Genomic DNA, 115,343 nt, shown 5'->3' with positions numbered 1-115,343 from the left:
TTTTAACAGCCGGCTTTATACCAATGATGATTAGCATCGCCACAAAAGCGGTTGCAAATTAGCCTTTTGGTACAGCGGATGAGCAGGCTCGCCAGAGCGATTTAACGACAGACAATGCAGTTGAGGTAATAGTGCGCGAACAGTCTGCGAGCGGTTCAAATGGGCGCCATGATTGCCCCAAGCGGCAACTATCATCTGAGCTTGGGCTGCGAGCTTTTGCAACCAGGCATCATTGCCCACTCCCACCGGGTCACTCGCCGCCAGCATAGCTTTGGGATCGGTGGCGCGATAGGCGAACAAATTGGCAGTACACACTCCGCCATAGCCCCAGGCTTTGGCATAGTTGATACAGCGAATTAAGGTGGGGTCGTCTTGGGATTCGTTAGCAGTCGATGGATTAAGTCCAATGAACATCACTAGCGGTTTTTGGGGTTCCCAGATTCGCCAAAGCGCGAAGCGATAGCGGCGACAGTCCGACAATACAGCGTCTTTCTTCAAACTCACTCCTCAGCACGACCTTTGTCAGTCAGGCGCTTATCGAGACTCTACTTGAAGTAATTAGCCTAGCAGCTTAGCGGCCGAACTGGCGTTCGCAGGGGATGCCGTCGCCATCGCCGTCCATTTTGGCTTCAGGGCAATAGGTGTTAAAGAACACCGCTTCTTCGTAGGAGTTCATTTGACTGCAATACTCGCGACCGTCGCACTCGTACAAAGATTTGGGTTGAGAATAGCCACTGGATATCAGGTCGGTCTCGACTTGTTCGATGACATTGATTTTGTCGATGACAGGTTGGGCGATTTGAGGCTCGTCGCTCTGTTTAAGGTATTTGATTGCGGCAAAGATGACTAAAAAAACTAACACGTACTTCATGGAATGCTCCTTTTCCTATGTCGTCGAGTGTTTATCAGACCTCTAGGTGCAACAAGACGTCAGGCATGATCCCTTGCAGCCTTTTCTGGCCTTTCTTTGAATTCACCGCAATGGCAACCCAACCATCGGTTCCCATAAACTCTGCGCTGGTGAATTCGACGCTTAGCGACTTACCGGACAAGTCGTAGTGACCCGCGAGCCGGTAAGTTCCAGATTTGGTCTCGATTCTAGATATCTCGAATGGTGTCATTTCAACCTACTCGTCCAAACCACTAAGCGTCAATAAATACTGTGTCAGCGATTAAGCCTTTTTGACAAACGCTGCTGTCACCATCATTTCACCGATGCCTTCGACTTTGCAGTCCAGCTCGTGATCCTTGGCGCCTTCCTTGATGCGGCGAATAACACCTTTGGTGCCGACTTTGATTACAGTCGAGCTGCCTTTCACCTTAAGATCTTTGGCTGCGGTGAACTTATCACCTTCAGCTAGTGGTGTGCCGTTGGCATCCTTTGGTGCCGCCGCCAATGCTTCTGCTTCTAGCGCGGCTGGGTTCCACTCGTGACCACACTCAGGACAGATCAGGTTGTCTTGATCTGGGTAAACGAATTCGGAACTACATTGTGGGCATGGTGGATAAGACATAAGGCACTCTTAATTGGTAAACAATGGTTAGCAAAATTTGGAGACGAATTTTAATGCTAGCAGCTATGCCTCAACAAGGGATTATTAGTATTCGCCGTTAAAAAACGCTAAAACTTCACAATTGCTTGTCAATCGCCCACCGAATTGCCCTTCACGCACTATCCAAACCCAATAACCGTTTGCAACTAAGCTGCCGCTAAAATATAGCGGCCATCGACTAGCAATCTGCGGTTTCTAAGCCGATTTCGGGCGTACGACCATCTTCGTGGTTGAGGTAATACACGCCGCACTGGTCGTTCCAGCTGTAGCCTTTGGGATAGACCTTGCCAATACGACCTGGAGATGTGGTGGTCACGCCGCTAGGAATACTGGTTTGATTACCGCGACCGCACCAATCCACATCGCAAACATCGGCAGCACCGCTGTAGTTGATCACATCCAAGTCGACAATGTAGCGAATGCCGTCCATCCAATTGGCTACCGGATAACCACTGTTTAGCGAGATGCTGGCATTGCCTTCTGTGATTGAGTCATTACCCTCTAGTTTGTTCTCGACGGCAGCCTTGGCATAGATCAAACGCGCCCCACTTTTCATGGCGCCTTGCATACCTTCAAGCTTGGCCACCATGGCATCATCGCGCAGATTGATAAACTTGGGGGCAGCGACCACAGCCAATAAACCCAGAATGACTATTACCACCACCAACTCGATGAGCGTGAAACCGCTTTTTCGTGCCATGCTGTTTATTTGCGCCATGCTGCTGTCCTTATTGAGGCGTAATACTCTGACTAGTAGAGCATTTTTTAGGTTTGGGTAACAACTAAAAAAGCTCAGTTGGGTTGAGATTTACGCGCTAAAACTGCGACTCTAGGCCTTTGTATCGAGAACAAACTCATTCCACACTTGCCCGAAGTAATCTCATTTTGTAGCCGTGCAGCTCCGGCGAGTCGGGGTCTAATAATTCAAGGGCCTCTATCATCGCAGCCAAACCGTTGCGATTGGGGGCGTTAAAGAGAATCACTAAGGCATCGCCACTGCGGGGATAAAAGTAGGTCAGTGAAACCACGGTCCAGTTGGTTCCTCGGTGGCCTATCAGTTTTCCGCCGTCCCACTGGGTCATACTCCACCCAAGGCCATACCCCATTGCACTTGGGCAAATCAGTTCAGGAGACGCACTGCAATCAAGCTCTGCCTGCGAAAACTGGACACTTTGCATACTGTTGCGCTGCTTTACTAACTCGAGTGATAACCCCTCTCCTTGCATAGCCGAAAGCAGTATTTTGGCGTAATCGCCAATCGAGATGACCGCGTTGGCCGCCGCAGACTGACTCGCTTGTTTTTCGCAGTATCCCGCGGGGTGACAAAAGTGGCCATGAAAGACCCCGTCTTGGTCAAAAGGCTTGGCGATATTGTTAAACGTGGCAGGGTCAATACTGACTGAGGCGCGGGCAATGCCCAGTGGCGCAAACAGTGTCTCATCGACTAACTGGGCAAAGGGTTTGTTGAGCTTGTTTTCCGCATACTTGGCAAGGTATTCAAAACCTTCGCCAGAATAACCAAACTGCGCGCCTGGTGGGTTCAAAAATAACAGTTTTCGGTCTTTAGAAAAGTAACGCCAATTGGGAAAACCGCTGCGATGGGTCAACAGATGCCGTGGGGTTAAGGATTGAACTTGAGCATTTTGTTTAAGGTCGGGGTCCACATAGTATTCGGCAATTGATTCATCGAGGGACAGCTTACCTTGAGCCACCAAACGCAAAATGGTTTCGGCGGTAATGGTTTTAGTCAGGGATGCCAGATTAAACAGAGTATTCGAATTGGCGGGAACGCCCTCTGACTCTTGCCCGAATTGATTGAGCCAGATGACCTTTTGATTCTTAATGACCGCCACGCCTGCAGTATTGACTTTGTGGCGTAACACCAGCTGCTCAAACGCTTGGTTGAGCTCTTTAGCTCGCTGAGGAGAGATGTCTTGTATGTCTGCGCTTTGGGCCATTGCCAAGCTAGGCACAGCGGCCAAAACGAACACCAGTCTTAGAAAACCCTTAAACGTCGAGCCTAGCTGACTCATGTTCTTCCTCCTTGAAAACGCCAAGTGACTTCGACAAAGTTTGGCATCAAACCGTTGAAATTAGACTATTTCAGCAATAGTGAGCCCTGAATCGGAAAAAACTGGGAGGCAGTGGCAACTAGAGAGTTAGCACTAAGCGCTTCGACGCCATAGACTTCGACTCGCTTACCCTTGTTTTTTAATGTCTGCGCGAGAATATCGAAATCGCCGTCACCGGAGACTAACACCACGGTATCCACATCGGCAGAATGCTCAAGCGCATCCACAGTAATTCCGACATCCCAATCGCCTTTGGCCGAGCCATCCGAGCGCTGAATAAATGGCTTTAGTTTGACTTCGAAGCCAATCGCTCTAAGTATGTTTTGAAACTCTCTTTGCTTTGGGTCGCCTCTATCGATGGCGTAAGCAAACGCTCGTTCAACTCTGCGCTTGGCACTTACTTTTGCCCAAAATGCGTTGTAGTCAAAGTTGCAGCCGAAGGCTTGTCGAGTGGTGTAATACACGTTTTGCACATCCACCAGAATTAGTACCGACTCACTCATAACACCGCCTGCTTTGTTCTAGTACCAATATCATCAGGTCGCGTCTGTCAGCATGGTGCGTTTAAAGTAGGTGGCCTTTTCGAACTCACTGACGTTCATTGCAATGTTCTCGACCTCGGGAAACAACTCCACCAGCTTGGATACCACTTGTTTGGATAACTGAGCTTTTTGCTGCTCACTGCGGCCTTGCATAATATGAGCGAATACGTGAATGAAGACTTGTTGCGAGCCTCCGACAGAATAGCTGTCGTAGGGGTTAACTCTCACCTTAATATCAGCCTCGGTGAATAACCCTGAAGCGACGGCCACAGCGTGAATTTGCTGGTTGATGAATTCTTGCGAATGGCTTTCTAAGATACTGCTCGAACAGTCCATCACGAAGTGAGGCATTGGCATCCCTGTTTAAGTTTGTTGGTTATTGGTTTGCTATACGGTAACGCCCTTTACTGCGCAGATAAACCACACTTTGCTGCTCGGCAGACAATTTATAGGTAGTAGGCGTCGCCGAACCAAAATAACTGCCGGGCGACAAAGCTTTCCCTCGGTGGGTTATTTGGCCACTAATCACCACAGAGCGCAGCTCGTTGTCGGTTTGGATTGAACCATTAAAACCGGCGGGCAAACGCAGCATTGTGCCGTTAACTTGGCTATCGCTTGGGCTTCCCCACAGGTACGCGATTTCAACATTCGCAGTGCTCGGCTCAAACTCCACCCAAACCAAATTGGAGACATCCACATTGACAGGCCGCTCACCTTTGTCAAAGGCCTCTTCCACCGGTTTAACCAAATACGGTCCTTGGTCGATTTCGATATAGGCAATATTGCCACTGCCTTTAGCCGCAGTAATGTGGCTCTCGCCTGCCGGTTGAGTCCAGAACGACCCTTGCGGCATCCACATCTTGGCCGCCGTTGGGTCGTCATTGTGAACCAGCCCAGAGATCACCACGCCTCGATAGGTGACGTTGTGGATATGCGGAGGTGATGAAAAACCATCGGCGAATTTGACCAAGAAGCCAGTGGCCACTGACTGCTTGCGCTCAGGATCGCCCCACAAGGTTGCCGCTTGCGGGCTCTTGTCGCCTCTAAGCGGATTGAGCGGTGTCCATTGAAGCTTGTCTGCAATCACCAACTCTGTCGCGGATACGGCAAAGGAGAGCGAAGCTACAACTAAGGTGAAGAAGCGGATTAGATGTGTTTGGTTCATGGCCTATAGTCACCTTATTGTGATTAGGGATCTCCACCAAAGGATAGGCCAGCTCACACGCTTAAGTCACTAGCAGAATGTTTTCAGGTACAAAGCTTCGACCTTCTCTCGTGCCCAAGGTGTACGCCGCAAAAATTTCAGCGAAGACTTGATTGAGGGTTCGTTGTGAAAGCTGTTGATACGAATTTTGACGTACAACCACTCCCAACCGTAGTGTTCTTGTAGCCGAACGAGAATTTTTTCAAGAGTTAGGCCGTGTAAAGGGTTGTTCGGTTGTTCTTGGCTCATTGTTCATTGCTCGTGAGCAGAAGGATTGGGGCGCAGTTTAGCAGAAGAAACCCGGTTAGTTTGGAATCAATTAGGCAGATGAAACGAAAACCAATAACTCACAGCTAGTGCTCGGCTGAAATCTGCTCTTTCGTTGGATGCAAGGCCTATCTAACATAGCGCCTGGGAAACCAAAGTTTCCCAGCGCTTAGCATCACCGACCGCTCAACATGCCCAATCGATTGAGCTGATTCACTAGTGATCGATCATATCTCTGGTTTATACTCAAAGGCCCCGATATCGACTTGAGCAACACCATCATTGTTACCATCAATAGGTCGAGCCCTACTATTGATGTCTCGTAACAGGGTACCGCTCACTCCAGCGTCAATTGCGGGAGACTCACTCGTTAAACTGTAGTCTTCGGCCAATAATGGATCTTCTAAAATAGTTCCAATCTCTTCAATACTTTTGACGAAGTTAGGGGTGTCAGAACTGTTATAAAGCCCCTGAGCGTTGTGAATAATATTAGCCTCTAGCTTCAAGCTTAAAAGCTCGGAAACATCGTGTTGATCATAGTGAATGTTACCAACCACAAACCTTGTATCTGTGACTATATTATTTACAAACTCTATTTGGTGTTTTTGTCCGCCAGACGAAGGCGATGTAAACCATAGAACTGAACCAAGACCGGAAAACGTATTATTTTCCACCCTTACTTTTCCAGCAACTAGAGGTAAAAAGTAACAACTTTGTGGTACTGCAGTAATGTCCTCGAGAGTCCAACGATAGGACCCAATATAAAGGTTGTTTGCTACTGTAAAGTCGGGGTAGGTCATTCCGTCCGGTGTAAAGGCATACAATGAAACACACCTTGCGGTAATACTCAGAGGGTTCAGTAATTTGTCATTCAAACTAATATCAACTTCAGTCGCGTCAATAATATTGCCACTGAGATTAAAGTCCCCTAGAACATTAAACTCTACGTTGGAAAGGGCGTAATCCTTACTTACTAATTTATTGTCGTTAAATGCTCCGCCACCATTTCCGACATGCACGTCTAGCGCTGCTAGGGTCAAGTCTGAAATCGAACTTCCCAAGTCAAGGTATACCTTATCCAAGTTATCATAGAGGCCACCGATACCGTATAAGAAGGTATTTTCTCGACCGTCTTTAGAGGTTAAGTGCACTGTTTTTTGGGTCGCGTCTATAGGCCCCGCGTAAATTCCAGGCTCAACAACAATCGTATCGTTAGCAGCAGCGGTATCAATTAAATCTTGAATAACAGTAGTAGGCTTGCCGACGACCACGGGAAGCAGATACTCCTTGAATACTCTTTCCCCATAAAGGTCACTCTTAACTAAAAATCTTATAAAATCGCGCCCCTCTGCCAGGCCTGTCATTGTGAACCCGAAATCCAAACTGGCTTTCTCTTGAGTGTTAGCAAAATACGCTTTGGTAGATTCGACACACTCTGAGTCTTGTTGCGACGTTTCACAAACAAAATCAGACAGTTGGATAAATTCTGGAGCTATGACCTCTACGTAAGCTTCCGGCAGTTGGTCTAAAACGTAAGCCCTCAAATACTCACTGTATTCCTCTGTTTGAATCATGGACAATTCGAACTCTGAGGTATTACCGATAGCCAAGACAGCTCCCGACCTATACTTTGAGCTCTTCCAGTACTCGACGTTAAGTTCATTTCTGGTGACTTCGATGCTATCGCTGTTATTTGAAAGATCCGGATCATAAGTCCTAGGGCTCATCAGCGACACACTGACTTCAACTTCACCTTTCAGGCTATCAATGATTTTACTGTCCGCAGCCAACCAAAACAGAAATGAAGATTCACCACCTCCGCGTGTTCGAAACAAGTCTATGGTTATCGTCATCGCGCGACCATCAGCGGAAAGGACGCACTTATTTTCCTCAGTGCAGCCGTCTCGGCCTTGTCCAACAAACGTGATTGGTGACTGAGCAGTCATTGTCAGAGCGATGGTATCAAGTACAAAATCCTGTTCACTGTCGTGAGCGATTGTCACAGTAAGAGGGATGTCGCTTCCTTGATTCAACGCTGAATGTTCCAATTCAACTGCAAAATCAGTAACAAAGGGTTTATCGTCCAAATCTGTAGGTGAAGATAGTGATAAATACTCCTCTAAGTTTGTGAAGCCATCGCCATCTAAATCTAACTTTGCGTCGCTGGGATCAAACGGATTTAACCCATATAGCTTTTCCCACTCATCAGTTAATCCGTCACTGTCGGAATCGATAAATGAAGTTATCAAGTCATCAGTAGCGATATCTAGAGGAAAGATTATTTGAATATCGTTAAGCGGTTCAGAAGATCCTTTTAGGGAGAATTCGTGGAAGACCTCATATTTGGTGGTTGGGCTATCATGGTATTTGTAAGATTTTATCGCCCAAGTAGCCTGACTACCCTCTCGTCCTTTCAGTAGCAGCTTTCCTCTCTTATCAGCGTTTAGATAGTAGTGCTTAAGCCGGAAGGCCTCAATTGTCTCAAAATCAATATATCCAAACTGCGAATCATAAATCCTGCCTGACGCAAGAATGCCGCTCTTTTCCAGCGCGCAACCGACCGGGTAATATGCAGTGTTTTTTACGCCAAAATTAGAGTACAAGAGTTGTTGATTAGAGCTTTGATGAGTGAACAGTAAATCCGCATCGGATTGAACACTATTGCAATTAGCATCCAGAGTTTCTTCCTTCAGCGTCCCTCTTAGAGTGAATACTTCACCGGAAGCTTGAAAACTGACATCTCTGTAGATCAAGGTTGTTTCGACTGGGACACCAAAAGCATCAAACCTATTGGCTCGAATTGTAGCTTTTCCATCTACGACAACTTGACCATCATCACACCGACTGAAATCCACATCTTTTTCTTCGTCCTTGGACGTATCGAAAACTTCGACGCTTCCTCCAACCGAGCATTGCTCCTGCGTGTCAATCCCTTGATCCGAATAGCTGCTAGGAAGTAAATCACTCACAAACATCAAAAAGTGGGACATAAAGGCTGAGGTTGACTCACGTCCAATGGCTGCTTGGCTCGTCTCTCCAACATAGCTCGCTTTAGCGTCCATGAATTGGTGCAAAGGGTCTTGTAGCCCAGGGTCCGGATTTGAACCATTCGAGCTCCCTCCATCACCGCCACCTCCACAAGCTGTTATGCTCAACGACAGTGTTGATGCTATTAGAAGTTTCTTAAACATGTGAACATCCCTATTGCATAGTGCTACTAGCCAATTTCATACCTAGATAACTGCTGTCGCCAAATACTGGTTTTTATAGTTTTTTGGTTATTCGCAGGAGTAACTAAGTCTTAGAATAAATCTAAGTTTTCGGATAACGAGAGGAGCAAAGGGAGAATCGAATAAGAGAGGTCGGGCTCAAATTTACCCTGCTCTATTCCCTGAGCAATAGCCTATCCATAGGTTTCTAAAGTAGCAGTTCACTTACAGTAACTCAATGGTATACATAACCGGATGATTCTATGAATCGGCGAAGATGACCACCGGCGCCTCTTATCAACAGTCCTTCTAAGAGTGTAAACAAGACCCTTTTAGTGCCAAGGGCGCCAACCGTTAGCTCTTCAAACGACAAGAAATGGTGAGTTCCCTAATGACAGCAACAATGTCCAACTATTTCAAATGCTCCAAAAGCTTCTCAGCGACAACGCCAAGGCCTTGTTCACTGCGATAGATCATCACCGACTGCCAGGCAAAGCCTTTCTCACCGTCAATAACAATGTTGGTGAGCTTTCCTTCTTCAATCTCCTTTTGAACCAAAAACTCAGGCATAACCGCCCAACCAAGGCCTGCCAACAGCATTTCTAGCGACTGTTGTTTGCTGCCCACACTAAACACATTATTACTGATGGCCTGCTCTTGATCAAAGCCAAGTACGGAAAAACCGCGGTAGGTAATTTGGGTCAAATCCCGAATTTGGCGAAGGGTCATCTGCTTCTCTATTCCAGTCATTTTCGGTGATCCCACGTAGAGATTTTGAAATTGCTCAACGGGCTTTTGCGCCAATTGTTTAGGAAGATACGCTAGGTTAGTTTTAATGCCGACGTCGGCCTCACCCTGCAACACCCAATCTTGTACCTGTGAGGTATCACCGCTCAAAAAAGAAACATCCAAGCTTGGAAAGCTTTCCTTAAATCGAGCTATCCGCTCACCAAAGCCAGGTTTTTCAATAATACTGTCAATCGCCACTACCATCTTTTCAGGTAAAGCTTTGGCGAGCAGCTCTGATTTTTGCTGAAAGAAATCAACGCCTTGCAATATCGATTTGGCATAGGGATACAGAGTTTCTCCCTCTGGTGTGACTTCTAATTTCTTCGCATGTCGAACAAATAGCTCTACGCCTATATCGATTTCTAGATTCGTCACCAGATAGCTCACAGTACTCGAGGCTTTACCTAACTGCCTGCTGGCTTGGCTCAAGCTGCCCTTTTCTACGGTAACCACAAAGGCCAACAGTTGATCCATGTTCATTTAAATCCACTCCAAAACAAACTGACTCTATACAACCTCTCTCCAACGCTTCTACTGACTTTAGCATAGAAATTTTCGATGCTAAGCAATTTCCTTGCTTGACGGGTAATCAGGATAATCATGGCCAACAAAGTGACCGTACCAAGGGACAACAGATTATGAAAAAGAGCGTTTTAGCACTAACTATCGCTGCCACCACCATGGGTTTGTTTACAGGCTCCGCCGATGCTTGTTCGCGTATCAGCATCGATACTGGCGAGCACGGCGTATTACAGGTGCGCACCCTCGACTGGGATTCACCACTAGGCACAGTAGCGGTTGTTCACCCAGCCGGTGAGAAAGATCGCGTGAATGTCACCGACGGACGCTACAAAAACAACGCTCAGTGGACCACCAAATACACCACGGTCGCTTTTGAAGAGCACACCTTCTTCCACAAAGCCATTCCTTCAGGCCGCAACGTGCACGGTCTTATGGTCGACACCCTGTATCAATCTTCTTCCGCGCCATTTGTGGAAAAGAACGTTGAAATGGACGAAGGCAAAGTCACCGTCGGCCCGGGCCAAATCGCGACTTATCTGCCAGAAAACTACAAAACCACTGACGAAGTTCGCCAAGCGTTTAAAAAAGGCGAATTTGATATCGCTTGGGGCCAACAGCTAGTGGCTGTCGCGCACCAACACGGTTTTCACACCTCAGTGATTGACGCATCTGGCGATGCACTGTTGTTCCAGCTGGGCGAAGACGGCAAAACCGTGATGTACTCTGGCGATCTTGCCAAGCCCGAGTTTGCAGTGATGGCCAACGAGCCTTTGCTGAGCGAGTCGTTGGAGTACGCCAGTCAATTCGGCGCTGTGACTGATTTGGATTTCATGAACAAGGTGCCAGCAGGCATTCGCTCACTTGACCGCTTTACCCGCTTGATGGGCATGACCGCGTTGCACACGCCAGAGTCATACAAAGGTAAGAGCTTTATGCAGGCAGTAGGCTCACTTAACGGTGCCTTTGACCACGCTGCTAACCTGGCGCAATTTGTACCAGCGGGCAAAGCTCCTAAGGTCATGCAAGAGCAAGACGAGCTGCTTGCTAAGCATCACGTGGGTTGGAACGAAGCGGGCGTTTATCCATCGCGTATCAAGTACACTCACGCACTGGAAAACGGTTTCGTGGAAATGGTTGACTTGGATACCTACCGCCAAATCAGCTTTAACATGAACGACGTTAAAGGCTTTACCAAACCTATGTGTGCTGACATGGCCGCTCAGGCGAATGATGGTAAGCACGTGCTCGAGTTTAAAGAATGCGGTGCTGAAATTGTCGAGCTAGGTAAATAGCCTTCTCGGATTTGGCATTGATAAAAAAGAAAGCGCCAGTCAGCTAGTTCTGACTGGCGCTTTTGTTTGTGTGGCATTGATACAATTCTCGTCTTCAATCGATTGAAGACTTAGCCTAACTGACGCTACTTACAGTATGTTGACTCGACCGCATAAGTCACTGTATGACCAATAAGGTAGTTGTTCGAAATATAGGAGTTAATCTGCTTTTCACACCATTGCAACGCATCCCCCTGACTCTCATATCCGTTGCCAGGAGCATTCCAGCATTGACTCAAATCCTTATCTCTGTCCGCCGCCATTAGCGCTTGGGAACTTATTATCTTGCAAGAAGAGTAAGTTGCCTTAGACGAGCCATCGTCATTACTGCCACCACATGCACATAACAGAGCTAGCATTGTCATCAGAACAATATTCTTCATGTTAACCCCCAGTGCTGTCGTTGTAAGAGAATGATTCCTGAATTTGCACCCTAGACTGACAAGGCACCTCAAAGAAATCGTGCTCGACTCCAATGAGTTGTAGTTCTAAGTATGCGTACCCTAAGCATTCATAGGTCACACCAGATGCAGGAGGCAGAACCAGTAAGTCGCCATAAATATCAACTTTGATTTCGTTATTAGAAAAGTTTTGAATCGACAAAGTCGCATCCGTTGTTTCGACTAGGGCGACTTCACCTTGCAGTGAGTTAGGGACGTCTGCAAACGCAGATAAAGATAAAAACCATATCCCAGCAAAAAGCTTGTTTGCTCGTTTCATAAAAATCCTTCTTCTAAACTTTTAACGCACAGAGACAACCACTTACTGGTTGTTTCCAAAGAGATTAGTGATAACTGGTGTCAGTTGTTCAACTTCAAAGAAAATACTCTGCGCTGAAGCTGAACATGATGAACAGCAGAGAAAGATTACAAAAGACTCTTTGCTAATCGGCACTGACGCACAGCAGCCTTTCCTTCGGCTTCTTCGACTTGCTTTAGATTTGCCCCTCCAACAAATACACCCATTTTTATGTACTGTTCAAAGAAGTAATTTTGGCCAGGGTTTGCATCAAACGAGACTGCGTTGTCACCGAACTCAGACTCGGTGGAAAGTGTGTGCTTTCCAGCATCGATTTCTTGATAAAAGTAAACCTTGTTCGCACTCTCTCCGATCATTTTTCCATCTAAAAATACGTTCTTTTTCAACGCCTGACCGACAAAACTGTTTCGATAAACATAAAGTCCAGCTTTGCCATCAGATGGCGGATTAAACTGCTTAGAGGCGACATCCATATCCTTGGAAGCCATTGGCACTGATGCGCACCCAGTCATCAATGCGGACAACACGATGACAGAACCCAACACAATCTTTTTAAACATGGAACACTCCTTATCCTCAATTACTTGAGAAACCAACTGCAAACCCTAAGTGCGCGTTGGTCCCCAACTTTAATCGTCGAAGAATGATAGCGAGTAGAAACACCCCTGTTTTCTTGGTGTTTACTAAGAAACCAACAGCGACGGTGATTACAAAAAAGTTTGCGATTGCAAAGGAGAGACGAACAGGAGAGTTTCGTTGGAAATGTTTAAATACCAATTTGTGTCGCTCTAGTCCGTAAGCGCTTTGCTATCCATAGCTTTCTACAAAATACCATTTAACTTAATTAGAAACAACAAGTTAAGTGACTCGTTTGGGACAAAAAAAGGCGCCCTTAGGCGCCTTTCCAATCAGCTAAAACCTTAGCCCAGCTGCTTACGAGCGTTGCGGAACATACGCATCCAAGCGCCGTCTTCGCCCCAGCTATCCGGTGCCCAAGAGTTAGACACAGCGCGGAAGACACGCTCTGGGTGAGGCATCATGATGGTCGCACGACCATCAAGGCTTGAGATAGCGGTGATACCGTTTGGCGAACCGTTCGGGTTGGCTGGGTACTGGCTTTGAACATCACCTGCAGCGTTAACGTAACGCAGGCCAATGGTGCCAGAGGCTTCAGCAGCTGCTAGTGCTTCGGCATTCTTAAACTCAGCGCGGCCTTCACCGTGAGATACGGCGATTGGCATGCGAGAGCCTTCCATACCAGCGAAGAAGGCCGAGTTCGACTTCTGTACTTCAACTAGCGAGAAGCGAGCTTCAAAGCGCTCAGAGCGGTTTTTCACAAAGTGCGGCCAGTGTGCAGTGCCTGGGATCAGCGCTTTCAAGTTAGACAGCATCTGACAACCGTTACACACACCAAGGCTTAGGGTGTTGCCGCGCTCAAAGAATTGAGTGAATTGCTCACGAGCACGCTCGTTAAATAGAATCGACTTAGCCCAACCTTCACCGGCACCCAGTACGTCACCGTAACTAAAGCCACCGCAAGCGACTAGTGCTTGCATCTCTTCTAGGGTCAAACGACCTTCTAGAATGTCCGACATGTGCACGTCGATAGCTTCAAAGCCAGCGCGGTCAAAGGCGGCGGCCATTTCTACGTGGCTGTTCACACCCTGCTCACGCAAGATAGCCACTTTCGGTGCAGCGCCTTTGGCAATATAAGGTGCAGCAATGTCTTCTGAAGGGTCGTAGCTAAGCTCAGCCACCAAACCAGCGTCATCAGACACTTTTAGCGCGTGCTCTTCAGCGGCACACTCTGGGTTGTCACGCAGTTTTTGCATCGCAGTGGTGGTCTCAGACCACAAACCACGGAGCTCAGTGCGGCTCTCATCGGAGATAACACGCTCGCCATCGCGGATCACTATACGGTCACCTACAGTGATACCACCTAGAACGCGACCTGTATCAGCAATACCGGCTTTCTCGAGTAGCTGTTGAACGTAAGCCACGTCATCAGCAGCGACTTGGATAACCGCACCTAGCTCTTCGTTGAACAAACGACGAGCATCGTCGCCAACCATGCCGGCCAGGTCGATGTCCATGCCAACTTTGGCAGTAAACGCCATTTCAGCCAAGGTGGTGTATAGACCACCGTCAGAACGGTCGTGGTAAGCAATTAGCTTGCCTTCAGCAACCAACTGCTGAATTACGTCAAAGAAGCCGCGCAGCAATTCTGGCTTATCCAAATCTGGTGCGTTTTGGCCTAGCTCGCCGTACACCTGAGTCAGACACGAACCGCCGACGCGGTTTTGGCCAAGACCTAGGTCAAGCAACATCAGGCGGGTCTCGCCCTTATCGGTGCGAATTTCCGGAGTCACTGTCTTGCGCACGTCTTCAACGCGAGCAAACGAGGTAATCACCAAGCTCAGTGGTGCGGTTACCGCTTTGTCCACGCCATTGTCATCAGTCCAAGCAGTCTTCATCGACATAGAGTCTTTGCCCACTGGAATGGTGATATCCAGTGCAGGACACAGCTCTTCACCCACGGCTTTTACCGCTTCGTAAAGACCGGCGTCTTCGCCTGGGTGACCGGCAGCGGCCATCCAGTTCGCCGACAGCTTGATGCGCTTGAACGAACCAATGTCGGTCGCAGCGATGTTGGTAATCGACTCTGCCACTGCCATACGCGCAGAGGCACCGTAGTTAAGCAGTGCCAATGGGGTACGCTCACCCATGGCCATGGCTTCACCGTGGTAGGTGTCAAAGCTGGTAGTGGTTACCGCGCAATCCGCAACAGGGATCTGGTGACGACCAACCATTTGGTCCTGTGCCACCATACCGGTAACGGTACGGTCACCAATGGTAATTAGGAAAGTCTTCTCGGCGATGGTCGGCAGGCGCATCAAACGACGAACCGCGTCTTTCACGTCAACCGCTGAGGTGTCAAACGGCTTGGTATCCGCTTGAGTAGTGGCCACATCACGGTGCATCTTAGGCGGCTTACCTAGCAGCACCTCAAGCGGCATGTCGATTGGCTTGTTATCAAAGTGCTCGTCGGTCAGGCTCAAGTGACGCTCTTCGGTAGCAGTACCCACGACCGCGTAAGGGGCGCGCTCACGCTTACAAATCGCGTCGAAATCGGCCAAACGCTCTGGCGCGACTGCCATTACGTAGCGCTCTTGCGACTCGTTACACCAAATCTCTAACGGGCTCATGCCGCGCTCGTCACAAGGGACGTTGCGAAGCTCAAAGTCACCACCGCGACCGCCGTCGTCTACCAGCTCAGGGAAGGCATTCGACAGACCACCAGCGCCCACATCGTGGATAAACAAAATTGGGTTGTCATCGCCTAGCTGCCAGCAGCGGTCGATCACTTCCTGACAACGACGCTCAATCTCTGGGTTCTCACGCTGAACCGATGCAAAGTCCAAATCTTCTGACGACTGGCCTGAGGCCATTGACGATGCCGCACCGCCACCTAGGCCGATGTTCATTGCAGGACCGCCCAGTACAATCAGCTTAGCGCCAACGCTAATCTCGCCTTTTTGTACGTGCTCGTCGCGAATGTTACCCAGACCACCGGCCAACATGATTGGCTTGTGGTAGCCGCGCACTTCGATACCGTTGTGGCTAGAAACTTCTTGCTCGTAAGTACGGAAGTAACCCAGAAGCGCTGGACGGCCAAACTCGTTGTTAAACGCCGCGCCACCTAGTGGGCCTTCAATCATAATATCCAGCGCAGAAACAATACGACCCGGACGACCGTAGTCGCTTTCCCAAGGTTGCTCCATGCCAGGAATTTGTAGGTTAGAAACGGTAAAGCCAGTCAGGCCAGCTTTTGGCTTAGAACCACGGCCAGTCGCGCCTTCGTCGCGAATTTCACCGCCAGAACCGGTCGCAGCACCTGGGTATGGGCTAATGGCGGTTGGGTGGTTGTGAGTTTCGACCTTCATTAGAATGTGCACCGGCTCGCTGTGGTAGCGATACACACCGTCTTTAGCATCGGCAAAGAAACGACCGGCGTTAGAACCTTCCATCACAGCCGCGTTGTCTTTGTAGGCTGACAGTACGTGGTCAGCGGTGTGCTCAAAGGTGTTTTTGATCATTTTGAACAGCGACTTGGGCTGTTCTACGCCATCAATGGTCCAATCGGCGTTAAAAATCTTGTGACGACAGTGCTCTGAGTTGGCCTGAGCAAACATCATCAGCTCAATATCGTGCGGGTTGCGCCCCAATTTGACGAAGTTCTCAACCAAGTAGTCAATCTCGTCAGCAGCCAGCGCCAAGCCCAACTCAAGGTTGGCCACCTCTAGCGCGCGACGGCCTTCACCCAGTACGTTCACCGATTTCAGCTCGCCTGGGTCGGTGTCGAAGAACAAGGCTTGTGCTTGCTCGGCAGCAGTAAACACTCTTTCCATCATGCGGTCGTGCAGCAGTGCGGCAACGGCCTGGTACTCATCTTGGCTAAGCTCGCGCTCCGCTGAAATGTAGTAAGCGATACCGCGCTCTAAACGCTTAATTTCGTTTAGGCCACAGTTGTGAGCAATGTCGGTGGCTTTTGAAGACCAAGGTGAAATGGTACCTGGACGTGGGGTCACTAACACCAGCGTGCCTTGCGGCTCGTGGGCTTCGATGGCTGGGCCATAGGTTAGGATTTTGTCCAGTTGGGCAGCGTGCTCGCTGCTTAAAGGCTGAGAGAGGTCGGCAAAATGGAGGAATTCGGCGTAAATGTCAGTTACAGGCAGGTCAGCTTGTTGGCAAGATTTTACCAGTTGAGCCACCCGAAACGCAGATAGAGCCGGGGCTCCGCGCAGGATCTCAAACACGTCAGTTCACCTTATGATTGGAAGTATGTGAAAGTTGCGCGCCATTATAGAGATTTGGCGCTAATAAATCATCAAAAAAGCTCGCCGTACAAGGCTTTTCTAATGTGGTATAACAAAGGTTAGTCATCGCCGATAGGAACTGCATGATTCGACTGGTTATCACATTGACTCTGCTGGGCTTTGTAAGTGCTTGCCAACCTCAAAACACCCAGATTTCAGCAGATGAAATAGCGTCTTCGATGCAAGGTGAGCCGCTACTGGTGGGTACTACCAGTGGGCCGGCGACCTATTTGCGTCTGGACGGCCAAGCCAGTGGCTTCGATTTTGAGTTAGTTCAAGCATTTGCCAACCACATCGACCGCCGTTTAGAGCTCAAAGTTTACGAAACTTTGGATCATATGCTTGACGATTTGGCCACGGGCAAGCTGGATTTGGTGGCTGCTGGTATGGGCTACACCGACCTTCGCAGCAAGCGCTTTTTGTTTGGCCCACCACTGTATTTCACCGATATTTTGCTGGTGTATCGAACCGAAGACTGGCGACCGCGCAACCTCAACGACGTCAATGGCAAACTGATGGTGGCTGAGCGCTCATCCCATGCTGAGCTTCTGAATCAGCTCGACCACCCACAGCTGCAATGGCAGGTTTCTGATCAGCACGACCCAGACCAACTACTAACCATGGTGGCCGACGGCTCGCTTAGCTATACCTTGGCTGATTCGCGCATGCTGCAGCTCAACCGCCGCCTAAACCCTCAGCTAAGAACCGCCTTTGTGATTAAAGAACAACAGGCGGTGGGCTGGATGTTCGCGCCCAATGGCAGCGATTTATTGATAAGCCAAGTACTCGACTTTTGGCAAACCCAAAGCGATCACCTGCCCCACCTTCGCGAGAAATACTTTGGCCACGTCAAAGGCTTTGATTACGTCGACACTCGCGCCTTTATTCGCGCCATTCAACAGACGCTGCCAAAGTACCAGAATTGGTTTGAGCAATACGCCGGTGATATTGATTGGCGCAAAATTGCCGCCATCAGCTATCAAGAATCGCACTGGCGACCGCTGGCCAAATCGCCCACCGGAGTGCGCGGTATGATGATGCTAACTCTGCCGACGGCCAAACAAGTGGGGGTGACCAACCGCTTGGACGCCGAACAGAGCATTCGCGGTGGTGCTGCCTATATCAATCAGTTGGTCGAGCGCATGCCCGACTCAATTCCCGAGCCCGAGCGTTTGTGGTTTGCGCTAGCGGCCTACAACATTGGCTTTGGCCACATGGAAGACGCACGAGTATTAGCCGAGAAACGAGGGCTTAACCCGTCCGCTTGGGCTGACGTCAAACAGGTTCTGCCCCTTCTACAACAGCGCAAGCATTACAAACACCTGAAATACGGCTATGCCCGAGGTAATGAGGCGCTGCACTACGTAGAAAACATTCGTCGCTACTACGACACACTTGTGTACTTCCATACTCACGAGCAACAACAAGCGCAGCAATCGGTTGATCTCAGTGAGCCACAAGCCATTCCCGAATCCGCCAATACTGCGCTGTAGTGCTCAAACTTTCGCTTATTTAGCGGAAGCGCAACACAGATTTACACTCTGTCATTAGCTTGTAATGAACTTTGGTTGTTATAGTGACTCTTATCAGTGAGACCAAAGTGATTTGGCCATTAGAAGGAAAACAACACAATAAACACAATAGAAGAGCAATAGAGGTAGAAATGAAGAAAACCAATTTAGCGGCACGACGCCGCGCCACCCGCAAACTCAGTCATATCAAGAACATTAATCGCAGCAAGTGGTTCTTAACCACTCAATCCAAGAAAAACGCTTCACCGGGCATGGTGTAGGCTTTAGATTTTCGACTTAAGCGCCTGTTTTAAAGCTTTTTTCTCAGCGCGTCGCATCTTAAAGAAGTTAGACAACTGTTCGCCACATTCCGCTTCTAACACGCCACCATCGACTTGAGGTTGATGGTTGAGGCGAGTGTCGCTCAACAGGTCCATCACGCTACCGGCAGCACCTGTCTTTTGATCGTACGCGCCAAATACCACGCGGCCAACGCGGGCGTGCACAATTGCGCCTGCGCACATGGGGCAAGGCTCTAGGGTCACGTACAAAGTCGTATCAATGAGGCGATAGTTTTGCAGCGCCTGACCGGCTTGCTGCAGACATTGGATCTCGGCGTGCCCAGTGGCATTGTGATCCACAATCGAACGATTAATGCCGGTGGCAATGCACTGGTCGTCTTTAACCAGCACAGCACCAACCGGCACTTCACCCAAGGCTTGTGCTTGTTCGGCCAGCGCCATGGCTTTCGCCATCCAGCGCTGGTCGATTTGGCTTTGGGTGTCTTGGCTCAAGGGGTTATTCCCACTCGATGGTAGCCGGTGGCTTACCTGAGATGTCGTACACCACGCGGCTGATGCCGTCGATTTCATTGATGATACGGTTCGACACTTTGCCCAGGAAGTCATATGGCAGGTGCGCCCAGTGAGCGGTCATAAAGTCGATGGTTTCCACCGCACGAAGGGATACAACCCAATCGTACTTACGGCCATCGCCCATGACACCTACGCTACGAACCGGCAAGAACACGGTAAAGGCTTGCGATACCTTGTGGTACAGGTCAGCAGCGTGCAGTTCTTCAATGAAAATCGCATCGGCGCGACGCAACAAGTCGCAGTACTCTTTCTTTACTTCGCCCAGTACGCGAACACCTAAACCAGGTCCTGGGAATGGGTGGCGGTATAGCATGTCGTACGGCAGACCAAGCTCTAGGCCCACTTTGCGAACTTCGTCTTTAAACAGCTCTTTAAGCGGCTCAACCAGACCCAACTCCATGTCTTCTGGCAGACCACCTACGTTGTGGTGCGACTTAATCACATGCGCCTTACCGGTTTTAGCACCGGCAGACTCAATCACGTCTGGGTAAATGGTGCCTTGAGCTAGCCACTTAGCGTTAACCAGCTTGCTCGCTTCTTCGTCGAAGATCTCAACGAACACGTGACCAATGATCTTACGCTTAGCTTCAGGATCCGCTTCACCGGCCAAACGGTCTAAGAAGCGATTCTCCGCGTCTACGTGGATGATATTCAGACCGAAGTGATCGCCAAACATATCCATCACTTGCTGACCTTCGTTCAAGCGCAGCAAACCGTTATCCACAAATACACAGGTCAGCTTGTCGCCAATCGCGCGGTGCAGCAGCATGGCAGTTACTGAGGAATCCACACCACCAGATAGACCCAATACCACTTCGTCATCGCCCACTTGCTCTTTAATACGAGCAACCGCGTCTTCGATGATGTTGGCGGAAGTCCAAGTCGCTTCACAGCCACAGATATCCAGCACGAAGTGCTCTAGCATGCGCTTGCCCTGACGGGTGTGAGTCACTTCTGGGTGGAATTGAACGCCGTAAAAACCCTTGTCTTCGTTGGCCATTGCCGCGAATTCGCAGGTGTCGGTCTTAGCCACACGGCTAAAGCCTTCAGGAATGGCCGATACCTTGTCGCCGTGGCTCATCCACACGTCTAACAATGGCTTGCCATCAGCGCTGATGGCGTCTTCGATTTGAGCAAACAGACGAGACTCGGTCAGCATTTCAACCTGAGCGTAGCCAAACTCGCCCTCGCCCACACCTTGAATCACTTTACCGCCAAGCTGCTCAGACATTGTTTGCATGCCGTAGCAGATACCCAGCACAGGGACACCAGCGTTAAACACGTACTCTGGTGCACGAGGTGAACCCGCTTGAGTCACAGACTCTGGGCCACCGGCTAGGATAATACCGTCAGGCTGAAAGCCTTTAATGTCTTGTTCTGACACGTCCCAGGCCCACAACTCACAGTAAACACCGATTTCGCGAATGCGGCGGGCGATTAGCTGGGTGTATTGCGAACCGAAGTCCAAAATCAGAATGCGCTGGTCATGGATGTTGCTCATTGACGTTCCTGTAATATGCAGTGCGTTGCTATTTATTTGGTGTAATTAAATAAGGCAGCCGCAGCTGCCTTATTGGGTTTAGGCTTAACCTAAACGGTAGTTCGGGGCTTCTTTGGTGATCTTCACGTCGTGAACGTGCGACTCACCCATACCTGCCGAGGTAACCTTAACGAATTCCGCCTTGGTGCGAAGCTCGTCGATGGTGCCACAGCCGGTCAATCCCATGCATGAGCGCAGACCGCCCATTTGCTGGTGAATGATTTCTTTGAGCTTGCCTTTGTAAGGTACACGGCCTTCGATGCCTTCTGGCACCAACTTGTCAGCGGCGTTGTCTGACTGGAAGTAACGGTCAGATGAACCTTGACTCATCGCGCCTAGGCTACCCATGCCACGGTATGACTTGTAGGCACGACCTTGGTATAGAACTGTTTCACCAGGAGCTTCGTCGGTACCGGCAAACATAGAGCCCGCCATAACGCACGAGGCGCCAGCGGCAATGGCTTTAGACAAGTCGCCACTAAAGCGAACGCCACCGTCGGCAATCACTGGAATGTCTAGGTGCTTAACCGCTTCAACCGCATCAGAGATAGCAGTGATTTGAGGAACACCAACACCCGTCACGATGCGAGTGGTACAAATTGAACCTGGGCCAATACCGACTTTAACCGCGCTTACGCCAGCTTCGGCCAGTGCCAGAGCACCAGCGCCAGTGGCTACGTTACCACCAACGATTTGCAATTCTGGGTACTTTTCACGAGTGGCGCGAATGCGTTGCAGTACGCCTTCCGAGTGACCGTGGGAGCTGTCGATAAGTAGTACGTCGACACCGGCAGCAACCAGCGCATCAACGCGCTCTTCGTTACCAGCACCAGCACCAACGGCTGCACCTACGCGCAGACGACCTAGCTCGTCTTTACAAGCGTTTGGCTTGCGCTCGGCTTTTTCGAAATCTTTAACCGTGATCATGCCTTTTAGGCGGAAGTCATCGCTAACCACTAGAATTTTCTCGATGCGGTGGGCTTGCATCAATCCACGGGTTTCATCCAGCGAAGTGCCTTCTTTAACAGTGACCAAACGCTCTTTTGGCGTCATCACTTGTTCAACGGTTTGAGTCAGGTCGGTCACAAAACGCGTGTCACGTCCGGTAATGATACCCACGATCTCACCGTCGTTTGTTACTACTGGGTAGCCAGCAAAACCATTGCTGTCAGTCAGTCGCTTCAATTCGGCGATAGTGATATCCGGGGTAACAGTGATTGGGTCTTGAACAACGCCCGCTTCGTACTTCTTCACTTTGCGAACTTCGGCCACCTGGGCTTCGATGCTCATGTTTTTGTGAATAAAACCAACGCCGCCTTCTTGCGCCATGGCAATTGCCAAACGGGCTTCAGTAACGGTATCCATCGCCGCTGATACCATAGGCACGTTCAATTCAATGCTTTTGGTCAGGCGAGTTTTCAGATTGGCAGTATTAGGGAGAACGGTTGAGTGCGCTGGAACCAGCAATACGTCATCAAAGGTTAGAGCTTCTTTTTTAAGTCTTAGCATGTGCAACATTCCACCTAATTAGGGTTTAACTTGTTGCGGGCGCATTCTACCTTGCAACTGTGATAGAGTAAACGCCAAATCGGACAATTCTTATAAAGTTTTTTATCCATGAGCGCACAACGCCCGCCGCTGTTATCTGTCTCTCAATTAAACCGTCAAGTTCGTCAGTTATTGGAAAGCCAAATTGGCCGGATATGGCTTACCGGTGAGATATCCAATTTTGCCGCGCCGGCTTCTGGCCACTGGTACTTCAGTCTTAAAGATAGTCAGGCGCAAGTGCGCTGCGCCATGTTTAAAGGGCGCAACTCGCGCGTGGCGTTCACCCCGAAAAACGGGCAACAGGTGACAGTGCAGGCGGACATCAGCTTGTACGAACCCCGTGGCGATTATCAGCTGATAGTTGGCAACATGGTGGACTCAGGCGAAGGGCGCTTAAAAGCCGAGTTCGAAAAGCTCAAACTCAAACTCGCTGGCGAAGGCTTGTTTGCTCAAGAGCACAAGCAACCGCTGCCCCGCCCGCACACACTCGGAGTGATTACTTCCGCCAGCGGTGCCGCCATTCGCGACGTATTGCACGTGCTTGAACGTCGTGCACCATCGATGAGGGTGATTATCTACCCTGCCTCAGTGCAGGGTGAGTTAGCTCCTGCGCAATTGATATCGGCCATTGAAACCGCCAATGCGCGCAACGAGGTCGACGCTTTACTACTGACCCGTGGCGGCGGTTCACTAGAAGATTTGTGGAGCTTTAACGACGAAGGTTTGGCCCGCGCTATCTTTACCTCAAAGCTGCCGATTATCAGCGCTGTGGGCCACGAGGTGGATATCACCATTGCTGATTTTGTGGCGGATGTACGCGCACCAACGCCATCTGCGGGTGCCGAGATGCTCTCGGGCGATCAAGCGGCACAAGTGCAGCAGTTAACCGGACTTCGCCAGCGTTTACAGCAAAGCATACTGGGGCGGCTCAACCTACACCAACAAGCCCTGCTGCAATATCAATATCGCTTAGACGCGGTGCACCCAGAGCGCGCCTTAAACCAAATTGGCCAGCAGTTTGACGAACTGGGGTTGCGTTTAACCCACGCTATGCAGCGTCGACTGGATAGCCAACAAGCCCAAACCACTCAACTGCAACACCGACTGATGCAGCGCCATCCGGGTCAAGACATAGCGCTAGCCCAAACCCGTTTGGCTCAATTGGGTCCACGCTTAGGTCAGGCCATGCGCACTCAGCTCAACAGCCAGCGCCAGCAATGGCAATCCATGGCGGCGCAATTGCAAGCCATTAGCCCGCTGGCGACCCTAGAGCGCGGCTACGCCATCGCTCGTGATGAGCAAGGCCAGCCGGTCAGTTCGGTAAGCCAAGTTCAGCCAGGCCAAGGCCTGTCGGTACAGCTACACGACGGCCGCTTAGAAACGGAAATTAAGGCGGTGAAAGCGGACTAAACAGAGGGCTAATTTTGGTCTAGTATTGGCACAGCGCATAATAAAATCAGGGAGTTACCCATGAGCGATGGCGACAGCGGTGCTAATACAAAGAACAGCACCAACAACAAGCCCAAAAAGGTCAACAAAAAGGTTTACGAAGCTAAGCTCAAAGCGCTTCAGGTCGAACTGGTTAAACTGCAGCAATGGGTTAAGCAGCAAGGGCTGAAAGTCGTGGTGGTGTTTGAAGGCCGCGACGCCGCCGGCAAAGGCGGGGTTATCAAGCGCATCACCGAAAAGCTCAATCATAGGGTAGTTCGAGTGGTGGCACTGGATAAACCCACCGAAAAAGAACAAACCCAATGGTACTTCCAGCGCTACGTGGCGCATTTACCCAGTGCCGGTGAGATAGTCCTATTTGACCGCTCTTGGTACAACCGCGCTGGTGTTGAGCGGGTCATGGGCTTTTGCACCGACGAAGAGTACGAAGAGTTTTTGCGCTCTTGTCCTGAGTTTGAACGCATGCTGCAACGCTCGGGCATTATTCTGTTGAAGTACTGGTTCTCCGTATCCGACGAAGAGCAAGAAAAGCGCTTTTTAGAGCGCATACACACCCCGGAAAAATCTTGGAAGTTCAGCCCGATGGATCTGGAATCACGCAGCCGTTGGATGCAGTACTCTCGCGCCAAAGACCAAATGATGGCCTACACGGACACCAAGAGCTGCCCTTGGTACGTGGTAGAGGCCGACGATAAGCGCTCGGCGCGCTTAAACTGCATTAACCACCTACTAAGCCAAGTCACTTACAACGACATCCCTTACGAGATCCTCGACCTACCCCCCATCGACAAAACCGGTTATGTACGTGCCCCCATGGACACTCAGACCTTTGTGCCGGATATCTTTGACGAGCCCGAGCAAGACGTCACCCTGCCGTCTGTGACAGCGCAGGATTGAAGCCCTAACCGCCTAAGTGCAAAAAAGATTTAAACCTTTTTTGCACTTGGCTGTGTCTTACTTTCAAAGCCAACACGAGACAGCACAGTGAGCGTGACTCAGCTAAATCCGCAGGCACAAGTCAGCGAAGAACAACAAAACGAATGGATACAGGCGGCCCAGCGCGGTGACGTGCAAGCCTTTCAGTCTTTGTATCGCGTTCATTTGGGACGGATTTACGCCCTTTGTTATCGCCTCGCCGGAGATGCCGATTTAGCTCAGGACTTTTGCCAAGACGCCTTTATTCGAATCTGGCAAAAGCTGTCGATGTTTAACGGTGAAAGTCGCTTTAGTACCTGGGCGCACCGACTGACGGTTAACTTGTGTTTGAACAAGCTAAAAGCGCAAAAGACCTGGTGGCAGCGCTTTGTGCCAATGGACAGCGCTCCCGAGGCGCAGGCCAGCGTCGACCCAAACACCTTCAACGGTGTCGACAAGCTGCTGCCTAAGCTGCCTCAACAAGCGCGGGTGGTATTCGTGCTACACGCGGTGGAAGGCTACAAGCACACAGAGGTGGCGCAAATGCTGAACATTCAGGAAGGTACTTCAAAAGCCCAGTACCACCGCGCCCGAAAATTACTGCAGGAGATGTTGAAATGAGCCAGCAAAATAACGACTTACATTCGGCCATCGACCAAATGCCAGAGCAACTGCAGCCGAACAAAGATTTGTGGCCCGCGATTGAGCGCGCCATCGACACTCCTGCGCAAGCGCCTGTCGCAGCCAACCACGGCCCGTGGAAAGGCATAGCAATAGCCGCAAGCCTGGCGCTGGTGAGTGTCGTTAGTTTTCTTGGCGGTCAACAATTTAGCAATAGTGGCAACGACACCACTCAGTCACTTGCGCTGCTGACCCTATTGCAACAACAGCACCAGCAAGCGTTAGCGGTGCAAGGTCGCGGTCAATTCTCCAGCACGCTCACCAGTGCTCAGACCCAAGACCCATTGTACGCCGGCATTGAAGAGGTACGCCAAGGAGCGAAAACCGTGCTGGCTCAGTTGCAACAAGACCCGAACAACCTGGAGTTACTGCAGCTTTGGTTGTGGCTGCAGCAACGCGAACTGGAACTGGTTAATCAGGCCCAAAGCCAACGTTTGACCCGAACCTAAATTGACTCTCAGCGAAACGAATTTTAATAAGGATAAATCATGAAAATTGCAGTGTTACTCAGTAGCTTGATGCTGGCTCTGCCAAGCTGGGCCCAAGACGTCGACAAGAGCTTGCCCATCAATAGCGGCTCCGATGTACGCATTGAAGTGCCCCGTGGTGAGCTAAAAATGGTGGTTGGTCAGAGCGACCAGATACGCGTTAGCGGCACGCTAGACGAGATGGCCGAAGAGTTGATATTCGAGCAGCAAGGCAACGCGATTGTGGTCGAAGTGCGCATGCCTGGAAAGTGGCGCGGCAACAACAAGGACGGCTCTAACTTAACCATTGAAATGCCAGCTGAAGTAAATCTGGACGCCAGTGGCGTATCGACCAACATTCGCGCCAAAGGTTTTAGCGGCGATATCGACATCAGCACAGTCAGTGGCGAACTAATGGCTTCCGAGCTCAATGGCAAGATTGGCGTTAACACAGTCTCTGGCGATTTAACTTTGCGCAACAGCCAAGGTCGAGTCCGCATTGAAGCAGTCTCTGGCGAGATTGTTGAGGCAGGTACCCAAGGCCGCTTGATCATGCGCAACGTCAGCGGGGATATCACCTCCACCAATGATGCCGAAGAGGTTAGCCTAGAAACCGTCAGCGGTGACGTGGAAATGCGCTCAGGCAAGGCGGCAGAAATGACCCTTCGCAGCGTTAGCGGTGATATGGAGCTAGCGCTTAAAGGTGAAGGCGACTACCGTTTGAGTTCTGACTCGGTATCCGGCGATATGGAACTAAGCGTCAACAAAAGCCTAGCCGGTTCGATTCGCTTCTTTGCCAACGCGGGTGGCAAGATTAAGAACCGAGTATCCGACGACAAGCCGGTGAAGCAAAAGTACGGCCCATCGTCTGACTTGGAGTTTGAGTTGGGACAAGGCAGCAGCAAGCTCAACATTACGACCTTAAGTGGCACCATGGAAATCAGCTACCACTAACGCCAATGACACACAAAAAAGGGCAATCAATTGATTGCCCTTTTGTTTTTTTAAGGTTCTGGCCCCGATAGGCGTTTACAGCTTCTCAGCGCAGTAAAAAACAGTTAGCTAGTCTGCGTCTGTTAACTGTGCTGAACCTAACGAGAACCTAATAGGCGGATAGTGCATTCCAGCCACCGAGTATTCCATCTGATACTTACCCGCCTGTAGCTCGTTGTCATCTAACACCAATAGGCCTTGCTCACTAGTATTGTAAACTCGGGCCATTTTGCTAGTAACGAAGTGTAGTTTTTCCCCATCATCCAATGAGTCTACTCGGTAGAGTTTGGCGTCGAACGAGAATGTGTCATTCCAAAAGTTTTTCACATTGAGCGCTGGGGAGCGACCGTTTTCACTGACCCAAGCTACTTCGTCTGTGTCGCTAGCAACTGCGGTGAAGCCCTCACCGTCGAGATAACCAAACTCAACCTGAAACTCGCTCTTTATTGCCTTTCGTATGCTGTGTTGTTTGGCCTCCAGCTTCATGCTCTTGCGCAAAAACTTGTCGAGTTTGAGATAAAAGTCCACGGCGTTACCTCGATATCTAAACCCGTGAATCTCATTCTTGTAAAAGATTGGTGTATATGGCTTTTTATGCAAATCTAGCATTTGCTTCATTCGCAAATAATGCTCCTGATCGACAGTGGGATCTTTCCCCCCTTGAGCTAACAGCAAAGGGACTCTGAGTTGGTCGATTTGATACACAGGGGAATACTCCATCATTTGGGCTAACTGAGTATCTGGATTTCCAACAATTTGCGTCAGTAGCTGCTTGTGGTGAGCGTTTTGCGAGACCCCGAATTCGGTAAACAACAAAGGTATATCTGTCACTCCCGCATACGAGGCAACACAGTGGTAGAGTTCAGGCCGGTGCAGGCCGTTAATCAAAGCCGAGTAACCTCCGTAACTGATACCGTAGATGCATACTTTGCTTCCATCGACTCGACCACTATCTAATACCTGACGCGTTACCGCCTCAATATCTTCTTCGATGAGTCGTCCCCACTGCCCTTTGCCTTTCTCCAAAAAAGCTTTACCAAAACCCGAAGAGCCTCGGTAGTTTGGCTGTAACACCGCGTACCCCAAACCGGCCAACATTTGCACGTGTTCATCAAAGTAACGAGTGTCCCGCACCGCAATCGGCCCACCATGAGGCACCACCAGCAAGGGGGGAATGCCTTTGATTGGGTGAGTTGGAATCGTCAGATACGACTCCATCTCGGTACCATCAGCAAATTCAGTGACGACCACCTCGGTCTTACTAAAAGGCACTTGGCTCAACCAAGGCCGCTGGTCTGCTAGCAGCATAAACTCATTACTGGCTGCTAAGTGCAAGTAGAATTGGCCGGGCTGCTGATTACCGTGGATGAAGTAAACCGTAACTTGGCTGTCCTGGCTGTAATCCACCACTGTTGCAGTGGCGCCATCAAATAAGGCGCTAACCGACTCATGAGAACTGTCATCCTGATCGTCGAAATAGTGAGTTTGTAACAACCCGCCTTCGAGATAGGTGACACCTAACACTCTGTTTTGCTGTGGGTTTAGTCGAACACCAGACAAGTCTTTGCCTTCAATCCCAATCACTTTTTCCAGAAACGACTTTCGCTTTACGTCGAAACGATACAATGACGCATAGTTATCAATCTGATTGGAAATGACCCACAAAACATCTTTGCTCTCGTCCCATAACACAGGGATAAACTGAGTATTGTTGCTCCCTTCCCACACTAGATTCCATCCGCGACGTTTGCGGTATTTCACCCACACTTTTCGCTTATCCTCGACTGAGGCTGCGGCCATCGTAAGGCGTCCGCGATTATCCGTGCCCCAAAACCCTGCAATAGGTGCGTTGTTTTTGTTTAAACGTTTTGTCGCTCGCATTGAGGACTTGATGTCTTTGTCGTTCAAATTCACCTTGAACACGTGGTGCTTACCTTCGTACCAACGACCAAGAATAACCGTGTCCTTGAGTTCTGGTAGCGCGTTGATCAGATGAGCGCCGCGGTAAACGAGCTCAGTACCATCGGCCTTTATTCGACCGTTTTCCATCTTTAGTTCAAGCTTGGTCAAGCGACGCTTTCGCTTTTCCAACAATTCGAACACAAGTGTATTGTCATCTGCCCATTCGTAATCTGCGACACCACTTTGTCCCGCGATAACATCAAAGGTAAGTACTAAGCTGTCCGTTAAAGCTTGGGTATCAATAAAGCGCAGTTCGGCTTTTCTGGGGTTGCTATCTAGATAACTGACATAACGGCCATTGGGGGAAACACGATAGGCCTGATATTGATTGCCTCTGAAAAGAGCTCTAGCTAAGGAGTAGCCGTTTTCCATATCCACCTGTGCGTCAGACAGAGGTTGAGCTGCCACTGATGTGGGACGACCCAAACTCAAGCACAGTACCAACAAAAGCCAATAACGCTTACTCATGTTGGTTCCCTTCTACTTCCGGCGCGGCTGGACTTTTAGAAGAGCTTTCAGCTGTTTTGTTAGCACGCCAAAACGTCTCTAAGTACGGATCTGTACCTTGACCCGAGTACACCAGAGGATACTTGTCGAGAAAATCGGCGCAGCACTTGTTGAGTTCTTGGTAGATCTGCGAAGAGCGATTGACGAATGTACTACCGCCGGTAAGGTTTCTGGGATTCAAAGTGATACTGACGTGACCGCCATAATTGAGCGTTCCAGACTGGACATTCAGACTGAAAAAATCTTCGTATATTCGGAAGCGAATTCGTGAATTACCGCGGACTTCCTTCCAGTAGTATCGGCCTTGTTCAAGTTTGACAATGTGTAGATTGGCGCCTCCGACTATACCCTTCATGCTATAGCCAGACTGGAAAGCCTCGTCAGCGCTCAGACGCATGGATTCGGGTAAAGCCCCATACATTTCCACCCAAAGCACCGCATATCCCTCATCAGGTGCCAGAGTTTCCAGCTCGGGTTTTACGACCTCAACGCCAGCAAACAGTTTGGAGCTTAGCAATATCATACTTGCTCCAAGAAGCATTCGGTACAAGAGTACCCTAAGCGAGATTTTCACGACCATTCCTTGTCTTAAGCGGTTAATCCATAAGCAGTTGCTAAGCTAACATGCAATAATAAATTGTTTTCTTCAACAACTCCGAGTGTCGCGCCTATGAGCCTCAATATGGATTTCTCGGTCAACTTGACCATCGATTTGGATACACAAGAGTGGCAAGACAGCCCTGCCCCCGGCGTACAACGCAAACCACTTGAGCGGGAGGCCGCCGAGCATGGCCACGCCACCAGCTTGGTGCGTTATGCCCCCGGCAGTCGCTTTAGCGAACATAAACATCCGTTGGGTGAAGAGCTACTGGTTCTTGAAGGAGTGTTTAGCGACGAGCACGGCCACTATGTAGAGGGCAGCTATATCAGAAATCCACCGGGCAGTGCCCACAGTCCCTACAGCGAGCCTGGCTGCCTGCTTTTTGTGAAACTTCAGCAAATGCCGGCGGAGGAGAATCAGACCATTCGAGTGGATACTGGCAAACAAGGCTGGCAAACCACTCCAAGCCAAGTGTTGCGGCAAAACTTATTTGATTCGAACTACGAACAGGTGTCTTTGTTCGCCTTTGATAGCGGCCAATCGATAACACTGACGACGGATTGCGGCTGTGAAATGCTGCTAATCGAGGGTGCTGTCAGCGCCAATCAGCAGCAACAACAGTCGTTGAGCTGGAATCGCTTTGGACCTAATCAATCTATCGAGCTGCAAGCACAGCAAAAATCCTTGATATGGCTAAAGCGCCACAAACAGCCTAGGTAAAAAAAACGCCGCTAGGATGCGGCGTAAAAAGGGGTTTTGGCAAAGCTTATTTGGCGGTTAGACGGACATCGCCCACCCCCACATCAACCTTGACTTCAGTGTCGCCCTGGCCACGGTAACTGTAGTCGCCACCAACGACATGACGATTCTCAGAGCCATTGATGTCAGCACTCACACTCACATCGCCGACACCGGCAGCTAGCTTAACCTGGCTGTAATCCGGGTGCGCGCCATCGACACGTACGCTACCCACACCCATGTCCACATTGATGTCACCCTCAACTCCGTTGATGCGGGCATCGCCAACACCAATGTCCAAGTTAAAGGCCATAGATTGCGGCAGGTACACGGTCCATGCTTGGTTCACGTCTTCCTGCTCGTTCAATTCGATTCGAGTCACGCCATTGCTGCGATTAACCACCACTTCTAGATCTTGGCGAACTTTGTCTTTCTTAAACCAACCCCAGCCGTTGTTCGAAGGTTTTACTTCGACTTCGTAGCGAATTTGGTCGTCATCGCTGGCTTTCACTTTGACTTCGCCAACACCCACATCCAAGTGCAAGGTTTGGTTCTGTGCAGTAAACGCATCAGCAAAGCGAACGCTTTCCTCGGCGTTAACGGTAAATGCGGTGGCGGCAATCAAGGTGGCAATGGCTGCAGTTTTCATGTTTTTCCTTCCTAGATGGATTCTTTCAACTCTGTATGCCAAGACTATTACAAGGCCTATGCCAAGATTAAAAAGTCATTTTTATCAATAAGTTAACCAAACCTTGCGTGAACTCCACAAAAGTGGTTCACAAATAATTAGCGAATATCCTCATTTTTTGGTGAGCTTCAAAACAAAAACACCTTGGCCAAAGGCACAAGGTGTTTTTTAGATTTCGAGCTAAAGTCGAACTTAGAACAAGTAGCGAACGCCTACTTTCACCTGCCAAGCAGAGCGGTGAACGTCGAACATGTTCCAGTTTTGCGAGTTGACGAAGCGAGGATCTGAAGAGTAAACCAACTGACCAGTGCTCTCGTCTACATCAAAGCGGCCAATGCTCTTGTTGCCAAAGTTCTGGTACTTCACGTGACCCCAGTCTTTGTTCAACAAGTTCAGTACGTTACGCACGTCTACGTATAGCAAACCTTTGTGTTCTTTGGTGAAACCAGGAATTTCCTGAGTCACGCGGAAGTCCAAAGTGTTTACCCAAGGCTGGTTAAGCGCACCTTTTGGTACGAAACCACCAGCGTACTTGCCTAGGCCCAACTCGTTAACCGTCTTCATGAAGTGGTTGTAGTCGGCTTCAGACTTAAAGCGTACGTTTGGATCGTTCGGACCGGTCGGAATGTACGGCAAGTATGCATTTGAGCGGCTGTCACAAACGCTGTTCTGTTCGCCTGGCATACAGCCGTGCATGGTGATGTTAAGCGGGTTGCCCTGCTTAGCTTCGAAGAACAGGTTAAAGCCAGTGTTGTAACCGTCGAAGAACTGCTTGTCGTAGCCCATGGTCAGGGTAAAGCGCTGTGGAGTTTCCCACATACCTGGACCCAAGGTGGTGCCGTTGCGATCTACACCAACCACAGGGAACTTGTAGTTAGAGTTGGCAATCGCAGAAGAGCCTTGGTTGCCTTCTTCGATGCGATTTAGCGCGTATACACCGCGAATGCGGAAGCCACTATCCCACTCTTTAGCTAGCGAGAAGCTCAAGTTCTGGCTCTTGCCATCGCGCTCAGCATTAGTCAGCATCAAGTCGCGACGATCGGTGTAGCCACCTTTACCGTCAGGACCACCAATTGGGTCCCAAGGACGAGAAATCACACGGCCGGTGCCATCAACCATGCGACCGCTTTCCGGGTGAAGGCGAGTCAGGTCAACCCAACGTACGTCGTTTTCACGCTGAATGTGCAAGTACTCAGTACCGAAGAACCAGTCTTTGCCCATAAAGCCAAGGTCAACTTCGCCTTCCAGCGCTAGGCTGAAGCGATAGTCAGACGGTAGCTTGAAGTTAGGGTCTAGCGAGTCTACGTTACCGTCGCCTTGTGGCAACTGGTCGCGAATGCCAGCCGGTGGAGTGAAGTCGTTAATTGGACCCCAATCTTTGTCCCACTCGACATTGACGCTGCGCACGCGAGTACCGTCGTTAGAGAATGAGTTAGACATCCAAACGTTCGGGTAACCGCCGCTAAAGCGCCCAATACCACCGCGAAGAACCATGTCGTTCTCTAGGAAGTATTTAAAGCCAACACGCGGCAAGAAGATCTCTTTACCGTCCATAGTGGCGGTGTTAGAGAAACCGTAGCGCTTAACAAAGTTGGCGTTTTCGGTTGGCTTGGCATCCATACCAACGCGCTCGTAACGAACACCTGCGGTCAACTCTAGGTTGTCGGTTGGCATCCAGTTGTCTTCAAGGAACAAGGCTGTGGTCTTCATGTCGAACTTAGCACCCACTGAACGTGGATCATCAGTAGGACCTACCGCGTACTTGAAGCGAGATGGAATCCCCTTCTCGAAATCTTCGATTGAAGCAAACTCCCAGGTACCCAGGGTGTGCGGGGCAAACGCGTTGTAGATGTCTACGTCGTTGTGCTGAACACCGAAGGAAATCTCGTGGTCACCCAGCATGTAGTTGGCGGCGAAACGCAGTTCTAGGTTGCGGTTGTCCAACTCGTTTGAGTGAGAGTTTTGCTCGGTACCAAAGTTAACTCGACCGTTGCCAGTCTCTACTGATACCTGACCAATGTTCATTGGAGTCACTGGGTTACGACGAGACTCTACGTCTTTGTAGGCAACCTTGATTTCGGTATTGAAGTCGCTGCTCCAATCCGAGTACAAGTTGAACGCGTGAGAGTTCAGAGTCTCTTGTTTGTTGTACCAGTTGCTCGACAGGTTCAAATCGCGCTTGCTGCGAGGAATGGTGTTGTTGGTCACGTTACCAATAGTGCGCTGGTAGGTGTACGAAGCACGGTGGTCGTCGTTGATGTTCCAATCCAACTTGGCCAGAAGCTTCTCGTCTTGCTCGATAGGCTTGGCAGTCCAGCCACCGATATCGTCAAGACCGTAACGCTCTTTGGCGATCTTTTGAATGCGCTCAGCGTCTTCCTTGGTCACGCCTGACTCATTAGAATAGCCAGCGCCTTTAGGGCCAAAGGTGGTGCCTTTTGGTGCGTTAAAACGCTCGTAAGCACCGAAGAAGAACAGCTTGTCTTTCACCAGTGGTAGGCCGATAGAGCCGCCCATGGTGGTTTCGCTGAAGTCTTGACGGTTGCCTTCTTTGCCAGTTTGCGGGTTATAAACACGACCGGCTAGCTGATCACCCGTGTGCTCAGCGAAGAAAGAACCCTTAACTTCGTTGGTGCCCGATTTGGTTACCGCGTTAATTTGGGCACCGGAGAAGCCGCCGTACTTAGCAGAGAACGGCGAGGTATTCAGCGCAACGCTCTCTACCGCTTCTAGCGAAATTGGTGAACGTTGGGTTGGGTAACCGTTTGAGTTCAAGCCGAAATCATCGTTTTGCTGAACACCGTCAACAACGAATGAGTTGAACTTAGGGTTAAGACCCGCAACTGATAGTGACTTGCCGTCGTTGCCAACAACCGCCAATGGGTTTTGACGAACTACGTCTTTCAGGTCACGGCTGATGCCTGGTGCGTTAGCAATTTCCTTAGCACCGTACTCGCTGTTCGACGATGCAGACTGGTAAACCTTAGCGTTACCAGTCACCGCAATGCGCTCGATACCCGAGCTCGCTACTTCAGCGTTTAGGGTGCGATTGAATCGCAGGGTTTCGCCCAAGTTGATGTACAAGCCTTCGGCGTAATCATCTTGGTATTCGTCAGAGTCGACGACAATGGCGTATGGACCACCCACGCGAAGGCCACGTGCGTTGAATTTGCCTTCTTCGTTGACCTCAACCTCAGTAACGGTTCCGGTCGGTTGGTGAATGATAGTGATCTTCGCATCGGTTACCGCACTGCCGTCGTCGGCCACAATGGCACCACGGATGTTTGAAGCGGTTTCAGAAGCGTGTGCAGGAAGTGCAGCACCTAGCGCAAGGGCAACTGCAAACGACAGGTTGGTCAGTCGCTTATTTCCAAGATTCATACTGTTTGTTCTCAACTCAGCTGTATTTGGGTTTTATCGGAAACTTTGGGTTTCCACGCGATTCGGTGCTGAAAGTCAGGCAACCGAGAGTTTTGCGGGCGGCATACTAATGAGCTGAGGCGGAACTTAAAAGCCACAATTTGGCGGCCAAATCACACACATTTGGCTCTTAAGAAAAATCTCTTAACCATGAATTAACAGAGAGCTAGCCTTTGGGGGCGCAAAGCAAAACAACTGGCCGAAGTGAGGCTTGTTTATAATTTGTACAAAGCGTTCAAGTAAGGGTCCGAGCCAAACCTGCTAACTGATTGGTTTGTCGAGTAGAATGCCGTTCCACGGCGCTAAACGTTTGCAATGATTTTGGTTAACTTGCTGATATTGCTAAGTTAAGCGATTGATAATAAATAGAAGTGGTTCACAAAACTTTATGGAAGTTCCACAAAAAATTTTAAGTGACGCTAATTTAGCCGCATTGAACCAGAGCAGTTCAAATCTGGAAGGCTTATTCAGCAAAAAGCCCCACCAAAGGGCGGGGCTCAATGTGGGTCAGACCGAAATCTGACTCTGCTCAAGGCAGCTCGAAATTAACGAGTGCGTGGGCAGATTTCTTCTTCGCTGAAGAAGTAAGAGATTTCGCGAGCAGCAGATTCTGGAGCGTCAGAACCGTGACAAGCGTTCTCATCGATGCTGGTAGCGAAGTCAGCGCGCAGAGTACCGCGAGCAGCTTCAGCTGGGTTAGTTGCACCCATGATTTCACGGTTAGCAAGGATTGCGTTTTCGCCTTCCAATACTTGAACCATGATTGGACCAGAGGTCATGAAGTCAACCAAAGCGCCAAAGAAAGGACGCTCAGAGTGCTCAGCGTAAAAACCTTCAGCTTGTTCACGGCTCAGGTGCACCATTTTAGAAGCAACGATTTTCAAACCAGCAGATTCGAAACGAGCGTAGATAGCGCCGATGTTGTTAGCAGCTACTGCGTCAGGCTTAACGATAGAAAAAGTACGTTCGATGGCCATTTCAGGATCCTTCAATATTTTATTCGAGATAATAAATTCGGCACGGAGTATAAAAGATACGGGTTAAAATTCCTATCACTGCCAATGAATTTCGCGGGATCTAGCTCAGATTTTGCTGAACCCTTGTTAGACCGCGTCTTTGACTAGTCCATCTCATCTAGCCAACACTGCAAAATTGCCTCTAAGATTGCTTCATTACTGGCGTTGGGATCGTCATCGAATTCATCCAGAGCTAACACCCACGCATGCAGATCGGTAAAGCGCATTTTTAACGGGTCTTGATCTGGGTGGGCGTCAATCAGTGCCAGCGCAATCTCAAGTGAATCGGTCCATTTAAGTGCCATGTGAACTCCCCTTGTAAGCAGTTCACATAGCTTAGAACAATTAGCTGGCTTCGGCTCGAATCTGAGGTTGCACAGGCGCTTGCGCTCGTACTCGAGTAATCCCGTAGCCAATCACTGCCAGTCCCATCGCCAACCCCATGGTGGCCGCCACCGCGTTTAGACCAAACGACTCCAACTGAGCGCTAACCAAAGCACTAGCGCCAAAGCACAACATAGTTTGCAGAAAGTTCAGCAGACCCGCGGCGGTCGCACTGCAATCGCCAAACGGCTGTAAAGCGCGGTTAATGATCAGCGGATACAGAGCACCATTGGCCACTGCCATTAAACAGAATGGGATTAGCACAGGGATAATACTGTCGGGCTTAAGTGCAAACACCACCGCCACGACAGCCGTCACCGCAAGGCTAAACAAAGCAAGGAAGGCGGGTAACAATTGAGCTGAGCTAAAGCGTTTAAGCAGCGCACGACAACCAAAGCCACCGGCTAAGAAAGCCATGGTCTGTGGGACAAAGCTCAAACCAATGTCGGTAGGCTGATAGCCCATGTTGTGCATCACAAACGGCATGCCGGTCAAAAACGCAAAGAAAGCAGCACTACAGGCAGCGAACATCAGGGTGTGACCGCTGAATGTGGTCGAACTAAGCAAGCGCGGATAGTTAGTAGCCAGCTGCTGCCATAGGTTTTGGCTGCGATCCAACGCCGGTGCGCTTTCGCTTTGCTTATGGGTCATCAACATCAAAGCACAGGTTAGCGCCACTAGAAATACGAAAATCCAACGCCAGCCCAGCTGCTCTTCGACAAAAGCGCCTAACAAAGGTGCCAAGGCTGGGGACAAGGCCACGAGCGGCATAACAGTGGCAAACACTCGCTCAGCAGTTGCGCCTTGGTGGCGGTCGATCACCACCGCTTGCCAGATCACTGTCGCACTACAGGCACCAAGCGCTTGCAGGAAGCGCGCGAATAGCAGACCTTCGACGGATGGACTCATGGCGCAGGCTAGGCTGGCAATCAAGGTTAATGCCAAACCGCCTTGCAGTACTTTAATACGACCAAAGCGGTCGGACAGTGGGCCGTAAACCAGCTGACCAACCGCCATTCCCAATAGGAACACGGACAGGGTCAAACCAATCATGGTTTCACTGGTAGCGAACTCATTGCGCAAGCTATCAAACGCGGGCAAGTACATATCGGTGGCGATAAAGCCCAGCATGCTCAATCCGGCAAACCAAATCATGGTTGCACGTGAAATCTGCGATTCCATCAAAAAATCTCATCAAATCTAATTGCGCGACAGTTTAATGGCCCACAAGACTAAGTTGAAACGCTATAATTTGAAGCATGTTTCAAAAAATTTGATTTCATATGTTTTCCTATCAAGATTTGCGCCTAGTACTGAGCGTTGCTCAGCACCAGAGCTTTAGTGCTGCAGCACAAGAGCTACACAAAGTCCCCAGCGCCATTAGCTACTCGGTAAAGACCCTTGAGCAGGCGCTAGGTGCGCAACTGTTTGAGCGGCGTCACCGCCAGGTGACCCTCACCGAAGCCGGCCACTATTTTGTGGGCGAGGCACAGCGGCTGCTCAAACAAATGGACGAGGTTCGCTACCAAACCCAAAGAATTGCCAATGGTTGGCATCAAAGCGTCAAATTGGCCTTGGACAACGTGGTGCGACCGGCGCCAGTTAACCAGCTGGTTCGGGATTTTCACCAGGCATTTCCCGAGGTGGAGCTGAGGATCTCCATGGAGGTTTACAACGGGGTGTGGGATGCACTGGCCGATGAGCGCGCAGACATCGCCATCGGAGCCACTGCTGCTGTGCCGGTAGAAGGGCCTTTTGCCTCACGGCCAATGGGGGAGCTTAAGTGGTTGTTTGTGGTGGCGGCTGCGCATCCTCTAGCGGAGTTGGATGGGCCTTTGAGTGATTCGCAGGTGGCGGGTTATCCGTCGATTTGCCTTGAAGACACTTCTCGCAGTTTGAACAAGCGCACCACTTGGTTAGTGGATCACCAACGGCGCTTAGTGGTGCCCAATTGGAGTGCGGCAATCGAGTGCTTTGTGGCGGGGTTAGGAGTTGGCGTAATGCCTGAGCATTTGGCTCTGCCCTTGGTGGAGTCGGGTAAGTTGGTGGTTCGCGAGTTGGAGCGGCCTTTGGCAGATAGCCCTTGCTGTTTGGCTTGGAACGTGGGGAATGAGTCTGGGGCTTTGGCTTGGTTATTGGAGTATTTGGGAGATAGCGAGGAGTTGGGGAGGGTTTGGTTGTGAAGGGGACAGTCCCCTTGCCTTCATATTGGTTTAATCCACTAAAGTTTGAACACTCAATTTCGTTTAATAATGAGCAGGTCCTGAGGAAAGGGACTGTCCCCGAAGCTAATAGCTAGTAGCTTTTTTCCTGCTCTTCGAAGCGAGTCAGCATAGGACAGTCCCTTTTTACCAGTTCCGAGCCAACTCCCAAATCATCTGGTGAGCCAACAACATCTCTTCGAGCCATTACCGACTCCCAGGGGACTGTCCCTTACTCCAACTCCGTGCAACCAGCCAGTATGCAAAAGATAGATAGGGGACAGTCCCCTCGCCTTCACATTGGTTTATTCCACGAGAGTAAAAACACTCAATGTCTTATAAAAATGAGCAGTCCCAGAGAAAAGGGACTGTCCCGTGCGGAGGTGGGCCGAAGAGATGCGCAAAAGAGATGGTTCGAAGAAAGGCTAATAAGCCACTCTGCAACCAAAAAAGGAGCCAAAGGCTCCTTTTTTTCTAGGGGACAGTCCCCCTGACATTCACTTTGGTCTAGTCCACTACAGTAAGAACACTCAAAGACCTATAACAATGAGCAGATCCTGAGAAAAGGGACTGTCCCTTAAGCTACTGCGCTACAGGGAAATTCTGCTCGGTACCCAAGCTATTCTGCAAAGTCACATTAGCCCGTTCAGTCTCCGGATTAGCAATTGCCACACCCTCGTACTTCTCTGGGTCCATATCACCATCGGCACTACAGCTAAAGGCCACTACATAGTCGCCAGGGGCAATAAACCCAAAGTGATAGCCATAGCCGTTCTCACCGTCTTCTTTCACACCGGTAGAGGCAATAGGAGCTACCACATCCTCTGGCGCTTCGGTGTCAACCGCTGGGTCGAACTCATCACCGAGGATAGCGTCTTCCGCCAGCGGCGCTTCGTACAAATAAACGAAGCTGGTTTGGTGGTCGCTGTTATCTTCACAGCCAACGCCTGCAGTAAACAGGCTCGGCTCAACTTTACCGAACAATGAGCTGACGGTTGAGTTATCCAGAATGCGTACGCCGTGCGGCTTGAGGTTATAGCCTGCACCACCTGCGGTCATGGTCATTGACTGACGCAAGTTAAACTCAATGGTATAGGCCTGTACACCATCGCTTGAAACACTAAAGTCACCCAGTCTTAGCTTGTTGCTTGGGGTCTTGAGCGGCTTGATGCCTTCTAGGTCTTCCACGTAGCAATGCTCAGCACTGCCATTGTGGTTTTGAGCACACTCATAGGTATGCAAGGTGAAGTCGGTATAGTCGCCAACCGGCAGCTCAACGTTCGAAATAATTAAACGGCTCTCACCGTCTTGGTAGTTGAGCAAGTCCACTTTCGCCACGGTCTCGTTACCGTCTTCACCGTTAACCGGCAAGTCGTAAGTCGTTCCGTCCGAGTGGCGCAAGCTTATCGCCGCGTAGCTAACCACGACTTGATTGGCAAAATCCACAGGAGCGTCAGACACAGAGAAGCTGACAATAGCGGTTGCAGGGACTGGTGGTGGGTTGTTAACTGAACTGGAATCGCTGCACCCAGCCATTGCGATAGCAACTGAGCTCAGAGCGAAGGTTTTAATTAGAGCGCGCATGGAAATCTCCTTGTATCGTTATTTGGACTTCCTGATTTTGTTTGGAGCTAGGGTATTCGGCTTACTATCACTGGACTAGCTGATTTTTTCGAACTGTTTAAGGATAGCAGGTGGGTGAGTAGCGGGTAATTGCTTATTGGCTTATTAGCGGCTCTTCGAACCACCTCTTTTGCGCATCTCTTCGGCCCACCTCCGCTCGGGACAGTCCCTTTTCTCTGGGACTGCTCATTATTTGAGGATATAGGGTGTACTTACTTTGGTGGATGAAACCTGTATGAAGGTGGGGGGACTGTCCCCTATCTATCTTTTGCGTATTGGCTTATTGACGGCTCTTCGAACCACCTCTTTTGCGCGTCTCTTCGAGCCACCTCCGCACGGGACAGTCCCTTTTCTCAGGGACTGCTCATTTATTTAGAGTGTTGAGTGTTTTAACTTTGGTGGATGAAACCTGTATGAAGGTGGCGGGGACTGTCCCCTATCTATCTTTTGCTTATTGGCGGCTCTTCGAACCACCTCTTTTGCGCATCTCTTCGGCCCACCTCCGCACGGGACAGTCCCTTTTCTCTGGGACTGCTCACTATTAGAGGATATTGGGTGTTCTTACTTTGGTGGATGAAACCTGTATGAAGGCGGGGGGACTGTCCCCTATCTATCTTTGCATACTGGCGAGTAGCACGGAGTTGGAGTAAGGGACAGTCCCCTGGGAGTCGGTAATGGCTCGAAGAGACGGGGTTGGCGCCCCGGATAATTTAGGAATTTGCTCGGAATTGGTAAAAAGGGACTGTCCTATGCTGACTAGCTTCGAAGAGCAGGACAAAAGCCACTAGCCAGTTGCTCTGCTAATAGCTATTCCCCCAACGCCTTCTTCCCCACAAACCATCCAATCCCCAAAGTCATCAACACTGCGCCAATCGCAAACCCAGGCTGCGCCATCTGATTCCCAAAGTGCATCAACAAGGTCGACGGGCTAAACCAAAACACAAACGCCGGCATCGCCAACGTCCCCACACCATCAATGTGTAGCATTGGCGTGACACTCACCAAGCAAAACAGCACAAACCAAGGCACCCGCTTTGCGCCACCCGGCAGCAAACGCCAAGCAATGGCCAACAAAAATACTAAGACTGTTACGATAACTAATTGAAAAAGGAGGCTGACAAGCATGAATTATTAGTCTCAAAGGATTTCGACAAGCATTCTGTTAGTTTAACCTAATAGCAAGATTTTTCTGAGTTTTGGCGCACACTTACACCGACTGACATACACTTAAGTCGCCTGCTACCGCTTGCCACGCTCAGCCATGAGGAGCCTTTATGTACCGTCGCTTCGAGAATTTCACAGAAGCCCTTCCCGACCGCGAGTTGCAGCAACCCCCATCCAAACTCATGGCGTTTTGCCGCTACTACACCAAGGGGTTTGAAAAACCGCTCGTGGTGATGTCGCTGCTGACAGCCTTGTTGGCAATCCTTGAGGTGTCCCTATTTGGCTTTATGGGCCAACTGGTGGACTGGCTAGTAGCGCGCACGCCCGAAACTTTGTGGCAAGAAGAAGGCAACAAGCTAATCGCCATTGGCGCGCTACTGTTGATTGGTATGCCAACCCTAATTGCCCTGCACGCCCTATTGGTCCACCAAACCTTGCTGGGCAACTACCCCATGTCGATCCGCTGGTTGGCACACAGGTATCTGCTTCGCCAAAGCGTGTCCTTTTACCAAAACGATTTCGCTGGACGGATTGCCACCAAGGTGATGCAAACCTCACTGGCTATTCGTGAATCCGTGATGAAGCTGTTGGACGTCATGGTGTATATCTCAGTGTACTTTGGCACCATGGTAGTGATGATAGCGGCGGCTGATTGGCGCATGGTGATCCCCATGTTGGTTTGGCTAATGGCCTACATTTGCCTACAGCTTTACTTCATTCCCAAGCTCAAGCGAGTCTCCACCGAACAAGCGGATGCCCGCTCGGTAATGACAGGCCGAATTGTCGACAGCTACACCAACATCAATACGGTCAAGTTATTCGCCCATACCGAGCAGGAAGCCAAATACGCCCAAGACAGCATGAGCGACTTCCTAGATACAGTTTATCGCCAGATGCGACTGGCGACGGGGATTAACGTCGGCGTGCAAGTGATTAACTACATGCTGGTGTTCACTATCGCCGCAATGGCGATTTGGCTGTGGCACGATAACCTGATTTCCATCGGTGCTATCGCCCTGTCTGTCAGTCTGGTACTGCGCTTAAACGGCATGGCTCAGTGGATCATGTGGGAAATCAGCTCCCTATTTGAAAACATAGGTACTGTAGCTGATGGCATGGCTACCCTTAGCCAACCCACCAGTATCCAAGACAAACCCCAAGCGCCAGCGCTGGAGGTTAGCCAAGGCCGTATCGATTTTGAAAAAATCAGCTTTCACTACGATGACGACCAACAAGGGGTGATCAACGAACTATCGCTAGCCATCGCCGCCGGTGAGAAAGTGGGCTTAGTGGGACGCAGCGGCGCGGGTAAATCGACACTGGTCAACTTGCTGCTGAGATTCCACGACCTAGAAAAAGGCCAAATCCGCATCGACGGCCAAGATATTAGCGAGGTCAAACAAGACTCTTTGCGCGCGCAGATAGGTATGGTGACCCAAGATACCTCACTGCTGCATCGCTCTATTCGCGAAAACATTCTCTACGGTAAACCGGATGCCAGCGAAGAGGAGCTCAAATACGCCAGCGAACGCGCGCAAGCGGATGAGTTTATCAATACCCTCACCGACCACAATGGCAACCAAGGTTACGATGCTCAAGTCGGCGAGCGCGGGGTTAAACTCTCCGGTGGCCAGCGCCAACGAATTGCGATTGCACGAGTACTGCTGAAAGATGCGCCGATTCTAGTGCTAGATGAGGCCACCTCGGCGCTCGACTCCGAGGTAGAAGCGGCCATTCAAGAGAGCCTGTACCAACTGATGGAAGGCAAAACCGTCATTGCGATTGCGCATCGTCTGTCGACGATTGCGGCAATGGACCGGCTGATAGTGCTGGATCAGGGCAAAATCGTTGAGCAAGGCACCCACGCTGAGCTGATTAACGGCGATGGCATCTATGCGCAACTGTGGGCGCACCAGACCGGTGGCTTCTTGGGACTCGACTAGCCACCGATAAAGTGGGCTAAGCCGTTGCGCTAGCCCACCATGCATCTAACTCTGAGTAGAGCCAATCTCTCAGTCGCGATTGAACGCTCTCATCAGCGATTTCAATCGGGCAGCGTTCACCAAAGGCCTGCTGCAAAGACTCAATACTGGTGTTATCCCACTCGGGGTGAAATTGAAACGCCAGCACATGCTTGTCAAAACCAAACATCTGGTTGCTACAGACCTCGGAACTGGCCAATAGCCGAGCGCCTTCAGGCAAATCAAAGGTCATACGGTGCCATTGGGGGACTTGCAGCAAATCGCCGTCGGCAAGCGAAAGCGCACACCATCCCTGCTCGTATTCGGCCAACTCGGGGACCGCAGCACCTAGAGCGCTAGCAATCACCTGCGCGCCCAAGCAAATGCCCAGCACTGGCTTACCTGCTGCGATAAAGGTTTTAGCTAAAGCGACTTCAGCCATTAAGCGCGGCGTACCATCGACAATGTTCATTGGCCCACCGAGGATCACTAACGCCGAGTAGTCACCTGAGGGTAAGACATCAGGCCATAAACACATCTCAGGGACTAAGCCCTCGCTCGCAAGCCAAGGCGCTAATCGCCCAAGCCCCTCGGCCGGATGATGCTGTAATACCAGTACTTTGTCTTCCAGAGCTTTGGCAGCAGATTGGCTCATTGCAGATCCCCGGTTTCTAGATAGTGGGTGGTTAACTGCCCATCGCTCAATCCTAGCAACTCAGCCAACTGAGCGTCAGTCGAGTCAATCGCTGCGCGAAAATGCTTAGGTAATTGGCCTTGGTGTTGCACCTTCAACACGCGATCTGTGCCTGGGCGCCCTTGAATGAACAAGGCGTAGTAACTGACAGGGCCATGGTTAAGCAAGCGAAACTCCCCCGCCTCCACGCTTTCTTCACTCAAAACATTACGCAGTATGACCCGCTCAACTGTTACTTGTTGCTGTGTGTGACGCTTTTTGCCACCGCGCTCAAAGTGCCCCTGATACAAATCCCCATGAAACGAATCGCCTTGGCCAAGAGCTGTTAAATCAAACACTTCAGGCGCTAGTGTCCAAATGCCTGCATCGGCGGCTATTTCTGTAATCAGAGCTTGCTGCAGCGTCGAGTTTTGCAAACTCAAACGCAGCACCAGTTGCATGTCATGCGGCTTGTGGAACATAGGTAGGTGAGAGGCAAGCAACTGCTGCCCGTCAGAAAACAGCAGCATACCGTGCATGCCCATTCGCTGCGAGTGGTGCTCATGGGATTCCGAACTCGCCGGTTGGGCGAGGAGTAATAGAGATAGGATCAGGCCAACCAGCCAAGGGTGATTTTTCATATCAAGCTCTTATGTTTGTCATGAAACACAATCGCTGCGATGCGGCTATAGCGCTACAGATGCCGGCACGCATCGGGCGATGCTAGTGGGGCCGTCCCCTGTGGTATGAAGCGGTAAGGTCGTCCTTACTTTCGAGTCAGTATGATAGGGCAATCGGTTTCAGCGCGGCAAGTAATACTGCGACAAGTCGTACCGCAGCAAGCGGGCACAAAAAAGCGCCTTTGCTAACGTGACTAGCACAAGGCGCTTTTCGGTTCTATGCGACGAGCTTAGTGGCTTTCGCTAACCATGTTGATGGTGTACTTAGGAATATCCACCACTAGGTCTTCTTCACCCACTTTAGCCTGACAGCTCAAGCGACTTTCCGGCTCAAGACCCCATGCTTTATCCAGCATGTCGTCCTCTAGCTCATCGCTCTCTTCCAGCGAATCAAAGCCTTCGCGCACCACCACATGACAGGTGGTACAAGCGCATGACTTCTCGCAAGCGTGTTCGATGTGAATGCCGACACGCGCCGCCGCATCAATGATGGTTTCGCCGGTTTGCGCTTCTACTACGGCACCGTCTGGGCAGTGCTCTTCGCTAGGTAAAAAAACCAGGTTAGGCATAGTTATATCTCGTCTACTGAATGCCCGGTCAGGGCTTGTTTAATCGATGCATCCATCCGTTTGGCGGCAAACGCTTGGGTTTGCTCGTCCATGGCTTCGATGGCTTTTTCAATGGCGTCTTTGTCATCGCCCTTGGCCAATTCGGCCAAGGTGCTCAACGACTTATGGATTGCCGCCAGTTCTTGTTCGTTTAGCAGTTGTGCATCCGCCGCAAGCGCAGCCGAAATCGACTCGATCACGCGAGCCGCTTCGACTTGCTGCTCTTTGAGCATGCGCGCTTCGATGTCTTGTTTGGCGTGAGTCATCGAGGCTTTGAGCATGTTGGCGATTTCATCATCGCTTAGACCAAAGGACGGTTTCACCTGAATCGAGGCCTGCACTTCGGAAGACTTCTCCATGGCAGTCACGCTCAACAGGCCGTCAGCATCCACTTGGAAGGTCACGCGAATGTGCGCCGCGCCCGCAGCCATTGGCGGAATGCCCCGAAGCTCAAAACGAGCCAGGCTGCGACAGTCGGCCACCAGCTCACGCTCACCTTGTACCACATGGCAAGCCATGGCGGTTTGGCCGTCTTTAAAGGTGGTAAATTCTTGGGCTCGTGCCACAGGAATAGTGGTGTTGCGAGGAATGATTTTCTCGGTCAATCCACCCATGGTTTCGATGCCTAAAGACAGCGGAATCACGTCCAGTAGTAACAAGTCGCTATCTGGCTTATTGCCCACCAGAATATCCGCTTGAATCGCAGCACCAATCGCCACCACTTTGTCTGGGTCGATGTCTGTTAGTGGCTGGCGAGCAAAGAACTCACCGACTTTCTCGCGCACCAAAGGCACTCGAGTAGAGCCGCCAACCATTACCACTTGCAGCACTTCATCAACGCTAACACCGGCGTCTTTTAAAGTGCGACGACAAGAGCTGATGCTCTTGCGCACCAAGCCTTGAATCAAGGCGTCGAACTGCTCGCGAGTGACATTAAGCTGCAATGCTTCGCCGCCTTCTGGGGTAAACTCAGCGCTAGCACTTTCAGCATCGGTCAGGTCTTGTTTCAGACCTCGAGCCAAGGCCAACAACTGAGTGCTATCCGAAGCCGATAAGTGGCTTAAACCATGCTCAGCGGCCAAGTGCTCAGCCAGCGCTTCGTCAAAGTCATCGCCGCCTAGGGCAGAGTCACCACCGGTGGCTAAAACTTCAAACACGCCTTTGTTGAGGCGCAAAATCGAGATATCAAAGGTACCACCACCAAGGTCGTAAACCGCGATCACCCCTTCTTGGGCCGAATCCAGACCGTAGGCAATGGCCGCCGCGGTCGGCTCGTTGAGCAAACGCAGCACTTTCACGCCTAACAGTTGCGCGGCTTCTTTGGTGCCTTGACGTTGAGCATCGTCAAAATACGCCGGTACGGTAATCACCACACCGTTTAACTCACCGCCTAGAGTGGCTTCGGCAGTGGCCACTAGCGGGCGCAAAATCTCGGCTGACACTTGAATTGGGTTAAGCTGCCCGGCCGCCGTGTTAAACAGCGGCAGACCATTGTCGCTTGCGCTTAGCTCATATGGCGCATTGGGATAACGCGCTTGAACATCGGCCAGTGAGCGGCCCATGTAACGTTTGACTGATGCAATGGTATTGCGTGGATCGGCAACCGCTTGCGCCATGGCCTCACGGCCCACTTGCACACCTGCATCGTGAAAGCGAACCACAGAAGGAATCGATTGCTCGCCGATTGAGTTAGCAAGAGTCTCAGCCTGACCGCTTCGAACCGAAGCCACCAGTGAATTAGTGGTGCCTAGGTCAATCCCGGCCGCCAGCTTTTGTTGATGTGGAGCCGCGCTCTGTCCCGGCTCTGCGATTTGCAATAATGCCATAGCGTAATTTTTGTCTTAAAGCGTATCTTCTAGTTGGTCGAGCTCATTGCTGAGCTTGGCCATGAATTTGAGTTTGCGAACCAACTCGGCGGCGTGGGCATGGGCCTCATCGTTGCCTTGAGCCAAAGCGGTTTTCAGCTCTTGCTCCATTTGCCCGCGCGCTTGGTCAAATTCGCTCGCTAATTCGTCCACTGCTGCAAACGGGTCGCTCGCCGATTTGACCTCATCCATGGCCTCGCGCCAGCTCATTTGCTGCATTAAGAAGCTCATGTCTTTTAGCGTTTCCGATTCGGCAGCTAACTCAACACCGGCTAGCTCTAGTAGGTGCTCGGCGCGGCGAATCGGATTCTTTAGAGTTTGGTAAGCGTCGTTGACCTGAGCGGTCTTTTGCACCGAAAGGCGCCTTTGCGCATCGCTCGCGTCGGCGAATTTGTCTGGATGCACCGCGCGCTGTAGATCGCGATAGCGCTCGGCTAAGCGAGCGCTATCTATGCTGTATTCTTGCGGGATCCCAAAAAGCTCAAAGTAGTTCATGGTCCGTGCTATCAACACCGTTTTGTTGGTTGGGCTGAGCCCATGTTACACGGTAAAACTCTCACCGCAACCGCACTCGCCCTTGGCGTTCGGGTTGTTGAACTTAAAGCCTTCGTTAAGGCCTTCTTTGGCGAAGTCCATTTCGATGCCTTGCAAGTACACCAAGCTCTTGGCGTCAATAATGATGCTGACGCCATTGATGTCAAAGCGCTCGTCGTCTTCGTTTAGCACGTCAACGAACTCCATGACGTAGGCCATACCTGAGCAACCAGAGGTTTTAACCCCCAGTCGCAACCCTAGGCCTTTGCCGCGATTGTCCAAGTACTGCTGAACCCTGGAGGCCGCTGCCTCAGTCATGGTTATAGCCATAGTGTCTCCGGCTTACTTGTCTTGCTTGCTCTTGAAGTCGTCCACTGCCGCTTTAATGGCGTCTTCCGCCAAGATTGAGCAGTGAATCTTAACCGGCGGCAATGCCAGCTCTTCAGCGATATCTGTGTTCTTGATCTCCGCCGCTTCGTCAAGGGTCTTGCCCTTCACCCACTCGGTGACCAGTGAGCTTGACGCAATCGCGCTACCACAACCATAAGTCTTGAACTTGGCGTCTTCGATGATGCCTTGGTCGTCAATTTTCAGTTGCAGTTTCATCACGTCGCCGCATGCGGGTGCACCCACCATGCCGGTGGCAACGTTTGGATCGTTCTTGTCAAAAGAGCCTACGTTACGTGGGTTCTCGTAGTGGTCGATTACTTTTTCGCTATAAGCCATGGTTGTTCTCCCAAATCATCCTTTGCTGAAGCCCACTTAGTGGTGCGCCCATTGCACTGTGTTCAAGTCGATGCCGTCTTGGTGCATTTCCCACAAAGGCGACATTTCACGCAGTTTGCCAATGGAATCTTTAATGGTTTCAATGGCGTAATCTACTTCTTCTTCTGTGGTAAAGCGGCCAACTGAGAAGCGAATTGAGCTGTGCGCCAATTCGTCGTTCAGGCCTAAGGCGCGCAATACATAGCTTGGCTCAAGACTGGCTGAGGTACAGGCAGAACCTGAAGACACAGCAAGGTCTTTTAGAGCCATCATCAGCGACTCACCTTCAACGAAGGCAAAACTGACATTTAGGTTACCGCCGTAACGGGATTCCATATCGCCATTGACATACACTTCATCGATGGCTTTGATGCCGTTAAACAGACGGTCGCGCAGATGACGAACGCGGTCGCCCTCTTGCTGCATTTCTTCTTTAGCAATTCGCGCCGCTTCGCCAAGACCGACGATTTGGTGAGTTGCCAGAGTACCTGAACGCATGCCGCGCTCATGGCCGCCACCGTGCATTTGCGCTTCGATACGCACACGAGGCTTACGGCGAACGTACAGCGCGCCAATGCCTTTCGGGCCGTACATTTTGTGGCCAGAAATTGAGATCAGGTCGATTTTCATGCTCTGCACATCGATTGGCAATTTGCCGGCACTTTGGGCCGCATCGACGTGGAATAATACTTTCTTGCTGCGACACAGCTCGCCAATCGCGGCGATGTCTTGGATAACGCCAATCTCGTTGTTGACGTGCATCAAGCTAACCAAAACAGTGTCTTCACGCATGGCCGCTTCAAGAGTTTCAACCGAAATCAAGCCCTTGTTGTCAGGGTCTAGGTAAGTGACTTCGTAACCTTCGCGCTCGAGTTGGCGACAGGTATCCAGTACCGCTTTATGTTCAGTTTTGCTGGTGATAACGTGCTTGCCTTTCTTCTCGTAGAAGTGGGCAACACCCTTAATCGCAAGGTTGTCGGACTCGGTAGCGCCAGAGGTGAAAACGATTTCGCGCGGGTCGGCGTTAATCAGATCAGCGATTTGATTGCGAGCGATATCCACCGCCTCTTCCGCTTGCCAGCCAAAACGGTGGGAGCGAGAGGCCGGATTACCGAAGTGACCATCCAGGGTCAGATATTTGGCCATCAAATCCGCCACGCGAGGGTCCATAGGACAGGTGGCGGCGTAATCTAAATAGATAGGTAGGTTCATTACCATCTCCAGGAGTACCTAATTCACAACAACTGGCACTCGTCTCAATTTGCGTTCCAAAACCACAACCCACATTGAGCCGTGGCGTTTTTATAATTTGTGTTAAGCGTTAACCGCTTGCTTTTCGCGTTGGTGACGTTGCAAGTCGTCTTGCTGCACTGAGATCCGCTGGATCTCGTGCTGTTCCATCAGATCTGTCAAGCTGATGCCATCGAGAAACGATGCAATGCGCGTACTCAAATCGTCCCACAGAGAGTGGGTCAAACAACGCTCGCCACCTTGACAGTTACCACTGCCGTGACAGCGCGTCGCATCCACGCTTTCGTCAACCGCAGCCACCACATGGCCGATGGCAATTTTTTCTGCCTTGCGGCCAAGAAGGTAACCACCGCCTGGGCCACGCACACTGCTGACCAATTCATTTTTGCGGAGTTTAGCGAAAAGCTGTTCGAGGTAAGATAAGGAGATACCCTGACGCTCAGAGATGTCAGCCAATGGCACGGGGCCATCGCTGGCGTGAATCGCCACGTCTAGCATCGCGGTGACGGCGTAGCGTCCTTTCGAGGTTAGTTTCATAGAATCCACGGCTCCTGATACAACGTGGAGCAATTGCAACATACCTGAGTATTTCAGTCAAGTATTTAACCTAGTAAATCGCTCAAGTATTTTTTAGTTTTGTAACGCCATGTAAATAACCCACGGCAACGCTGGGGTATTTAACCCTTTTATGACCTCTTACACAAGGCTCAAAAGGGATAAAGTTTCACACCTTGACCACATTTTTGTACACCACCCTCAAAAATGAGAACTGGCTCGAAATATCGCCGCGGAGTTAGCGGTTTGAGGATTTGCTCTCGGCGCGTTTAATCGCCTTTTCGACCGACGATAAAATCCCGCGAAGAATGTTCATCTCGGGTACTTCCGGTCGAGCCTTGGTAAACAAACGACGCAGCTTAGCCATGATTTGACCTGGGTGGGCTTGGACGATAAAACCTGTGGTATTCAGGGTGGATTGCAAGTGCTCATAAAAGCGCTCTAGGTCTTCGCCGCTTGGGTACTCGGTCTCGTCCAGTTCGGGCTTGGCTTGCTCAAGCGCGAGTGACGCCATGCGCACTTCGTAGGAAATAATTTGTACCGCTTGAGCTAGGTTGAGACTAGAGTACTCAGGGTTGGCAGGGATCGCCAAATGATACTGAGCCAATTGCAACTCGCTATTACTCAGCCCAGAACGCTCACGGCCAAACACGACTGCGACTGGTGCACTGTGAGCCTGCGCCGCTAACTTCTCGCCAGCGCCTCTGGGTTCTAGCATGGGCCAATCCAAACCGCGGCGGCGGGCAGAGGTCGCCACGACCAGACGGCAATCAGCCACGGCTTGCTCAAGGGTGTCTACGATCTGCACATTCTGCAGAATGTCAGAAGCACCAGCGGCCAAGGCCACCGCCTTGCCGTCGATCTCGGTTTGTGGGTCGACTAATACCAGTTGTGACAAGCCCATGGTTTTCATGGCTCGCGCCGCCGAGCCAATATTGCCCGGGTGGGTGGTGCCCACTAATACCACTTTGACTTGCGCTAACATCGACTATCTCCAGTAACCCAGGGTTGATTGGCCGCGATTCTAGCACAGCGACACACAATCACCACACAACCTGAATTTTACCTTTTGCTATCCTTGCCTATGGCTGGTGCAAGCAAGTATCGCCTTTTGACTATTTCACCCGAGTCAAAATCCTGATAGACTTGCGCCGTTTTTTAAACCGTTCTTTTACAGCCAAGGGTATTCTCTATGCATCCTATGATGACGATAGCGGTCCGTGCTGCGCGCGCCGCAGGCACTGTGATCACTCGCGCTTACGCGCAAATGGACAAGGTTAAGGTCGAAGCTAAAGGTCAAAATGACTATGTTACTAGTGTCGATAAAGAGGCCGAACAAGCCATTATTTACAATATTCACAAAGCCTATCCAGACCATCGCATCGTAGCTGAAGAAAGCGGCGAAACCCATGGCGAGTCCGATGAGTACCTATGGATCATCGATCCCCTCGACGGTACCACCAACTTTGTACAAGGTATTCCACACTTCGCAGTATCCATTGCCCTTCAGGTCAAAGGAAAAACCGAGGTGGCTGTAGTTTATGACCCACTGCGCGATGAGCTATTTAGCGCGACTCGCGGCCAAGGTGCGCAAATGAACGGTTTCCGCATCCGCGTTCCTCAAAACAACGAATTGGCTGGCGGCATCGTAGCCACCGGCTTCCCGTTCAAAGCGCGTCAGCACACCGACACCTACATGACTTTACTTGGCGAAATGTTCAGCCACGCCGCCGATATGCGTCGCGCCGGCTCTGCCGCTCTGGATTTGGTCTACACCGCTGCTGGTCGTTTGGACGGTTACTTTGAGCTATGCCTAAAGCCTTGGGACATTGCCGCCGGTGAGCTAATTGCCCGCGAAGCCGGAGCCATGGTGACCGACATCAATGGTGGTCACAACTACATGAAGTCTGGCCACATCGTTGCCGGTGGCCCTAAGGTGACTCAAGCCATGCTAAAAGCCATGCGCCCTCACCTGTCTGAAGCCCTTAAGCTGTCTTAAGTCGAGCCTCAAAAAACAAAGCCGCCTGATGGCGGCTTTGTTGTATCTGCGACAAGGGTTTACTTATCGCCTTTTTCCAACGCTAAGTGATTAATCAAGGCGGCGAACTCTTCGAGTGAGCGCATCTCTTGCATGTTAATCAAATACTTTTCGTTGACCACAAAGCTTGGCACGCTGCGCACACCAAAGGCTTTCTCTTGCTTGGCCCACAGCTTCATTTTGGCTTCGGTCTCGGCACTATCGGCAATTGCATCGTAATCGCTAACGTCCACACCTTTGGCTTTAAAAATGGCTTTAATGTCGTCGCGGCTTTCTACCACGATATCCAACGCATCTTCGTGCTCACCGTGATCGTGACCATGGTCATGACCGTGATGATGGTCGTGGCCGCTGCCCGCCTGAACCGTGGCAAACATGGTTTTAACCAATTTGTCAGTGACGCCTTTTTCCTGCATAACAATCAAAGAGCGAATCACTTCGTAACCAATCTCTGAACGCATGAAATCCACGTGAGCGGTATCAAACGCAATTTTTGAGTCCATGTAGGTTTTGATGAAGGGCAAGTACTGAGTCTCCATGTTGTAGCAATTGCCACAATAGAAGGAGAAGAACTCGGTCACTTTTGGTGTCGCTGAGCCTGGCTCATCGGTCATATTGAAGTAATGTTTGCCCTGAATAAAATCAGCGGCACCGGCTAGCATCGGCGCTAGCGCAAGCAACAGAGCGGCAGCTTTGGTTTTCATGTTTGATATCAATCCTTACTTTGATTTTGATGGCAGACTAAACCTTGAACCCAATCCAAGGTCAATCAATACAGTTCGCCCAATGGCAAAATCTTGAGTCAGAGCACAAATTAACCCGCCGGTTGTACCTGCTGACTCTTCCACGCCTCTGTATTGTACAAAGGCACAGAGGTCAGGCTGTGTTTGTGCGAGCCCTGCACTTCCTTAGTGGAATAGGAAATATACAGCAGAGTCTGATGAGTTTGGTCGTAGATTCTGCGAATTTTTAGCGACTTAAACAGAATGCTTTTAGAAGCTTTAAAAATCACTTCACCGGATTTGCTCTGATCAATCTTGGCCAACATAGGCGCGGTAATCGGGCCGGTTTGACGACATGCAATGCCCATATCCGACGGGTCTGCCAGGTTCAAATTGGCTTTAATATGGCTGATATGACAAGTGACCCCTGGGATATCAGGGTCGACAAAGGCTTCGACTTTGATGTCCTTGGTGGTGAACAGGCCTAAACTCACATCGGCGACTTCGTCGTTAGAACAAGCTGTTAGCCCAAGTGTCGCCATAGCGGCTAACAAAAGAGTACCAATAGAACACCGAGTCATAACAATTTTCCTTTGAACATGATTTGGGTCACAGAGTTTGACCCCAGCAAGCTAAGCTTTTTCAGTACACTTAGGCTAAAGCAAACCCTCGCAGACGCAAGGATCCGTCAGCAATGAATTTATATCAAAAATACGGCGTGACCAGCTTGAAGGTGGTTGAGCACGCGATTTTAATCCTGATCACCATAGCTACCATCATAGCCATTGGGCAAGAGATGATGCACATAGTTAACGTCAAACGAGTGATGTTGGCCGACTTGCTGTTGCTGTTTATCTATCTTGAAGTGTTGGCCATGGTAGCCAACTACGCCGAAAGCGGCAAACTGCCGATTCGAATGCCTATCTACATTGCTATCGTTGCGCTAGCGCGCTATCTGATTCTGGATATGAAGGGCATGGACGACTGGAAAATCGTGGCAATTTCAGCCTCGACCTTAATACTGGCAGCCACTGTATTGGTGATCCGTTACGGCCAGTTGGAGTTTCCCTATCCCAGAGGGGGCAAGAACCGGCGCATCGACAATTACGACGATGACTAATCACAAAAAAGGCGCCCATCGGCGCCTTTCTTCAAACACTTGTCGGCTCAATGAAACACTAGTGCTGACAGATGCGATCGCGAGCAGTTTCAACGCCTTCATCGGATTCGATGAATTTTCCTTTGCGCTCCAAGAAAGCAATGATGCCTTCGATGCTCAGGTCCTGAGCGCTACAGGTGTGGAATTTGGCTTGCTCGCCAAATTGATTGGCCAACAGCTCCGCCAGCTCAGCTTTGGTCACTGGACGCCCCAATTCCAACATGAACTCCATCACGCGATGGCCATGGATTGACTCATTCATAGTACACTCTCTAATTAAGGTATCGATTAATGTTAAGCGGAGACGCTAGTCCCATGGTGCTCACCCTGTTGCTGATGCAACAAATGTGCGTTTACTTGGTAATAGCTTACCTACTCAGTAAAACGCCACTGTTCAAGCCTTTGGTAGAAAACTCTACTCGGCTGCCACATAAGGCGATCATATACGCTGTGTTTTCGCTTTTCTGTGTGCTAGGTACCTTTTTTGGGGAGCAAGTTAACGATGCGATTGCCAACACTCGAGCGGTAGGCGCCATACTGGGCGGGCTGCTTGGCGGCCCTATTACAGGATTTGCGGTGGGGCTCACCGGCGGCTTGCATCGATACAGCCTTGGTGGCTTCACCGATCTGGCCTGTGCCATTTCAACCACTTTAGAAGGCTTAATGGCCGGTTTGCTGGCCAGCTATCTGCAGCGCCAAGGCAAAGCCGATTTACGCTTTAATCCCTTTGTGGTTATCGCCTTAGGGATTTGTGCTGAGTTACTGCAAATGGCGATCATTCTCGCGGTCGCGCGTCCCTTTGAAGACGCTTGGGAGTTGGTCAAAGTCATTGTTATCCCCATGACTCTGGTCAACGCCATTGGCGCAGCCATGTTTATGAGTATTGTGCGCGATAGAAAAACCATGGTGGACAAGATTTCCACCGTGTTTTCCGCCCAAGCCCTCAAAATCGCCGAGCGCAGCGTCGGTTTGTTTGCGAAAGAGTTCAACCAGCAAACCTGTGAGCAAATGGCGCGAATTATTATTGAAGAAACCAAAGTAGGCGCGGTGGCGATCACCGACCGCGACAAGCTATTGGCCTTCATCGGCCAAGGTGCCGATCACCACTTGCCTGGCCGCCCCATCGCCTCGGAAATCACCCAAGAAGCCATTAAGCACAATCAAGTGATGTTTGCCGACGGGGTTGAACACCACTACAAGTGCTCAATTGACCCCAAGTGCCCCTTAGGCTCAAGCCTAGTGATTCCTTTGGGTGATCATCATCGCGTGATTGGCACCATTAAGCTATACGAGCCCAAGAACAAGTTGTTTCTGAACATCAACCGCACTCTAGGTGAAGGTATCGCGCGACTCTTGTCGAACCAGATTCTGTACGGTCGCTTTGAGCACCAGAAAAACCTGCTGGTGCGCTCGGAGCTCAAACTACTGCAAGCTCAAGTGAATCCACACTTCTTGTTTAACGCGCTCAATACTGTAGCGGCGATCACCCGCAACGACGCCGCCAAAGCTCGCGAATTGCTGGGCCATCTATCGCAGTTTTTGCGCCAAAATCTCAAGCGCAACCAAAAGCTGCTAACCCTCAAAGAAGAACTTGAGCACATCGACTCCTATCTGAAAATCGAAAAAGCCCGATTTATGGAGCAATTGCAGGTCAGCATCGAGGTGCCTGAAGCGCTGCAAAACGCGCTTGTACCAACTTTTACTTTGCAGCCTTTGATAGAAAACGCCGTGAAGCACGGTACAAGTCAACTACTAGAGCAAGGCCACATCAAGGTTCAAGCACAGAAACAAGGCGAAATATTACTGCTCAGCGTAGAAGACAATGCAGGCTTGTATGAGGCCGGAGGCAAAGGCGGTTTGGGCATGCAAATTGTGGCCAAACGCTTGCGCGCCGAGTTTGGCGAAGACGCGGATTTAAGCGTAGAATGCCAGCCCGACCAATTCACTCGAGTGACCGCCACTCTTAGCTATCGCGAACAAGGAGCAACTGCGTGATTCGATGTTTGATTATCGATGATGAACTCAACGCTCGCGAAGAGCTTAAAGCGAGCTTAGCCGAGCACTCGGACATCGAGGTTATTGCCGAGGGCGCCAACGCTTTTGAGGGCATCAAGCTCATCAACCAGCACCAGCCAGACTTGGTGTTTTTAGACATTCAAATGCCGAGGATATCAGGGCTTGAGATGCTGTCGATGATCGACGACCAAGACTTACCTCGAGTGGTTTTTGTGACTGCTTACGACGAGTACGCGGTACAAGCCTTTGACGCCAACGCCTTTGATTATTTGCTAAAGCCCATTGAACCCAGTCGCTTGGAGCGCAGTCTCGAGCGAGTGCGCGCTAATCTAACACCTCAGGCTATCGAACCTTTGGTATCGCCCAAGTTAGCTAGCGTGCCTTGCTATAACCAAAATCGCTTGCGGGTACTCAAGCCCGAGCAAATTGATTTTGTCTATTCTGACGTAGGCGGTGTACACGTGGTCAGTGGCGATATCGAACACCACACGCAATTGACCCTCAAAGTGCTCGAGCAGAAAACCGACCTGATTCGCTGCCACCGCCAATACCTTGTGCGCTTAGAGGCCATCGCCGAAATCTCAGTTAACGAAGGCGGTGCCGGCGGTATGATTACCTGCCATTCTGGCCGCCAATTACCCATCTCCCGTCGCTACCAAAAAGGCATAAAACAAGCGATGGGCTTTTAGGAGTCTTCATGGCCATCAAAGCCACAGTTGTAAAATCCCACTTAAGCGTGGCGGATATGGACCGTCACCACTACGCCGATTACGAACTCACCTGGGCCATGCACCCATCCGAAACCCCGCGTCGTTTCATGGTGCGCCTGATCGCTTTCGCACTAAACGCCCATGAGGATCTGCAAATGGGTAAAGGCTTGTGTGTGGACGATGAGCCCGAATTGTGGATTAAAGACTTAAGCGACAACATCGAGTTGTGGATTGACCTAGGTCAGCTCGATGAAAAATGGCTAAGAAAAGCCAGTGGCCGCGCCAATCAAGTACAACTTTACTGCTACGGCGGCGGTGCCGTTGGCCCTTGGTGGAAGACCATAGAGTCCAAGCTCAGTCGTTTTGACAACTTATCTGTGTGGCAAATCGACGAAGCGGACGCCGATGCCGCCGCTCAATTGTTCGAGCGCGGCATGCGCTTAAGCGCCAGCATAGACCAAGGCAGCTTGTGTCTGTCCAACGAAACTGACACGGTTTGGCTAACCCCGACTCGCTTAAAGTAGCGAAGTTGGCAGAATTAAGGTTAGGTTTTTTTCGAGCTCTCGATGTTTAGATTCCGCTTCTGCACCTTTGTAAACCGCCCTACCGATTGAGTATTGAAAGTCGGCGGCCTCGCATCCAAATTGCGCTTGGCTAACCTTACAAGTACCGGTTTTGCCGTAGGCCATGCAAAACCCAAAGGCGATTTTCGTCTTTACCGGTTTGGTTAGCGCATCCTTGGGCAACGAACTCCAATTCCAATCTTTGACCGCTAGCACCGCCTGTTCTGCGAAACTCTTGGTGCTAGCTTTGATAGCCTTCACCGAAGCCAACCGATTACCGGGAAGCAAAACCAGTTCTGTTTCGGCACAACCCATGACACCAGCCCTGGCCTCATCAATCGGAAATTTGGCTTGAGGTCTCTCTAAAGCACTAAATTGGGGTAACAACAGCAAGCCCTGAGTTACTGTCAGCGCGCTGTACTGTTCAATATCAGTCGCGCTGAGGTCTGCCCGATTGGCACAAGATGTAAGTGCTAAGGCTAGTGTCAAACTTCCTAGTGTTTTTATTGCAGTAATGTCCATTTACCTAACTCCTTGAATTTATGGAGTCAGGTTAGCAGAAATCCTCAAGCCATATCCAACCAATCATCGCCTCATTACCACAGCCATCTCCAGTCTAGAACAGGCCAATTTGTTTGGCGTAAGACAGAAAAAATCCGGAGCCAGCTAAGTGACTCCGGATTGTATCTATTGCGATACGGGTTCAGTTTTCGTTGTCGAATCTAGAACCCAGTTTAGCTCTAGTCGGCGAGCAAGGCTTCGTCTTTACCTTCTTCGCGACGGGTGCGCAGTACCAGGAAGGTAATGATACCCATCAGAATCACACCGGCGATAGTCGCTACTGTCATGTCCAAACCAAAGCCTAGAGTGGCGTTGCTTAGGATGAAGGTGATTACCACTGTGGTCATGAACATCGCAGGGATTGTACAAATCCAGTGGAACTTACCGTTGGTGTTCAAGTAAGCCGCTGCAGTCCAAAGCATCATTACTGCGGTGGTTTGGTTAGCGAAACCGAAGTAGCGCCAGATTACACCGAAGTCCACTTGAGTCAGGATGGCACCGATGATGAATAGAGGGACAGCCATCATCAGACGCTTAGGCAACTCAGTTTGTGGCATCTTGAAGAACTCAGACAGAATCAGACGTGCTGAGCGGAATGCAGTGTCACCAGAGGTGATAGGCAGAATCACTACACCTAGGAAGGCTAGGAATCCACCGAAGGCACCCATCAGACCGAAGGCTGAATCGAATACCACTTTACCTGGGCCACCGTCAGCAATCGCTTGGTTCAGACCGTCTAGGGTACCGAAGAAAGACAAAGCAACCGCACACCAGATGATAGCGATGATACCTTCACCAATCATTGCACCGTAGAATACGAAGCGACCGTTTTTCTCGTTTTGCACACAGCGAGCCATCAGTGGAGACTGAGTGGCGTGGAAGCCAGAGATAGCACCACAAGCAATGGTAATGAACAAGGCAGGCCACAGTGGCATGTCGTTCGGGTTCATGTTGCTAATGAAGTCTTTCGCTTCAAAACCAGGCAGCATGGCGTGCTCAGCGCTCACACCTAGCATTACAACGATACCCACTGACATGAAAATCAACAGGGCGCCGAAGAATGGGTACAGACGACCGATGATTTTATCAACCGGTACGATAGTGGCGATGATGTAGTAAGTGAAGATAACGCCAACCACTGTGCTCAGTGCGATGGTGATTTCAGTCTTGCTGTTAATCAGGTTGGTCAGCATGCTTGAAGGAGCTGATACGAACACAACACCTACCAATATCAGTAGAATCAGGGCGAACACGTTCATGAACAGCTTAGCGCTGTTACCCAAGTAACGACCAACAATGTTTGGTACAGAGGCTCCGCCGTTACGTACCGACAGCATGCCTGAGAAGTAATCGTGTACTGCACCAGCGAAGATACAGCCAACCACAATCCAAAGCATCGCCGCTGGGCCGTATAGGGCACCCATGATTGGACCAAAGATAGGACCAACACCAGCAATGTTTAGCAATTGAATTAGGTAAACCTTGCCTTTCGACATAGGTACATAGTCAACGCCATCTTGGTTTGCGTACGCAGGTGTTTGGCGTTTGGCTTGGATTCCGAAGACCTTCTCTACGAAAGCCCCGTAAATAAAGTATCCACCGATTAGCAGTGCGATACTAAGTAGAAAGAACGACATGGTTGATTACTCCCTCACTGTTTGACCTTGCCGATTATAGGAATGCCTGCCAAATAAACTGTGACCTTGAATGCTAACGGTGTGTTTTTTTGGTTAAGCGGTCGTATAGTCCGCTAAGCGGTCATGAGGAAGGGGAGATCTGGCCAGTTTGTATGGTTCGCGCCTGTGAAAAGCGCTCTTTTAGGAACTTTAGTTGTTGCTCATCTGTGATAAAGAGTAAACGTTTTCCGACACTTAGCTCATTTTCTATTGTGGATTCTGACATTTCGGTTACGCGACTGGCGTCCCGTCGAACCCAGTCGTTTAGCGCGCCATTTAGTGGTAACACACTGATCACACAATCGAGCTTGGCTAACACTTCAAGGGCAGCGATGGGCAGCAGGTTGGGCTCGATTTCAGCGTCCATTAGCCAAAGCTCGCCAGCGTTAAGCGCCTTATCTTCGGCCATTGTTCGGTCGAAGTTGGCCTGAGTATTTTTACTAAATCCTCGCCCGTTAAGGGCAAAGAACTGACGCCAGAATTCAGCGCGACGATTGGCCGGTAGCGCTTGTTTCACTTGCTCTCGGCGCCCAGCCACAAACTCCATCAGCTCTGCACTGCTGGCCGGCAGAGATTGCTCTATCTCAGCGCGCAACTGCGATGCCAGCACAGGTGCAGCGCCTGCGCTGCTAATTGCCACCAGCAACTTGCCACGGTCCACCATAGCAGGGGTAATCACGTTACAAGCGTCTGGGTCGTCGACCACGTTTACCAACACCCCTTGAGCTTCAAGGCGCAAGGCCCACTCGCGATTGAGCCTAGCATCGTTTGTGGCCATCACCACCAAGCGCGCGTCAGCATGCCAGCTAGGTTCAGATTCGAGACTCAAACTCTGTTGGCGCCAGTCAAGGGCTTGCGCTTGTTGCAGTGCTTGCAAGCGCGGACTCAGCTCAGGGGCGATTAGGGTAAGAAGCGGGTTTGCACGTAGCATCAGCTCGACTTTGCGTTCCGCCACTTCGCCACCGCCAACGACAATCACTCGCCGCTGGTTAAGATCGGTAAACAGTGGGAAATATTGCATATTGAAGGTTAGAGTTGCTTACCTTGCTCAGCGCCGCAATTCCAACACAACTCAAAGTTGCCTTCGTTGTGTTCGTTGCAGGCAATGCAGACCCAATCTTCTTTGGGGACTTGCAGCGAATCGAGATGATCGCGGGCAAGGGGTTTCTGTTCGGCGTTGACCCACAGCTCAACTTGCTGCACATCCGCAGGTAATTCACCGGTGGCGCCCAACAGGGTTTCACCGCGCAGTTCTACCGGAATGCCTTGGTTTTCCAGCAATCCTTTCCATGTGTGTGCCTGCAGTAAATTAGCACTGGCAAGCATGACCTTTCTGTCTTCCATTTGACTCTACTACTCCGCCCAAACAGACTTATTCAGCGAAACCGTTTTACCCTAATTCTTTTTGTTATGCAATTGTTATTAAAACCGGCACAAAAAAGCCAGATACTAAGATCTGGCTTTTCAATCGGTTAGCGAGTTCCGCTAGGGCGTTAAGGATTCTTGATCCGCGCCTTCTTTCTCAACTTCAACCGGCAGCATGTGCTCACGGCTAATGCCAAGACGAACCGCTAGGTAACTGGCCACATAGATAGACGAGTAAGTACCTACCAAAATACCCATTAGCAACGCAGTTGCGAAGCCGTGGATCATGGCGCCACCCTTTAAGAACAAGGACACCACCACAATCAAGGTGGTACCAGTGGTAATAATGGTACGGCTCATGGTTTGAGTAATTGAGGTGTTCACCACACTTGTACCGTCGGCTTTGCGCAGCTTGAGGAAGTTCTCACGGATACGGTCAAACACAACAATGGTATCGTTGAGTGAGTAACCCACAACCGTCAACAAGCCCGCCAACACGGTCAAATCGAATTCAATCTTAAACAGAGAGAACACGCCAAGAGTAATGATAACGTCGTGCGCCAAGGCCGCTACAGCGCCCATTGCTAAACGCCACTCAAAGCGGAATGACACGTACATCAGGATACAGATAAGCGCCACAAGTACGGCCAAACCGCCCTGCTCCGCCAGCTCTGCACCAACCTGAGGGCCAACAAACTCAACGCGCTTGGTTTCAACGTTTGCGTCGATTTGCGCGGCAGCCGCTTGGGTTACTTTCACTTGAGCCGTGCTCGATACGTCCTCGCGAACGGGCAAACGCACGATAACATCGCGGCTAGTACCAAAGTTTTGTACTACAGCACCGTTTACTTCTGGGTCAGTCAAGTTAGCACGAAGGGCGTTAAGATCCGCCGCATCAGAAAACTCCATCTCCACCACAGTACCGCCGGTGAAGTCCAAGCCCCAGTTGATACCGTTAACCGCTAGGCTACCGATAGAACCCAGAATCAACACCAATGACAGCAAACTCGCTGGCACCGCGTGTCTTAGGAAGTTGACTGTCTTTTTCAGTTCTAAAATTTGAAACATGATTGCAGCCCCTTAAATCGACAGTTTCTTCACGCGCTTGCCACCCCAAATCAGGTTAACTAGCGCACGAGAGCCAACAATGGCTGTAAACATGGAAGTCGCAATACCAATCATCAGAGTCACTGCGAAGCCTTTCACCGCACCGGTACCTACTGCGAACAGAATCAGCGAGGTGATAAAGGTGGTGATGTTGGCATCGGCAATGGTCGACAAGGCGTTGCCGTAACCTTCGTGAATGGCTTGCTGAACCGAACGACCGGCGCGCAACTCTTCGCGAATACGCTCAAAGATAAGCACGTTGCCGTCCACCGCCATACCTACGGTCAATACAATACCTGCAATACCCGGCAAAGTTAGCGTGGCCCCTGGGATCATGGACATCACACCCACAACCATAATCAGGTTCACCGCCAGTGCACAGACAGAAATCAGACCAAACGAGCGGTAGTAAATCGCCATGAACAACACAACGAACGCCAGACCCCAAATCATTGCCTGCAGACCATTCTCAATGTTCTGCTGACCTAGGCTTGGACCAATGGTGCGTTCTTCAACAATTTGTACTGGCGCTTTTAGTGCACCCGCGCGCAATAGTAGCGCTAGGTTTTGCGCTTCGGCGTGCCCCACACCTGTGATGCGGAAACTGCGGCCCAAGCGAGATTGAATGGTCGCTATAGACACGACTTCCTGAATCTTCTCTAGCTTAGGACGACCGTTTTCGTCCACTTCTTCGGTAGGCTTGTACTCGGTGAACAAGGTCGCCATTGGCATGCCAATCGCATCCTTAGTCGCCGACGCCATTTTGTCACCGCCTTGAGCGTCCAAGTCGATGCTCACCTGTGGCTGACCGTTTTCGTCAAACGCCGCACGAGCACCAGTTACATGGTCACCGGTTAGGATGATGTCTTTCACCAATACTGCTTGGCCACCGCCGCGACGGTCAAACAGCTCAGAGCTGGCAGGCAAACGACCGGCAGCCGCATCGCGAGGATCGGTGCGAGTGTCTTGCATGCGGAATTCTAGCGTCGCGGTAGCACCTAGAATCTCTTTCGCACGAGTTGGGTCTTGTACACCAGGCAGCTGCACTACGATACGCTCAGCGCCTTGGCGCTGAACCACAGGCTCAGCAACACCCAGCTCATTCACACGGTTGCGAATAATGGTGATGTTTTGCGAAACCGCTTCTTCGCGAATTTGCTTGAGGTGCTCTTCGGTCATGCGAACACGCAGCGTTTGCGCTTCGCCACCGCTGACAATTTCGTACTCGTTGTAACGGCTAGAGATGAACTTCTCCGCTTTATCCAAAGCTTCAGCATTACGGAACTTAATTTGTACCGAATCGCCCACCGCGCGAATACCCGAGTAACGAATCTTCTCGCTACGCAAGTCCGATCTAAAGTCGGTCGCCATTTGCGTTTGTGCCTTGGCAATCGCTTCGGCCATGTCCACTTCCATCAAGAAGTGAATACCGCCGCGCAAATCCAGACCTAGCTTCATAGGACCACCACCAATGGCTTCAAGCCACTGAGGAGTGGACGGGGCTAGGTTCATTGCAACAACGAAGTTTTTACCAAGCTGCTCACCGATGACTTCGCGAGCTTTTAGCTGCTGGTCACCGTCGAACACGCGAACTTCCAGAGTGTCGTCTTTCAGTTCTAGGCGTTTAACGTCAATTTGGGCGACGTCTAGTGCTTGTTTGACCTGCTCCATGGTCTCGGTGGTGACTGTGTATCCGCGGCTACCAGAAATCTGGACCGCGTTGTCCTCACCAAACAAGTTGGGAAGTGCGTAAAGCGCCCCGACGGCGATGATAAACACCACCATCAGGTTCTTCCACATCGGATATTTATTTAACACGCGTGAGCCCTCTTGGCGTTACAGCGATTGAATCGAGCCCTTCGGTAGAACGGCCGCGATGTAGTCTTTTTTGATGGTTACTTCAGTGCTGTCGTTAATTGCGATTAGCACGTAGTCGTTTTCGTCGGTAATTTTTACAATCTTACCGATAAGACCACCATTGGTTAGCACTTCGTCGCCTTTGCTCAAAGCGCTCATCAGACTCTTGTGCTCTTTAACACGCTTGGCTTGCGGACGGTAGATCATGAAGTAGAAGATCAGACCGAATACTACCAACATGAAAATCAGTTCCATGGTGCCGCCACCTTGAGGTGCACCGGCCGCGTTTGCATAAGCGTTTGAAATAAACATAAGTCTCTCGTAATTATCGTTTGTAAGTTAAAAGCTGATATGGGGATTAATCTTCGGATTTCAACGGTGGAACTTCACGACCTTGCTTCTGATAAAACTCAGTCACGAACTCGTCCAGTGTTCCAGCCTCGATTGCACCGCGTAAGCCTTCCATCAGGCGCTGATAATAACGCAAATTGTGGATGGTGTTTAAGCGTGCACCGAGAATTTCGTTACAACGATCCAAATGATATAGGTATGCGCGTGAATAATTCTTACAGGTGTAGCAGTCACACTCGGCATCCAACGGGCTGGTGTCGTCGCGATGACGGGCGTTGCGGATCTTAATTACACCGTCGTGAGTAAACAGGTGACCGTTGCGCGCATTGCGAGTTGGCATCACACAATCAAACATGTCCACACCGCGACGAACGCCTTCGACCAAGTCTTCTGGCTTACCCACGCCCATTAGATAGCGCGGCTTGTCTTCGGGAATCTTCGGACAAGTGTGTTCAAGGATTCTGTGCATGTCTTCTTTGGGCTCGCCAACCGCTAAGCCACCAACCGCGTAGCCATCAAAGCCGATATCGACTAGGCCTGCTAGGCTCTCGTCGCGCAAGTGCTCGTAGACTCCTCCTTGAATAATGCCGAACAAAGCATTGCTATTGCCCAAACGGTCAAACTCGTTGCGGCTGCGCTGTGCCCATCGCAGCGACATGCGCATCGAAACCGCCGCTTCGTTTTCAGTGGCCGGATACGGCGTACACTCGTCGAAAATCATGACCACGTCAGAGCCTAGGGTGTGCTGGATCTGCATGGACTTTTCTGGATCTAGAAAAATCTTTTCGCCGTTAATTGGTGAGCGAAAGTGCACACCCTCTTCGGTAATTTTGCGAATGTGGCCAAGTGAGAACACTTGAAAACCGCCGGAATCCGTTAGAATTGGACGCTGCCAGTTCATGAAGTCGTGCAAATCGCCGTGCTTTTGCATGATCTCTTCGCCAGGGCGCAACCACAGGTGGAAGGTGTTACCCAGTAGGATATCAGCACCTGTATCGCGCACTTCTTCTGGGGTCATGCCTTTGACCGTGCCGTAAGTACCAACGGGCATAAAGGCTGGCGTTTCTACCACGCCTCGGTCAAACACTAAACGACCGCGGCGAGCACGGCCTTGTGTATTCAAAAGTTCAAATTTCATAGTTACCTCGTCAGAGTCACAGTCCGACAGTTTTACGGGGTGCTCCGGCGAGGGCATCCCCTTGAGGTTTTAAGCCGGGTTTGGGTTACGGGTGACGAACATGGCGTCGCCGTAACTGAAAAATCGATATTGCTGGTCTACCGCGTGTTGGTATGCATCCATCACGGGCTGATATCCAGCAAACGCGCTCACGAGCATGATCAATGTCGACTCGGGCAAGTGGAAGTTAGTGACCACAGCGTCCACCACCTCGAACTGATAACCCGGGTAAATGAAAATGCTGGTATCGTTGAAAAAGGGCTTAAGCTCCCCTTGTGATGCCTTAGCGGCACTCTCTAACGAGCGCACACTGGTAGTGCCCACCGCTATCACTCGTTTGCCATTGGCTTTGGTTTGGGCAATGGCGTCCACCACTTGTTGCGGCACCTCGGCGTACTCCGAGTGCATCAGGTGGTCTTCAATTTTGTCCACTCGCACTGGCTGGAAAGTCCCTGCGCCCACGTGCAAAGTGACGTATTCGATGCGAACGCCCTTGTCCTTGAGCTTGGCCAGCATGGCATCATCAAAGTGTAGTCCGGCGGTTGGCGCTGCGACGGCCCCTGGTACTTGGTTGTACACGGTTTGATAGCGCTCCCAGTCCGAATCCTCGTCTGGGCGGTCGATATAAGGTGGAAGTGGCATGTGGCCAATCTTCTCTAAGGTTTCGAGCACATTGCCATCGCTTGCCAGCTCGAGCTCAAACAAGGCATCGTGGCGCGCTTGCATGCGCATCTCAACGTCCTGCTCGAATATCAACAGTGCGCCAGGCTTGGGAGATTTAGACGAGCGCACATGGGCCAATAAGCGCTTGTCATCCAGCACTCGCTCAACCAGCACTTCTATCTTGCCACCGCTTTGTTTGCGGCCAAAGATGCGCGCGGGGATCACTCGAGTGTTGTTAAACACCATTAGGTCACCGTCGTTGACCAAGTCCAGTAAATCTTCAAAACGCTGATCCGATAAGTTACCGCTTGGGCCATCGAGGCACAGTAGACGCGACGCATTGCGCTGTTTGGTCGGGTAGCGGGCGATCAGCTCGTCGGGCAGATCGAAGTGAAAATCGGACACTTGCATAATGGGGTTCCGGGCAACAAACCTAGGTGTTAAAACGAAATTAAGCACAGAAACTGTGCTTAATTATAGGGGTGGCTAGTCTATGAGGGATCGTTATTCAGATCAAGAAGAGGAAGCCTCATCTTGTGCTTGTTTTGACAGGCCCTTTGCCCCGTCAAACTGTAATCCGGTTTGAATGGTTTCCATGGGAATTTGAACATTCACTCGGCGCCTTTCCACCTTTGGCTTAAATAACTTGCGTTTGATCCAGCTAAACATCGTCCATGACTCCTATTACTGGTGTGATCTAGTGGTTTTTCGATGACATCCTTCTATCAAAAAACCGAATGTAACCAGCATGTTAACCAAGGTCGGCCAGTTGTGCAAATAGTAAACGACGCCACGGTTGCCCGCAGCGTCGTTAATAGGCCGTATAAAAGATCTCAGTGAATCTTTTAGAACTGATCTTCTTCGGTAGAACCTGTCAATGCGGTCACGGACGAATCGCCGCCTTGAATCACATTGGTGACCTTGTCGAAGTAGCCTGTACCCACCTCTTGCTGGTGCGCTACAAAGGTGTAACCACGCTCAGCCGCTTCAAACTCTGGCTGCTGCACTTTCTCAACGTAGTGCTTCATACCTTCGCCAGAAGCGTACTCCTTGGCCAAGTCGAACATGTTGTACCACATGTTGTGAATACCGGCTAAGGTGATGAACTGGTACTTATAGCCCATGTCCGACAGCGCTTGCTGGAAGCGCGCGATAGTGGCGTCATCCAAGTTCTTACGCCAGTTAAACGATGGCGAGCAGTTGTACGCCAAAATCTGGTTCGGGAACTTAGCGTGAATCGCGTCAGCGAAACGCTGGGCTTCATCCAAACAAGGCGTGGCAGTTTCACACCAGATCATGTCAGCGTATGGGGCATAAGCCAGACCGCGCGAGATGGCTTGGTCCAAACCAGGGCGGACGCGATAGAAGCCTTCTGCGGTGCGCTCACCGGTAATGAAGTCAGCATCGTATGGATCAACGTCTGAAGTCAGTAGATCCGCTGCATTAGCGTCAGTACGCGCAATCACGAGCGTCGGCACACCCGCCACGTCCGCCGCAAAGCGAGCCGCAACCAATTTTTGTACCGCTTCTTGAGTTGGCACCAATACCTTGCCGCCCATGTGACCACACTTCTTAACCGAAGCCAGTTGGTCTTCAAAGTGAACCCCAGCGGCACCCGCGTCGATCATCGACTTCATCAGCTCGTAGGCATTCAATACGCCACCGAAACCCGCTTCGGCATCCGCCACGATTGGCAAGAAGTAATCCAGCTGCTCGCCCTCGTCGCCCTTGCTCCACTGAATTTGGTCAGCGCGACGGAAAGAGTTGTTGATACGCTCAACCACAGCCGGTACCGAGTTGGCTGGATACAGAGACTGATCTGGGTACATGCTAGAGGCTAGGTTATTGTCCGCTGCTACCTGCCAACCCGACAGGTAGATGGCTTCGATACCCGCTTTGGCTTGTTGTACCGCTTGACCACCAGTCAAGGCACCCAAGCAATTCACATAACCTTTTTTCGCGCTGCCATTGATAAGCTCCCACAGCTTCTTGGCACCGTTTTGCGCCAAGGTGTTCTCTGGCACAATTGAGCCGCGCAGATTGACCACTTCTTCAGCGCTATAAGGGCGACGTACGCCATTCCAACGAGGGTTGTTTTCCCAGTCTAGTTTCAAAGCTTCGATTTGCTGCTTACGATTCATTGGCATTCTCCTTTTATTATGCGCTTGGGGTCGTGTTGCTTTGGCTGCCAGTGGTTAGTAAGGCGTAGCCAGGTAGGGTTAAAAAGTCACAAAGGGTTGGGGCTGTGGTGATTTCCCGCAGCAGTGCTGCCGCTTCTTCAAAACGCCCTTGCTGATATCGCTCGTCGCCCACTTGATTGCGAACCACATTGAGTTCTTCGTGAAGCATTTGCTCAAACAAAGCCGCGGTTACTAGCTCACCGCTATCTAAACTCTGCTGGTGACGGATCCACTGCCAAATACTGGCTCGGCTGATTTCCGCAGTGGCTGCATCTTCCATCAGGCCGTAAATCGGCACACAGCCATTGCCTTGGATCCAAGCCTCTAAGTACTGCAGGGCCACGCGAATGTTCAAGCGCATACCAGCTTCGGTACGCTCGCCTGGGCAGGGCTCAAGTAATTCGTGAGCACTGATTGGCGCATCCACGTCTCGAGTAATATGCAGCTGATTGCTCTCGCCCTCACCTATGTATTGGTTGAACACCCCCATGGCGGTATCCGCTAAACCTGGGTGGGCAATCCAAGTACCGTCGTGGCCGTTGCGAGCTTCGAGGCGCTTGTCCTGATCCACTTTCTCAAGCACCTTTTTGTTTTGCTCTGGATCTTTAGAAGGAATTAGCGCTGCCATGCCGCCCATGGCTAGTGCACCGCGTTTGTGGCAGGTTTTGATCAGCAAGCGCGAATAGGCGTTGAGAAACGGCTTGTCCATAGTGACCTGAGAGCGGTCCGGTAACACACGTTCTCTGTGGTTACGCAGGGTTTTGATATAGCTGAAGATGTAATCCCAACGGCCGCAGTTCAGCGCAACGATATTGCTGCGCAGCGCGTGCAAAATCTCGTCCATTTCAAACACAGCAGGCAAAGTTTCAATCAAACAGGTGCACTTGATGGTACCTGGCTGCAAGCAGTACTTTTGCTCAGTGTAAGCAAACACTTTGGCCCACCAAGCCGCCTCTTGATGATGCTCCAACTTAGGAATGTAGAAGTAAGGGCCCGAGCCACGCTCAATCAAAGCCAAGTAGTTGTGGTGGAAATACAGGGCGAAGTCCAACAAGCAACCTGGAATCGGTTTGCCTTCATAAAGCACATGGGCTTCGGGTAGGTGAATACCACGAACTCGCGCAATCAGAACCGCAGGGTCGTCTTTTAGCTTGTACTCTTTGCCGTTGTCGGCGGTAAAGTCGATTTGGCGACGGTTGGCATCACGCAAGTTAATTTGCCCCTGAACCACCTTATCCCAGCTCGGCGCTAGCGAGTCTTCAAAGTCGGCCATAAAGACTTTAACGTCGGCATTGAGCGCGTTGATGATCATCTTGCGCTCTACCGGCCCAGTGATTTCCACACGTCGGTCTTGCAGGTCCGCCGGAATGGCGCCCACCTGCCAGTCGCCATCGCGAATCGCTTTGGTCTCGGGATTGAATTCAGGAAGCCAGCCATCGTCGACTTTCTGTTGGTATTCTTTGCGGGCTTGCAACAGCTCTGGCACTTCAGCTGCGAACAACTGACATAAGTCTTCTAATAGGTTTAGCGCGCCTTGATTAAATATACTGTCGGCGCCATCTACCTGACTTTGGGCGATAGTTAAACCGCGCATTGGCTCTGGGCTTTGGCTCATGGTGGGCTCCTTGCTGTCATCTGAAACTTTACAACTTCAAACTATGACGCATTTGCCAGTGCCGCAACCCGTGTTTTTGGCTTTACCAATTTTCCAAAACCACCTAAATAGTCGCTTCTAGCGTTTAAATGAAACGACATTAAACGTTTAATATCAACAAGTTATGGCTTACCCACAATTTCAATCGGTCTATTTTCTCTTAGCCAAACTCAGATTCTCACCCTAGCCAAAAGTTTGTTATTTTTACTACATAAAACATATTGGTGTATCAATATGTTTACACCTGTTCATTTTTTGATGAAACACCCATTTCAAACGACCGTTTAAATCACTTGTTCATAGCGAGTCTTTTTCAATAAAATTCAACACTTTAAGAGCTAACTTCGTTAACGCACCACAAGCTCAACGTTTTAGATTTACGTTTACGTAAACTGACAAATCAATTGAATTGGTGAGTTGAAAGATCAGAACTTTGGAAAAAACACCGAATTGACCAATTAATTGTAAATTTTTAGTTAACAAGGTGAAAAAGGATTCATCAGAATCTCCCCTGCCCCTCGCAATACCTCAAGTGTGGTAACGACACCCTACACCGCACTCCCAACAACTCCCATAAAGCAATAAAAAAGCCGAGCCCCAGCTCGGCTTAGATCGCTCATCAGTGGTTAAGTGGCTTCTGCCAACTGCTTTTCTTGCGCCAATTCCTTAGTGTCATCGAAAAAAATCAGATACAAGGCGGGTACCACAAGCATGGTAAGCGCGGTAGCAAAGCCCAAACCAAACATGATGGTAATCGACATGTAGGCGAAGAATACGTCACTGAGCAGCGGGATCACGCCCAGGATGGTAGTGGATGCCGCCATTAACACAGGCCTTAGCCGCGAGATTGAGGCATCCACAATGGCGTCATAGGTATTCTTACCCGTGGATTTTTGTAGATCGATCTCTTCAATCAATACAATGGCGTTCTTGATCTGGAGGCCGACCAAGCTGAGCGCCCCCAGCAATGCCATGAAGTCAAAGGCACCGTCCATCAATAGCAGGCCGAAAGTGATGCCCACAATCGCCATAGGTACCACCAACCAAATAATCAAGGGCTGACGAATACGACCGAACAACATGATGGATACGATGATCATCAGCAAGAATCCGCCAGGTAATACATCGAACAATGAGTTCTGCGCGTCGGTGGCATCCTCATACTCACCACCCCATTCCAGAATGTAACCGGGTGGCAGTTCTATCGCCTCTATCTGCGGTCTGACTCGATTAAAGAGCGGAGTCGCAAATTCGCTGATTGGGTTACAGGAAGCAATGATGGTATGAAGCCGGTTGCGATTTCGAATAATGTTATTCTCCATCTTGGTTTCAAAACCAGTAGACACTTGGCCAATGGGAATAAAACGCTCCAACACTGGGCTGTAAACCTGAATATCGGTTAAGTCAGATGGGCTGGCTCGCTCTTCTTCTGGCGCCCGTAAGTAAATGGGTAGTAAGCGGTTACCATCTCTGAATATCCCGCCCGGCGCACCTTCAGATGCAAACTGCAAGGCATCGGCGAAGTCAGAGCGGTTAATGCCTAACTGACGACCCACTTGCTCGTTAAACTGAGGCACAATCACCTTTACCGGTTGACGCCAATCGTCACGAACCTCTCGAGCATCGTCATCGGCGTGCATAATGGCTTGCGCTTGCTCTGACAGTTGACGAAGAACGTCAGGATCTGGCCCGCTAAAGCGCGCTTCAATTTTAGAATCTCGTCCCGGGCCAATCCTCAAGTTCTTGATCTTAGGTTCGGTGTTGGGAAGGTTTTCCATCAACCAAGTATCGATACGGTCTTGCAGACCGGCAATTTGCTCGCGGTCCTCTACTTTGACTATGATTTGCGCATAGGTTGCGGTCGACGACTCTGGGCTATAAACCAAAGTGAAGCGAACCGCGCCTGAGCCGACAATGGTGGTAGTTTGCACCACTTCTTCTTGCTCGCGGATCCAAGCTTCCAACCTAAGGGTATCCTCTTTAGTGGTGCTAATGTCGGTACCTTCGACCTGCCAAACATCCACAAAGAAAATCGGCGTGTTAGCGTCTGGGAAAAAGCCTTCTTTAATGTGCCCAAAACCATAAACTGCCATGGCAAAGAAGCCTGCAGCCACCGCCACGGTAACGTACTTGAACTTAAGCGCCGGCAGTAATAGTGCCTTGTAGCCACGGAACATACCCGAGTCGTAAGGGTCTTTCTCTTCCTCCCCTTCTTTGGGCTCGGTCTTCTTGATAAACAGAGCACACAACAAAGGCGTAGTAGTAATCGCGGTGAACCAAGACAAAGACAGTGAAATCAGAATCACGTAGAACAGAGAGCGCGCAAATTCACCTGTGTTATCGGTAGAGAAGCCAATACCCGAGAAGGCCAAAATCCCGATTATGGTACCGCCGAGTAGCGCAGTGAAGGTTTGCCCAACCGTTTCCCCTGCGGCCTTGCGCCCACTCATGCCTTGCTGAATTCGTATCAGCATCCCTTCGGCCACTACGATGGCGTTGTCCACCAGCATCCCAAGGGCAATGATCAAAGCCCCCAAGGAGATCCTTTGCAGCTCGATACCAAACATGTTCATTATCCACAGAGTACCGGCCACAGTAATTAGCAGCACAGCACCGATAATCAGGCCCACACGAGCCCCCATGAACACCAAGAGCACAGCCACCACAATGATAAGCGCTTCGATAACACTATTGATGAAGCCACTGACCGAGCTGTCCACTTCTTTTGGCTGGTTATAGGTGTCTTTAATTTCGATACCCACAGGAATTACCGACGCCATTTCCGCCAAGCGTTGCTCGATGCGATCGCCAACCGCTATCACGTTCTCCCCCGCGGACATGGAAATCGCCAAGGCCACCGCGGGTTTACCGTCGGAATAGTAAAGACTGGTTGCTGGGTCTTTGTAGGCTCGTACTATCTCGCCAATGTCCGACAGTCGAATGAGGGTTTTGTCTTCTGAGGTAACGAACACATCGCCAATCTCGTTAACCGATTGAGCCTCACCTGTGGGGTGAATTCGAATGTAATCATTTCCCACGTTTAAACTGCCCGCGGGCGATGCTTGGTTAACCGAGCGTAACACCTCGCCAATGGCGTGGACGGGAATACCAAGCTCAGCCAGTCGGGCGCGAGAGATCTCAAAATACACCACCTCTTGCTGAACCCCTTGCACCGAGACTTTGCGAACCCCATCAATCAGCACCAGCTGCTTCTTGAGGCGATCGGCGACGTCCTTTAGATCGCGGTAACTGTAGCCATCACCGGAAACGGTGAGAAATATCCCGAATACATCGGCAAAATCGTCCACCACGCTTGGCGCTTGTGCTCCAGGCGGCAGCTTGTGTTTCATATCAGCTATTTTGCGCCTTAGCTCGTCGTAAATTGACGGCATATCCTTTGGGCCGTATTCATCCTTAAACTCTACCGTGACCTCTGAGTATCCTGGGCGGGAGATGGACATTTTAATGCGTTTGAGTTGCCCAAGTTGTTGCACCGCATCTTCAACGTGGTACGTGACCTCGGATTCGACTTGAGTCACAGTGGCACCGGGATAAAGGGTTATCACCTTGGCTTCTTTAATGGTAAAAGCCGGGTCTTCGAGCTTACCCATCTCCTCGTAGGCGCCAACGCCACCGCCCACCAAAATCAGCACAAATAACCAGGTCACAACCTTATTTACGACCGAATATTCAGCAATATTCATCAATTATTTCCTCATTGCTTTTGGTTGCATTCAGCCTTCTAAGGCGCTGTGGAGGGATCCGCTTGCTCGCGAGCCACCAAAATACGCACTTCTTGCCGGTCGATGAGGAACGAAGCCCCGGCGGTAACTACTTGGTCACCTGGTTCTAGCCCTTGTAGAACTCGAATTTTGTCGTCCACCATGTCGCCAATCTCCACCTCTTTGGAACTGACCTTGTTGGTGCTAGGGTCGACTATCCATACTCGAGGTTTCATGTCTGCTTTGGCGATGACGGCGGTTATTGGAATTAAGTAAGCTTCAGAGGCCACACCAACCATCTCTGCTTCGATTTGCACGCTGGCAGTCATACCAGGCAGTACTTCGATAGACTCGGGTTGGTCCATCAAAAAGGTCACTTCAAAGGTCTGAGTTTGCGGATCCGCCTTAGCGGCAAACTCTTTCATGGTTAGAGGAAATTCTTTATCTGGCGCGTTATCAAAGCTGGCCAAAGCCTCAAGGGATACGTCTTCTTTATTGGCAAACAGCACCAGACGCTCAGGTACGTTGACTTTGACTTCCACTTGATTGGTATTGCTGAAAGAGAAGATCTCTTGTTGTGCTTGAACTAGCTCAAAATTCTCTACGTAGCGACGAGCAATGGTGCCGTCAAATGGTGCATACAACTTGGTATAACCAAGGTTGGTTTTGGCCTGTTTAAGAGCAGCGCTGGCGGATTTACGGTCTGCTCTTAAACGGTCAAAGTCGGTACGCGAAATGAAGTTGTCTTTGATCAACTCTTCGGCACGTCTAAAATCCGCATCGGCTCGGTCAAAGGTTGCCTGAGCGTCATTCAATACGATCTGCAAATCCGTGGGATCTAGCGAAGCTAACAGATCTCCCTTCTTAACCACATCACCTTCTTTTACACCGATTTCGTTAAGCGTCCCTTTGACGCGAAACGATAATGTGGCTCGCTGACTGGCATCAATGGTTCCCGGTAAATTGCGCAATCGAGTGGCCACATTGGGCTCAATCTTAAAGGTCTTGACCGGTTTTATGGCTTCCACTTGCTCAACCGGTGGCTCCTCGCATCCGGCCAAAGCCAGAGCGGTCAGCGGTAATAAGAGCATTACGCTGCGCTTAAGATGATTCATTGATGACTCCTTGGTCAGATTTGGCATAAACGAGTTGGCTGCAGTGCCCGTATTCTCTGAATTGCGAGTGCTTTGTTTGTCATTGTTAAAGCGTTATCAGGAGGCTAAAGCGCGCGCAATATCGGGTGCTTTAGCCTAGGCAAACCATATCTAACCATAGACTAATATTGGCTTTTTTCATTGGCGCACAAAAAAATCCAGCCTCTTACAAGACTGGATTTTTAATGGTTTTATGCGAGCGAATTAGCGCTCAGGTAATACTTGTCCTAGCTGACTTTACCTTTGATTTTTTCGCGCAAGCTTTGCATTACCACGTAGAACACAGGAACCAAGCAAGTTCCTACAACGGTCGCCGCAATCATTCCTCCAAATACAGAGTAACCCAGAGAGTTACGGCTCGCGGCTCCGGCACCACTAGCGATAACCAGTGGCAGTACCCCAAGGATAAAGGAGAAAGCGGTCATCAACACCGCGCGGAAACGCAAGGTACCTGCGTTCACCGCTGCATCGATAATCGACTTGCCCACGTCTTCCCTTTGTACTTTGGCAAACTCAACAATCAAGATCGCGTTTTTACTGGCCAAGCCAATTAGCAACACCAATCCAATTTGCGAGTAGAGGTTCATGTCAGAACCGGCGATCGCAATGTTGAGGAAGGCCCCCAAAATCGCCACAGGAACCGCTAACATCACCGACAGTGGCACAGACCAGCTCTCGTACTGAGCCACTAAGAACAAGTAGGTGAACACCAGCGCCAGAGCAAAAATTACCGGCGCCAAGTTACCCGCTTTGATTTCCTGATAAGACTGCCCGGTAAAGGAGTAGCTGTAGCCCTGTGGCAAGGCCGTCAGCGCGGCCTCTTCAAGGGCGGCAATCGCCTGACCGGAACTGAAACCCGCCGCCGGAATGGCGTTAATCGTCGTGCTGCCAAACAAATTGTACTGATTGACCACTTCAGGTCCTAAAATCGGGCTGACAGTCACCAAAGTACTGAGAGGCACCATCTCGCCGTCATTGCTGCGTACGTAGTAGCGATTGATATCTAACTCAGAGTTACGGTATTGGCTTTCGGCCTGCACCATCACCCTAAACACCTTACCAAAGCGGTTGAAGTCGTTAACGTACATTGAGCCGAGCATGGTTTGTAGGGTACTGAACACTTCGCTCAGAGGAATACCCATGGCTTTGGCTTTCTCTCGATCCACATCCACGTACATCTGCGGCACATCGGCGCGGAAGTTTGAAAAGGCCACCGCAATCTCAGGTCGCTGATTGGCCTCCATGATAAAGCCGCCCATAACCGCTGACAGCTCTTGAGGCGAGCGTCCTAAGTTATCCTGCAGCACAAACTCCACCCCACCGACACTACCAATACCCGGAATTGGCGGCAGCGAAAAGGCCATTGCCTTCACCGCAGGGTTCGCGCCGTATTTGCCTTGCAGCCGTCGAACAATGGCCGCTTCGTGCATGTCATCGCTATCGCGCTCATCCCAATGAGACAAGGTCACAATCAGCAAACCACCGTTTGAGGCAATGGAGCCAGTTAGAATCGAGAAGCCACTGGCGTGAATCACGTTCTCTACCCCAGGCTCGGCCAAAGTCAGGTCTACCAACTCTGCCATCACCTCTTCAGTACGGTTGAGCGAAGCACCATCAGGTAGCTGAATATCCACCATGAAAGCTTTTTTGTCTTCCGAGGGAACAAAGCCCGACGGCAAGTAACTGGCCAATCCACCAGTAGCTGCCAGCAGCCCGAAGTAAGCGACCAATACGATGCCGGTCTTGCGAACCATGGAGCTCACAATGCTGGTGTATTTGCCGGTAACCTTTTCAAACACTTGGTTAAAGCGATAGTGGAAACCGCCGGTGTGCTCTTTGGGCACCCGCATTAACGAGGCACACAAGGCCGGACTCAAGGTCAGTGCGTTGACCGAAGAAATCAGTACCGCAATACAGATGGTAATAGAGAACTGAGCATACATTTGCCCGGTGATCCCCGGCATTACTGCAGTCGGCGCAAATACCGCCAACAACACCAAGGTGGTGGCGACAATTGGGCCGGTCACCTCTTGCATGGCTTTAACCGTAGCTTCTTGCGGACTTAAGCCCTCCTCTTGCATCAGGCGAGTGACGTTCTCCACTACGATAATCGCATCATCCACCACAATACCAATCGCCAGAATCAAGGCGAATAGGGACACGGTATTGATGTTCATGCCCACGGCTAACAAAAAGGCAAAGGTACCAATCAGTGATACGGGAATTGCAATCCCTGGAATTAAGGTCGAGCGAAAATCCTGCAGGAAGATGTACACCACCAAGACCACAAGACCGATCGAGATAAACAGGGTCTCAACCACTTCGGCAATCGAGGTTTCAACAAACTCCGTGGTGTCGTAGAGCACCTTGGCTTCTAAATCTTCCGGAAAGCGCGATGACAAACGCTCAATTTCACTCTTGATGTTTTGCGCCACTTCAAGGGCGTTGGCATCTGGCGACTGGTAAATAGCGATAATCGCGCTTGGCTTGTTGTTCAGCTTACCTTGAGCGTCGTAGGTCTGAGAGCCAAGTTCGACACGAGCTACGTCACTCATTCTCACCTGACTACCGTCTGGGTTTGAGCGCAGCACAATATTGGCGAACTCTTGTTCGCTTTTCAGACGACCTTGAGTTTGCAACGTGTATTGAAATTGCTGGTTCGGGTCAACCGGTGCAGCACCAATGCGCCCAGCGGCCACTTGAATGTTTTGCTCTTGCAGCGAGCCGACCACTTCCATGGGCGTGATGCCTAAACTGGCAAGCTTGTCTGGGTCCAGCCAAATCCGCATGGCGTAATCGAGTGCGCCGATGATTTGTACTTTGGACACGCCACTGACTCGGGCCAAAGCGTCTTTGATATTTAAGCCAGCGTAGTTGGTGATAAACAGGCTATCGAAGGTCTCGTTGGGAGAAACTAGGTTGACCACCAACAGAATGTTGGGACTTTGCTTCTCGACCTTAACCCCTTGTCGCTTCACCTCTTCAGGCAGCTTGGGCATCGCCTGTTGGACTCGGTTTTGTACTTTAACCTGAGCCATGTCCGGATCGGTGCCCACGTCAAAGGTGACCGACAAAGAGTAACTACCGTCGTTGGCTGACTTAGAGGACATGTAAATCATGTTCTCAACGCCATTCACCTCACTTTCGATGGGCTGGGCAATCACGTCTTTGACGATTTCAGCGCTTGCCCCAGAGTATGAGGTAGAAACGTTGACTTGCGGCGGAGCTAGGTTGGGAAACTCCGACACAGGCAAGATGGGGATCGACAACAGACCAGCAATGGTCAGTACGATCGAGATAACAAAGGCAAACTTGGGCCGATAGATAAAAAACTTACTTATCATGCTGAGCGCTCCCTAGCTGGCTTTTTGCTGAAACGGCATGACGTCGGCTTCAGAGGTTTGTACCTTAATTCCAGGACGAATTTTTTGTAGGCCTTCCATCACCACGCGTTCGCCATCTTTTAGGCCATCGATAACTTCCCACATGATCTCGACGCGGCGGCCTAACTCCACCAAGCGTTTTTGAACCATGCCTTCACTATCCACCACCATCACAAAGCGGCCCTGTTGGTCTTCTTGCACCGAGGCTTGTGGAACTAACAAAGTAGGCTCAGCATCAGGCGCTTCAATGATCACGTTAACGAACATACCGGCGATCAATAGCCCGCCAGGATTGCTGAAGGTAGCGCGCAGGCCTAGTGTGCCTGTGGCTGGGTCAATCCGGTTGGAAACAAAATCCAATTTGCCTGGCTGGTCGTAAATATTCTCATTGGGCAAGCGCAACTTAACAATCAGCTCGTTAAGCTTAGGCATGTTGGTTTCACCAGATTGCATCAGAATTTGGGCATCGGTAGCTGCGCGCTCGCTCACCTGAAAGTTCACCCACATGGGGTCGGTTTGCACCAAGGTGGCCATGTCGGTTTGCGGGGTAATCAAATCACCAAGACTCACCAGTGTGCGACTAATTCGACCTTTAATAGGGGCGTATACTTTGGTGTATTCCAATTGCAGACGAGTGGACTCTAGCGCAGCTTCTGCCTCGACTACTGCCGCCTCGGATTGAATTTTATTAGTGGTGAGGTCGTCCATGTCTTTACCGGAGATCAAACCGTCCGGCGCAAGGGCTTTACCACGCTTCCAGTTAATCTCGGCAACATCGCGAGCAGCAATCGCCTGTTTTAGCGCCGCTTGGCTTTGGGCGAGTTTAGCTTCGTAGGTGGCGGGGTCGATTTCAAACAACAAGTCACCCGCGTTAATTTCTTCCCCTTCGGTGAACTTTCGCTCGAGTAAAGGGCCTTCAACACGGCTGCGGATATTTACATCCTCAGAGGCTTGAACTCGGCCAACAAATTCAGCGCTTTGGCGAACATCTTTAAAATTAACGGTGAAAACGGTAACCGCAGGATCCGGAACTTCTGTTTGTTCGGCGGCAGGACCACAACCTGTGATCAAGCCTGTGGTGATGGTAAGAAGCAACGCAAAGCGTTTCATTATTATCCCCTTAACGCATTGTTCTAAATTACATCCAGCTAACAGTGTAAGGGAAATGTCTGATTTTAGACAGAAAAAAGCGCCTTCTATAAAAGCGCTTTTGGGGAGTTGGTAAGCTTGAGTTCAGTCAGTGATTAACTTCTGGCCACCGTCTGACGTAGGGTTTTGTTGTCCACGTGGCGAATGTCTTTGCCTTTAACAAAGTAGATTATGTACTCAGAAATGTTCTGACAGCGATCGCCAATGCGCTCCAGCGCTCTGGCCGCCCACATCACGGTTAGCACGTGCGGAATGGCCCGAGGGTCTTCCATCATGTGAGTCATCAGCTGACGCAACAGGGCTTCGTAAGACTGGTCAATTTCGCGGTCCTTACGATGCACTTGATAAGCGGCTTCGACGTCCATTCGAGCAAACGCATCTAGCGTCTCGTGCAGCATTTTTAACAACTGCCGGCCCATGCCTTCCACATTGACAAGCATGGTGGATTTCGGGTCGAGCTTTTTGTCCAACGCAATGGTCGCAATACGCTCGGCACTATCGCCAATGCGCTCAAGATCGGCAATGGTTTTTAGGATAGCCATGATCAAGCGCAAGTCAGAGGCCGCCGGCTGACGCTTAGCAATGATCCGCGTGCACTCTTCGTCGATGCTGACTTCCATGGCGTTAACCTTTTTATCGCCCTCGATAATGCGATTGGCCAACTCGATGTCAGATTCCATCATGGCAACCAGGCTTTGCTCTAACTGACGCTCGACTAGGCCGCCCATGATCATTACCTGATTGCGAACGTGCTCAAGCTCAGCGTTGAACTGCCCTGATATGTGCCTATTAAGTTTTAAATCATCCATTGCTTGAATCCTGACTAGCCATAACGGCCGGTAATATAATCTTCGGTTTGACGCTTGGCCGGTGTGGTAAATAAGGTGTTGGTGTCTGAGTATTCCACCAGCTCACCCATGTACATAAAGGCGGTGTTATCCGACACTCGCGCCGCTTGTTGCATGTTGTGAGTCACAATCACTACCGTGTACTTTTGCTTAAGCTCGGTGATCAGCTCTTCAATGGTCAAGGTCGAGATGGGGTCCAACGCCGATGTAGGTTCATCCAACAGCAGTACTTCGGGCTCAATGGCGATAGCGCGAGCAATCACCAAACGCTGTTGCTGACCGCCCGACAAGCCAAACGCATTGTCGTGCAAACGGTCTTTAACCTCGTCCCACAGCGCAGCACCGCGTAGGGCTTTTTCAGCGGCTTCATCTAACACGCGGCGCTCATTGATGCCTTGCAGGCGCAAACCGTACACCACATTCTCGTAAACCGACTTAGGGAACGGATTAGGACGTTGGAACACCATGCCTACGGTGCGACGCAAGGTGGCCACATCGACGCGCTTGTCGTAGATGTTTTGCCCTTGAAGCAAAATCTCGCCTTCGGTGCGACAGTCATCAATCAAGTCGTTCATGCGATTGATGCAACGCAGCAAGGTGGACTTGCCACAACCGGATGGTCCAATAAAGGCGGTTACCTGATTGCGCGGGATCATCATGGAAATGTTCTGCAGCGCCGGTTTATCACCGTAGTAAAGGTTTAGATCGCGAATTTCCAGCGACAACTGTTCAGCACTCAAGCTGTTTAAGTCCTGCTTGCTGCTGGTCTGATGCTCGATGTCTAGTGAAATCATTCCTGCTTAATCCTATATGCCTGCTTCGCGATTAGTGTTCTAGCGAACGGAATTTTTCTCGAAGGTGATTACGCACGCTAATGGCGGTAATGTTCAGCGCCACAATCACGCTCACCAACAAGAAGGAAGTGGCGTACACCAAAGGACGCGCCGCTTCTACGTTAGGGCTTTGAAAGCCAACGTCAAAAATATGGAAACCCAAGTGCATGAACTTGCGCTCTAAATGCACATAGGGGAAGTTGCCGTCAATCGGCAGGCTTGGGGCTAATTTTACCACACCCACCAGCATCAGTGGCGCCACCTCACCAGCCGCGCGGGCGACTGCCAAAATCAATCCAGTCATGATGGCCGGGCTGGCCATGGGCAACACAATGCGGAACAGGGTTTCAGCCTTGGTCGCGCCCAGTGCCAAACTGCCTTGGCGAACCGAAGGTGGAATGCGGGACAAGCCTTCCTCGGTGGATACAATCACCACCGGTAGCGTCAAAATCGCCAAGGTCACCGCAGACCAAAGTACCCCAGGTGAACCAAAGGTGGGGCTAGGCATGGCCTCTGGGTAAAACAGCTGGTCAATGCTGCCGCCAAGCACATACACAAAGAAGCCCAAGCCAAATACGCCATACACAATCGATGGCACACCAGCGAGGTTAATCACCGCAATCCGCACCATACGTGTAATCGGACCTTTTTTGGCGTACTCGTGCAAATACACAGCAGCGACCACCCCAAATGGGGTCACAATCACTGCCATTAGCATCACCATAAATACGGTGCCGAAAATCGCCGGGAAGACTCCGCCTTCGGTGTTGGCCTCACGAGGGTCGTCGCTGACAAACTTGCCCAAGCCGTGTAGCCAGTGCCCCACTTTGCCAAACCAACCCAGCTGGTTGTTATAGGACACATCCAATATTTGGCTTAACGGCAAACGCACCTCTTCACCGCGCATGTCGCGAACAATGACCGCGTCTTTGCCTAGCTCGTCGCGAATGGCGAATAGCTCTTTTTCCAGCTCCAAATATTGTGCCTGCAGCTCGTCGCGCTTGGCTTCAATATTGGCTAAGCGTTCAACGGTCAGTGTACCTTTGAGCTCGTGACGACGCTGCTCTAAACGCAGCCGTTCTAGGGACCAGTTCACCGCGCCAATGTCTTTCTTTTGCAAGGTTTCGGCTTGCTCGCCCACTTCAAGGGCGCCATTCAGACTGTCGGCAATCGCTTGGCGCAAGTCGTTGGTGGCGAAAGGTTGGCCGTCTATCTCAAGGCGAATTGGCGTGCCATAAAAATTACCGTTCTTAACTCGCTCAAATACCGCCAGCTCTTTTGGCGCACTTTGGCTGACAATGTCGGTTTCTAGCACCCAGCGAAAATCCAGATCCACGTATTCGCGGTTACCGGTTTTAATCAGAAAACGCTCCACCTGTTCGCCAGGCGCTCGAGCAAATTCGACACCGGCGGCTTGCAGACGCTCGGTGGCAACGATTTCGCGATCGTACAGCTCACCAATCACCACTTCTTGACGGCCATCGGCGAACTGTAGGTTCCATTGAGTGATCTCACCAGGCCAGAAAAAGGTTAATCCGCGCCAGGCAATCAGTAGCAAAAGTCCCAACACCGCAATCAGGCTTAGGCTCACAGCGCCTGCGGTCATCCATATCCAGGGCGAACCCGATTTAAACCAGTTGTTCATCGTTGCCATTCCTACCGTTTAAAGCGCGCGATAGCGGTCGCGTAAACGCTGACGCACATATTCGGCTAGGGTGTTGAAAATAAAGGTGAAAATAAACAGTACAAAGGCAGCTAAGAAAAGCACCCGATAGTGTGAGCTGCCCATCGCCGATTCCGGCATTTCTACCGCAATGTTGGCTGCTAGGGTGCGCATCCCTTCAAAGATGCTCCACTCCATAATCGGGGTGTTACCCGTGGCCATTAGCACAATCATGGTCTCACCAACCGCTCGACCGATGCCCATCATTACCGCCGAGAAAATCCCCGGGCTGGCGGTCAAAATCACCACGCGAGTCAGGGTCTGCCACTGGGTGGCGCCAAGCGCAAGCGAGCCGTTGGACAGGTGACGAGGTACGCTGAAAATCGCATCTTCTGCAATTGAGAAAATGGTCGGGATGACGGCAAAGCCCATGGCGATTCCCACCACCAAAGCGTTGCGTTGGTCAAAGGTAATGCCAAGGTCATTGGTGATATAGGCGCGCGTATCGCCATCAAATAACAGATTTTCCAGCGACGGGCTAAGCAAGAATGCGCCGTAACCTACCGCTAGCAGCACCGGAATCAAAAACAGTTCGCGATAATCCTCAGGCAGTTTTAGCTTCCAATTTTGCGGCATGAAATGCCAGGCCACGGCACTGGCCAGCATCGACAGTGGCAGCAGAATCAGCATCAGAACAATGCCGGGAAGATTTTCTTCCACCAAAGGCGCTAACCACAGCCCGGCTAAGAACCCCAAAATTACCGTGGGCAGGGCTTCCATGATTTCTACCGTTGGCTTAACAATTGCGCGCACCCCGGGACTCATGAAATAAGCGGTGTAAATCGCTCCAGAGATGGCAATTGGTGCGGCAAATAGCATGGCGTACATGGCCGCCTTTAAGGTGCCAAATGCCAATGGCGTTAAGCTAAATTTGGCTTCGAAGTCTTCGTTGGCCGAGGTGGATTGCCATACGTAATCCGGCTCGGGATAGCCTTCATACCACACCTCTTGCCACAGCGCGCTCCAAGACACTTCAGGATGTGGATTGTCGATCATTAGCAACTGAGCGCCGTTTTCTCCCTGAGCCAGCAGCGAGTTCGAACGAGGGCTAAACGCCATGCCGCCTGATAACGACATTTGCGTATCAAAAGTCAGAAGTTGACGCTCACTGGTGGTGTAAAACAGCGCGGTCTTACCCGAACTATCCGCCGCCATAAAGCTCTTGCGGTAATACTCAGTCGCCAGCTGCGAAACCGCAAAGCCTGCGTTAAATTCACGAATTCTTTGATAGCTGCGGCCACCTTCGCCAAGCACCTGAAACCATTGACTGATCACGCCATTATCATTGGCCACCAAAATCGAACTGGCACCCGCTAATAACTCTATGTCTGTAATTTTGGCTTGAGGCTCACCCGCTTCCAGCATTTGCTTGAGCGTCACCGACTCCACATCGCGAATATCGTAAATGTATATCTTGCTGCCACTTTGCAGAATCAACTCGCGCTGGTCTGGAGTAAGCAGTAAACGGTCGACCTGTGATGGCGCATTGGTAATAGCACCCGACTCGGCATACCACTCCACCTCTTCAGTGATAAAGTTCACTTCTGCTTGCTGCTGGCTGACTCGCACTTCCCCCGGAGTCACGTAAGCAAAGGTCAACTTCTCTTCGCTGGCACCTACCGCTAGGCCTAATAAAGGCAAGCCCTGATAGTCCACCTGAATTGGCGCCTCGCCGTAAGGGAAACGCAGTCTCGGCGAGATTAAGCGCTTGTCATTGGGGTAAGAAACGCTAAACCCTGGCTGGGCCACAAACGCCTGACCATTGTCCAAGCCCCAAATCGCCAATTGTTGATGGGACATGGCGCGGGTGGCGGATACCGGAGAAGCACCGTCGGGAAATTCAATCTGATAGTTAGCCATTACTCCTTGGTTATTCGGAGTTAGGCCGTAGTAAATAATGGCACCATCGGCACTGGCGCGAAAGGCAACCTCATTTTGTTCATCCACACCCAGTTTTATCGTGGCGACATTTGAGGCATATTGGATTTGAGGTCCGGAAGCTATCTTGGCGCTTTCAAACAGTGGCTTAACCACATAGCCGAGATAGAAAAATATCAACACTAAGGCCAGCAATACCATAATGCCGCCGACTGTAACCCCATATTGGGTCAATCGGTCCTTGATGAGGCGCTTGCCTTGCTGAGTCGCCAGAATCCCGGCGCTCGCTGGCGTGTCTTCTTGACGAGCCAGTTGATTCATTCCTAACCTCAAAAGAGTTGGTATTTTCGTGATGATAGCTGGCGCAAATTATATTTACGCTATATGACAGTATTGTTACAACGAGGGGACGCGCACCTATGCAACGCTACTTAATTACGCTGCAAGTACCTGACAGATCCGGTTTGGTGGAGCAAATCGCTCAACACCTATCCCGTCTGGGTGGTCACTGGTTAGATTCTGAATTACGGCACATCGACGCCTTGTTTGCCGCCATTATAGTCATCGAATTGCCCCAAGAACACTGGGGTGAATTGGTAGATTCTCTGGAAAGCATCGACGGACTCACACTAACCGGCGAAAAACTGTTAGAAATTCCCCACGACTCGCCAGTGGTTCGCATCTCGGTGATCGGCAATGACCGTCCGGGTTTCGTGCACCAAATCTCTAATTTAATTGCCGCTCAGGGCATCAATATCGAGCGTTTTTCCAGTAACCGAGAATCCGCTAGCCACACGGGAATTTCGCTGTTTAAAGCAGACTTAACCTTGAGTCCAGTCAACGAGCAAAGCTATCACGCGCTTGAGTCTAAACTCTACGAAATGGGCGATGACCTGCAACTCGATAGGCTCGATTAACTCACCTAAGATCATGGCAGCAAAGGCAATTATTGGGTAATCTGATTTATTAGCTGTTCCCAATAAAAATGACTGAGTGCTGCCATGGATCCTGCCCCTTCTCTAAGTGTCAGCGAGGCCACCCCTCGCGTTGAAAAAGAAATCAGTTGGCTATCGTTTAACGAACGCGTGCTTCAGGAAGCCGCCGACCCTTCGGTGCCGGTAGTGGAGCGAGTGCGCTTTCTGGGTATTTTTTCCAACAACCTAGACGAGTTCTTTCGCGTTCGTGTGGCTAACATCCGTCGTCGGGTCACATTAGACAATGCCAGAGGCAGCGACAGCGGTGCCGCTCAATTGCTTGAGCGCATTCAATCCAAAGTGCTCAATCTGCAGCAGGAGTTTGATGCCATCTACGCCAGTTGTCTGCGCGAGCTAGCACGCCACAACATCTTTTTAATCAACGAGCGTCAGATGAGCGAGGCACAAGCGAGCTGGGCGCAGCAATACTTTAAAGACAAGGTCAAACGCCATATCACTCCTGTGGTACTCGACGGCGTGCCCAACCTCACCGACGTGATTGCCGATGGCCTGACCTACATGATGGTGGCTCTGCACAAAGAGCAGCGAGTGCAATACGCCTTGATAGAAATTCCATCGGACAAGGTAGCGCGCTTTGTACAATTACCTCATGAAAAATCCAAGAAACGCAAAGCCTTGATTCTTATCGACAACATCATTCGCTATTGCATCGAAGACTTGTTCACTGGCTTTTTCGAGTTCGACCGCATCGAATGTCATGCGATGAAACTCACTCGCGACGCCGAATTCGACCTGTCCGAAGATCTCGACCAAAGCTTTACTGAAAAGATGTCCCATGGTCTGAAACAGCGCTTAACTGCAGCGCCAGTGCGCTTTGTGTACGACAGAGAGATGCCCGCTCATTGCCTACAGCGGCTTATCAATCAGTTGGGCATAGAAAACACTTCGAGCCTGATCCCGGGCGGGCGCTACCACAACTTTCGGGATTTCATCAGCTTTCCCAACCCAGGCCGCAAGTATTTGGAGTACCGTAAGAACCCGGCAATCAAGACCCGTCAGTTTGAAGATTTCACCACGGTATTTGAAGCCATTAGCCACAGCGACGTGTTGCTCTACTACCCCTACCACAGGTTCTCCTACCTCACCGAGTTCTTGCGCCAAGCGGCGTTTGACCCGGCGGTGCGAAAAATCAAAATCAACCTGTATCGAGTGGCGCGAAACTCACGCATCATCGCCTCTCTGATTGACGCGGTGCAAAATGGCAAGCAGGTGGAAGTGGTTATCGAGCTCAAGGCGCGTTTTGACGAAGAGGCCAATATTGAGTGGTCTAAAGAGCTAAGCGAAGCCGGTATTCAACTAAGCTTCGGTATCTCTAACTTAAAGGTGCATTCCAAACTCATGTTGATTGAACGCGTCGAAGAGGGGCAACCCCAGCTATACGCCCACGTGGGTACCGGCAACTTCCATGAGAAGACCGCCAAGATTTATACCGACTTTGCGCTTTTCACCAAAGACCCCAGAGTCACCGAAGAAGTATCGCAAGTATTTGATTTTGTACAGCGCCCTTATCGACCGGTGAGCTTTAACCATTTGCTAGTCTCTCCCATTGAAGCCCGCGACAAGATATTGGCCATGATTGATGATGAGATTGCGGCGGCAAGTAATAAACGGAAAGCCGAGATCTGGTTAAAAGCCAATAACTTAGTCGACGATGAGATAGTTGAGCGACTCTATCTGGCCTCTCAAGCAGGCGTGAGCGTCAAGATCTTAGTGCGCGGTATGTGTGCCCTGACTCCGGGAGTGAAGGGCTTATCGGATAAAATCCGTGCAATCAGCGTGGTCGACCGCTATTTAGAGCACCCTCGTGTGATGTATTTCTATGCGGGTGGTGAGCAAAAGCTCTACATTACCTCGGCAGACCTAATGCGCCGCAACTTGGATTTGCGCGTTGAAGTGGGCTGTCCGATTTATCACCCGGAGCTTAAGAAACTCATCATGGACACTCTTAAATTGCATTGGTCCGATACCACTAAGGCGCGCATCATCGACGCTGAGCAAAGCAACGCCTATGTGGCCCGTGGCAATCGCAAAAAAATTCGCTCGCAAGAAGCCATCTACGAGTATTTGGCCGCCAGGGAGCAGCGCGATGACGGATAATCCGAGCCCAATTATTGCCGCTATCGACATGGGCTCTAACAGCTTTCACTTTTGCGTTGCGCGACGAGTCAAAGACCAAATTCAGCAAGTGTACTCGTTCAAGCAAAGAGTGCGCTTGGCCGAGGGCATGGACGACGATGGCAATCTTTGTCCACAGGCCATGGAGCGCGGTCTTGAGTGTTTGAATCAATTCGCCGACAAACTGGCGGAGCTTGAAGTCGACCAAACTCGAGCCGTGGCCACTTTTGCCCTGCGCCAGGCACCCAATCGCGAAGACTTTGTCGATGAGGCCAATCGCATCCTCCCCTGTGAAATCGAAGTGGTACCTGGTGTGGAAGAGGCTCGCCTGATTTTTCAGGGGGTGCGCCTATCACAGCACATTGACCGCCCCTCGCTAGTCATCGACATTGGCGGCGGCTCTACCGAGTTCATCATAGGCGGCGAGAACGAGCCGCAGATGTTGCACAGTGAAGCCATGGGCTGCGTCTCCTTTCAGCAGTATTTCTTCTCCAAAGAGATCAGCAAACGCCAGTTCAAGAAAGCCATTTTGCGCGCCGAACGCCAAATGCACCCCTTCGTAAACGCCTTTAAACATCAGGGCTGGGACAAGGTGATTGGCACCTCAGGTACGGTAAAAGCCATTATGAATTTGTGCCTAAACCAAGCCGACGATCAATCGCGTCTGACCGACGAGCATCTCAAACAGCTGCAACAAGATTTATGCGATGACCCGCAGCAATTGCTCGACGCTGGACTCGACCCCGAGCGTCTGCGAGTTTTGCCCGGTGGCTTGGCCGTGCTGCGCGGCATTTTTTCTGTATTCAAGATTGAAGCGATGGAGTTCAGCCCCGCTGCGCTGCGCGAAGGGGTGATTAGCGAGATGCTACACCCGACTCACATAGGCTCGGTAGCCAATCACACGGTGGACAGTTTGCGCCGTTTATACCACGTCGACCAAGACCACGCCGACAACGTCAGCAAAAGCCTGGCGTATCTGATCAGCGGGTTAAAAATCAAAGTCGAGCTGCAGCAATTGCTGTTTTGGGCGGCACAACTGCACGAAATTGGTATTCAGCTCAACCCAAAAGGCTTTCAACGCCACAGTGGTTATATCCTCTCAGAAGCCAATATGCGCGGCTTTAATTTGGAGCAGCAGCAGGTGTTGGCTTGGTTGGTGAGCCACCACCGCAAGAATTTGAAAAACCTACAAAAGCTCGATGTGCGCTTGGCCTCAAACAAACAGCTGATGCAAAGTCTGATAGCCCTGCGCATTGCTTGTCTGTTGCATCTGGGCCACACCAGCAATCACTACCCAGTAACCCTTACCCAAGACGGCGAACACATGCACTTAGGCCTACCGCCTGAGTTGTATCAAAACGAACTCTTGATGTCCGAGCTAGTTCGAGAGCAACACTATTTAAAAGTGGTGAATTGGAGTCTTAGCGTCGAAGAAGTCGACTAAGCACTTATCCTTAAAACCAACAAGCCCACGCAATGCGTGGGCTTGTTGACGACTGGGAAGTCAGCGTGGATTACAAACGAATGCCTGCAGCGGCTAGGTCTTTAGCTACAACGCTGTTTGGTAGCGCAATGTATCCGTCTTTCTCAACAATGGTTTGTCCCTGAGCCGATAGCATGTAGCGAACGAACTCGCGCTCCATTGGTGATAAGGGCTTGTTAGGGTGCTTGTTGATGTACACGTATAGATAGCGTGACAACGGGTATTTACCCGAAGCGGCATTTGCCTTGGTGGCGGCAATGTACTTGTCGCCTTTTTTCGACAGGGCTACTGCTTTCACACCGGCGGTCTGGTAGCCGATGCCCGAGTAACCGATGGCGTTTAGCGACTTGGTCACCGACTGCACCACCGACGCCGAACCCGGCTGCTCATTTACGTTACTCTTAAAGTCACCTTTACACAGGGCTTTGCTCTTAAAGTAGCCGTAGGTGCCAGATACCGAGTTGCGACCGTAAAGCTGAATATCGCGATTCTTCCAGTTACCTTCTAAACCGACCTCACCCCAACGAGTGACTGGGTTACCACCGCACTTAACCGTTGAAGAGAAAATGCCGTCAACCTGCTCCATCGACAAGCCTTTGATTGGGTTGTCTTTGTGCACGAATACCGCTAGCGCATCGATAGCTACGCGGATCGCTGTAGGCTTGTAGCCGTAGTGATTTTCAAAAGCCTCGATTTCGTTGGGCTTCATCTTGCGGCTCATAGGGCCAAATTGCGAAGTGGCTTCGGTCAAGGCCGGTGGCGCTGTTGACGAGCCCGCCGCCTGAATCTGTACATTCACATTGGGATACAGGGTTTTAAAGTCTTCGGCCCACAAGGTCATCATGTTGGCCAAGGTGTCAGAGCCTACCGATGAAAGGTTACCGGAAACACCACTGACTTTTTCGTACTTGGGTAGCGCTGCGTCGATTGCCGCAGTTGCCGATGCCGTAAACACAGCTGCCGATACGGTTATCGCAGTTGCTAGCTGTTTGAATTTCATGGTTTTCTCCAACATAAATTGGTTTGTTATGGGCCGTATTATCGAGCTTTAGTATCGAAGCGGCCGATGACAATTATGCGACTGATTTATGACAGTTAAATGACAGGACTAACCAAGTATTTGCTAGGAATCACAAAGCTGAATCGACTGCCTTGTCCCGCTTGGCTTTGAACTCGCAGCTCGCTTTGATGTTGGCTAAGGGCATGTTTTACGATGGCCAGCCCAAGGCCACTGCCGCCGGTGTCCCGTGAGCGCGCCCGATCCACTCGATAAAAGCGCTCAGTCAGGCGATGGATATGAGCCGGCTCTACGCCAATTCCTTGATCTTTGACCGCAAATTCCACCCCCGCAGGATGCGCCTGCCAGCTCACCACAATCTCACCGCCATCCGGCGAATAACGGATGGCGTTACTCACTAAGTTGCTAAACGCGGCTCTGAGTTGCTGCTCGTTGCCATAGCATTGCAGCGAGGTATCGATTTCAAAGGTGAGTTTGTGTCGCTCGCGAGAAAGTCCTAGAGCTTCTTGATTGAGATCCGCCAGCATGGCGTCAATGGGCACGGGATGACTCATATCGATTTCCTGGGCCGACTCGATTCTGGAAAGCTCCAGTAACTGTTCCACCAGCCCACTCATGCGCACGACTTGTTGCTGCATCAAGGTCAGGGATTTTTGTTGGTGACTCTCGGCGGTCATTTCCATCATCTCAAGATAACCTTGCAACACAGTCAGCGGAGTTTTGAGTTCATGGCTGACATTGGCCACAAAATCGCGGCGCATGTTCTCAAGTTGGCGCATGCGCCTAATATCGCGGGCAATCAGCAAAAACTGACTGTCGCCATAGGGAATAATTCGAATCTCGACCACCTGCTCTTCCACCTGAATCGGCTTGAATTCAAAGGGGTCGCTATAATCTCGGCGGTGCAGGTATTTGGTAAATTCTGGGGTGCGCAGCAGGTTGTCGATGCGTTGGTTTTGGTCCAACGGCCAACGCAATCCCAAGTGGATGCTTGCCAGCCGGTTACACCAGATGATTTTAAACTCGTGGTCCAAAACCACAGCGGCGTCAGGCATGGCTTCGGCACCTTGGCGAAAGCGGCGCAACAAGCCTGCCAAACCGCGAACTTTGCGACGGTTTTTGTTCTGCAAACGGTACAAACCGTTAAAGGTATTTTCCCAAGCGCCTTTGCCCGATGGGGGCGTCAAACGGCGATCGCGCCATAGCCAATTGGAGAGTTTTTGATGTTGAGTGTATTGCCACAACAAGAGTCCGCCGCAGCCTAGCACTAGACACAGCAGAACCGAGTCGAACAGCAAGCCAACCAGCAAAAATACGCTGAACCAGCCGATGATACGCCAGAGGATCTGGCCTGTGGAGAAAGATTCAATCATCGACGACTTTGGTCCAGCTGCTGTGTTGAGGCTAAGATATCAGAGATTTATAAACGAGTCGAAAAGCGATATCCGGCGCCGCGGACGGTTTGAACCATTAAATGGTGGCCGGATTCTTCCAGCGCTTTGCGCAGCCGACGAATGTGAACATCGACGGTGCGATCTTCTACATACACGTTGGTGCCCCAGACGTTGTCCAACAATTGTTCGCGGCTGTACACGCGCTCGGGATGAGTCATAAAAAAGTGCAGTAAGCGAAACTCAGTAGGCCCTAACTCCACCACTTCCTCATTGGCCATCACGCGGTGGCTTACCGGGTCGAGCACCAAACCACTAACATCGATGGCATCTTCCACTCGGGTCGGCGCGCTGCGACGCAGCACGGCCTTAATACGAGCCATCAGCTCTTTCGGTGAAAAAGGCTTGGTCACGTAATCATCAGCACCAACCTCAAGACCGCGAACCTTGTCTTCTTCTTCGCCGCGAGCGGTCAGCATGATGATCGGGATGTGGCGAGTGAAGTCGTCTTGCTTGACCTCGCGGGCCAAGCGAATACCGCTACCGCCGGGCAACATCCAATCCAACAAAATTAAATCTGGTAGGGGTTCGCACACTTTTGCCAACCCTTGGTCGTAATCTTCTGCGCTCACCGCTGTGTACCCGTGTTGCTCTAACACAAAGGTAAGCATGTCGCGGATGGCTGATTCGTCTTCAATGACTAAAATGCGTGCGGGCATTGACTCTAGTTCCAATCTTATCGGTTTATGCTGGCGCCTATTATTGTGAGCCAATATTACAAATTTATGAAGCACCCCGTTACCGAGTGAACTAAATCCAGTAAAACGGAGGTTTAAGCGCTGTTTTTGCGTTCGAGAAAACAAAAAACGGCCAGGAAATCCCTGACCGTAAATACCGCTTAATTAGCTTATTTTCGCCTAGTTTAGCTAGGCAGTCGCCCTTAGAACTTGTGTTCTAGACCGATACCAAAGTAGTTGTCTTTCTTGGTGGCTTCTTCTAAGTCACGCTGAGTGTAGAAAGCGAACAGCTTGGTTGGCTTAGCCAGTTTGTAATCAGCACCCACAGAAGCGGCTTTGCCTTTGCGTTCCATGTCTTGGTACTGAGCTTTCAAAGTTACTTTGTCGATGCCGTAGGCCGCGCTTAGCAAGTAGCCTTTGTCAGACTGGTTCTTCTTAACCGAACCGTCGTCGTTCAAAGAATCGTTTTGCTCTTGCTGCTGGTACATACCACCTAGCTTAAAGCCAGCGATTTTACCGTGCACAGTACCGCGAACAATGTCGTAGCCTTGGACTGTGTTGTCGTAGGCCAAGCCCGCGTAGATTGGGGTTTTCTTAAGGCCTGAGTCACCGTACATAACCGCGGCAGAGAAACCATTGACGGTCTCGCCTTTTACAGCGTCAATTTGCTTGTTTGAGTTCTCACCAACCCAAGTCACACCAGCGCTTAGGCCAGAGAATTCTGGCGTCATGTAGGTAACGGTTTGCTCGGCGCGCACCTCGCCTTTAAATAGGTTTTTCAAGTCACCGGCAATGTCGTTGAACTGGTCCACTTTACCTTGTGACTTTTTAAGCATGGTGTCGTTACGACCAAGCATCACAGAACCAAACCCGCCGCGAAGACCTACGAACTGGTTACGCGCTTTGAAGTTTTCTTTGGCGCTTGAACCTGTGTCTACTTCGTACTCGATGGTGTAGAAAGCCTCGAGACCAGAGCTGATTTCGAAGTCACCTTTAACGCCTAGACGAGAAGCGTTTGACTGAATGGTAGCACTGTTCTCACCTTGTACGTTGTTGTTCTGAACAGTTACGTTTAGCTTACCGTAAACAGTTACAGGGTCGGCGGCCTGGGCCGAGAATGCAGCAGCAACCAGGCTGGACAGCAACAGCTTATTAGCAAGTTTCATCATGTAATCCTTGTAGTTTGGTCGATCGAATTGAGCGCACATATCACTCGTAAAATTGAACGAACTCTGTCGGTCAGTTATTGAACGAGGCGAATTTTGACTTGCTAATATGACAGAAAAGTTACAGCAATTTTAAAGAAATGCTTACATGCAGACCCAGATCACATAAATGCACCTAAACATCAGCGTTTACCTGTCACGCCCTATCTCGTAGAATCTGCGCTTCGACAAATTCAAATAAAGAGCGCATATGTGGTTTAAGAACCTTCTGGTATTTCGTTTTAAGAAGCCTTTTGAACAAACCGTTGAACAGTTGGAAGACCAACTGCAAGAGTTCAGCTTCACTCCGTGCGGAAGCCAGGACATCAGCAAAATCGGCTTTACCAAAGCCTTTGGCAAACACGGCCACACTCTGGTTCACTCAAGTCAGAACCAGCACCTAATTGCGGTCACCAAAGAAGAAAAAATTCTGCCTGCAAGCGTCATTAAAGAAGCCCTTGAAGAAAAAGTGGCGCACATCGAGCAAGCCGAAGCGCGCAGCCTGCACAAGAAAGAAAAAGACAGCCTGAAAGACGAGATCATTCACACCTTGCTGCCACGCGCCTTTAGTAAGCGTGCCACCACGAAAGCCTTGATCCTGCCTCAGCACGATTTGCTGCTTGTAGACGCTTCAAGTGCTAGCAAAGCCGATGAAGTGTTGTCGCTGTTGCGCAAAGCGGTTGGCTCCTTGCCAATTCTGCCTGCTCAGTACAACAGTGCTATCGAAGCCAAGCTAACCGAATGGCTACAGCAGGGTCACGCCCCTACGCCGTTTGAAATGCTCGACGAAGCCGAGCTAAAAGCGGAAATGGACGATGGCGGTATCGTAAAGTTCAAGCAACAGGCGTTGACCGAAGATGAGGTGCTCGCGCACATTGAAGCGGGTAAACAAGTTCACAAGGTAAGCTTGAGCTTCGCCGACAGCACTCAGTTCTTGTTGCAATCCGATGGTGCGATTAAGCGCGTTAAATTCTCAGAAGACATGCGCTCGGAGAACCAAGACAGCGAAGATCCAGCAGCGCGCATGGACGCCGATTACAGCATTATGTGTGCCGAGCTTGGCGCCTTAATGGCAGCCTTGTTTGAAGCGCTGGACGTGGCTGACATTCACGATTAAAAAAGGCGAGTAAAAAGCCGAATATCTGCTAGATACAAAAAATCCCTGTCAAACGACAGGGATTTTTTATGAGCGTCTTACCAGAAGACTTTCTTATTCGAAGCGATGGCCTCTTCCCAACTCAACCCCAGCCAGGCTTTAAAGAAAGCCTTTTGCTGCTTGCTCGGTTTGTCCATCATGGTCAGGGTTAACGGCTTGTCCTTCTTCGAGCTCAGAATGATTTGCGTCTCTTGCAGACGGTCTCGGCGGAAATAGCTCAAGGTCAGTTGGTCGCCGGCCTTAAAGTCTTGCAAACGCTTGCTCCAATCGCCCCCTGCGACCTTCAAACCATTGATAGCAACAATCTCGTCGCCATGGGTTAGCCCCGCTTTCCAAGCCACCCCTTCTCTATCCACCTTATCAACAACGGCTCTGTCGCCAGCTTTGAGGGTTAGATCCGCACTGACCACATCCTTAGTGCCTCTAGGATAATTCAGACTTAAACCCGCCAAAGCCATTAACTCAAAGAAATCCGGCTGCATTGGCGATTCGATATGCGCCTGCCACCAATTGCTGTAATCGCGCCCTTGCAACTCGCTCAAAATCTTAAGCACATCATTGCGATTAAACGACTTTGGCGTGCTGTAGTCCCGATACAAGACGCGGTGCAAATCGCGATAGCTGCGTTTAAGGTTACTGGTTTTCAGCATGTCGAAGTCCAGCAACAAAGACGCCAGATAGCCTTCCGAGTAAATATTAACGCTGTGGTTGTGGGCAAAGTGATCGTGGCGTCGGATCCACTGACCGCGGCTGGCCTCGGCCACACTTTGCACCTGACGACCCGGAGTATTTAGGTGAGCGTCGATGCGGCGGGCCAAGTCCTTGGAAAACTCATCAAAGCTAATAATATCTCCGCGCAGCAACAACTGGCGCTGGAAGTAGCTGGTTGAGCCTTCAGATATCCACAATAAATCGCTAATGGCTTCGTTCTGATAGTCGTAAGGTACTAGAGCTTCTGGACGATAAGCCTTAACGTTCCAAGTGTGGATAAACTCGTGACTGGCGGTCGAGATAAACGCCAAGTAGTCCTCACGGCTACCAAAGCGAAAACGCGGACGCTGAATAATGGTTGAATTCAAATGCTCGGTGGCGCCGCGAGCACCACTAGTGGCGTGCACCATGTAGACATAACGCTTGTAGGGGTAGTCGTCCCAAATTGCAGTGGCGGTTGGCGATAGCTTTTTCAAGTCTTCAACCATTTGCTCTGCGTTGTAATTGCCCTCACCCCAAATAACTAGCTCGTAGTCTCGGCCATCCAGCTTCCACTGATACGATTGGCTAACGCCGGTTTCAATCGGCGAGTCGATCAGTACGTCGTAATTCGGAGCAACAAAAGAATGCGGCGTATCACCACTGTCCATGCCCGAGTGGCTTTGCCAACCTTTTGGCACTTGCAGTTGCACCCGTACCGAGTCATCGCGATAGCTTGGGCTGTATACAAATACCCCAGAGGCGTCTAAAAAAGCGTGACTGTCATCGATGTGGCGTAAACGCACCCCAAGCTCGTCAGCGTGCAACTGGTAGCTCACCTTGACTTTGGTCGCTTTGGGCAGGTTCACCACCCATTCGCCCGAAGCGCTGCGGTCCCAACTCAAAGGCTGGCCTTGCTCATCGGTAATCGACACGCGGCGAATCCCTTCGGCCACTGGCATTATGGTGTATTTGCCGGTGCGCCAGCTCGGAATGTTCAGAGTTAATTGACCGGCGGGTGTCTCAGGAAAACTTGCACTGACTCGAGCGAGCTGCTGCGTGCCTTGGGTTAGGTCAATTTGATAATGCACTTCGGCCGAACTTTGAAAGCTCATCAAGCCCAATCCGACAGTCCAAGCGCAAAACTTGATAGGTGTCATGAAAGCGGGTTCCTGTATTAATTATTTTTGTTTTTTTGTAAGGGCAACGCAGTATAACAAGTTTGCATGGGCTAACAAATTCGCTACCATAAGCAAACATGCGCTCACTCTATCATCGGCCATAAATAAGGTTCGTCAATGGATCAGTCTGTAGTGACACAAAAAACTGATATTAAAGAAAAAGCTAATCCAAAATTGACCCAAACCCAGCCCGTTTCTATCAGCCAACTCAAGTCGATAGAACAATTCATTTATCAGCTCAGCCTGTTGTGTAAAGGCTGCAATTTGGAGCTGGATAACAAGCTGGCCAAAGTCCGAGCTACGCCTTTGCAAGGCGAACAAATCAGCGAGTTTTCTCAGTACGCCGGACAGGCCGAAAAAATCATACTGGCGCAACACCGCCAAATGACGTTACAGCTGGATCGGCAACGCATTGTGCTGGGCGACATCGTCGCTCAATTAAGCCGTGTCACTGAACTGCCAGCAAGCGTGAGCAACGAACTCAAACACTTCACTCGCGAACTCGAAAAACCCAGTCTGTTAGTGTGGGACCTCACCGAGCGACTCACCCAGCTAGCGGAAATGGTCAGCGATATTCTGCAACAGCACTTTGACGGTGACACCACCAAGCTATTACCCAAGCATCGTCAGTTGGCCGCAGAGCTATGCAGTAAACTGGCAGAGCTGGAATTCACCAGCGCCCAACAACCCAAGCTGACGTTCATTACGCAATCACTGGAAAAAACCCAGTCGGTTGAGCATTTATTGCACAACTACCGTCACGTATTCGACTTGCTGGTCGAAAACATGGCCCGCGAAAAAAGTGCGTCGCAAGAATTTTTGCACGCCTTAAGCGATACTTTGAGCGCAGTGAAACAAGCGGTAACCGAATCGGCGCAAAGCGCGGTACAGCACCAAACGGTCAAAGCCAAGCTCAACAATGAAATCAACTCTTCGGTGGCCAGCATTGGTGCCAGTGTCGACAACTCGGTGGAGCTCAATGGGCTGAAAGCCGAGATTGGCCAACAGCTGGTTTTGATCAAAACCGCTCTGGCGCGCAAAGAGGCGCTCGAGCAACGGGAGCAAGATACCCTCAAGCAAGCGCTACAAAACATGAGCCAAGAGCTTAATCAGGTTAACCAAGAAGCTCAGCGCTACAAGCACCGTTTAGTGGAACAGCAAAAAATCAACGAGCTGGACGCCCTAACCCGCTTACCCAATCGCGGCGCTTGGGATCAACGTCTCAACGAAGCGGCGTCCATAGCCAAGCGCGACGGCTCGCCTTTGTGGTTGGTAGTGGCCGATATTGACCACTTTAAGCAGGTCAACGATACCTATGGCCACTCAAGCGGCGACAAGACATTGCAAGTGGTTGCGATGGCAATTAAAAATACCCTGAATCAAGACCAGTACGTGGCGCGATTTGGCGGCGAAGAGTTTGCCTTGTTATTACCTGGATTGAGCGCAGCCGAGGCGCTTGAGTCGCTAAACAGCATTCGCGAAAAAGTGCGCAACATTCCTTTTCGCTTTAAAAGTCAACCGGTTCAGATCACTCTCTCTTTGGGTGCGGCAGCTATACTGTCTAATGAAAGTGTCGAACAAACCTTTGAACGCGCCGATGCCTGCCTCTACCGAGCCAAACAAAAAGGGCGCGACAAAGTTATCATCGACGAATAGGGGTGCGCCCTCCCTCGGCTTCAACTGAGAGGAATTCTAATGATAGTAACCATAAGTCCCCGCGGCAGCATGGACCAGCTGTCGCAACTGGAAATTGAGAGCCTAAAGCTCAACGCCCAAAGTCACCTGTACCAACTCTACCGACGCTGCAGTCTCGCGGTGTTGGCGTCTGGTCTGAATTCAGACAACGCCGACGATCTGTTCGACCAATACAAAGACTTCGATATTCGACTGATTCGGCGTGAACGCGGTATTCAAATCGAATTGATCAACCCACCGGTGGAAGCCTTTGTCGACGGCAAAATCATGCGCGGCATTCAAGAGCACTTGTTTGCTGTACTGAGGGACATTCTGTTTGTCGAAGATAAGTACCGCGACCGCCCCAAAGACTCGGCACTACTGACTAACGAAGTGTTCGACGTATTGCGAAACGCCCGCCTGCTCAAGCTAGAGCAGGACCCAAACATGGTGGTGTGTTGGGGCGGACACTCAATTAACGACATCGAGTACAAGTACACCAAAGAAGTGGGCTACCAGTTGGGGCTGCGTGATTTGGACGTGTGCACCGGTTGTGGCCCAGGCGCCATGAAAGGCCCCATGAAAGGTGCCGCCATAGGTCACGCTAAGCAGCGCAATCCAGACTCTAGATTTGTCGGTCTAACCGAGCCCAGCATCATTGCCGCCGAGCCCCCAAACCAAATTGTGAACCAATTGGTGATCATGCCCGACATCGAGAAGCGTCTCGAAGCCTTTGTGCGACTGGGCCACGGGGTGATTATCTTCCCAGGGGGTGTAGGTACCGCCGAGGAGTTTCTGTATTTACTCGGGATTAAGCTGCATCCGGAAAACCGTGGTCATCCCCTGCCGTTAATTCTCACAGGCCCTGAGTCATCGCGGGCTTATTTTGAAGAAATAGACGCCTTTATCGGTGCCACTTTGGGCGAAGAGGCCCAAGCCCTTTATCAGATAGTCATCGATGAGCCCGCTACCGTTGCTCAGTTAATGTTTGCGGGTATCGAGAATGTTCGTGGCCATCGCAAAGCCGTCGGCGACTCTTATCAGTTCAACTGGAGTCTTAAAATTGACGACGATTTTCAACAACCGTTTATTCCCAACCACGACAACATGGCCGCTTTGGCGATACAACCAGAGCTGCCCAAAGCTCAGTTAGCTGCAAACTTACGTCGCGTATTCTCAGGCCTAGTCGCAGGTAACGTGAAAAGCGATGCCATGCGCTTGGTGGAACAGCACGGGCCATTTGAGCTCACCGGCGACCCAAGCATTATGGCCAAAATGGACAAGCTATTGGCGGCCTTTGTGAAGCAACAGCGAATGAAGCTGCCGGGCAGTGACTATCAACCTTGTTATCGGATTAGAGAGTCATGAGTCAGGCCCATGTGTTGTTGGTCGATGGATTAAACTTGGTGCGGCGTATTCACGCCGCGCAACCTGAGCAACCGGCTCAACAATTTGCCGAACGGGTATCTCAGGCCCTCAATAAGCTCAAACGCGGGCAAAGTGCCAGTCACTTGCTACTGGTGTGGGATGGCGACCGCAACTCTTGGCGCAAGCAGCTCTACCCCCACTACAAGGCTGGGCGCAACCCCATGCCAGAGAGCTTGAGTAATAATCTGGAAATGCTGCGTTTGCACTGCCAACAAGCGGGCTTTCAATCTTTACAGGCACCGCAAGAGGCGGACGATGCCATCGCCAGTATCGCGCTGGCGCTACGCAAACACGAGATTAGCACTACCATAGTCTCCACCGACAAGGGCTTCTCGCCACTATTGGATAAAGGCGTGAAGCTATGGGATCACTTCAACAGCAAAGCCATCGACGCCGAGGCGGTAGAGCACAGGTTTCAGCTGCCCCCGAAAATGCTAACCCAATACTGGGCACTGGCCGGTGATAGTGGCAATAAAATCCCTGGCGTCACTGGTATTGGCAATAAAACCGCGTTGCAACTGTTGCAGCGCTATCGCAGCGTCAAAGGGGTCTATCAACACCTAGACGAACTGCCACAAGGACAGCAAAAAAAGCTCAACGACGGAAAAGAGATGGCACGATTGAGTTATCAGCTGGTCCAATTGAAAACCGACTTAACTTTTAATCTTAAATTAAATCAATATCGCTGCTAGGAGAGCTCATGAAACGTGTATTGATTACCGGTGCCAATCGCGGCATTGGCTTAGAATTCGTTCGTCGCTACTTAGCACTCGGCTGGGAGGTAATTGCCACTAGCCGCCACCGCAACGACGATCAGCCACTGGCGAAGCTGGCTAAACTGCACGGCAAACAACTGACGTGGCTGACTTTAGAAGTCACCCAAGCTGAGAGCAGAGCCGCGCTAAAAGCCTGGATGGGCGAGCAACCCTTGGACCTTTTCATCAACAATGCCGGGATCTACGGCCCTAAGCGCGTTGAGCTCGGAGAGGTGGACGGCGAGGACATGGCGCAAGTGCTGGCAGTGAACTCAGTGGCGCCATTGATGATGGTGCAAAATCTATTGCCAAACTTGGTAAAAGCCAAGGGTAAGATAGCCATTCTCTCCTCTAAAATGGGCTCAATGGGCGATAACAACTCGGGTGGCGCCTATGCCTATCGCGCCTCAAAAGCGGCAGTCAATGCCGTATCCCTATCACTGGCCAAAGACCTAGTCGACGATGATGTGACTGTGGTGGTGTTGCATCCGGGCTGGGTGAAGACAGACATGGGTGGGCCGAATGCCTTCTGTTTACCACAGGATTCAGTCTACGGGATGATTGAGCAAATTAATGCAACCGACCTCACAAACACAGGTCGATTCGTTGACTATTGCGGTAATGAGATTCCTTGGTAGAATCATGGCGTTAAGTGCTACTTAAGAAAAAAAAGCCAAAGCTTAAATACGAAAAACCTTGGTCGCAATGACATTAGCGACAACCGAAAGAGACCATCATGGATTTAGAGACTTTTTTGAATGAAGCTCCGTTGTACACTCCACAACTCTGCTCTGATTTACTCGATAACTATAGACTGGGAGAGCGGAAAAGGTCTGCTAACAAAGGTTATTTGCCCGACAGTACCTCCACAGAACTAAAAACCATAAGACCCTTACTGTATTGCTCAAACGATGCCTGCAAATCTCCAAGGTACTTTGAGCTAATCGATGACTCGGAAACGATAGTGGTTCACACCTTAGACTCTTTTAATCGGCTTAGCTTTTGCTGCAGCAACTGCAAGCTCGAAATAAAGCACTTCTTCCTAAAATTTCATTCGTATGTACCATCCAAGAATGAATACATTGGATTTGAAACAGCGATTACTGTTGAAAAAGTTGGGGAAATGCCGAGGTTTGGAAAACCGATACCTAAAAAAGCTCTGGATTTGATAGGTGGAGAAAGACAGCTTTTCTTCAAGGGGCACCAGTGTGAAAACCAAGGGTTTGGAATCGCAGCGTTTGCTTACTACCGAAGAATCTTAGACGCCAAGAAAGATAAGATTTTCGATAAAGTCATAAAAGTTGCCCAGCTCACTGGAGGTTACGACCAACTGGTGAATGAACTACAAGACGCTAAAGCTCAACCACGCTTTGCGGACGCCATCCGAACAATCAAACACGCTATACCAGAAAGCCTGTTGGTAAACGGGAAGAACCCACTAACGCTTATGTATAGAGCGGTCAGCGAAGGCCTTCACAATAAGACAGATGAACAGTGCCTACAGTATGCGACTGCACTCAAGACTGTGCTTTTCCAGTTCTCGGAGAAGCTAGAAAGCGCTATGAAAGAAGACCGCGAAATTAAAGACGCCTTAAAACTTCTTGAATCGGCGACAAATTAAGAATCCAACACTCACAGCCAAGTACACATACAAAAAAGGAGCTGCATCATTTTTGATACAGCTCCTCTTCATGCCGCTTGAATCGCTCCAGTGGCATCTGTACCAGAGTCTTTAGCAGTCCAAACTTTGTCAGCACAGACACGAATCACAGCATCTTCCACCAGCTCGGCCTTGACTGAGAATCCCTTGCAGTAATCAGCTTTGTTGAAAGCATTGGCGCATCTATACCTAACTTTTTGGTGCCTATCCAACACCTTGGTCATTGAGCCGCCACACCAGCCACAGGTTAGCACTCCGATACCATTCAACAGGCCATCAAACTCAGTAGTGCGCTTGTTTCCACTCTTACGAGCATTCTTAGACCTAATAGCGGCCATCTGGTAAAACTCACTTTCTGAGCAAACAGCAGGAGCATAGTCACTAATCACATACTCAGCACCTTCAATGGTAAAAGTCTGCTCGCCAGTCAAAAGCTTGCTTAGGTGGAATCTTCTGATAGTCGTATCGCTCCAACCTTGGTCAACAAATTTCCTGTTAGAGTTAATCTTGGGTGCCTCATACTTACTGTTCAGATACCGACAAATCGCTTTAATCGACTGATTCTGAAGCACTAAACCAACAATCTCCTGAGCTATAGGAAAGTAATACTTGTGAGGACGTACAAAGCCGCTGGTAACGTCTAAATACCAAGGTGCTCTACCTATCGACCTAACCGCTTTGTGATACCCATCAGCATCTCTGGCACCTTCTTTAATGATGGATAGGGCATTGCCCAAAGTCCTTTTGGCTTTGACCTGACTTTCTTCATTGGCTCGCTCCATGTAAATCAAGCTAACAATCAACGTAGCAGTCAGATTAGCGTCATCCTTGCTGTACAACTTCCCATCAATTGACGTATAGACACGTACTCCAGCGTTAATGATTCTGAGCAACTGTGCCATAGCTTCATTGACAGTCTGCCTTGAAAGCCTGTCCAAGTTACTCACAACCAAAATAGATTCTGGCGCTATACCGCCACTTTCAATCAGTCCAAGGACTCGACCAAAATCACCGTCCAAATGCTTAGCATGATAGCCGCTAGAAACATCGCTAAAGCTTTCATCTGCAATAGGTAATCCATACTCAATCGACACCTTTTCAAGTGCTTCACGGTCTGTCTGTTGGTCGATACCAGTACCACCAGCCTGTTTTGCTGAACTGATTCTGGAATAGCTGTATACTTTTGGAGTCTTCATCATGCGCGTATTTTAACCAAAGTTGCGTTTACTACCTGAACAAGTGCTGTCCATACAACAGCTAACTTTCGGTGGGCCGAATGCCTGGACCACAGTAGAAGACTCGGTGGCCGGCATGATGGAGCTCATTGATAGCACCAATCTAGACAACACAGGTCGCTTTGTGGATTACTGCGGCAATGACATTCCTTGGTAACAGGGTGTTGGCTACGCCCAATTAAATCAAATTGTGTGATCTCTGTACTCTTAGCGAGCTTTGGCGTATGATGCACGGGCTTTAGAAACTTAAAGCCTTATCTGCTATTGCACTTTGTATCTCAGCTTCTCCTTTTATTTTAAGTAGAACTTGTAATGTCATTTGCTTTACTGGCTAATGTTTTACTTGTTTTATCTATGGCTTTATCGGTGATGACTCACCAAATTTTTTGATTAATAAAAGGTTCCAAGCATGTCTAATTCTGTAACTGGCGTAGTTAAGTGGTTTAACGAAGAAAAAGGTTTTGGTTTTATCACTCCAACTGACGGCGGCAAAGACGTATTCGTTCACTTCCGTTCAATTGTTTCTGAAGGCTACAAATCACTAGCTGAAGGCCAACAAGTTAAGTTCGAAGTAGAACAAGGCCAAAAAGGCCCTCAAGCGAACAACGTTGTTGCTCTGTAATCAATAGAAGCTTCAATATTGCTAGGCTGGTTTCTGACCAGCCTTTGCTTTTCTTGCTCCTCACCAATAACTAGAGAGATTCAAATTCAAAATATAACCCATGCCCTTTGCGGTACCGAACTAACAGTTCAACCACCCATACAATCCATTTCTGTAAACAAATTTTCCGTCGTCTTTCGAGACAACAACAAACTCTCCAACGTCCGCTTCAAGAACGCCGTAGAAACCAAGAAATTTGTTACCTGGCTAACCGAAGTCTAACGCTTTTAAAAGCAACGACTGCGCCATGACCTATTTGATCAAGCCAAACTTGGGCTAGAGCAGTGGATTCGGTCACAGACAAGATTGAGCTTAGCGACAGAACTAACCTAGAAAACACAGCTCGCTTTGTGGATAACTGGAGTAAACCTATTCCTTGATAGGCCTTGACTAATAGTTAGCTAAAGCTAACTTAAGAGTTATCGCAAATCTCGAGGACCGGTTGCCATGGCTCACTTCAAATCTCGTACACTTTGCCTAGTAACTGCTCTGATTTACGGCCCAGTCCTTGCTGAGGGCAGCTATTGGGGCATGAGCCTGAACTCGGATTCCAGCAGCCAGACTCAAGTACAGACTCCAGCTTGGCTGCAGTTAGGCTACGAGTTTGAAGCCAAACCCTATGAAAGTGGCGAATGGGTCAATCGCATCTACGGCCAAACGCTAATGCCTAGCCTAAATCCAAACGCCGCCTCGGGTGTTGGCCTGCATTTAAGCTCCCACTTTCGCTTCAATCCCCTAGCCCGCTTTTCTCAATTTGACCTACATCCTGTAGCGGGAGTCGATTTGGGTTGGGATACGGTGAAAGCCACCAGAGATTCCCAGCTCAATGGCTACAACAAGCCTGTCGCTCGAGCGGACTTCGGCTTTGAGCTTAAAGACACATCCGGCACCTCGATTCAGCTGATGGTTGGCACTGACGCAAAACCATAGAACCCCCGCCCCAATGGGCTTTTAGTCGTCGAAAATCCGGCAAAATAGCACCAAAACCACTAGGCTTAACCATGGGCAACTCACAGGGAGAGGAACTATGCGTTGGCTCGTTTTGTGTTATGGACTGGTTAGCTATCTCGTAGGCTTTATGGGACTGGCTAGCTTTATGTTATTTATGGGCAATTGGTCTTTCTTTCCATTGGCCATTGACCGCCCCGCCGTGGTTTCTATCGAAACCGCTATCATCCTGAATTTAGTATTAATTGTGCTATTTGGTGTGCAACACACTGTGATGGCTCGCTCGCGCTTTAAAAGTGCCTTTGGCAAGATTTTTCCAATGGCCATTGAGCGCCCCACCTATGTGTGGATCTCCGGCGCCTTCATGTTGGCCTTTGTGTTTAGCTGGCAAAGTATCGACGGTTATCTGTGGCAAGTCACCAACACCACGCTGGTTCAGTCATTAGTGGCGTTACAGCTGGTCGGCTGGGTAGTACTACTCGCTGCAACCTTTGAAATCGATCATTGGGATCTGATGGGCGTGAAGCAAGCCTTAGGCTTTTTCCGTCAAAAGCCCTTCGACCCGGCGCCTTTTAGCGAACGATTTTTGTATCGCTTAGTACGGCATCCTATTCAACTCGGAGTGCTGATTGGTGTTTGGAGCACCCCCACCATGGGTTATGGCCATCTCATGTTGGCCTTGTGCATGACCGCTTATATGTTCATCGGGCTGCACTATGAAGAGAAGAGCTTGGTCAAACGCTTTGGTGATCGCTATCGCGATTATCAGGCCAGAGTGCCCAAGTTGATTCCATTCACCAAATTTGGCAACAAAAAAAGCCGGCATACACCGGCTTAATTCAAATCGCTAATCAGGCTTAGCAGCAACTCGGCAATTGTGGTGCGTCATAGTCTTCTGGCTCGTCTGTGTAGACACAGACGTTCCAGTCGGCTGCGGCGCCATCTTGTGCTTCGCAGTGCGCAGCAAAGAAAGCTTGAATTTCCGCGCGCTGACAATGGGCTTCAAACGCCGCCATGTCTGCCCAAATCTCGTTAAACGCGATGGGCATTGATTTGCCTGGCGCAAAGTCGCTGGCCAGTTGGCGAGTGACTATGTACTGCAAGCAGCCATCTTCGCGCAAGGTATTTGGCTCAAGCGCTTGCAGTGCGGCAAACAGCTCTTTGGCTCGCCCTGGTTTGGGCTCAAACTGAGCCACACAATAAACCTTTTTCGACATGCTTAGTCCTTACGGTACTGGTAGAAAGCTTCACCAGAGCTTATCCACTCAGGTGCTTTTTCGCCCAACAAATAGTGGTCGAAGTACTGCTTCATACGAATGGTGTAATCGAGCTTATTCGGGTACTTTTTCAAGTGGTGCGGCTCATCCTGGTATTGCAACATAATCACATCTTTACCAGTGCGGCGCATGGCCAAATATAGCTCAATTCCCTGCTCCCATGGCACAGCGTCATCGATGTCGCCAAACATAATCATCATTGGCGTTTGGATGCGCTCTACGTGAGCAATTGGCGAGTTCTCCCAGTAAACAAACGGCTGCTTGTACAAAGTAGCACCGATGCGGCTTTGACCCGCCTCGTATTGGAACTGACGAGCCAAACCTGTACCTAGACGAATGCCTGAGTAGGCGCTAGTCATGTTGGATACTGGCGCACCGCTTACCGCCGCCTTAAAGATGTTGGTTTGGGTTACCGCAAAGGCCGTTTGGTAACCAGACCATGAGTGGCCGTGCAAACCAATCTTATCTGGATCGGCAATGCCCATATCAATCAGCTTTTGAGTGCCGCCCACTAGCGCGTCTACCGCAGTTTGACCAGGGTAGCCGATAGCAAAGCGAATATCCGGCAGGAACACCGCATAGCCGTTGGCGTTATACCAAGCAAAGTTAGGTCTGTGGTTGACGTGCATCTTAGGGAATTCGGTCAAACGCTGGCTCATAAAGCGGTAGTAGTAAACCAACACAGGTACCTTGTCGCCGGCATTGTAGCCTGGTGGCAAGAACAGAGCACCGTCGATTTCGCGACCGTCGCTGTTCATCCAACGAATCAGTTGAGGCTTACCCCAAGCAAACTTGTCAGTTTGAGTGCCCAGCTGAGTAACGGCTTTAGCGGTCGCAAGGTTGCTTTGCTCGCCTAAGTGGAAGTCTGGGAAGGTCTGATAATTTTCTTCGCTAAACAGCAACACATCCGCTTTCTTGGCGCGCATTACATTGGCAATCTTGTATTCGCCATCGCGAGCACTGACCCAAGCTTGGGCTTGCGCGTCAAAACGCTGCAGCTGGTCTAGCTTAGTGTTGTAGTCAAAGCGATGCAGAGTCAGAGCTTGGCTGTCGGCATAGGTTTGCGGGCCAGCTTTCGGCTCAACCAAACCCACCACGCGGTACTGCTGCTGCGCATCGCGACCACTGGTCAACTTAGTCGCGCTTTGGCCGTTTAGGTCAAACTCCCATACATCGTACTTGTCGTAACCAATTAGCCCAGTTCCGTCGGCTTTCCACGGTCCTAGGCCATAACCTGGCGTTGGGGTTGGGTAGTCGTGATCTTCATCGGCAAAGGATACGTCCAGATCGCCAGTTAGGTTGCGCTTGCGGCCTGAGTTCAGGTCGAGCAAATGCAGGTTGCCTTGGCGGTAGTACAACAGCTTGTCGCCAGTTGGTGCCATCACCGGCGGTGCGTAGACAGACTGTTGAGCCACAATCAAGCGGCGCTCACCCGTGTTAATGTTCACTAAGTAAAAGTCTTTGTAGCGACCCGCCCAAGTTAGCATCTTCAAGTAAGGTACGTCGGTTGACGCCAGTAGCCACTCGCCCTGCTGCTTGGTGTTCACCACAGGCAGTTGCTCATCAGCTAGCTGAACCAAATTCATTGGCTCTAGGTGCAACACAGCAGTGTAAGTTTGCTTTTGAACCTTGTCGTATTGCTTGGCTTCGTTTGGCTTGATGCGAGGGTCGTCACCATGCCAAATGATCAGGTCACGTTGGCCCAGCAAAGTGTCGCGAGAAGTCAGATTCTCGGCAGTTTCCACCTTCTCACGCTTAGGCGCTTGCTCGAAAACCTTAGTACGGCCAACAAACAGTTGCTGCTCGTCGTCGCTGAAGGTCAATCCAGAGTTGACCGAGTAACGCCAGCTAGTCATGCCCTTAAAGGTTTTGGTCTTCGACTCGTCAGCACGACGTACGGTTAGCTCGTGGGTGCGCAGCGCGCGTGGCTGCTCAGCATCACCCTGGGTGTAGGCCAACCATGCTCCGGAATCAGAAATCGCCACTTGAGCAATCTGCTGGTCTTTGCTCTCAGCAACCACTCGCATGCTCATGTTGGAAAGCTCAACCAACACTACTTGATGGTTTTCAGGAGTGTTAACCGCAGCAATCGCCCAGTCGCCTTTTTTGGCCAACTGGTAGTGAGTCACATCGCTTAGAGATAACTTTTTATTGGTATTTAGATGCACCAAGGTCAAACCCTGGCCAATGTCGGCTTTTTCGCGCTTATCTTCATCTTTATCGTCTTTGCTATCCGACTCCACCGGTGCCAGTTTCAATGCCAAGGCATTGCCTGACTCGCTAAACTCACCGCTTTTTACGTTTTCAAAAGTGGTTTGTTCACCGGTTAGCGTGTCGACAAGGATAAAGTCGCTGTGCAGTGACTTGCGCTCTTTCTTTGACGCTTTTTCGTGTTCCAGTAGGCTAGGTTTGCTTTCAAACAACACGAACTGATTGGTCGCAGAGATCTGTGGCTTAACACCGCGCTCTACCTGCACTTCGGCTCCGTTGGCAGCCACTATGCCACGTGCGTCACCGCGGTCCGGCTGAGCACTGTAGGCAATAATTTTACCGTTGTCGGAGAGTTGCATATCTTTGATGGTTTCAAAGGCCATCACATCTTCAAGGGTTAGTTGCGACTTGGCGAGCACGCTGGCACTACAGGCCATCGAAACTCCAGCCAGCAACCAGCCAGCTAACACACGGGCTTTCACGGCGACTCCTGAGTTTATTGTTATCGTTCGTTATCATTAGGCCAGCACAGGCGCGCTAGCCAGCCATAGTCTTACAGAGTTTGTTTGATTTAATCACATCTTTAAGTAAAAACGTGAGCAAACTCTCTAAAACTACAAATTCCCTTACAAAACCATTACAATACCCGCACCTCAAGCATCCCCCTGCAATTGTTCTACACTTGGGGCACTCAAAATAATCGCGCGGTGGCGTCGAATGAATTCGTCAAAGCGCTAAGAAAGAAACGCTAAGGCGTTAAAATAACAAAGGATTCTCTATGGGAACTCGTAAAATTACCGTCCTACCTGGTGACGGCATTGGCCCAAGCATTATTGATTCTGCCCTGCAAATTCTTGATAAGGTTGGCTGTGACTTCGAATACGAATTCGCCGACGCCGGCCTGACCGCATTAGAAAAACACGGCGAACTTCTGCCACAGCGCACTTTAGATCTGATTGAGAAAAACCAAGTCACTCTCAAAGGCCCACTGACCACTCCAGTTGGCGGTGGCTTCACTTCTATCAACGTGACTCTGCGCAAGCGCTTCAACTTGTACGCCAACGTACGCCCAGTATTGTCGTTTGCCGGTACTCAAGCCCGTTACGAGAACATCGACATCATTACCATCCGTGAAAACACCGAAGGTATGTACTCAGGCTTGGGTCAAAAGGTATCTGAAGATGGCCGTTCAGCAGAAGCCATGAGTGTTATCACTCGTGAAGGTGCCGAGCGCATTGTGACTTTTGCCTACGAACTGGCTCGCAAGGAAGGTCGTAAAAAGGTAACCGCAGTTCACAAAGCCAACATCATGAAGTCAACTTCAGGTCTGTTCTTGGACGTGGCCCGTGAAGTAGCTGAGCGCTACCCTGACATCCAAAGCGACGAAATGATCGTTGATGCGACCTGCATGAAGTTGGTGATGAATCCAGAACAGTTCGACGTGATTGTTACCACCAACTTATTCGGTGACATTCTGTCAGACTTGTGTGCCGGTCTAGTTGGCGGTTTGGGCATGGCCCCTGGCGCCAATATCGGCAAAGATGCCGCGATTTTCGAAGCGGTACACGGCAGTGCCCCTGATATTGCAGGTAAGAACCTTGCCAACCCAACCTCGGTGATCCTAGCCTCTATTCAGATGCTGGAGTACTTGGGCATGGCCGACAAAGCGGAAGCCATTCGCAGTGCAATTTCAGCGGTAATCGCTGAAGGCGATCGCACCACTCGTGACTTAGGTGGCAGCCACGGCACCACTGACTTCACCCAAGCGGTTCTGGAACGTCTTTAATCCAGCATAAAACTCGAAAACTCGCCCTTTTGGGCGAGTTTTTACATTCTGTTTAGCTAATATTCAACTAGTTTCCACTAAGATGCTGCTTATCTGTCTTTTTAAAGGTTTTTAAGCGTGCGCGTCGCATCTCTTCTAGCTATTTCATTGCTTATCATTGGCTGTGCTAGTCAACCCAAAGCTCCCACTGGTACTCAGACTAACCCGCAGTTGACCAGTCAACATCTGATCTGGCTACAAGGCGATTCTGACCAGCGTTTTGGTCATATAGTGCAAGCGCTAACAAGCGATCCTAGAATTCAAGTCGACGCAGCCCACCACGACAGCCGTTCGATTTGGTTAAAAACTCGCAGAAGCCCAGTAGAAGTGTATTTGCACAGCTATGAAGGCAAAGGACAATGGCTTTCAATGTACGCTAAAGACGGGCGTTGGGGGGACCTTGCGATCCGCATGGTAGCAGAAACTATCGAGCGGGATTGTCAACACAGAAACTTGGAGCAATCTTGCCCCTACTCAAGTTCGCTTGACATAGATCAATAAGCGTGAAAATTTTGTTAAATTTTCCTGTACAGAGGGATCTCAATTCAGTAACAATAGTCTCGAAAGTTAGCAATTGACTGCCCTTCAAGATCTAGCTTTTGAGATAGAAATCCCGTAAATAGTAAAGGTCAGATTGCCCAATCTGGCCTTTATTACGTTTATATACCCCTAAAGCGGTATTTATCGACGTTTTGCCTCTCGAAGATCTAAGTGCACAGTGACTTCATCCCGGTCGTGGTATAGGTGTTTACACTGCACTTTAAAGCCAGAAAGACCGTTTTCACTCAGTACCGCTTCCATGGTTTCCAGCACTTGCATCACTTCTTTGTAGCGCGCCTTCATTGGCAGCTTTAGGTTGAAGATAGCCTCGACAAACCAACCGGCAATCGCCCACTGTTCCATCAACTCTGCCACGCGAGCTGGCTTGTCCACCATGTCACACACCAACCAATAGATGTTTTTGCGCGGGGGCTCGAAACGGAATCCGTCTTCGGCGTAATGCTTCACCTGACCGGTTTGCATCAATGACTCGGCCATACTGCCGTGATCCACCGCCGATACCATCATGCCACGACGCACCAACTGATAAGTCCAACCGCCAGGACATGCGCCTAGATCCACCCCATTCAGGCCAGAAGCTAAACGAGTTTCGTGCTCGTCCTTGGGAATAAAGGTCTGAAAGGACTCTTCGAGCTTTAGCGACGAGCGACTTGGCGCGTCGCTAGGCTGACGCAGACGCAAAATGCCCATGGGATGAGGCGAATTGTTATTAGTCAGCGAGTAACCAGCAAAAGCTTGTCCCGGTGCTACAAACAGCACATGAATTACCGGACGCTTGGGGTTTTCTTTTTTGAGCAGCTGACCGCTACTGCGCAGTGCCTGACGCAAAGGCACGGTGAACTTGCGGCAAAACTTAGACAATTGCTTAGCATCGTCATTATCCGGTGTTTCAACTCGAAGCTCACCGGCTTTAGTGACACTCTCGAGCGCCGCCAAGATTGGGCTGATGCGATCGTCTTCTGGTAAATCTTTGAGCATGGCACCGCAGACAAACCACTGGCGGGCAAAGACTAGGCTGGACAGCGCAATATCACTCACCAGACGCTCAGCGTCGCCGCTTTGATAGCACTGGTAAGTCACATAGCCTTGATTGAGCTGAGTCTGAGGGTAGCCAAAGATCTCCAGATCGCTGGCGCGATCCTGAATTTCTGCGGCGCATTCTTTTTCGTAGCCTGGTCGGCATAACAATAAGACTTGATTCAGTTCAGCTGTCATTGGGTCGATTACTCAGATTTGCTCGAAACGGGCGCCATTGTGCCCAAGTTTGTCTTCGCCCTCAAGGCGCGATTGCGGCTAACCATTTGCGCGCTGGCGATCGCCGATAAGTATAGCCAAACCAAAGAGTAACCAAGCTAGGATCATCGCGCTGCCGCCAATCGGAGTGACCGGTCCAAAGGCTTTCACACCGGTAATGGCGTAGTGGTACAAGGTGCCGCTAAAGGCAAAGATGCCGAAACTGAATAAAGCAACTGCCGCACCAAGTAGAGCCCGCTGTGCCTTCGTCCAAGCCAATCCACAGGCTAGCAAGGCAAAGGCATGATAAAACTGGTACTCAACCCCAAGGTTAAAGCGTGCCACCAGCTCAGGACTGGCGTATTGAGTGAGCCCGTGCGAACCATAGGCACCCAGCCCAACCGCGCTGGCGCCAAACAAACAAGCCCAAGCAATAATGTATTTCATCGGTAACAGATTCCTTATGTGAGTTTAGGCTTGAAATAGGCTTGTGTAGCCTCAGCCGCTTGGCGAAGAATATCCGATTGAGTCAGGCCGCTGCGCTTTCTTGGGTGAAAATCGTGATCGGCATCGGTTAGCCATTGTAATTCTGCTTGGCCAATATCCCACTCAGGAAGGGTCTGTGAGTTACCAAAGGGGTCACGCTCGCCTTGCAGAATCAACAGCGGCCCCTTGGCCTGTTGCAAGGGCTCCAGGCGAGGGGCTTGCTTGGATTTGGGCGGCAAAAAGGGATAGCCAAAGCCCACAGCTCCCGCGAGATTCAGCTCGGGCTGCGCGAGCAAACTGGCTGCAACTCGCCCACCCATGGACTTGCCGCCCACCAGCAAGGGTAAATCGCGAGGCAAGGATAATACTCTTTGAGTCATTTCCTCGATGAGCTTAGGCAACCTTGGCGGCGGGCGACGCTTGCCAGTTTTTTCAATGAGCTGCATGTAGTCGAAATCAAAGCTGACGACCTCGATACCTTGCTCGCTTAACTCTTCTGCCAAACTCACCATGGTGGCGTGCTTACGCCCTGCCCCCGAGCCATGAGCAAGCAACATTAGGCACCATGGGTTTTGCGCTGGAAAGTAGGTGAGCGCCTTATCCGCCAAGTCTGTCATTGGCCGCCTCTTCGTGGAACATACTGACCATCCAATCTCTAAAGGCGGCGATTTTACCTAGTTCGGCTTGGGATTCTTCGCATACCAAGTAGTAGGCGTCGCGGCTAAGTAGCACTTCGTTAAAAGGCATCACCAAACGCCCTGCACTGATTTCTGGCTGAGCCAAAACGCTGTAGCCCAACGCCACACCCTGACCGTGTGCCGCCGCTTGCAATACCAGTGAGGAGTGACTGAAAATCGGCCCTTGGTTGACGTTCACATCCTTAATACCTTGCTGTAAGAACCAGGCACGCCAATCGTTACGGCTAAGGTCATGCAGCAAAGTGTGGTGTTTAAGATCTGCCGGCTGAGTCAGGGGCTTTGGGCCGTTAAGCAGCATTGGCGAGCACACGGGAATCAGCACTTCGTTACGCAGCTTAACCGTGTGTACTCCAGGCCACTTGCCGCGACCGTAGTAGATAGCAACATCCACGTCGTCCGCTAGGTAGCCATCATCCGCATCCACCGCCTTAATACGCACGTCGATATCTGGATGAGATTCGGAAAACTTGGCCAATCGCGGCACCAACCACTGAATCGCAAAACTCGGCTGCATAGCAACCGTTAGCGCACCAATGGCACCGCGGGCCAACAAGCGCTCGGTGGCGTCGGCCAACTGAGTGAACAGGTCTTTGATATCGAGAAAGTACGCCTGTCCCTCTTCGGTTAACAGCAAGGCACGGTTTTTACGACGAAATAGCTTGAGGCCTAAATACTCCTCAAGCCCTTTGATTTGATGGCTCACCGCAGCTTGGGTGACAAATAACTCTTCTGCTGCACGAGTGAAACTAAGGTGGCGCGCAGCCGCTTCAAACGCTTTAACTGCGTTGAGCGGAGGAAGACGGCGAGACATGGTGTGGATTCCGTATGATTAGCTTTTCTAATGGCATGAGTATGCCATGGGGAATGGATGGAGTCAGCTACTAGTAATTGCCGCACTTATTCTCTGGAGCGCCCCTCCGCCGTCATTCCCGCGAATCCCACGCCCGTCATTCTCGCGAACCCCACGCCCGTCATTTCCGCGAAAGCGGAAATCTAGCCAACCGCGACCGGCACAAAACGGCCAGAAGCGGTCATTCACTGTCTCAGTCCATCTTGCATTAAATCGGTTATTTGAAGTGTTTGTTGCGAGCGTAAGATACCAAATTCAGTGGTTCACTTTTCGTTGCAAATTAGGGGGTGGAAGTGGAACAGTTTTGGATGTAAATTAACACCCCGATCCTCTTACATGCTCCCCTCCCTGAATAACAAACGTTCTTTGGCTGACTCTCGGCAGTTGGTGGTAAGCTTGTTCTACTAAATCGCTTAACCCCCCCATCTGTCATGTGGCTGGAAGTTGCAGGGTGATACTTAAAGGCTGTTGTCTTCTTGGGTACTACTGTCATCATAAATCCCATCAATTCCATTCGAAAAAATAATCGTACCTAATAAAACTGCCTAAATCTCTAATTTGCATGGTGAGTTTCGAAAATCTTATCAGTTTTTAATGACCGTCAATCTCGTCCAGGCTGAATTATTATCAGTGCTTAACTCCAAATAAGAACGGGGAGCGATGCCCCCGTCTTCAAGCTCAATTATGCTATGTACTTATCTCGTATCTACTTAAATAGCTCCCAATCAAAGTGTACAAGGCAAGTACATAAATGAGTCCACACATTCACCATAGGCACAAGTGTTGTATTTTATAACTCTACCGCAGCTTGCGCCGGCACCCGGCTCACCAAACCCATTATCGGGCGGAAAGCCCCCGCCGCTTCCTCCTGTGGTGGTCGTAGTATGGTAATCCCCCCGCAAAATAACTGAAGCGAAAAGTAGAATTTTCTCGTATCTTAAAACGCAGGAGATTCTGCAATGAAAAAATCACGATTCACGGATAGCCAGATCCTGGCGATACTGAAACAAGCTGAGCAAGGGACTCCCGTCCAAGACCTATGCCGCGAGCATGGTGTTAGCAGTGCCTGCTTCTACCGCTG

103 protein-coding genes are annotated in these 115,343 nt (G+C 50.5%); 32 read left to right on the top strand and 71 right to left on the bottom strand.

Annotation, left to right across the window (positions count from 1 at the left end):
* Positions 1-30: 30 nt before the first annotated feature.
* The 12 genes from CLC93_RS10080 to CLC93_RS10025 form a co-directional block, all read right to left on the bottom strand.
* Positions 31-498: a DUF1643 domain-containing protein gene (locus tag CLC93_RS10080; RefSeq protein ID WP_095506023.1), complete on the bottom strand. Its 468-nt coding sequence runs from the start codon at positions 496-498 to the stop codon at positions 31-33.
* A 73-nt stretch (positions 499-571) separates the two neighbouring features.
* Complete coding sequence (locus tag CLC93_RS17955; protein WP_095505842.1) at positions 572-871, bottom strand: excalibur calcium-binding domain-containing protein; 300 nt, start codon at positions 869-871, stop codon at positions 572-574.
* A 34-nt stretch (positions 872-905) separates the two neighbouring features.
* On the bottom strand, positions 906-1,121 hold the full coding sequence (locus tag CLC93_RS10070; RefSeq protein WP_095505841.1) for a hypothetical protein: 216 nt from the start codon (positions 1,119-1,121) through the stop codon (positions 906-908).
* 51 nt (positions 1,122-1,172) lie between these two features.
* Positions 1,173-1,514: a zinc ribbon domain-containing protein YjdM gene (locus CLC93_RS10065; RefSeq protein ID WP_095505840.1), complete on the bottom strand. Its 342-nt coding sequence runs from the start codon at positions 1,512-1,514 to the stop codon at positions 1,173-1,175.
* A 217-nt stretch (positions 1,515-1,731) separates the two neighbouring features.
* On the bottom strand, positions 1,732-2,271 hold the full coding sequence (locus CLC93_RS17915) for a type II secretion system protein (RefSeq protein ID WP_281254663.1): 540 nt from the start codon (positions 2,269-2,271) through the stop codon (positions 1,732-1,734).
* A 136-nt stretch (positions 2,272-2,407) separates the two neighbouring features.
* A complete protein-coding gene (locus tag CLC93_RS10055; RefSeq protein ID WP_095505839.1) occupies positions 2,408-3,586 on the bottom strand; it encodes a serine hydrolase domain-containing protein in 1,179 nt (392 codons plus the stop codon).
* Between the two features lie 65 nt (positions 3,587-3,651).
* Positions 3,652-4,128: a LabA-like NYN domain-containing protein gene (locus tag CLC93_RS10050; RefSeq protein ID WP_095505838.1), complete on the bottom strand. Its 477-nt coding sequence runs from the start codon at positions 4,126-4,128 to the stop codon at positions 3,652-3,654.
* Positions 4,129-4,161: 33 nt separating this feature from the next.
* A complete protein-coding gene (locus tag CLC93_RS10045; RefSeq protein ID WP_095505837.1) occupies positions 4,162-4,518 on the bottom strand; it encodes a 5-carboxymethyl-2-hydroxymuconate Delta-isomerase in 357 nt (118 codons plus the stop codon).
* A 25-nt stretch (positions 4,519-4,543) separates the two neighbouring features.
* Positions 4,544-5,332: a DUF4437 domain-containing protein gene (locus CLC93_RS10040; protein WP_095505836.1), complete on the bottom strand. Its 789-nt coding sequence runs from the start codon at positions 5,330-5,332 to the stop codon at positions 4,544-4,546.
* A 69-nt stretch (positions 5,333-5,401) separates the two neighbouring features.
* Positions 5,402-5,620: a VF530 family protein gene (locus tag CLC93_RS10035; RefSeq protein WP_095505835.1), complete on the bottom strand. Its 219-nt coding sequence runs from the start codon at positions 5,618-5,620 to the stop codon at positions 5,402-5,404.
* Positions 5,621-5,865: 245 nt separating this feature from the next.
* Entirely contained in the window at positions 5,866-8,829 is a 2,964-nt protein-coding gene (locus CLC93_RS10030) for a thrombospondin type 3 repeat-containing protein (RefSeq protein ID WP_095505834.1), read from the bottom strand.
* Positions 8,830-9,258: 429 nt separating this feature from the next.
* Positions 9,259-10,116 (bottom strand): LysR family transcriptional regulator, encoded by an 858-nt coding sequence (locus CLC93_RS10025; RefSeq protein WP_095505833.1) that lies wholly within the window; start codon positions 10,114-10,116, stop codon positions 9,259-9,261.
* A 158-nt stretch (positions 10,117-10,274) separates the two neighbouring features.
* On the opposite strand from CLC93_RS10025, the gene CLC93_RS10020 reads away from it, so the two are divergent.
* Complete coding sequence (locus tag CLC93_RS10020; protein ID WP_095505832.1) at positions 10,275-11,450, top strand: linear amide C-N hydrolase; 1,176 nt, start codon at positions 10,275-10,277, stop codon at positions 11,448-11,450.
* A gap of 423 nt (positions 11,451-11,873) precedes the next feature.
* Here CLC93_RS10020 and CLC93_RS10010 read toward each other — a convergent pair whose 3' ends face one another.
* The 3 genes from CLC93_RS10010 to purL all read right to left on the bottom strand — a co-directional run bounded on the left by CLC93_RS10010 (position 11,874) and on the right by purL (position 17,065).
* Complete coding sequence (locus tag CLC93_RS10010) at positions 11,874-12,209, bottom strand: hypothetical protein (protein WP_095505830.1); 336 nt, start codon at positions 12,207-12,209, stop codon at positions 11,874-11,876.
* Positions 12,210-12,355: 146 nt separating this feature from the next.
* Positions 12,356-12,808, bottom strand: a complete 453-nt coding sequence (locus tag CLC93_RS10005; RefSeq protein ID WP_095505829.1) for a DUF2846 domain-containing protein — start codon at positions 12,806-12,808, stop codon at positions 12,356-12,358.
* A gap of 360 nt (positions 12,809-13,168) precedes the next feature.
* Positions 13,169-17,065, bottom strand: a complete 3,897-nt coding sequence (gene purL, locus CLC93_RS10000) for a phosphoribosylformylglycinamidine synthase (RefSeq protein WP_095505828.1) — start codon at positions 17,063-17,065, stop codon at positions 13,169-13,171.
* Positions 17,066-17,208: 143 nt separating this feature from the next.
* On the opposite strand from purL, the gene mltF reads away from it, so the two are divergent.
* Both mltF and CLC93_RS17910 read left to right on the top strand, forming a co-directional pair.
* Positions 17,209-18,618, top strand: coding sequence for a membrane-bound lytic murein transglycosylase MltF (gene mltF, locus CLC93_RS09995; protein ID WP_095505827.1), 1,410 nt, complete (start codon positions 17,209-17,211; stop codon positions 18,616-18,618).
* A gap of 170 nt (positions 18,619-18,788) precedes the next feature.
* Positions 18,789-18,917 (top strand): hypothetical protein, encoded by a 129-nt coding sequence (locus CLC93_RS17910; protein WP_281254662.1) that lies wholly within the window; start codon positions 18,789-18,791, stop codon positions 18,915-18,917.
* 3 nt (positions 18,918-18,920) lie between these two features.
* Here CLC93_RS17910 and tadA read toward each other — a convergent pair whose 3' ends face one another.
* The 3 genes from tadA to guaB all read right to left on the bottom strand — a co-directional run bounded on the left by tadA (position 18,921) and on the right by guaB (position 22,560).
* The gene (gene tadA, locus CLC93_RS09990; RefSeq protein ID WP_281254661.1) at positions 18,921-19,430 is read right to left on the bottom strand and encodes a tRNA adenosine(34) deaminase TadA; all 510 of its coding nucleotides are present in this window, start codon (positions 19,428-19,430) and stop codon (positions 18,921-18,923) included.
* A gap of 4 nt (positions 19,431-19,434) precedes the next feature.
* Positions 19,435-21,012, bottom strand: coding sequence for a glutamine-hydrolyzing GMP synthase (guaA, locus tag CLC93_RS09985; RefSeq protein WP_095505825.1), 1,578 nt, complete (start codon positions 21,010-21,012; stop codon positions 19,435-19,437).
* A gap of 84 nt (positions 21,013-21,096) precedes the next feature.
* Positions 21,097-22,560 carry an IMP dehydrogenase gene (gene guaB / locus CLC93_RS09980; protein ID WP_095506021.1) on the bottom strand — a complete coding sequence of 488 codons (1,464 nt, stop codon included), beginning with the start codon at positions 22,558-22,560 and terminating at the stop codon, positions 21,097-21,099.
* Positions 22,561-22,668: 108 nt separating this feature from the next.
* On the opposite strand from guaB, the gene xseA reads away from it, so the two are divergent.
* The 5 genes from xseA (at position 22,669) to CLC93_RS09955 (ending at position 27,065) form a co-directional block, all read left to right on the top strand.
* Positions 22,669-24,009 carry an exodeoxyribonuclease VII large subunit gene (gene xseA, locus CLC93_RS09975; protein ID WP_095505824.1) on the top strand — a complete coding sequence of 447 codons (1,341 nt, stop codon included), beginning with the start codon at positions 22,669-22,671 and terminating at the stop codon, positions 24,007-24,009.
* Positions 24,010-24,069: 60 nt separating this feature from the next.
* The gene (gene ppk2, locus CLC93_RS09970; RefSeq protein WP_095505823.1) at positions 24,070-24,945 is read left to right on the top strand and encodes a polyphosphate kinase 2; all 876 of its coding nucleotides are present in this window, start codon (positions 24,070-24,072) and stop codon (positions 24,943-24,945) included.
* A gap of 87 nt (positions 24,946-25,032) precedes the next feature.
* Positions 25,033-25,584: an RNA polymerase sigma factor gene (locus CLC93_RS09965; protein ID WP_245837139.1), complete on the top strand. Its 552-nt coding sequence runs from the start codon at positions 25,033-25,035 to the stop codon at positions 25,582-25,584.
* The gene (locus CLC93_RS09960; protein WP_095505822.1) at positions 25,581-26,093 is read left to right on the top strand and encodes a hypothetical protein; all 513 of its coding nucleotides are present in this window, start codon (positions 25,581-25,583) and stop codon (positions 26,091-26,093) included. The genes CLC93_RS09965 and CLC93_RS09960 overlap by 4 nt, the downstream gene beginning before the upstream one ends.
* A 39-nt stretch (positions 26,094-26,132) precedes the next feature.
* A complete protein-coding gene (locus CLC93_RS09955; RefSeq protein WP_095505821.1) occupies positions 26,133-27,065 on the top strand; it encodes a DUF4097 family beta strand repeat-containing protein in 933 nt (310 codons plus the stop codon).
* Between the two features lie 108 nt (positions 27,066-27,173).
* Here the strand turns inward: CLC93_RS09955 and CLC93_RS09950 are convergent, their stop codons facing one another.
* Both CLC93_RS09950 and CLC93_RS09945 read right to left on the bottom strand, forming a co-directional pair.
* Positions 27,174-29,534 carry an alpha/beta hydrolase family protein gene (locus CLC93_RS09950; RefSeq protein WP_095505820.1) on the bottom strand — a complete coding sequence of 787 codons (2,361 nt, stop codon included), beginning with the start codon at positions 29,532-29,534 and terminating at the stop codon, positions 27,174-27,176.
* Positions 29,527-30,090, bottom strand: a complete 564-nt coding sequence (locus tag CLC93_RS09945; RefSeq protein WP_141237377.1) for a hypothetical protein — start codon at positions 30,088-30,090, stop codon at positions 29,527-29,529. Before CLC93_RS09945 ends, CLC93_RS09950 begins: the two co-directional genes overlap by 8 nt.
* A gap of 165 nt (positions 30,091-30,255) precedes the next feature.
* On the opposite strand from CLC93_RS09945, the gene CLC93_RS09940 reads away from it, so the two are divergent.
* Positions 30,256-30,894: a cupin domain-containing protein gene (locus CLC93_RS09940; RefSeq protein ID WP_245837138.1), complete on the top strand. Its 639-nt coding sequence runs from the start codon at positions 30,256-30,258 to the stop codon at positions 30,892-30,894.
* A 46-nt stretch (positions 30,895-30,940) separates the two neighbouring features.
* Here CLC93_RS09940 and CLC93_RS09935 read toward each other — a convergent pair whose 3' ends face one another.
* The 5 genes from CLC93_RS09935 to punC all read right to left on the bottom strand — a co-directional run bounded on the left by CLC93_RS09935 (position 30,941) and on the right by punC (position 37,602).
* Complete coding sequence (locus CLC93_RS09935) at positions 30,941-31,561, bottom strand: hypothetical protein (protein ID WP_095505817.1); 621 nt, start codon at positions 31,559-31,561, stop codon at positions 30,941-30,943.
* Positions 31,562-31,792: 231 nt separating this feature from the next.
* Complete coding sequence (locus CLC93_RS09930) at positions 31,793-34,981, bottom strand: TonB-dependent receptor (protein ID WP_095505816.1); 3,189 nt, start codon at positions 34,979-34,981, stop codon at positions 31,793-31,795.
* 584 nt (positions 34,982-35,565) lie between these two features.
* The gene (ndk, locus tag CLC93_RS09925) at positions 35,566-35,997 is read right to left on the bottom strand and encodes a nucleoside-diphosphate kinase (protein WP_095505815.1); all 432 of its coding nucleotides are present in this window, start codon (positions 35,995-35,997) and stop codon (positions 35,566-35,568) included.
* 143 nt (positions 35,998-36,140) lie between these two features.
* Entirely contained in the window at positions 36,141-36,341 is a 201-nt protein-coding gene (gene iscX / locus CLC93_RS09920) for a Fe-S cluster assembly protein IscX (protein ID WP_095505814.1), read from the bottom strand.
* 40 nt (positions 36,342-36,381) lie between these two features.
* A complete protein-coding gene (punC, locus tag CLC93_RS09915) occupies positions 36,382-37,602 on the bottom strand; it encodes a purine nucleoside transporter PunC (RefSeq protein ID WP_095505813.1) in 1,221 nt (406 codons plus the stop codon).
* Between the two features lie 101 nt (positions 37,603-37,703).
* Between punC and punR the strand changes: the two genes are divergently transcribed.
* Positions 37,704-38,603: a DNA-binding transcriptional activator PunR gene (gene punR / locus CLC93_RS09910; RefSeq protein WP_095505812.1), complete on the top strand. Its 900-nt coding sequence runs from the start codon at positions 37,704-37,706 to the stop codon at positions 38,601-38,603.
* Between the two features lie 600 nt (positions 38,604-39,203).
* On the opposite strand, the gene CLC93_RS09905 is transcribed toward punR, so the two are convergent.
* Together CLC93_RS09905 and CLC93_RS09900 are read right to left on the bottom strand one after the other, a co-directional pair.
* Positions 39,204-40,205 carry a DUF4382 domain-containing protein gene (locus tag CLC93_RS09905; RefSeq protein WP_095505811.1) on the bottom strand — a complete coding sequence of 334 codons (1,002 nt, stop codon included), beginning with the start codon at positions 40,203-40,205 and terminating at the stop codon, positions 39,204-39,206.
* Positions 40,206-41,051: 846 nt separating this feature from the next.
* Positions 41,052-41,369: a hypothetical protein gene (locus CLC93_RS09900; protein ID WP_095505810.1), complete on the bottom strand. Its 318-nt coding sequence runs from the start codon at positions 41,367-41,369 to the stop codon at positions 41,052-41,054.
* Between the two features lie 149 nt (positions 41,370-41,518).
* On the opposite strand from CLC93_RS09900, the gene CLC93_RS09895 reads away from it, so the two are divergent.
* Complete coding sequence (locus CLC93_RS09895) at positions 41,519-43,351, top strand: ABC transporter ATP-binding protein (RefSeq protein ID WP_095505809.1); 1,833 nt, start codon at positions 41,519-41,521, stop codon at positions 43,349-43,351.
* 16 nt (positions 43,352-43,367) lie between these two features.
* Here the strand turns inward: CLC93_RS09895 and CLC93_RS09890 are convergent, their stop codons facing one another.
* The 10 genes from CLC93_RS09890 to trmJ all read right to left on the bottom strand — a co-directional run bounded on the left by CLC93_RS09890 (position 43,368) and on the right by trmJ (position 51,285).
* On the bottom strand, positions 43,368-44,024 hold the full coding sequence (locus CLC93_RS09890; protein ID WP_095505808.1) for a type 1 glutamine amidotransferase: 657 nt from the start codon (positions 44,022-44,024) through the stop codon (positions 43,368-43,370).
* Positions 44,021-44,683 (bottom strand): hypothetical protein, encoded by a 663-nt coding sequence (locus CLC93_RS09885; protein ID WP_095505807.1) that lies wholly within the window; start codon positions 44,681-44,683, stop codon positions 44,021-44,023. The genes CLC93_RS09890 and CLC93_RS09885 overlap by 4 nt, the downstream gene beginning before the upstream one ends.
* Positions 44,684-44,952: 269 nt before the next feature.
* A complete protein-coding gene (gene fdx / locus CLC93_RS09880) occupies positions 44,953-45,291 on the bottom strand; it encodes an ISC system 2Fe-2S type ferredoxin (protein WP_095505806.1) in 339 nt (112 codons plus the stop codon).
* Positions 45,292-45,293: 2 nt separating this feature from the next.
* Complete coding sequence (gene hscA / locus CLC93_RS09875) at positions 45,294-47,156, bottom strand: Fe-S protein assembly chaperone HscA (RefSeq protein WP_095505805.1); 1,863 nt, start codon at positions 47,154-47,156, stop codon at positions 45,294-45,296.
* Positions 47,157-47,171: 15 nt separating this feature from the next.
* Positions 47,172-47,690, bottom strand: a complete 519-nt coding sequence (gene hscB / locus CLC93_RS09870) for a co-chaperone HscB (protein ID WP_095505804.1) — start codon at positions 47,688-47,690, stop codon at positions 47,172-47,174.
* 45 nt (positions 47,691-47,735) lie between these two features.
* A complete protein-coding gene (gene iscA / locus CLC93_RS09865) occupies positions 47,736-48,059 on the bottom strand; it encodes an iron-sulfur cluster assembly protein IscA (RefSeq protein WP_095505803.1) in 324 nt (107 codons plus the stop codon).
* 12 nt (positions 48,060-48,071) lie between these two features.
* Entirely contained in the window at positions 48,072-48,455 is a 384-nt protein-coding gene (gene iscU, locus CLC93_RS09860) for a Fe-S cluster assembly scaffold IscU (RefSeq protein WP_095505802.1), read from the bottom strand.
* Positions 48,456-48,491: 36 nt separating this feature from the next.
* Positions 48,492-49,706: an IscS subfamily cysteine desulfurase gene (locus tag CLC93_RS09855; RefSeq protein ID WP_095505801.1), complete on the bottom strand. Its 1,215-nt coding sequence runs from the start codon at positions 49,704-49,706 to the stop codon at positions 48,492-48,494.
* Between the two features lie 102 nt (positions 49,707-49,808).
* Positions 49,809-50,282, bottom strand: a complete 474-nt coding sequence (gene iscR, locus CLC93_RS09850; protein ID WP_095505800.1) for a Fe-S cluster assembly transcriptional regulator IscR — start codon at positions 50,280-50,282, stop codon at positions 49,809-49,811.
* Between the two features lie 256 nt (positions 50,283-50,538).
* Entirely contained in the window at positions 50,539-51,285 is a 747-nt protein-coding gene (gene trmJ / locus CLC93_RS09845; protein ID WP_095505799.1) for a tRNA (cytosine(32)/uridine(32)-2'-O)-methyltransferase TrmJ, read from the bottom strand.
* 207 nt (positions 51,286-51,492) lie between these two features.
* Between trmJ and suhB the strand changes: the two genes are divergently transcribed.
* Positions 51,493-52,299 carry an inositol-1-monophosphatase gene (gene suhB, locus CLC93_RS09840; protein WP_095505798.1) on the top strand — a complete coding sequence of 269 codons (807 nt, stop codon included), beginning with the start codon at positions 51,493-51,495 and terminating at the stop codon, positions 52,297-52,299.
* A gap of 59 nt (positions 52,300-52,358) precedes the next feature.
* Here the strand turns inward: suhB and CLC93_RS09835 are convergent, their stop codons facing one another.
* Both CLC93_RS09835 and CLC93_RS09830 read right to left on the bottom strand, forming a co-directional pair.
* Positions 52,359-53,042 carry a thiol:disulfide interchange protein DsbA/DsbL gene (locus tag CLC93_RS09835; RefSeq protein ID WP_095505797.1) on the bottom strand — a complete coding sequence of 228 codons (684 nt, stop codon included), beginning with the start codon at positions 53,040-53,042 and terminating at the stop codon, positions 52,359-52,361.
* A 110-nt stretch (positions 53,043-53,152) separates the two neighbouring features.
* Positions 53,153-53,641, bottom strand: a complete 489-nt coding sequence (locus CLC93_RS09830; protein WP_095505796.1) for a CreA family protein — start codon at positions 53,639-53,641, stop codon at positions 53,153-53,155.
* Positions 53,642-53,754: 113 nt separating this feature from the next.
* Here CLC93_RS09830 and CLC93_RS09825 point away from each other — a divergent pair, with 113 nt between their 5' ends.
* On the top strand, positions 53,755-54,180 hold the full coding sequence (locus CLC93_RS09825; RefSeq protein ID WP_095505795.1) for a phosphate-starvation-inducible protein PsiE: 426 nt from the start codon (positions 53,755-53,757) through the stop codon (positions 54,178-54,180).
* 58 nt (positions 54,181-54,238) lie between these two features.
* Here CLC93_RS09825 and CLC93_RS09820 read toward each other — a convergent pair whose 3' ends face one another.
* Positions 54,239-54,481 (bottom strand): YecH family metal-binding protein, encoded by a 243-nt coding sequence (locus CLC93_RS09820; protein ID WP_095505794.1) that lies wholly within the window; start codon positions 54,479-54,481, stop codon positions 54,239-54,241.
* A 53-nt stretch (positions 54,482-54,534) separates the two neighbouring features.
* Between CLC93_RS09820 and CLC93_RS09815 the strand changes: the two genes are divergently transcribed.
* Genes CLC93_RS09815 through CLC93_RS09805 form a run of 3 tightly spaced genes read left to right on the top strand, consistent with a single transcriptional unit; the run spans position 54,535 to position 57,469 of the window.
* Positions 54,535-56,214: a sensor histidine kinase gene (locus tag CLC93_RS09815; RefSeq protein ID WP_095505793.1), complete on the top strand. Its 1,680-nt coding sequence runs from the start codon at positions 54,535-54,537 to the stop codon at positions 56,212-56,214.
* Positions 56,211-56,924: a two-component system response regulator BtsR gene (btsR, locus tag CLC93_RS09810; protein ID WP_095505792.1), complete on the top strand. Its 714-nt coding sequence runs from the start codon at positions 56,211-56,213 to the stop codon at positions 56,922-56,924. Before CLC93_RS09815 ends, btsR begins: the two co-directional genes overlap by 4 nt.
* Before the next feature lie 8 nt (positions 56,925-56,932).
* Positions 56,933-57,469 carry a YaeQ family protein gene (locus CLC93_RS09805; RefSeq protein WP_095505791.1) on the top strand — a complete coding sequence of 179 codons (537 nt, stop codon included), beginning with the start codon at positions 56,933-56,935 and terminating at the stop codon, positions 57,467-57,469.
* Here the strand turns inward: CLC93_RS09805 and CLC93_RS09800 are convergent.
* From CLC93_RS09800 to CLC93_RS09710, 19 genes are all read right to left on the bottom strand, one after another.
* Positions 57,461-58,030 carry an energy transducer TonB gene (locus CLC93_RS09800; protein ID WP_095505790.1) on the bottom strand — a complete coding sequence of 190 codons (570 nt, stop codon included), beginning with the start codon at positions 58,028-58,030 and terminating at the stop codon, positions 57,461-57,463. The two genes, CLC93_RS09805 and CLC93_RS09800, sit on opposite strands and share 9 nt — an antisense overlap.
* A gap of 218 nt (positions 58,031-58,248) precedes the next feature.
* Complete coding sequence (locus CLC93_RS09795) at positions 58,249-59,706, bottom strand: carbon starvation CstA family protein (RefSeq protein WP_095505789.1); 1,458 nt, start codon at positions 59,704-59,706, stop codon at positions 58,249-58,251.
* A 121-nt stretch (positions 59,707-59,827) separates the two neighbouring features.
* Positions 59,828-60,766 (bottom strand): precorrin-2 dehydrogenase/sirohydrochlorin ferrochelatase family protein, encoded by a 939-nt coding sequence (locus CLC93_RS09790; protein ID WP_095505788.1) that lies wholly within the window; start codon positions 60,764-60,766, stop codon positions 59,828-59,830.
* 8 nt (positions 60,767-60,774) lie between these two features.
* Positions 60,775-61,089, bottom strand: coding sequence for a putative signal transducing protein (locus CLC93_RS09785; RefSeq protein ID WP_095505787.1), 315 nt, complete (start codon positions 61,087-61,089; stop codon positions 60,775-60,777).
* Positions 61,090-61,230: 141 nt separating this feature from the next.
* Entirely contained in the window at positions 61,231-62,178 is a 948-nt protein-coding gene (gene secF / locus CLC93_RS09780) for a protein translocase subunit SecF (protein ID WP_095505786.1), read from the bottom strand.
* Between the two features lie 12 nt (positions 62,179-62,190).
* Positions 62,191-64,035 (bottom strand): protein translocase subunit SecD, encoded by a 1,845-nt coding sequence (gene secD, locus CLC93_RS09775; RefSeq protein WP_095505785.1) that lies wholly within the window; start codon positions 64,033-64,035, stop codon positions 62,191-62,193.
* 18 nt (positions 64,036-64,053) lie between these two features.
* Positions 64,054-64,386 (bottom strand): preprotein translocase subunit YajC, encoded by a 333-nt coding sequence (gene yajC / locus CLC93_RS09770; protein ID WP_095505784.1) that lies wholly within the window; start codon positions 64,384-64,386, stop codon positions 64,054-64,056.
* A 46-nt stretch (positions 64,387-64,432) separates the two neighbouring features.
* The gene (gene tgt, locus CLC93_RS09765) at positions 64,433-65,563 is read right to left on the bottom strand and encodes a tRNA guanosine(34) transglycosylase Tgt (RefSeq protein WP_095506019.1); all 1,131 of its coding nucleotides are present in this window, start codon (positions 65,561-65,563) and stop codon (positions 64,433-64,435) included.
* Positions 65,564-65,632: 69 nt separating this feature from the next.
* Positions 65,633-66,676, bottom strand: a complete 1,044-nt coding sequence (gene queA / locus CLC93_RS09760) for a tRNA preQ1(34) S-adenosylmethionine ribosyltransferase-isomerase QueA (protein WP_095505783.1) — start codon at positions 66,674-66,676, stop codon at positions 65,633-65,635.
* 434 nt (positions 66,677-67,110) lie between these two features.
* Positions 67,111-68,412, bottom strand: coding sequence for an isocitrate lyase (aceA, locus tag CLC93_RS09755; protein ID WP_095505782.1), 1,302 nt, complete (start codon positions 68,410-68,412; stop codon positions 67,111-67,113).
* Positions 68,413-68,422: 10 nt separating this feature from the next.
* Positions 68,423-70,060, bottom strand: coding sequence for a malate synthase A (gene aceB, locus CLC93_RS09750; RefSeq protein ID WP_095505781.1), 1,638 nt, complete (start codon positions 70,058-70,060; stop codon positions 68,423-68,425).
* A 665-nt stretch (positions 70,061-70,725) separates the two neighbouring features.
* On the bottom strand, positions 70,726-73,803 hold the full coding sequence (locus CLC93_RS09745) for an efflux RND transporter permease subunit (RefSeq protein WP_095505780.1): 3,078 nt from the start codon (positions 73,801-73,803) through the stop codon (positions 70,726-70,728).
* A gap of 38 nt (positions 73,804-73,841) precedes the next feature.
* Complete coding sequence (locus CLC93_RS09740; RefSeq protein WP_169902957.1) at positions 73,842-74,936, bottom strand: efflux RND transporter periplasmic adaptor subunit; 1,095 nt, start codon at positions 74,934-74,936, stop codon at positions 73,842-73,844.
* A 266-nt stretch (positions 74,937-75,202) separates the two neighbouring features.
* A complete protein-coding gene (locus CLC93_RS09735) occupies positions 75,203-78,319 on the bottom strand; it encodes an efflux RND transporter permease subunit (protein ID WP_095505778.1) in 3,117 nt (1,038 codons plus the stop codon).
* A gap of 12 nt (positions 78,320-78,331) precedes the next feature.
* Positions 78,332-79,468 carry an efflux RND transporter periplasmic adaptor subunit gene (locus tag CLC93_RS09730; RefSeq protein WP_095505777.1) on the bottom strand — a complete coding sequence of 379 codons (1,137 nt, stop codon included), beginning with the start codon at positions 79,466-79,468 and terminating at the stop codon, positions 78,332-78,334.
* Between the two features lie 134 nt (positions 79,469-79,602).
* On the bottom strand, positions 79,603-80,316 hold the full coding sequence (gene phoU, locus CLC93_RS09725; RefSeq protein WP_095505776.1) for a phosphate signaling complex protein PhoU: 714 nt from the start codon (positions 80,314-80,316) through the stop codon (positions 79,603-79,605).
* 14 nt (positions 80,317-80,330) lie between these two features.
* Positions 80,331-81,149 (bottom strand): phosphate ABC transporter ATP-binding protein PstB, encoded by an 819-nt coding sequence (gene pstB / locus CLC93_RS09720; RefSeq protein WP_095505775.1) that lies wholly within the window; start codon positions 81,147-81,149, stop codon positions 80,331-80,333.
* A 31-nt stretch (positions 81,150-81,180) separates the two neighbouring features.
* On the bottom strand, positions 81,181-82,833 hold the full coding sequence (pstA, locus tag CLC93_RS09715) for a phosphate ABC transporter permease PstA (protein WP_095505774.1): 1,653 nt from the start codon (positions 82,831-82,833) through the stop codon (positions 81,181-81,183).
* A gap of 18 nt (positions 82,834-82,851) precedes the next feature.
* On the bottom strand, positions 82,852-85,110 hold the full coding sequence (locus tag CLC93_RS09710) for an ABC transporter permease subunit (RefSeq protein WP_095505773.1): 2,259 nt from the start codon (positions 85,108-85,110) through the stop codon (positions 82,852-82,854).
* Between the two features lie 98 nt (positions 85,111-85,208).
* Here CLC93_RS09710 and CLC93_RS09705 point away from each other — a divergent pair, with 98 nt between their 5' ends.
* The 3 genes from CLC93_RS09705 (at position 85,209) to CLC93_RS09695 (ending at position 89,343) form a co-directional block, all read left to right on the top strand.
* A complete protein-coding gene (locus CLC93_RS09705) occupies positions 85,209-85,706 on the top strand; it encodes a glycine cleavage system transcriptional repressor (protein WP_095505772.1) in 498 nt (165 codons plus the stop codon).
* A gap of 84 nt (positions 85,707-85,790) precedes the next feature.
* Complete coding sequence (ppk1, locus tag CLC93_RS09700; protein ID WP_095505771.1) at positions 85,791-87,881, top strand: polyphosphate kinase 1; 2,091 nt, start codon at positions 85,791-85,793, stop codon at positions 87,879-87,881.
* Positions 87,871-89,343: a Ppx/GppA phosphatase family protein gene (locus tag CLC93_RS09695; protein ID WP_169902955.1), complete on the top strand. Its 1,473-nt coding sequence runs from the start codon at positions 87,871-87,873 to the stop codon at positions 89,341-89,343. The genes ppk1 and CLC93_RS09695 overlap by 11 nt, the downstream gene beginning before the upstream one ends.
* A gap of 70 nt (positions 89,344-89,413) precedes the next feature.
* Here the strand turns inward: CLC93_RS09695 and CLC93_RS09690 are convergent, their stop codons facing one another.
* The 4 genes from CLC93_RS09690 to CLC93_RS09675 form a co-directional block, all read right to left on the bottom strand.
* Positions 89,414-90,382: a PstS family phosphate ABC transporter substrate-binding protein gene (locus CLC93_RS09690; RefSeq protein ID WP_095506018.1), complete on the bottom strand. Its 969-nt coding sequence runs from the start codon at positions 90,380-90,382 to the stop codon at positions 89,414-89,416.
* 95 nt (positions 90,383-90,477) lie between these two features.
* On the bottom strand, positions 90,478-91,773 hold the full coding sequence (phoR, locus tag CLC93_RS09685) for a phosphate regulon sensor histidine kinase PhoR (protein WP_095505769.1): 1,296 nt from the start codon (positions 91,771-91,773) through the stop codon (positions 90,478-90,480).
* Positions 91,774-91,820: 47 nt separating this feature from the next.
* The gene (gene phoB / locus CLC93_RS09680) at positions 91,821-92,510 is read right to left on the bottom strand and encodes a phosphate regulon transcriptional regulator PhoB (RefSeq protein ID WP_095505768.1); all 690 of its coding nucleotides are present in this window, start codon (positions 92,508-92,510) and stop codon (positions 91,821-91,823) included.
* Positions 92,511-92,731: 221 nt separating this feature from the next.
* Entirely contained in the window at positions 92,732-93,697 is a 966-nt protein-coding gene (locus CLC93_RS09675; protein ID WP_095506017.1) for a porin, read from the bottom strand.
* Positions 93,698-93,944: 247 nt separating this feature from the next.
* Between CLC93_RS09675 and rdgC the strand changes: the two genes are divergently transcribed.
* On the top strand, positions 93,945-94,850 hold the full coding sequence (gene rdgC / locus CLC93_RS09670) for a recombination-associated protein RdgC (protein ID WP_095505767.1): 906 nt from the start codon (positions 93,945-93,947) through the stop codon (positions 94,848-94,850).
* A gap of 77 nt (positions 94,851-94,927) precedes the next feature.
* On the opposite strand, the gene CLC93_RS09665 is transcribed toward rdgC, so the two are convergent.
* Entirely contained in the window at positions 94,928-96,739 is a 1,812-nt protein-coding gene (locus CLC93_RS09665) for a M61 family metallopeptidase (protein WP_425439847.1), read from the bottom strand.
* A 138-nt stretch (positions 96,740-96,877) separates the two neighbouring features.
* On the opposite strand from CLC93_RS09665, the gene CLC93_RS09660 reads away from it, so the two are divergent.
* The 5 genes from CLC93_RS09660 to CLC93_RS09640 all read left to right on the top strand — a co-directional run bounded on the left by CLC93_RS09660 (position 96,878) and on the right by CLC93_RS09640 (position 102,238).
* Positions 96,878-98,416 carry a GGDEF domain-containing protein gene (locus tag CLC93_RS09660; RefSeq protein ID WP_095505766.1) on the top strand — a complete coding sequence of 513 codons (1,539 nt, stop codon included), beginning with the start codon at positions 96,878-96,880 and terminating at the stop codon, positions 98,414-98,416.
* A 39-nt stretch (positions 98,417-98,455) separates the two neighbouring features.
* A complete protein-coding gene (gene ppnN / locus CLC93_RS09655; RefSeq protein WP_095505765.1) occupies positions 98,456-99,802 on the top strand; it encodes a nucleotide 5'-monophosphate nucleosidase PpnN in 1,347 nt (448 codons plus the stop codon).
* The gene (gene xni, locus CLC93_RS09650; RefSeq protein WP_095505764.1) at positions 99,799-100,554 is read left to right on the top strand and encodes a flap endonuclease Xni; all 756 of its coding nucleotides are present in this window, start codon (positions 99,799-99,801) and stop codon (positions 100,552-100,554) included. The genes ppnN and xni overlap by 4 nt, the downstream gene beginning before the upstream one ends.
* A gap of 8 nt (positions 100,555-100,562) precedes the next feature.
* Complete coding sequence (locus CLC93_RS09645; protein WP_095505763.1) at positions 100,563-101,255, top strand: SDR family oxidoreductase; 693 nt, start codon at positions 100,563-100,565, stop codon at positions 101,253-101,255.
* A gap of 98 nt (positions 101,256-101,353) precedes the next feature.
* Positions 101,354-102,238, top strand: a complete 885-nt coding sequence (locus tag CLC93_RS09640; RefSeq protein ID WP_095505762.1) for a hypothetical protein — start codon at positions 101,354-101,356, stop codon at positions 102,236-102,238.
* A gap of 68 nt (positions 102,239-102,306) precedes the next feature.
* Here CLC93_RS09640 and CLC93_RS09635 read toward each other — a convergent pair whose 3' ends face one another.
* Positions 102,307-103,476, bottom strand: coding sequence for a recombinase family protein (locus CLC93_RS09635; RefSeq protein ID WP_095505761.1), 1,170 nt, complete (start codon positions 103,474-103,476; stop codon positions 102,307-102,309).
* A gap of 40 nt (positions 103,477-103,516) precedes the next feature.
* On the opposite strand from CLC93_RS09635, the gene CLC93_RS17730 reads away from it, so the two are divergent.
* From CLC93_RS17730 to CLC93_RS09620, 4 genes are all read left to right on the top strand, one after another.
* Positions 103,517-103,669: a hypothetical protein gene (locus CLC93_RS17730; protein ID WP_169902953.1), complete on the top strand. Its 153-nt coding sequence runs from the start codon at positions 103,517-103,519 to the stop codon at positions 103,667-103,669.
* A 252-nt stretch (positions 103,670-103,921) separates the two neighbouring features.
* Positions 103,922-104,134: a transcription antiterminator/RNA stability regulator CspE gene (cspE, locus tag CLC93_RS09630; RefSeq protein ID WP_095505760.1), complete on the top strand. Its 213-nt coding sequence runs from the start codon at positions 103,922-103,924 to the stop codon at positions 104,132-104,134.
* Positions 104,135-104,620: 486 nt separating this feature from the next.
* The gene (locus CLC93_RS09625; RefSeq protein WP_095505759.1) at positions 104,621-105,103 is read left to right on the top strand and encodes a hypothetical protein; all 483 of its coding nucleotides are present in this window, start codon (positions 104,621-104,623) and stop codon (positions 105,101-105,103) included.
* A 97-nt stretch (positions 105,104-105,200) separates the two neighbouring features.
* The gene (locus CLC93_RS09620) at positions 105,201-105,959 is read left to right on the top strand and encodes a methyltransferase family protein (protein WP_095505758.1); all 759 of its coding nucleotides are present in this window, start codon (positions 105,201-105,203) and stop codon (positions 105,957-105,959) included.
* A 19-nt stretch (positions 105,960-105,978) separates the two neighbouring features.
* Here CLC93_RS09620 and CLC93_RS09615 read toward each other — a convergent pair whose 3' ends face one another.
* Positions 105,979-106,338, bottom strand: coding sequence for a putative quinol monooxygenase (locus tag CLC93_RS09615; protein ID WP_095505757.1), 360 nt, complete (start codon positions 106,336-106,338; stop codon positions 105,979-105,981).
* 2 nt (positions 106,339-106,340) lie between these two features.
* The gene (locus CLC93_RS09610) at positions 106,341-109,091 is read right to left on the bottom strand and encodes a S9 family peptidase (protein ID WP_245837137.1); all 2,751 of its coding nucleotides are present in this window, start codon (positions 109,089-109,091) and stop codon (positions 106,341-106,343) included.
* 296 nt (positions 109,092-109,387) lie between these two features.
* On the opposite strand from CLC93_RS09610, the gene CLC93_RS09605 reads away from it, so the two are divergent.
* Positions 109,388-110,395, top strand: coding sequence for an isocitrate dehydrogenase (locus CLC93_RS09605; protein WP_095505756.1), 1,008 nt, complete (start codon positions 109,388-109,390; stop codon positions 110,393-110,395).
* Positions 110,396-110,512: 117 nt separating this feature from the next.
* Complete coding sequence (locus CLC93_RS09600; RefSeq protein ID WP_141237375.1) at positions 110,513-110,935, top strand: hypothetical protein; 423 nt, start codon at positions 110,513-110,515, stop codon at positions 110,933-110,935.
* Between the two features lie 180 nt (positions 110,936-111,115).
* Here CLC93_RS09600 and rlmM read toward each other — a convergent pair whose 3' ends face one another.
* From rlmM to CLC93_RS09580, 4 genes are all read right to left on the bottom strand, one after another.
* Positions 111,116-112,210, bottom strand: a complete 1,095-nt coding sequence (rlmM, locus tag CLC93_RS09595; RefSeq protein ID WP_425439846.1) for a 23S rRNA (cytidine(2498)-2'-O)-methyltransferase RlmM — start codon at positions 112,208-112,210, stop codon at positions 111,116-111,118.
* Between the two features lie 78 nt (positions 112,211-112,288).
* Positions 112,289-112,675 (bottom strand): DUF423 domain-containing protein, encoded by a 387-nt coding sequence (locus CLC93_RS09590; protein ID WP_095505754.1) that lies wholly within the window; start codon positions 112,673-112,675, stop codon positions 112,289-112,291.
* 14 nt (positions 112,676-112,689) lie between these two features.
* Positions 112,690-113,331 carry an alpha/beta family hydrolase gene (locus CLC93_RS09585; RefSeq protein WP_095505753.1) on the bottom strand — a complete coding sequence of 214 codons (642 nt, stop codon included), beginning with the start codon at positions 113,329-113,331 and terminating at the stop codon, positions 112,690-112,692.
* Positions 113,312-114,223: a transcriptional regulator GcvA gene (locus tag CLC93_RS09580; protein ID WP_095505752.1), complete on the bottom strand. Its 912-nt coding sequence runs from the start codon at positions 114,221-114,223 to the stop codon at positions 113,312-113,314. Before CLC93_RS09580 ends, CLC93_RS09585 begins: the two co-directional genes overlap by 20 nt.
* Before the next feature lie 998 nt (positions 114,224-115,221).
* On the opposite strand from CLC93_RS09580, the gene CLC93_RS09575 reads away from it, so the two are divergent.
* Positions 115,222-115,343 (top strand): transposase (locus tag CLC93_RS09575; protein WP_141237374.1); only part of this gene is annotated, 122 nt, incomplete at its 3' end.

This window comes from Paraferrimonas sedimenticola, from assembly GCF_002282855.1.
GTDB classification, from domain to species: Bacteria; Pseudomonadota; Gammaproteobacteria; order Enterobacterales; family Shewanellaceae; genus Paraferrimonas; species Paraferrimonas sedimenticola.
This window is presented reverse-complemented; position numbering and strand designations above follow the sequence as displayed.

Coding starts and splice junctions, on each gene's coding strand:
- CLC93_RS09590 (WP_095505754.1), bottom strand. CDS start 112,675: ATGAAATACATTATTGCTTGGGCTTGTTTGTTTGGCGCCAGCGCGGTT.
- iscA (WP_095505803.1), bottom strand. CDS start 48,059: ATGGCTATAACCATGACTGAGGCAGCGGCCTCCAGGGTTCAGCAGTAC.
- punR (WP_095505812.1), top strand. CDS start 37,704: ATGTTTTCCTATCAAGATTTGCGCCTAGTACTGAGCGTTGCTCAGCAC.
- CLC93_RS09605 (WP_095505756.1), top strand. CDS start 109,388: ATGGGAACTCGTAAAATTACCGTCCTACCTGGTGACGGCATTGGCCCA.
- CLC93_RS09735 (WP_095505778.1), bottom strand. CDS start 78,319: ATGATAAGTAAGTTTTTTATCTATCGGCCCAAGTTTGCCTTTGTTATC.
- mltF (WP_095505827.1), top strand. CDS start 17,209: ATGATTCGACTGGTTATCACATTGACTCTGCTGGGCTTTGTAAGTGCT.
- ndk (WP_095505815.1), bottom strand. CDS start 35,997: ATGGCCATCGAACGTACTTTTTCTATCGTTAAGCCTGACGCAGTAGCT.
- CLC93_RS09950 (WP_095505820.1), bottom strand. CDS start 29,534: ATGAGTAAGCGTTATTGGCTTTTGTTGGTACTGTGCTTGAGTTTGGGT.
- CLC93_RS09710 (WP_095505773.1), bottom strand. CDS start 85,110: ATGAATCAACTGGCTCGTCAAGAAGACACGCCAGCGAGCGCCGGGATT.
- CLC93_RS09675 (WP_095506017.1), bottom strand. CDS start 93,697: ATGATGAAACTTGCTAATAAGCTGTTGCTGTCCAGCCTGGTTGCTGCT.
- iscX (WP_095505814.1), bottom strand. CDS start 36,341: ATGGCACTTAAATGGACCGATTCACTTGAGATTGCGCTGGCACTGATT.
- CLC93_RS09805 (WP_095505791.1), top strand. CDS start 56,933: ATGGCCATCAAAGCCACAGTTGTAAAATCCCACTTAAGCGTGGCGGAT.
- CLC93_RS10055 (WP_095505839.1), bottom strand. CDS start 3,586: ATGAGTCAGCTAGGCTCGACGTTTAAGGGTTTTCTAAGACTGGTGTTC.
- phoB (WP_095505768.1), bottom strand. CDS start 92,510: ATGCCCGCACGCATTTTAGTCATTGAAGACGAATCAGCCATCCGCGAC.
- CLC93_RS09665 (WP_425439847.1), bottom strand. CDS start 96,739: ATGACACCTATCAAGTTTTGCGCTTGGACTGTCGGATTGGGCTTGATG.
- CLC93_RS09745 (WP_095505780.1), bottom strand. CDS start 73,803: ATGAATATTGCTGAATATTCGGTCGTAAATAAGGTTGTGACCTGGTTA.
- CLC93_RS10045 (WP_095505837.1), bottom strand. CDS start 4,518: ATGCCTCACTTCGTGATGGACTGTTCGAGCAGTATCTTAGAAAGCCAT.
- CLC93_RS10065 (WP_095505840.1), bottom strand. CDS start 1,514: ATGTCTTATCCACCATGCCCACAATGTAGTTCCGAATTCGTTTACCCA.
- CLC93_RS09900 (WP_095505810.1), bottom strand. CDS start 41,369: ATGCTTGTCAGCCTCCTTTTTCAATTAGTTATCGTAACAGTCTTAGTA.
- aceA (WP_095505782.1), bottom strand. CDS start 68,412: ATGCCAATGAATCGTAAGCAGCAAATCGAAGCTTTGAAACTAGACTGG.
- CLC93_RS17910 (WP_281254662.1), top strand. CDS start 18,789: ATGAAGAAAACCAATTTAGCGGCACGACGCCGCGCCACCCGCAAACTC.
- CLC93_RS09620 (WP_095505758.1), top strand. CDS start 105,201: ATGCGTTGGCTCGTTTTGTGTTATGGACTGGTTAGCTATCTCGTAGGC.
- phoU (WP_095505776.1), bottom strand. CDS start 80,316: ATGGATGATTTAAAACTTAATAGGCACATATCAGGGCAGTTCAACGCT.
- pstA (WP_095505774.1), bottom strand. CDS start 82,833: ATGAACAACTGGTTTAAATCGGGTTCGCCCTGGATATGGATGACCGCA.
- CLC93_RS09690 (WP_095506018.1), bottom strand. CDS start 90,382: ATGAAATTCAAACAGCTAGCAACTGCGATAACCGTATCGGCAGCTGTG.
- CLC93_RS10010 (WP_095505830.1), bottom strand. CDS start 12,209: ATGAAACGAGCAAACAAGCTTTTTGCTGGGATATGGTTTTTATCTTTA.
- CLC93_RS09820 (WP_095505794.1), bottom strand. CDS start 54,481: ATGAATGAGTCAATCCATGGCCATCGCGTGATGGAGTTCATGTTGGAA.
- rdgC (WP_095505767.1), top strand. CDS start 93,945: ATGTGGTTTAAGAACCTTCTGGTATTTCGTTTTAAGAAGCCTTTTGAA.
- CLC93_RS10070 (WP_095505841.1), bottom strand. CDS start 1,121: ATGACACCATTCGAGATATCTAGAATCGAGACCAAATCTGGAACTTAC.
- CLC93_RS09800 (WP_095505790.1), bottom strand. CDS start 58,030: ATGGACATTACTGCAATAAAAACACTAGGAAGTTTGACACTAGCCTTA.
- CLC93_RS10005 (WP_095505829.1), bottom strand. CDS start 12,808: ATGTTTAAAAAGATTGTGTTGGGTTCTGTCATCGTGTTGTCCGCATTG.
- CLC93_RS09930 (WP_095505816.1), bottom strand. CDS start 34,981: ATGAATCTTGGAAATAAGCGACTGACCAACCTGTCGTTTGCAGTTGCC.
- CLC93_RS10030 (WP_095505834.1), bottom strand. CDS start 8,829: ATGTTTAAGAAACTTCTAATAGCATCAACACTGTCGTTGAGCATAACA.
- CLC93_RS17955 (WP_095505842.1), bottom strand. CDS start 871: ATGAAGTACGTGTTAGTTTTTTTAGTCATCTTTGCCGCAATCAAATAC.
- aceB (WP_095505781.1), bottom strand. CDS start 70,060: ATGAGCCAAAGCCCAGAGCCAATGCGCGGTTTAACTATCGCCCAAAGT.
- CLC93_RS09905 (WP_095505811.1), bottom strand. CDS start 40,205: ATGCGCGCTCTAATTAAAACCTTCGCTCTGAGCTCAGTTGCTATCGCA.
- CLC93_RS09835 (WP_095505797.1), bottom strand. CDS start 53,042: ATGAAAACCAAAGCTGCCGCTCTGTTGCTTGCGCTAGCGCCGATGCTA.
- CLC93_RS09730 (WP_095505777.1), bottom strand. CDS start 79,468: ATGAAACGCTTTGCGTTGCTTCTTACCATCACCACAGGCTTGATCACA.
- CLC93_RS09855 (WP_095505801.1), bottom strand. CDS start 49,706: ATGAACCTACCTATCTATTTAGATTACGCCGCCACCTGTCCTATGGAC.
- hscB (WP_095505804.1), bottom strand. CDS start 47,690: ATGAACTACTTTGAGCTTTTTGGGATCCCGCAAGAATACAGCATAGAT.
- CLC93_RS09640 (WP_095505762.1), top strand. CDS start 101,354: ATGGATTTAGAGACTTTTTTGAATGAAGCTCCGTTGTACACTCCACAA.
- CLC93_RS09785 (WP_095505787.1), bottom strand. CDS start 61,089: ATGGAAGACAGAAAGGTCATGCTTGCCAGTGCTAATTTACTGCAGGCA.
- suhB (WP_095505798.1), top strand. CDS start 51,493: ATGCATCCTATGATGACGATAGCGGTCCGTGCTGCGCGCGCCGCAGGC.
- CLC93_RS09790 (WP_095505788.1), bottom strand. CDS start 60,766: ATGCAATATTTCCCACTGTTTACCGATCTTAACCAGCGGCGAGTGATT.
- xni (WP_095505764.1), top strand. CDS start 99,799: ATGAGTCAGGCCCATGTGTTGTTGGTCGATGGATTAAACTTGGTGCGG.
- ppnN (WP_095505765.1), top strand. CDS start 98,456: ATGATAGTAACCATAAGTCCCCGCGGCAGCATGGACCAGCTGTCGCAA.
- hscA (WP_095505805.1), bottom strand. CDS start 47,156: ATGGCATTATTGCAAATCGCAGAGCCGGGACAGAGCGCGGCTCCACAT.
- guaB (WP_095506021.1), bottom strand. CDS start 22,560: ATGCTAAGACTTAAAAAAGAAGCTCTAACCTTTGATGACGTATTGCTG.
- yajC (WP_095505784.1), bottom strand. CDS start 64,386: ATGTTTATTTCAAACGCTTATGCAAACGCGGCCGGTGCACCTCAAGGT.
- CLC93_RS09895 (WP_095505809.1), top strand. CDS start 41,519: ATGTACCGTCGCTTCGAGAATTTCACAGAAGCCCTTCCCGACCGCGAG.
- ppk2 (WP_095505823.1), top strand. CDS start 24,070: ATGAGCGATGGCGACAGCGGTGCTAATACAAAGAACAGCACCAACAAC.
- CLC93_RS09955 (WP_095505821.1), top strand. CDS start 26,133: ATGAAAATTGCAGTGTTACTCAGTAGCTTGATGCTGGCTCTGCCAAGC.
- CLC93_RS09635 (WP_095505761.1), bottom strand. CDS start 103,476: ATGATGAAGACTCCAAAAGTATACAGCTATTCCAGAATCAGTTCAGCA.
- CLC93_RS17915 (WP_281254663.1), bottom strand. CDS start 2,271: ATGGCGCAAATAAACAGCATGGCACGAAAAAGCGGTTTCACGCTCATC.
- CLC93_RS10025 (WP_095505833.1), bottom strand. CDS start 10,116: ATGAACATGGATCAACTGTTGGCCTTTGTGGTTACCGTAGAAAAGGGC.
- CLC93_RS09585 (WP_095505753.1), bottom strand. CDS start 113,331: ATGACAGACTTGGCGGATAAGGCGCTCACCTACTTTCCAGCGCAAAAC.
- CLC93_RS09625 (WP_095505759.1), top strand. CDS start 104,621: ATGGCTCACTTCAAATCTCGTACACTTTGCCTAGTAACTGCTCTGATT.
- phoR (WP_095505769.1), bottom strand. CDS start 91,773: ATGATTGAATCTTTCTCCACAGGCCAGATCCTCTGGCGTATCATCGGC.
- tgt (WP_095506019.1), bottom strand. CDS start 65,563: ATGAAATTTGAACTTTTGAATACACAAGGCCGTGCTCGCCGCGGTCGT.
- CLC93_RS10035 (WP_095505835.1), bottom strand. CDS start 5,620: ATGAGCCAAGAACAACCGAACAACCCTTTACACGGCCTAACTCTTGAA.
- CLC93_RS09830 (WP_095505796.1), bottom strand. CDS start 53,641: ATGACTCGGTGTTCTATTGGTACTCTTTTGTTAGCCGCTATGGCGACA.
- CLC93_RS09740 (WP_169902957.1), bottom strand. CDS start 74,936: ATGAATCATCTTAAGCGCAGCGTAATGCTCTTATTACCGCTGACCGCT.
- CLC93_RS09660 (WP_095505766.1), top strand. CDS start 96,878: ATGGATCAGTCTGTAGTGACACAAAAAACTGATATTAAAGAAAAAGCT.
- queA (WP_095505783.1), bottom strand. CDS start 66,676: ATGCAAGTGTCCGATTTTCACTTCGATCTGCCCGACGAGCTGATCGCC.
- pstB (WP_095505775.1), bottom strand. CDS start 81,149: ATGATTTCACTAGACATCGAGCATCAGACCAGCAGCAAGCAGGACTTA.
- ppk1 (WP_095505771.1), top strand. CDS start 85,791: ATGGATCCTGCCCCTTCTCTAAGTGTCAGCGAGGCCACCCCTCGCGTT.
- CLC93_RS09615 (WP_095505757.1), bottom strand. CDS start 106,338: ATGTCGAAAAAGGTTTATTGTGTGGCTCAGTTTGAGCCCAAACCAGGG.
- iscU (WP_095505802.1), bottom strand. CDS start 48,455: ATGGCTTATAGCGAAAAAGTAATCGACCACTACGAGAACCCACGTAAC.
- cspE (WP_095505760.1), top strand. CDS start 103,922: ATGTCTAATTCTGTAACTGGCGTAGTTAAGTGGTTTAACGAAGAAAAA.
- CLC93_RS09815 (WP_095505793.1), top strand. CDS start 54,535: ATGGTGCTCACCCTGTTGCTGATGCAACAAATGTGCGTTTACTTGGTA.
- CLC93_RS09935 (WP_095505817.1), bottom strand. CDS start 31,561: ATGAAAACTGCAGCCATTGCCACCTTGATTGCCGCCACCGCATTTACC.
- xseA (WP_095505824.1), top strand. CDS start 22,669: ATGAGCGCACAACGCCCGCCGCTGTTATCTGTCTCTCAATTAAACCGT.
- CLC93_RS09580 (WP_095505752.1), bottom strand. CDS start 114,223: ATGTCTCGCCGTCTTCCTCCGCTCAACGCAGTTAAAGCGTTTGAAGCG.
- CLC93_RS09890 (WP_095505808.1), bottom strand. CDS start 44,024: ATGAGCCAATCTGCTGCCAAAGCTCTGGAAGACAAAGTACTGGTATTA.
- CLC93_RS10040 (WP_095505836.1), bottom strand. CDS start 5,332: ATGAACCAAACACATCTAATCCGCTTCTTCACCTTAGTTGTAGCTTCG.
- CLC93_RS10020 (WP_095505832.1), top strand. CDS start 10,275: ATGAAAAAGAGCGTTTTAGCACTAACTATCGCTGCCACCACCATGGGT.
- CLC93_RS09940 (WP_245837138.1), top strand. CDS start 30,256: ATGGATTTCTCGGTCAACTTGACCATCGATTTGGATACACAAGAGTGG.
- CLC93_RS09695 (WP_169902955.1), top strand. CDS start 87,871: ATGACGGATAATCCGAGCCCAATTATTGCCGCTATCGACATGGGCTCT.
- trmJ (WP_095505799.1), bottom strand. CDS start 51,285: ATGTTAGCGCAAGTCAAAGTGGTATTAGTGGGCACCACCCACCCGGGC.
- rlmM (WP_425439846.1), bottom strand. CDS start 112,210: ATGACAGCTGAACTGAATCAAGTCTTATTGTTATGCCGACCAGGCTAC.
- CLC93_RS09645 (WP_095505763.1), top strand. CDS start 100,563: ATGAAACGTGTATTGATTACCGGTGCCAATCGCGGCATTGGCTTAGAA.
- CLC93_RS09705 (WP_095505772.1), top strand. CDS start 85,209: ATGCAACGCTACTTAATTACGCTGCAAGTACCTGACAGATCCGGTTTG.
- CLC93_RS09825 (WP_095505795.1), top strand. CDS start 53,755: ATGAATTTATATCAAAAATACGGCGTGACCAGCTTGAAGGTGGTTGAG.
- CLC93_RS09795 (WP_095505789.1), bottom strand. CDS start 59,706: ATGTCGTTCTTTCTACTTAGTATCGCACTGCTAATCGGTGGATACTTT.
- CLC93_RS10050 (WP_095505838.1), bottom strand. CDS start 4,128: ATGAGTGAGTCGGTACTAATTCTGGTGGATGTGCAAAACGTGTATTAC.
- secF (WP_095505786.1), bottom strand. CDS start 62,178: ATGTTTCAAATTTTAGAACTGAAAAAGACAGTCAACTTCCTAAGACAC.
- guaA (WP_095505825.1), bottom strand. CDS start 21,012: ATGAGCAACATCCATGACCAGCGCATTCTGATTTTGGACTTCGGTTCG.
- fdx (WP_095505806.1), bottom strand. CDS start 45,291: ATGCCTAACCTGGTTTTTTTACCTAGCGAAGAGCACTGCCCAGACGGT.
- CLC93_RS09885 (WP_095505807.1), bottom strand. CDS start 44,683: ATGAAAAATCACCCTTGGCTGGTTGGCCTGATCCTATCTCTATTACTC.
- iscR (WP_095505800.1), bottom strand. CDS start 50,282: ATGAAACTAACCTCGAAAGGACGCTACGCCGTCACCGCGATGCTAGAC.
- punC (WP_095505813.1), bottom strand. CDS start 37,602: ATGGAATCGCAGATTTCACGTGCAACCATGATTTGGTTTGCCGGATTG.
- CLC93_RS09960 (WP_095505822.1), top strand. CDS start 25,581: ATGAGCCAGCAAAATAACGACTTACATTCGGCCATCGACCAAATGCCA.